The 115343-nt window shown below is 70.7% G+C and carries 45 protein-coding genes, 1 tRNA gene and 3 pseudogenes (2 of these 49 cut by a window edge); 21 read left to right on the top strand and 28 right to left on the bottom strand.

The annotated features are described in order from the left end of the window. From ACIP79_RS11845 to ACIP79_RS11825, 5 genes and pseudogenes are all read right to left on the bottom strand, one after another. Positions 1-10147: the 5' end (the start) of a type I polyketide synthase gene (locus tag ACIP79_RS11845; RefSeq protein WP_401222246.1), read on the bottom strand. It extends 10406 nt beyond the left edge of the window; the window shows 10147 of its 20553 coding nt (coding positions 1-10147); it begins with the start codon at positions 10145-10147; the stop codon falls past the left edge of the window. 41 nt (positions 10148-10188) lie between these two features. Further along, positions 10189-20877 (bottom strand): annotated as a pseudogene (locus tag ACIP79_RS11840) (SDR family NAD(P)-dependent oxidoreductase); the annotation flags it as partial. Positions 20878-20885: 8 nt separating this feature from the next. Continuing rightward, the gene (locus ACIP79_RS11835) at positions 20886-21788 is read right to left on the bottom strand and encodes a proline iminopeptidase-family hydrolase (RefSeq protein ID WP_401222245.1); all 903 of its coding nucleotides are present in this window, start codon (positions 21786-21788) and stop codon (positions 20886-20888) included. A gap of 183 nt (positions 21789-21971) precedes the next feature. After that, positions 21972-38522 (bottom strand): SDR family NAD(P)-dependent oxidoreductase, encoded by a 16551-nt coding sequence (locus ACIP79_RS11830; RefSeq protein WP_401222723.1) that lies wholly within the window; start codon positions 38520-38522, stop codon positions 21972-21974. Between the two features lie 39 nt (positions 38523-38561). Then, positions 38562-54284 carry an SDR family NAD(P)-dependent oxidoreductase gene (locus ACIP79_RS11825; protein ID WP_401222243.1) on the bottom strand — a complete coding sequence of 5241 codons (15723 nt, stop codon included), beginning with the start codon at positions 54282-54284 and terminating at the stop codon, positions 38562-38564. A gap of 162 nt (positions 54285-54446) precedes the next feature. Here ACIP79_RS11825 and ACIP79_RS11820 point away from each other — a divergent pair, with 162 nt between their 5' ends. The 3 genes from ACIP79_RS11820 (at position 54447) to ACIP79_RS11810 (ending at position 59199) form a co-directional block, all read left to right on the top strand. Next, complete coding sequence (locus tag ACIP79_RS11820; RefSeq protein ID WP_401222753.1) at positions 54447-54614, top strand: hypothetical protein; 168 nt, start codon at positions 54447-54449, stop codon at positions 54612-54614. Beyond that, positions 54575-57520 (top strand): AAA family ATPase, encoded by a 2946-nt coding sequence (locus ACIP79_RS11815; protein ID WP_401222241.1) that lies wholly within the window; start codon positions 54575-54577, stop codon positions 57518-57520. The genes ACIP79_RS11820 and ACIP79_RS11815 overlap by 40 nt, the downstream gene beginning before the upstream one ends. An 866-nt stretch (positions 57521-58386) precedes the next feature. After that, positions 58387-59199: a LuxR C-terminal-related transcriptional regulator gene (locus ACIP79_RS11810; protein WP_383685178.1), complete on the top strand. Its 813-nt coding sequence runs from the start codon at positions 58387-58389 to the stop codon at positions 59197-59199. Positions 59200-59442: 243 nt separating this feature from the next. Here the strand turns inward: ACIP79_RS11810 and ACIP79_RS11805 are convergent, their stop codons facing one another. From ACIP79_RS11805 to ACIP79_RS11775, 7 genes are all read right to left on the bottom strand, one after another. Then, positions 59443-60231 carry a 4'-phosphopantetheinyl transferase family protein gene (locus tag ACIP79_RS11805; protein WP_401222239.1) on the bottom strand — a complete coding sequence of 263 codons (789 nt, stop codon included), beginning with the start codon at positions 60229-60231 and terminating at the stop codon, positions 59443-59445. An 838-nt stretch (positions 60232-61069) separates the two neighbouring features. Beyond that, entirely contained in the window at positions 61070-61276 is a 207-nt protein-coding gene (locus ACIP79_RS11800; RefSeq protein ID WP_401222237.1) for a hypothetical protein, read from the bottom strand. Then, positions 61273-61935 carry an ABC transporter ATP-binding protein gene (locus tag ACIP79_RS11795; RefSeq protein ID WP_401222235.1) on the bottom strand — a complete coding sequence of 221 codons (663 nt, stop codon included), beginning with the start codon at positions 61933-61935 and terminating at the stop codon, positions 61273-61275. Before ACIP79_RS11795 ends, ACIP79_RS11800 begins: the two co-directional genes overlap by 4 nt. After that, complete coding sequence (locus ACIP79_RS11790; protein WP_401222721.1) at positions 61928-62839, bottom strand: ABC transporter ATP-binding protein; 912 nt, start codon at positions 62837-62839, stop codon at positions 61928-61930. The genes ACIP79_RS11795 and ACIP79_RS11790 overlap by 8 nt, the downstream gene beginning before the upstream one ends. 44 nt (positions 62840-62883) lie before the next feature. Further along, the gene (locus tag ACIP79_RS11785) at positions 62884-63768 is read right to left on the bottom strand and encodes an ABC transporter permease (RefSeq protein WP_401222233.1); all 885 of its coding nucleotides are present in this window, start codon (positions 63766-63768) and stop codon (positions 62884-62886) included. Between the two features lie 5 nt (positions 63769-63773). Further along, the gene (locus ACIP79_RS11780) at positions 63774-64742 is read right to left on the bottom strand and encodes an ABC transporter permease (RefSeq protein ID WP_401222720.1); all 969 of its coding nucleotides are present in this window, start codon (positions 64740-64742) and stop codon (positions 63774-63776) included. 20 nt (positions 64743-64762) lie between these two features. Next, complete coding sequence (locus ACIP79_RS11775) at positions 64763-66349, bottom strand: ABC transporter substrate-binding protein (RefSeq protein ID WP_401222231.1); 1587 nt, start codon at positions 66347-66349, stop codon at positions 64763-64765. A gap of 760 nt (positions 66350-67109) precedes the next feature. Here ACIP79_RS11775 and ACIP79_RS11770 point away from each other — a divergent pair. After that, positions 67110-67265, top strand: a complete 156-nt coding sequence (locus ACIP79_RS11770; protein WP_401222229.1) for a hypothetical protein — start codon at positions 67110-67112, stop codon at positions 67263-67265. Positions 67266-67304: 39 nt separating this feature from the next. Here the strand turns inward: ACIP79_RS11770 and ACIP79_RS11765 are convergent, their stop codons facing one another. Both ACIP79_RS11765 and ACIP79_RS11760 read right to left on the bottom strand, forming a co-directional pair. Continuing rightward, positions 67305-69632 carry an FdhF/YdeP family oxidoreductase gene (locus tag ACIP79_RS11765; protein ID WP_401222227.1) on the bottom strand — a complete coding sequence of 776 codons (2328 nt, stop codon included), beginning with the start codon at positions 69630-69632 and terminating at the stop codon, positions 67305-67307. Between the two features lie 144 nt (positions 69633-69776). Further along, positions 69777-70289 (bottom strand): SRPBCC family protein, encoded by a 513-nt coding sequence (locus ACIP79_RS11760; protein ID WP_401222225.1) that lies wholly within the window; start codon positions 70287-70289, stop codon positions 69777-69779. Between the two features lie 388 nt (positions 70290-70677). Here ACIP79_RS11760 and ACIP79_RS11755 point away from each other — a divergent pair, with 388 nt between their 5' ends. The 5 genes and pseudogenes from ACIP79_RS11755 to ACIP79_RS11735 all read left to right on the top strand — a co-directional run. Further along, entirely contained in the window at positions 70678-71364 is a 687-nt protein-coding gene (locus ACIP79_RS11755; RefSeq protein WP_401222223.1) for a HemK2/MTQ2 family protein methyltransferase, read from the top strand. Positions 71365-71444: 80 nt separating this feature from the next. After that, a pseudogene (locus tag ACIP79_RS11750) lies at positions 71445-71701 on the top strand (iron-containing redox enzyme family protein); the annotation flags it as partial. Positions 71702-71769: 68 nt separating this feature from the next. Then, positions 71770-74250, top strand: coding sequence for a catalase (locus tag ACIP79_RS11745; protein WP_401222221.1), 2481 nt, complete (start codon positions 71770-71772; stop codon positions 74248-74250). Between the two features lie 306 nt (positions 74251-74556). Then, on the top strand, positions 74557-75810 hold the full coding sequence (locus ACIP79_RS11740; RefSeq protein WP_401222719.1) for an APC family permease: 1254 nt from the start codon (positions 74557-74559) through the stop codon (positions 75808-75810). 427 nt (positions 75811-76237) lie between these two features. Continuing rightward, a pseudogene (locus ACIP79_RS11735) lies at positions 76238-76734 on the top strand (tyrosine-type recombinase/integrase); the annotation flags it as partial. 102 nt (positions 76735-76836) lie between these two features. On the opposite strand, the gene ACIP79_RS11730 reads toward ACIP79_RS11735, so the two are convergent. The 5 genes from ACIP79_RS11730 to ACIP79_RS11710 form a co-directional block, all read right to left on the bottom strand. Continuing rightward, positions 76837-76910, bottom strand: a tRNA-Pro gene (locus ACIP79_RS11730). Between the two features lie 166 nt (positions 76911-77076). Further along, entirely contained in the window at positions 77077-77844 is a 768-nt protein-coding gene (locus tag ACIP79_RS11725; RefSeq protein ID WP_383685184.1) for an NPP1 family protein, read from the bottom strand. A 354-nt stretch (positions 77845-78198) separates the two neighbouring features. Further along, a complete protein-coding gene (locus tag ACIP79_RS11720; protein ID WP_401222219.1) occupies positions 78199-79296 on the bottom strand; it encodes a maleylacetate reductase in 1098 nt (365 codons plus the stop codon). Further along, positions 79293-80156: an intradiol ring-cleavage dioxygenase gene (locus ACIP79_RS11715; RefSeq protein ID WP_401222217.1), complete on the bottom strand. Its 864-nt coding sequence runs from the start codon at positions 80154-80156 to the stop codon at positions 79293-79295. Before ACIP79_RS11715 ends, ACIP79_RS11720 begins: the two co-directional genes overlap by 4 nt. Positions 80157-80440: 284 nt before the next feature. Further along, positions 80441-81091, bottom strand: a complete 651-nt coding sequence (locus tag ACIP79_RS11710) for a thaumatin family protein (protein WP_401222215.1) — start codon at positions 81089-81091, stop codon at positions 80441-80443. A gap of 579 nt (positions 81092-81670) precedes the next feature. Here ACIP79_RS11710 and ACIP79_RS11705 point away from each other — a divergent pair. Beyond that, on the top strand, positions 81671-83674 hold the full coding sequence (locus tag ACIP79_RS11705; protein WP_401222213.1) for a sigma-70 family RNA polymerase sigma factor: 2004 nt from the start codon (positions 81671-81673) through the stop codon (positions 83672-83674). A 109-nt stretch (positions 83675-83783) separates the two neighbouring features. Here the strand turns inward: ACIP79_RS11705 and ACIP79_RS11700 are convergent, their stop codons facing one another. Further along, positions 83784-88079 carry a discoidin domain-containing protein gene (locus ACIP79_RS11700; protein WP_401222211.1) on the bottom strand — a complete coding sequence of 1432 codons (4296 nt, stop codon included), beginning with the start codon at positions 88077-88079 and terminating at the stop codon, positions 83784-83786. 266 nt (positions 88080-88345) lie between these two features. After that, a complete protein-coding gene (locus ACIP79_RS11695; protein WP_401222209.1) occupies positions 88346-90559 on the bottom strand; it encodes an MMPL family transporter in 2214 nt (737 codons plus the stop codon). 600 nt (positions 90560-91159) lie between these two features. On the opposite strand from ACIP79_RS11695, the gene ACIP79_RS11690 reads away from it, so the two are divergent. Continuing rightward, entirely contained in the window at positions 91160-93055 is a 1896-nt protein-coding gene (locus tag ACIP79_RS11690; RefSeq protein WP_401222207.1) for a protein kinase, read from the top strand. 34 nt (positions 93056-93089) lie between these two features. On the opposite strand, the gene paaE is transcribed toward ACIP79_RS11690, so the two are convergent. Genes paaE through paaA form a run of 5 tightly spaced genes read right to left on the bottom strand, consistent with a single transcriptional unit; the run spans position 93090 to position 96851 of the window. Then, the gene (gene paaE, locus ACIP79_RS11685; RefSeq protein ID WP_401222717.1) at positions 93090-94190 is read right to left on the bottom strand and encodes a 1,2-phenylacetyl-CoA epoxidase subunit PaaE; all 1101 of its coding nucleotides are present in this window, start codon (positions 94188-94190) and stop codon (positions 93090-93092) included. A gap of 11 nt (positions 94191-94201) precedes the next feature. Continuing rightward, complete coding sequence (gene paaD, locus ACIP79_RS11680; RefSeq protein ID WP_401222205.1) at positions 94202-94717, bottom strand: 1,2-phenylacetyl-CoA epoxidase subunit PaaD; 516 nt, start codon at positions 94715-94717, stop codon at positions 94202-94204. Next, positions 94711-95541, bottom strand: a complete 831-nt coding sequence (gene paaC, locus ACIP79_RS11675; protein WP_401222203.1) for a 1,2-phenylacetyl-CoA epoxidase subunit PaaC — start codon at positions 95539-95541, stop codon at positions 94711-94713. Before paaC ends, paaD begins: the two co-directional genes overlap by 7 nt. A 9-nt stretch (positions 95542-95550) precedes the next feature. Then, positions 95551-95853, bottom strand: a complete 303-nt coding sequence (paaB, locus tag ACIP79_RS11670) for a 1,2-phenylacetyl-CoA epoxidase subunit PaaB (RefSeq protein WP_383688404.1) — start codon at positions 95851-95853, stop codon at positions 95551-95553. Continuing rightward, complete coding sequence (gene paaA / locus ACIP79_RS11665) at positions 95850-96851, bottom strand: 1,2-phenylacetyl-CoA epoxidase subunit PaaA (RefSeq protein WP_401222201.1); 1002 nt, start codon at positions 96849-96851, stop codon at positions 95850-95852. Before paaA ends, paaB begins: the two co-directional genes overlap by 4 nt. A 228-nt stretch (positions 96852-97079) precedes the next feature. On the opposite strand from paaA, the gene paaI reads away from it, so the two are divergent. Continuing rightward, positions 97080-97520 carry a hydroxyphenylacetyl-CoA thioesterase PaaI gene (gene paaI, locus ACIP79_RS11660; protein ID WP_401222200.1) on the top strand — a complete coding sequence of 147 codons (441 nt, stop codon included), beginning with the start codon at positions 97080-97082 and terminating at the stop codon, positions 97518-97520. Then, positions 97517-98863 carry a phenylacetate--CoA ligase PaaK gene (paaK, locus tag ACIP79_RS11655; protein ID WP_401222198.1) on the top strand — a complete coding sequence of 449 codons (1347 nt, stop codon included), beginning with the start codon at positions 97517-97519 and terminating at the stop codon, positions 98861-98863. Before paaI ends, paaK begins: the two co-directional genes overlap by 4 nt. A 219-nt stretch (positions 98864-99082) precedes the next feature. Here paaK and ACIP79_RS11650 read toward each other — a convergent pair whose 3' ends face one another. Continuing rightward, complete coding sequence (locus tag ACIP79_RS11650) at positions 99083-99541, bottom strand: SRPBCC family protein (RefSeq protein ID WP_383687075.1); 459 nt, start codon at positions 99539-99541, stop codon at positions 99083-99085. A gap of 322 nt (positions 99542-99863) precedes the next feature. Here ACIP79_RS11650 and ACIP79_RS11645 point away from each other — a divergent pair, with 322 nt between their 5' ends. Together ACIP79_RS11645 and ACIP79_RS11640 are read left to right on the top strand one after the other, a co-directional pair. Continuing rightward, positions 99864-103196 (top strand): right-handed parallel beta-helix repeat-containing protein, encoded by a 3333-nt coding sequence (locus tag ACIP79_RS11645; RefSeq protein ID WP_401222195.1) that lies wholly within the window; start codon positions 99864-99866, stop codon positions 103194-103196. 91 nt (positions 103197-103287) lie between these two features. Continuing rightward, positions 103288-104487, top strand: coding sequence for a S8 family serine peptidase (locus ACIP79_RS11640; protein ID WP_401222715.1), 1200 nt, complete (start codon positions 103288-103290; stop codon positions 104485-104487). Between the two features lie 85 nt (positions 104488-104572). Here ACIP79_RS11640 and eccCa read toward each other — a convergent pair whose 3' ends face one another. Next, positions 104573-108514, bottom strand: coding sequence for a type VII secretion protein EccCa (gene eccCa / locus ACIP79_RS11635; RefSeq protein ID WP_401222713.1), 3942 nt, complete (start codon positions 108512-108514; stop codon positions 104573-104575). A gap of 302 nt (positions 108515-108816) precedes the next feature. Here eccCa and eccD point away from each other — a divergent pair, with 302 nt between their 5' ends. The 6 genes from eccD to ACIP79_RS11605 all read left to right on the top strand — a co-directional run. Continuing rightward, positions 108817-110217, top strand: coding sequence for a type VII secretion integral membrane protein EccD (eccD, locus tag ACIP79_RS11630; protein WP_401222194.1), 1401 nt, complete (start codon positions 108817-108819; stop codon positions 110215-110217). Between the two features lie 97 nt (positions 110218-110314). Next, positions 110315-111910: a type VII secretion protein EccB gene (eccB, locus tag ACIP79_RS11625; RefSeq protein WP_401222192.1), complete on the top strand. Its 1596-nt coding sequence runs from the start codon at positions 110315-110317 to the stop codon at positions 111908-111910. Between the two features lie 126 nt (positions 111911-112036). Further along, positions 112037-112375, top strand: coding sequence for a hypothetical protein (locus ACIP79_RS11620; protein WP_401222191.1), 339 nt, complete (start codon positions 112037-112039; stop codon positions 112373-112375). A gap of 71 nt (positions 112376-112446) precedes the next feature. Next, positions 112447-112770 (top strand): WXG100 family type VII secretion target, encoded by a 324-nt coding sequence (locus ACIP79_RS11615; protein WP_383687610.1) that lies wholly within the window; start codon positions 112447-112449, stop codon positions 112768-112770. 158 nt (positions 112771-112928) lie between these two features. Further along, the gene (locus tag ACIP79_RS11610) at positions 112929-113375 is read left to right on the top strand and encodes a type VII secretion system-associated protein (protein WP_401222189.1); all 447 of its coding nucleotides are present in this window, start codon (positions 112929-112931) and stop codon (positions 113373-113375) included. A 66-nt stretch (positions 113376-113441) separates the two neighbouring features. After that, positions 113442-115343 carry the 5' portion of an AAWKG family protein gene (locus ACIP79_RS11605; protein ID WP_401222187.1) on the top strand. Its footprint extends 738 nt past the window's final position, so 1902 of the gene's 2640 nt are visible here — the first part of the coding sequence; its start codon is at positions 113442-113444; its stop codon lies off the right edge, out of view.

The following is a 115343-nucleotide window of genomic DNA, read 5'->3' as shown; positions in this document are numbered from 1 at the left end:
CCGGACGCCGGACCAGGGCGCGCAGCAGATGCGGCACCTCGCCGCCGGCGGCACCGAGTGCCTTGAGGTCCAGGCGCATCGGCACGAGCACGGCCTCGTCCACCGCACTCGCCGTGTCGAGCAGCGTGAGTCCCTGTTCGGCGGACAGCGCCTCCAGGCCGGTGCGGGCCAGGCGACGGAGGTCGGCGTCGTCCACCTGGCCCGCCATCCCCCCGCTCCACAGTCCCCAGGCGAGCGACTGCGCCGGCAGACCGTTCGCCCGACGATGTACGGCCAGAGCGTCCAAGTACGCGTTCGCCGCAGCGTAGTTACCCTGCCCCGGAGCTCCCAGCACACCCGCAGCCGACGAGAACATCACGAACGCCGAGAGGTTCATGTCCCGCGTCAACTCGTGCAGATTCCAGGCGGCATCCGCTTTCGGACGCAGTACCGCGTCCACCCGGTCGGCCGTCAACGACGAGATCACCCCGTCGTCCAACACCCCGGCCACATGCACGACACCCGACAGATCACGACCAGCCAGCATCTCCGCGACCGCATCCCGGTCCGCGACATCACAGGCCACCACCTCGACCTCGGCGCCCAACTCCAGCAGGGCTGCGGACAGTTCGTCCGCGCCTGGGGATTCAGCACCCCGGCGGCCCACCAGCACCAGGTCCCGAACGCCATGGGTCGCCACCAGGTGCCGCGCGACAACTCCGCCCAGCGCACCGAACGCACCCGTCACCAGCACAGCACCAGCACGGCCGCCATGGAGGTCTCCGCCCAGGTCGCCATCGTCGACTGCGGCTTTGGCGAAAATCGACGGAACCTCGTCCCGCACCTCCACCACGACACGCGCCAACCGCGGCGCATGAGCCACGCCCTCACGAATCGCCAACTGCGGCTCACCCGAGACGGCAGCCGCCACCGCGGCGGCAAGACCGGTCTCCACATCGAGGTCGACGAGGACGATCCGCCCCGGATTCTCCGACTGCGCCGACCGCACCAGACCCCACACCGCCGCACCCGGAAGATCGTCGATGCCCTCGTCACCGACCGCGACGGCACCCGAGGTGGCCACCAACAGCGTGGACTCGGCGAACTGTTCCTCCGCCAGCCACGTCTGCACGACGTCGAGCACGCGCCGTACGGCGAGGCGTACGGCGGTCACATCACCGGCCGGGAGCTCCAGCAGTACGACGTCGGGTACGGGGGCACCGGCTGCCAGCGTGTCCCAGCGCGCCCAGGAGGGCTGGTCGGCGGCGGGCGGGGTTCCGAGCGGTGACCAGACGACGTGGAACAGCGAGTCGTGGAACTCCGGTCGTGTTGCCGCGAGTTGGTCGGCTGAAGCTCCGCGCAACGTCAGCTGCCGTACCGACGCCACCGGACGGCCCGCCGGGTCCGCGAGCTGGAGGGAGACGCCCGCGGAGCCGGTCGGGGTGATCCGGACGCGAAGCGCCGTGGCGCCGGCCGCGAACAGTTCCACGCCGGACCAGGCGAACGGCAGAACCGTGCCCTCGTCCTCGGCGTTCGACGCGATCGCGTGCAGAGCGGCGTCAAGGAGCGCGGGGTGCAGCCCGAAACCGTCCACCAACTCCGATTCGGGAAGCGCGACCTCCGCGAACAGCTCGTCCCCACGCCGCCACACGGCCTTCAACCCCCGGAAGACCGGCCCGTACTCCAGGCCCGCCTCCGCCAGGTCGTCGTACAGCCCGGTGATCTCCAGCGCGGCGGCTTCCGCAGGTGGCCACTGCTCAAGTCCGAAGGCGGGCTCGGCGCCACCGGCTGAGACATGGCCCGAGGCATGGCGGGTCCAGGGCGCGTCGGTGTCGGCGCGTGAGTAGACCGCGACCGGACGAGCGGTCGTCTCACCCGCGTCCCCGACGACCACCTGCACGGAGATCGTGCCCTCCGCGGGCAGCACCAGGGGCGTTTCCAGGGTCAGTTCGTCCAGCGTGCCGCAGCCCGCCTGGTCTCCGGCGCGGATCGCCAGTTCCATGAGTCCGGTGCCAGGGAACACGACGTTGCCGAAGACCTCGTGGTCGCGCAGCCAGGGTTGGTCGTGGACCGACAGACGGCCCGTGAGGACGACACCGTCCGAGTCCGGCGAGGAGATGACCGCGCCGAGCAGCGGGTGACCCGATGCCTCCAGGCCCGCGGAGGCGATGTCTCCGGTACCGATCGCCGAACCGGCCCACGCCTCGCGCCAGTAGCTCCGTACATCCAGCCAGTAGTGCTCGCGCTGGAACGCGTAGGTGGGAAGGTCGACGCGCCGGGCGCCACGACCCTCGAACAACCTCGCCCAGTCGACCGAGACACCGCCTGCGTGAAGCCGTCCGACCGCCGTCAACAGCGTCTCGGCCTCGCCCTGCTCCCTACGCAGCGTCGGCACCACCACGCCGCCCTCCACAGCAGCGCGCACCATCCCGGACAGCACCCCGTCCGGGCCCAGTTCCACGAAGTGAGTGACACCCTCCTCGCGCAGGGTTTGGACGCCGTCGGCGAACCGGACCGTTTGGCGGACGTGCCGTACCCAGTAGTCGGCCGATCCGAGTTCCTCCGCCGGCCGGCCCGTCACGTTCGATACGACCGGGATGGCGGGGGTGTTGTAGGTGATGCTTTGGGCGACCTCGCGGAAGGCGTCCAGCATCGGGTCCATCAGCGGGGAATGGAAGGCGTGGGAGACCCGGAGGCGGGATGATTTCCGGCCCAGGGCAGTGAAGTGCGCCGTGATCCGCGCCACTTCGGCCTCGGTACCGGAGACCACGACCGAATCCGGGCCGTTGACCGCCGCGACATCGGCCAACTTGAGGTCGAGCAGCGGAGCGACCTCGTCCTCGGTGGCCTGGACGGCGAGCATCGCACCTCCGGTCGGGAGCGCCTGCATCAACCGACCTCGCGCGGCCACCAACTTGGCCGCGTCGCTGAGCGAGAAGACTCCGGCCACATGCGCCGCGGCCAGCTCACCGATCGAATGACCCGCAAGCCGGTCGGGACGTACACCCCAGGACTCAAGCAGCCGGAACAGTGCCACTTCGACGGCGAAGAGACCGGCCTGCGTGAACACCGTCCGGTCCAGCAGATCAGCCCGACCCCAGATCACCTCACGGAGCGACACACCCTCCAAGTGCAGGTCCAGCTCCGCACAGACCACGTCGAACGCCCCCGCGAACACCGGGAACGAACCGTACAACTCCCGCCCCATACCTACCCGTTGCGCACCCTGACCCGAGAACAGGAACGCCGTCGCACCCGGGGTCGCCACGTCGCGCAGTACGCCTGACCGCAGCACGCCTGACCTCAGCACGCCTGGCCGCAGTTCGCCGGCGGCGATGGCCGCGAGGCCGTCGAGGGCCGTGTCACGGTCGGCTGAGATCACCACGGCGCGGTGTTCCATGGCCGGGCGTGCCGTCGCCAGGGAGAACGCGATGTCGGTGGAGCCCAGTTCGGGGTGAGCGGTGAGGTACGACCGGAGGTTCTCGGCCTGGGCGCGCAAGCCGTCTTCGGACCGGCCGGAAAGCACCCACGGAGTGGCACCCGCAAGGGCTTCGTCGGTTGCGGCCGGGTTCGAGGTCGGGTTCGGGGTCGGCGATGCCGGAACCTGCTCGATGATGACGTGGGCGTTGGTGCCGCTGATCCCGAACGAGGAGACACCCGCCCGACGTGGGTGACCGTTCTGCGGCCACTCCCGCGCCTCGGTCAACAACTCCACATCCCCGGAGGCCCAGTCCACCTCCGGCGTCGGCTCATCGACGTGCAGTGTGCGCGGCAGAACACCGTGCTCCATGGCCTTGACCATCTTGATGATCCCCGCCACACCGGCCGCCGCCTGCGTGTGGCCCATGTTCGACTTGATGGACCCCAGCCACAGGGGGTTGTCCTCCGGGCGGTTCTGTCCGTACGTCGCCAGCAGCGCCTGCGCCTCGATCGGGTCGCCGAGCGTCGTGCCGGTGCCGTGCGCCTCCACCGCGTCCACGTCCGCTGTCGTCAATCCGGCGTTGGCGAGCGCCTGTCGGATCACCCGGCGCTGCGAGGGACCGTTCGGCGCCGTCAGCCCGTTCGAGGCACCGTCCTGATTGGTCGCGGTGCCACGGACTAGGGCCAGCACGGGGTGGCCGTTGCGCCGAGCGTCCGAGAGGCGTTCGACGAGGAGCATGCCGACGCCCTCGCTCCAGCCGGTGCCGTCGGCGGACGCGGCGAACGACTTGCTGCGTCCGTCGGCGGCGAGACCGCGCTGCTTGCTGAACTCCACGAACGCCTCGGGGGTGGCCATGACAGCGACACCGCCGGCCAGCGCAAGAGTGCACTCCCCCGAGCGCAGCGCCTGGGCGGCCCAGTGCAGCGCGACCAGCGAGGAGGAGCACGCGGTGTCGACGGTGACCGCCGGGCCCTCGAAGCCGAAGTTGTAGGCCACGCGGCCGGAGGCGATCGCGCCCGTGCTGCTGTTGGCCGCGTAGTCGTGGTACATCATCCCGGCGAAGACACCGGTCGCGCTGCCCCGCAGCGTGGCGGGGTCGATTCCGGCGCGTTCCAGCGCCTCCCACGAGGTCTCCAACAGCAACCGCTGCTGCGGATCCATCGTCAACGCCTCGTTCGGACTGATCCCGAAGAACTCCGCGTCAAAACCGGCCGCGTCATGCAGGAACCCACCCGAGTTCACATAACTCGTGTTCGGCCGCTCACCAGAAGGATCGAACAACTCCGCGACATCCCAGCCCCGATCCGACGGGAACTCCGACACCACGTCCACGCCACCGGCCACCACCCCCCACAGATCCTCGGGAGAAGCCACCCCGCCCGGATACCGGCACGCCATCCCGATGATCGCGATCGGCTCGTCGTCCGAGGCGACGGACGCCGCGGGAACCAGGCCGTCGTCCGCCGAGCCGGACACCTCGCTCAGCAGGTACCGGGCGAGCACTTCCGGCGTGGGGTAGTCGAAGACCAGCGTGGCGGGCAGCCGCAGGCCGGTGGCTTCCCCCAGCCCGTTGCGCAGTTCCACCGCCGACAGGGAGTCGACGCCGAGGTCGCGGAACGCCCGCTCGGGATCGATCGCCGCCGGACCGGCGTGTCCGAGGACGACGGCCGCCTGGGTGCGGACCATGCCGAGCAGGACGTCGTGCCACTCCGACTCGGGCCGGGTCGCCAACTGTCGGCGCAGCGATCCGGTGTCCGCGCGGGCGCCCGTGGCGGAGCGCCGCACTCTCGGTACGAGCCCGTGCAACAGGTGGGGCACCTCGACGGCACCGGAGGCGGCGAGAGCCCGGGGGTCGAGCCGGATGGGGACCAGCGCGGCCTCACCGAGCGAGACTGCGGTGTCCAGGAGGGCGAGGCCCTGGTCGGCGGACAGTCCCTCCACACCGGACCGCGCCATGCGCTGAACATCCGTGCCCGCGAGCCTGCCCGCCATACCGCCCACGCCCGCAGCCCAGGGGCCCCAGGCCAACGACACACCGGGCAGCCCGCCAGCACGACGGTGGGCCGCCAACCCGTCCAGGAACGCGTTCGCCGCCGCGTAACTCCCCTGCCCCGACGTACCCAGCACACCAGCAGCCGACGAGAACATCACGAACGCCGAGAGGTTCATGTCGCGGGTCAGCTCATGGAGGTGCCAGGCGGCATCCGCTTTCGGACGCAGTACCGCGTCCACCCGGTCGGCCGTCAACGACGAGATCACCCCGTCGTCCAACACCCCCGCAACGTGCACAACACCCGACAGCTCGCGCCCGGCCAGCATCCCCGCGACCGCATCCCGGTCCGCGACATCACAGGCCACCGCCTCGACCTCAGCGCCCAACTCCAACAGGGCTGCGGACAGTTCCGCCGCACCTGGGGAATCAGCACCCCGGCGGCCCACCAGCACCAGGTCCCGAACGCCGTGGGTCGCCACCAGGTGCCGAGCGACAACTCCGCCCAGCGCACCGAACGCACCTGTTACCAGAACGGCACCAGCACGGCCGCCATGGAGGTCTCCGTCGAGGTCGCCATCGTCGGCTCCGGCTCCGGCTCCGGCTCCGGCGAACACCGGCGGGGTCTCGTCCCGTACCTCCACCGCGACACGCGCCAACCGCGGCGCATGAACCACACCTTCACGAATCGCCAACTGCGGCTCACCCGAGACGGCAGCCGCCACCGCGGCGGCAAGACCGGTCTCCACATCGAGGTCGACCAGGACGATCCGCCCCGGATTCTCCGACTGCGCCGACCGCACCAGACCCCACACCGCCGCACCCGCGAGGTCCGTGACGTCCTCGCTCTCCGAGGAGACAGCCCCGCGCGTGGCGATGACCAACGTCGCGTCGGCGAACCGCTCCTCGGCCTGCCAGGACCGTACGGCGTCCAGAGCCCGATGCACGGCCGACCGGACGGAGGCCGGGTCCGTGCCCCCGGTGGACGGCAGAACCACGACCGCGGGAACGTCGTCATCAGGGGCCAGTTCGTCCCAGGCGGCCCAGTCGACCGGAGCGTCGGAGGGGGCTGCCGGAATCGGCGACCAGTCCACGCGGAAGAGCGACTCGTGGAACACCGAACGGGCGGCACTGAGTTGCTCGGCGGAGATCTCCCGCAGCACCAGCGACTCGACCGAGGCGACCGCGCGTCCCGAGGCGTCCGCGACCTGAAGAGAGACCGCTCCCCTGCCTGACGGAACGACGCGCACACGCAGCGCGCCGGCACCGGAGGCAAAGAGTTCCACACCGGACCAGGCGAAGGGCAGGACCACCCCGTCACCGACCGCACCGCTCAGCGCGACCGCGTGCAGACCCGCGTCCAACAGCGCTGGATGCAGGCCGAATTCGTCGCCGTCCACCTGATCGGGAAGCGCGACCTCCGCGAACACCTCGTCGCCACTCCGCCAAGCGGCCTTCAACCCCCGGAACACCGGGCCGTACTCCAGACCCGACTCCGCAAGTCCCTCGTAGAACCGGTCCAGTTCCACGGGTACGGCGCCCGAGGGTGGCCACTCTTCCAGGTCACGGCCGTTGTCTGCGCCGGGCGTCAGCGTTCCGGCCGCGTGCTGCGTCCACACCGACATGCCCTCGTCGCGGGAGTGGACGCTGACGCGCCGGGTCCCCAGGGCGTCAGCTTCGCCCACCACGACCTGTACCTGGACACCGCCGCGCTGTGGCAGGGCGAGAGGTGTCCGGAGGGTCAGTTCTTCGATGCGCCCGCACCCGACCTGGTCCCCGGCACGGATCGCCAGTTCCACGAAGCCCGTTCCGGGAAAGAGCACGACTCCGCCGACGACATGGTCGGCGAGCCATGGCTGGGCGCCCACGGCCATTCGGCCGGTGAGCACCACTTTGCCCGAGTCGGCCAGGGCGATCGTCGCGCCGAGCAGCGGGTGGCCGGTGCGGTCCAGGCCTGCGGAGGTGACGTCGACGGTTTCGGCGGATGCCTCCAGCCAGTAGCGCCGGTGCTGGAACGCGTAGGTGGGCAGTTCCACGTTCCGCGCGCCGCGTCCGGTGAAGGCCGCGTGCCAGTCCGGTGAGGCGCCGTTGACGTGGAGCTGGGCAACGGCGGTGAGCAGCGCCGTGACCTCTGCTCCGCTCCCCCGCAGGGCGGGGACGACGAGGGTCGCGGCGGACGCTTCGTCGAGGCAGTTCCGGGTCATCGCGGCCAGTACGCCGTCGGGACCCAGCTCCACGAAACGGGTCACGCCCGCTGAGCACAGGTGCGCTACGCCATCGCTGAAGCGGACCGCCTGGCGAACGTGCCGCACCCAGTAGTCGGCGTCCCCCAGGTCCTCCGCCAGCCGGCCCGTCACGTTGGAGACCACAGGGATGGCGGCAGTTCCGTAGGTGACGCTCTCGGCGACCTCGCGGAAGTCGTCCAACATCGGGTCCATCAGCGGCGAATGGAACGCGTGCGACACCCGCAGCCGGGACGACTTACGGCCGAGAGCGGTGAAGTGCCCGACTATCCGGGCGACTTGAGCGTCGGTCCCGGACACGACCACCGAATCAGGGCCGTTGACTGCCGCAACCGCCACCTCCGCGCTCTCCAGCAGCGGAAGCACCTCACCCTCGGTGGCCTGGACGGCAGCCATCGCACCATCGGCCGGCAACGCCTGCATCAACCGACCGCGCGCAGCCACCAACCGAGCCGCATCACCGAGCGAAAACACCCCCGCCACATGCGCCGCCGCCAACTCACCGATCGAATGACCCGCCACGAAATCAGGCCGCACACCCCACGACTCAAGCAACCGGAACAACGCCACCTCGACAGCGAAAAGCCCCGCCTGCGCGAACACCGTCCGGTCCAACAGATCAGCCCGACCCCACATCACCTCACGGAGCGACACACCCTCCAGATGCAGATGTAGATCCAGCTCCGCGCACACCGCGTCGAACGCCGCCGCGAACACCGGAAACGCCTGATACAACTCCCTTCCCATGCCGACCCGTTGCGCACCCTGACCCGAGAACAGGAACGCCGTCGCACCACCGGACCGGACAGAGCCCCGTACGACTGCGGTGTCGGGCTCGTCGGACGCCAGAGCGGCGAGGCCTCGTAGCAGACTCTCCCTATCGTCACCGACGACAGCGGCGCGGTGTTCGAGGGCCGCGCGCGAGGTCGCCAGGGCGAAGCCGACGTCGACCGGGTCGAGGTCCGGATGCTCCCCGGCGTGGTTGAGCAGTCTCGCCGCCTGGGCGGCCAGGCCCTCGCGGCTGCGGGAGGACAGCACCCACGGCACGACCGAACTCCGCACGGTCGAGGTGTCGTTACCCGGTGCGGTCGAAGTGTCGTTACTCCGTACGGTGGTGTCGGTGTCCGGTACGGGCTCGGCCGCGTTCTCCTCGGCCTCCTCGGCGAGCGGTGCGGGGGCCGCTTCGATGATGACGTGCGCGTTGGTCCCACTGATCCCGAACGAGGAGATCCCCGCCCGACGCGGACGACCCACCTCGGGCCACTCCCGCGCCTCCGTCAGCAACTCCACACGCCCAGCGGACCAGTCCACCTGCGACGACGGCGCGTCCACGTGCAACGTCCGCGGCAACACACCATGCTCCATGGCCTTGACCATCTTGATGATCCCCGCCACACCAGCCGCAGCCTGCGCATGCCCGATGTTCGACTTCACCGAACCCAGCCACAACGGATCCCCGACCAACCGACCCTGACCGTACGTCGCCAACAACGCCTGCGCCTCGATCGGATCACCCAACGTCGTCCCCGTACCGTGCCCCTCCACCACATCAACCTGATCCGACGACACCTGCGCACTCGCCAACGCCCGCACAATCACCCGCTGCTGCGAAGGACCATTCGGCGCCGTCAAACCATTCGACGCACCATCCTGATTCACCGCACTACCCCGCACCACCGCCAACACCGGATGGCCATTGGCTCGGGCATCCGACAACCGCTCCACCAACAGCATCCCCACACCCTCACCCCACCCCGTACCATCCGCCCCAGCCGCATACGACTTACACCGGCCATCACGCGACAACCCACGCTGAAGACTGAAGTCCACGAACGTGTCGGGGGTGGCCATGACCGCGGCGCCGCCGGCCAGGGCCAGCGAGCATTCGCCCGAGCGGAGCGACTGTGCCGCCAGGTGGAGCGCGACCAGCGAGGAGGAGCACGCGGTGTCGACGGTGACCGCCGGGCCCTCAAGGCCCAGTGCGTACGAGACGCGGCCCGAGGCGATGGCACCGGTGTTGGTGTTGCCCACATAGTCGTGGTAGACGAGGCCGGCGAAGACGCCGGTCGCGCTTCCCGCCAGTGAGCCGGGGTCGATTCCGGCGCGTTCCAGCGCCTCCCACGAGGTCTCCAACAGCAACCGCTGCTGCGGATCCATCGTCAACGCCTCGTTCGGACTGATCCCGAAGAACTCCGCGTCAAAACCGGCCGCGTCATGCAGGAACCCACCCGAGTTCACATAACTCGTGTTCGGCCGCTCACCAGAGGGATCGAACAACTCCGTGACATCCCAGCCCCGATCCGACGGGAACTCCGACACCACGTCCACGCCACCGGCCACCACCTCCCACAGATCCTCGGGAGATGCCACCCCGCCCGGATACCGGCACGCCATCCCGATGATCGCGATCGGCTCGCGTTCCCGGTCCTCCATGTCGCGGAGGCGCCGGCGGGTCTGCTGCAGTTCGGTCGTGGCGCGCTTGAGGTAGCCGCGCAGTTTGTCGTCGTTCGCCATCGGACGTGAGCCAATCTCGCAGGAGAGCGCGGATCAGGGTGTCAGGAGATTCCGAGTTCGTTGTCCAGGGCCTCGAACAGTTCGTTGTCGTCGGCCCATTCGGGGTCGCTGTTCGTCTCTGTCTCGGCGGGCCGGTCGTGCCCGTCCCGCCAGGACCGCAGAAGCGCCTCAAGGCGAGCGGTGATGCGGGAGTGCGCGCCGTCGGCGGACGAGGACCGTGCCGACGCCGAGAGTGCCGCTTCCAGCCGCTCGATCTCCGTGAGGACGGGCCTCGCCGGGTCGTCCTCCTGGGGACCGGCCGCTCTGCCGATCTCCCGGGCCACCGCGTGGGCGGTCGGGTGGTCGAACAGCAGCGTGGCGGGCAGCCGCAGGCCTGTCGCGGCGCTGAGGGTGTTGCGCAGTTCCAGCGCGGTGAGTGAGTCGAAGCCGAGCTCGCGGAACGCCCGGTCCGGTTCGACCTCGCTCGCGGAGTCGCGCCGCAGGACCATGGCGACTCGTTCGCGTACCAGGTCGAGGAGTAGTTCCTCGCGTTCGGGAGCGGCCAGGCCCGCGAGCTTGCGGGCGAGTGCCTCGCCGCCGTCGGGCCGCGCCCGCACGGTCCGACGCGAGCCGCCGAACAGGCCGTGCAGTTTGCGCGGCAGTTCGTCGGGGTTGGCGCGTGCGGCGTACTCGTTCAGCTGGATCGGGACGAGCATCGGCTCGTCCACCGTCGCGGCGGTGTCGAAGAGTTCCAGTCCTGCGGCGGCCGACATCCCGATGATGCCGATCCGCTCCATGCGCAGCCTGTCCACCTCGCTCAGTTGCGCGGTCATCTCGCTGGCGTCGGCCCACAGGCTCCACGCCAGGGACTGGGCGGCCAGCCCGGCGGCGCGGCGATGGGCGGCAAGTCCGTCCAGGAACGTGTTGGCCGCCGCGTAGTTCGCCTGCCCGCCGTTGCCGAAGACCCCGGAGTCGGACGAGAACAGCACGAACGCCGACAGGTCCAAGTCCCGGGTCAGCTCGTGCAGATGGAACGCGGCGTCCACCTTGGGGCGCATCACCGCGTCGATCCGTTCCGGGGTGAGCGACTCTATGACGCCGTCGTCGAGGACGCCTGCCGCGTGCACGACGCCGGTGAGCGGGTGCTCGGCGTTGATCCCGGCGAGCATCCGAGCGACGGATTCCCTGTCGGAGACGTCGCAGGCGGCGATGGTGACGGTCGCGCCGAGGGCCGTCAACTCGTCGTGGAGAGCTGCCGCGCCGGTGCCTTCCATGCCGCGGCGGCCTGCCAGCAGCAGGTGTCGGACTCCGTGGGTGGTGATCAGATGGCGGGCCACGTGGCGGCCTATCATGCCCATCGCTCCCGTGATCAGCACGGTGCCGTCGTGGCCGAACACGGAGGCAGGGCGGTGGGGTTCACGTCGCTCGGGCACCCGGGCCAGCCTCGCCCGGTAGGTCACGCCCGCGCGGACAGCCAGTTCCGGTTCGTCCGTCGCCATGAGCGCGGCTACGTCGATGGACGCGGCGGCGTTGGTGAGCGCGTTCACGTCGAAGGACACGTCCGAGCTGGGGGACGCAGCCGAGCCGAGGGGTGCAGCCGAGCCCGGAAATGCGTCCGAGCCGGCGTACGCCTCCAGGTCGGCCAGGACGATCGCGCCGGGGTGTTCGAGCTGAGCCGCCCGGATCAGGCCCCAGACGGCGGCGCCCGCGAGGTCCGTCACGTCCTCGCCGTGCAGGGAGACTGCACCGCGCGTCACGATCAGGAGCCGGGAGGCGAAGAGCCGTTCGTCGGCCATCCACTCCTGGAGGACGCCCAGCGTCCGTCGGGTGCTGCGGTGGACGGCCTCGGCGTCGTCGCCGGGCTCGGGTGACACCACGATGACGTCGGGGGCGTTGCCCGTGAGGTCGACGGCGTCGGCGATGTCCTCCCAGGGCAGCCAGGACACCTCGTCCGTACCGGTCGCTGTCGGGGCCGGGTTCCAGTCCATGCGGAACAGCGAGTCCAGGAACCCGTCGGGGCCGGCGTCGAGTTGCGCGGGTGACACCGGGCTCGACGTGAGCGACTTCGCCGACAGGACAGGTCGGCCGGCTTCGTCGGTCGCGAGCAACGACGTCATGTCCTGTCCGGTGCGCACCAGTTGGACACGGAGGGAGGTGGCGTCCGCGGCGTGCAGGACGACGTGACTCCATGTGGTCGGCAACCTCGGCCCGCCGTGGTCCCCGTCCCTGTTGCCGTCTCCGCCCCTGTCATCGTCTCCGTCCCCGCCGCCCTCCTGTTCGTCGCGGAACACCTGAAGGTGCGTCGCCGCGTCGAGGAGCGCCGGATGGATGCCGAAGCGGTCGCCGGTCTCCTCGGGCAGGGCGACCTCGGCGAACACCTCGTCGCCCCGGCGCCACGCGGCCCGCAGCCCCTGGAAGAGGGGCCCGTAGTCGTGGCCCCGGTCCGCGAGTCGGTCGTAGAGGTCTCCGATGTCGACCGGGTCCGCGCCCACGGGGGGCCAGGCGGCGAGGTCGAAGGCGGGTGCCGGTGCGCCGGAGGCGAGGACGCCGGTGGCGTTCCGGGTCCACGGGCCGTCCTCGCGGCGCGAGTGGACCGCCAGCGGCCGCTTCCCGCCCTCGTCGGGTTCACCGACCACGACCTGGACGTCAACGCCGCCGTTCGCAGGCAGGGTCAGCAGCGCGTCGACGGTCAGGTCCTCCAGCACGTCGCATCCCGCCTGGTCGCCCGCGCGGATCGCCAGCTCGACGAAGCCCGAGGCGGGGAACACAACGGTGCCGAGAACCTCGTGCCCGGCCAGCCACGGCTGGGCTGCCGTCGACAACCGGCCCGTCAGGACCATGCCGCCGGAGTCCGGTGAGACGACCACGGCACCGAGCAGGGGATGTTCGGCGGCCAACTGCCCGAGGCCCGACGCGTCACCGGAGGCTGCCTGGGTGTCCAGCCAGTGCCGACGGCGTTGGAAGGCGTAGGTGGGCAGCTCCACGCGACGGGCACCGCGTCCGGCGAACACCCCGTGCCAGTCGACCTGGGCACCACTCGCGTGCAGTCGGGCAACGGCGGCGAGCAGGGTGGCCGGCTCGGCCCTGTCCTTGCGCAGCGTGGGAACGCCGATCGCGTCGTCCGGCTCGCGCAGGCAGGCCTGAGCCATGGCGGACAGGACACCGTCCGGCCCCAGTTCCACGAACCGGGTCACACCCTCGGTCTCCAACTGCCGTACGCAGTCCATGAACCGGACCGCCTCACGGACGTGCCGGACCCAGTGGTCGGCGGAGCCCAGTGCACCGGCGTCGACGACCTCACCGCCGAGGTTCGCGACGACAGGTATGACGGGCTTGCCGTAGGTGATGCTCTCGGCGATCTCGCGGAAGTCGTCCAGCATCGGTTCCATGAGCGGGGAGTGGAACGCGTGCGAGACCCGCAGCCGGGTAGTCCTGCGTCCCTGGTTCGCGAAGTGCTCGGCGATCCGGGCGACTTCGCTGTCCACACCGGAGACGACCACCGAGTCGGGCCCGTTGACCGCCGCGACATCGGCCAGCTTCAGATCCAGCAGCGGAGCGACCTCGTCCTCGGTGGCCTGCACCGCCGCCATCGCGCCACCGGTCGGCAGTGCCTGCATCAACCTGCCCCGCGCGGCCACCAACTTGGCCGCGTCGCTGAGCGAGAACACCCCGGCCACATGCGCCGCCGCCAACTCACCGATGGAATGACCCGCCAGTCGGTCAGGCCGTACGCCCCATGACTCAAGCAGCCGGAACAACGCCACCTCGAAGGCGAAGAGACCGGCCTGCGTGAAAACGGTCCGGTCCAGGAGTTCGGGCTCGCTCCACACCACATCGCGGAGCGGCCTGTCGAGATGGCGGTCCAGCTCCACGCACACCGCGTCGAACGCCGCGGCGAACACCGGGAAGGCGGCGTGCAGTTCACGCCCCATCCCCAGCCGTTGCGCACCCTGACCGGAGAACAGGAACGCCGTCGCGCCGGTGGATCCGACGCCGTGAACCACATCGGCGCCCCACTCCCCGGCGGCGATCGTCGCCAGGCCGTCCAGGGCGGCGGCCCGGTCCCCCGCGAGCACCACGGCGCGTCGCTCCAGGGGGGTGCGTGAGGTCGCCAGGGAGAGACCGACGTCAAGGCGGTCGACCTCCGGGCGGGCCAGCAGGTACGAGTGCAACCGCTTCGCCTGATCCCGCAGCCCCTCGGGGGACTTGGCGGAGACGACCCATGGCAGGACACCCAAATCGGCGTCGGCGGTGGGCCTTTCCGGCTCGGCGGCCACGTCAGCCTGCTCGATGATGACGTGGGCGTTGGTACCGCTGATCCCGAACGAGGAGATCCCCGCCCGACGCGGACGACCCACCTCAGGCCACTCCCGCGCCTCCGTCAGCAACTCCACACGACCCGCCGACCAGTCCACCTGCGACGACGGCGCATCCACATGCAACGTCCGCGGCAACACACCATGCTCCATGGCCTTGACCATCTTGATGATCCCCGCCACACCAGCCGCAGCCTGCGCATGACCCATGTTCGACTTGATCGAACCCAGCCACAGCGGACTGTCGTCCGGCCTGTTCCGCCCGTACGTCGCCAGCAGCGCCTGCGCCTCGATCGGGTCACCCAACGTCGTACCCGTGCCATGCGCCTCCACCACGTCCACATCAGCGGTGGTGAGACCCGCAGTCGCCAACGCCTGCCGGATGACGCGCTGTTGGGACGGACCGTTCGGAGCGGTGAGACCGTTCGACGCACCGTCCTGGTTCACCGCCGAACCCCGCACCACCGCCAGCACCGGGTGACCGTTACGGCGAGCGTCCGACAACCGCTCCACCAGCAGGACGCCCACTCCCTCGGCCCAGCCCGCCCCGTCGGCTGCGTCCGAGAAGGACTTGCAGCGTCCGTCCCGTGCGAGACCGCGTTGACGGCTGAACTCCACGAACATGCCGGGGGTGGCCATCACCGTCACGCCGCCTGCCAGGGCCAAGGAGCACTCCCCGGACCGAAGTGCCTGCGCTGCCAGGTGCAGCGCCACCAGCGAGGACGAACAGGCCGTGTCGACGGTGACCGCCGGCCCCTCCAGGCCGAACACGTAGGAGACACGTCCGGAGACCAGGCTCCCGCCACTGGTGCTCGCGGTGTCGGCCCGGAATCCGTAGTCGTGGTACATGAGGCCGGCGAACACACCCGTACGGCTGCCGCGCAGCGAGACCGGGTCGATTCCGGCGCGTTCGAAGGCCTCCCAGGACGCTTCCAGCAGCAACCGTTGCTGGGGATCGGTGTCGGCCGCCTCCCTCGGCGAGATCGCGAAGAAGTCCGCGTCGAACTCCGCCGCGTCGTAAAGGAATCCACCCTCACGCGCGATCGTCTTACCGGGCCTCCCGGGCTCGGGATGATAGATGCCCTCGATGTCCCACCCACGGTCCACCGGGAACGCCGACACCGCATCCACCCCGTCAGCCACCAGCCGCCACAGATCATCAGGCGACGCCACACCACCCGGATAACGGCACGCCATCCCCACGATCACGATCGGATCATCGTCAGCAACCGCCCGCCCCGGCACCGGAGTCACCGGGTCTCCCGCCGTTCCGGCGAGTTCGGCGTCCAGATGCGCGGCGACCACCCGAGCCGTCGGATAGTCGAACACCAACGTCGCCGGAAGACTCAACCCCGTCTCCACCCGCAACGCGTTCCGCAACTCCACCGCCGACAACGAATCGAAGCCCAACTCCCGGAAAGCCCGATCCGGTTCGACAGCCTTCGCGGAGGTGTGGCCCAGCACGGCCGCCGCGTGGCTCCGCACGATGTCGAGGAGGGCGGCGGCACGCTCCTCCGGTGCAGCCCCTGCCAGGCGCGTACGCAGCGAGTTCTCGGCGCGGGCGCGGACGGCGCGCCGGGTTCCGCCGGTCAGACCGCGCAGCAGTGCCGGAACGTCGTCGCCCCGGGCCCGCAGCGCCGCCCTGTCGAGACGGAGCGGCATGAGTACGGCGTCGTCCGTACGCAAAGCGGCGTCGAACAGTTCCAGGCCGGTATCAGCCGGCATCGCGGGCATGCCCAGGCGGGCCAGTCGATCGGCGTCGGCCCGGTCCACGCCGGTGTCGACGTCCCAGAGGCCATACGCCAACGACGTACCCACCAACCCCAAACCACGCCGATACACAGCCAACGCATCCAAAAACACATTCGCCGCCGCATACCCACCCTGCCCCGCAGCCAACAACGAACCACCCACCGACGAAAACAACACAAACGCCGACAAGCCCATACCGCGAGTCAACTCATGCAAATGCCAAGCCCCATCAACCTTCGGACCCAACACCCCATCCACCCGACCCCCGGACAACGAACCCACCAACCCGTTGTCCACCACACCAGCCGCATGCACCACACCCACCAACGGATGCCCCACCGGCACCCGCCCCAACAACCCCCTCACCTCATCCCGAACACCCACATCACAACCCACCACCACCACCTCAGCACCCAACCCCGACAACTCAGCAACCAACGCCCCCACACCCGGAGCACCCAACCCACGCCGACCCGCCAACACCAAATGCCGCACCCCATGCACCACCACCAAATGCCGGGCCACCAACGCACCCAACCCACCCGTCCCACCCGTCACCAACACCGACCCCGAACCACCACCCCACGGCGACGACACCACCGGCTCGTTGTCGGGGGTGTCGGCCTTCGTGAGCCGCGGTACCTGGGTTTCGCCGTGGCGCACCCTCAACTCGGTTTCGCCGGACAGGATCGCGGCGGGCAGGATCTGGAGCGAGGTGTCCTCGCCGTCCACGTCCGCGAGGACGAAGCGACCGGGGTTCTCCGCCTGGGCGGCACGCAACAGCCCCACCACCGGGGCCTGGGCCAGCGTGTCGGCGTTGGTGACCACCGCCAGGCGGGAGGAGGCGAACCGCTCGTCCGCCAGCCACCCCTGGACAACCTCCAGAGCCCGACGGGTCAACGCGTGGGCATCCGCCGGAACATCCGCACCGGTGCCCGCCGGAAGCGACCACACCACGACGTCAGGTGAACCGGCCTCGGCCAGCTCGACCAAGTCCGCGAACGCCGGTACGTCGACCGGCAGTCCGGCCCGGTCGGGGCCGAGTATCGCCCAGCGGGCGGTGGCGGCGTGGTCCACGGGACGCGGTGTCCACACCGTCCGCAGCAGTGCGTCGCCGGACCCGTCCGGTTGGGTGGTCCGCTCGGGCGACATGGGCCGGGACGCAAGCGACTCGACGGTGAGGACCGTACTGCCGGTCTCGTCGGTCACGGTCATGCTCGTCGGGCCGTCGCCCCTCCCCAGCCGGGTGTGCACGCGGACCGCGGACGCGCCGGAGGCGTACAGTTTCACGCCGGTCCACTCGAAGGGCAGCAGTGTCCTGCCGCCTCGGCGCTCCGAGTCGAGCAGTTCGGCGTGCATGCTCGCGTCGAGGAGAGCCGGGTGGAGGCCGAACAGGGCCGCGTCGCTCCTCGCCTCCTCGGGCAGGACGGCCTCGGTGTAGAGGTCGTCCCCGCGCCGCCACGCCGCCCGCAGTCCCTGGAACACGGGGCCGTAGGCATAGCCCTCGCCGCGAAGACGTTCGTACGCCCCGTCCAGGTCTACGGGAGCGGCGTCCGAGGGGGGCCAGGTGGTGAGGTCGGGGGTGGGGGCGGAGGCGCCGGTACCGACCATTCCGTCGGCGTGACGTGTCCAGTCCTGCGCGGACGGGGCGTCCTCAGGACGGGAGTGGACGCTCAGCGGACGGTCGCCGGACTCGTCCGCCGCACCGACGGTGACCCGCACCGCGACTCCGCGGTTCTCCGGCAGCACCAGAGGCGCTCCGAGGGTCAGCTCCCGCAGGATGTCGCAGCCGACCTCGTCGCCGGCCCGGATCGCCAGCTCCACGAAGGCGCTGCCCGGCAGCAACACGGTGCCCAGCACTTCGTGATCGGCCAGCCACGGCCGGGTGGCCGTCGAGAACCGGCCCGTCAGCACCACTCCGCCGGAGTCGGGAGTGGTCACGACGGCGCCGAGGAGCGGGTGATCCGCCGGGTCGAGGCCTACGGAGGTGACGTCGGAGTCCTGGGTGGTGGAGTCGAGCCAGAACGTCTCGCGCCGGAACGCGTAGGTGGGGAGTTCGACGGGCCGCGCGTCCCGGTCGGCGAAGACGGCACGCCAGTCGACGGGTACGCCCGCCGCGTGCAGTTGTCCGACGGCGAGGAGGAGCGCCTCGGGTTCCGGACGGTCCTTGCGCTGTGCCGGCACCAGGACGCCGGTCTCGGCCTCCACGCACTGCCGGGCCATCGCGGTGAGCACGCCGTCGGGCCCCAGTTCCATGAACCTGGTGGCGCCCTCCGTCTCCAAGTGCCTTACCCCGTCGGCGAACCGGACTGCCTCGCGGATGTGCCGTACCCAGTAGTCGGCCGATCCGAGTTGCTCCGCCGACCGGCCCGTCACATTCGAGACGACCGGTATGGCGGGGGTGTTGAAGGTGACACTCTCGGCGACCCCGCGGAAGTCGTCCAGCATCGGTTCCATGAGCGGGGAGTGGAACGCGTGCGAGACCCGCAGCCGACTCGTCCGGCGCCCCAGACTCGCGAAGTGCTCGGTGATCCGGGCGACTTCGCTGTCCACACCGGAGACGACCACCGAATCGGGCCCGTTGACCGCCGCGACATCAGCCAACTTCAGGTCGAGCAGCGGAGCGACCTCGTCCTCAGTGGCCTGCACCGCAGCCATCGCACCACCGGCCGGGAGCGCCTGCATCAACCTGCCACGCGCGGTCACCAACTTGGCCGCGTCAGCAAGCGAGAACACCCCGGCCACATGCGCCGCCGCCAACTCACCGATGGAATGACCCGCCAGAAGGTCAGGGCGTACACCCCACGACTCAACCAGCCGGAACAAGGCCACCTCGAAAGCGAACAACGCCGCCTGCGTGAACACCGTCCGTCCGAGCAGATCGGACTCGGACCACATCACCTCACGAACCGACCGGTCCAGATGACGGTCCAAATCCGCACAGACCTCGTCGAGCGCAGCCGCGAACACCGGGAACGCCCCGTACAACTCCCGCCCCATACCTACCCGTTGCGCACCCTGCCCCGAGAACAGGAAGGCGGTCCGCCCGGAGCCGGCGAGGCCCTGTACGACACCGGCGCCGGGGGCGTCGTCCGCCAGCGTGCGCAGGGCTGACAGCAGTTCGTCCCGGTCCCGTCCGACCACGACCGCGCGGTGTTCGAACAACGCGCGGGATGTCGCCAACGAGAGGCCGACGTCGGCGGGTCGCAGCGACGGACGGTCCGCCACGAAGTCCAGCAGCCGTGCGGCCTGGGCGGGCAGCCCGTCCCTGCTCCGTGCGGACAGCACCCACGGCACCGCGCCCGAGCCGGAGTCGGACGGCCGGTTGTCCTCCTCGGCGGCCACGTCGGCCTGCTCGATGATGACGTGGGCGTTGGTCCCACTGATCCCGAACGAGGAGATCCCCGCCCGACGCGGACGACCCACCTCGGGCCACTCATGCGCCTCCGTCAGCAACTCCACACGACCGGCAGACCAGTCCACCTGCGACGACGGCGCATCCACATGCAACGTCCGCGGCAGCACACCATGACGCATCGCCTGCACCATCTTGATCACCCCGGCGACACCGGCAGCGGCCTGCGCATGTCCCATGTTCGACTTGATCGAACCCAGCCACAACGGGCTGCCCTCCGGGCGATCCTGCCCATACGTCGCCAGCAGCGCCTGCGCCTCGATCGGGTCGCCGAGCGTCGTACCCGTGCCATGCGCCTCCACCACGTCCACATCAGCGGTGGTGAGACCCGCGGTCGCCAACGCCTTCCGGATCACCCGCTGTTGGGACGGACCGTTCGGAGCGGTGAGACCGTTCGACGCGCCGTCCTGGTTCACCGCCGAACCCCGCACCACCGCCAGCACCGGATGACCGTTACGGCGGGCGTCCGACAACCGCTCCAGGAGCAGCACCCCGGCTCCCTCGCCCCAGCCCGTGCCGTCGGCGGCGGAGGCGAAGGCCTTGACGCGGCCGTCGGGGGCGAGCCCGCGCTGTTCGCTGAAGTCGACGAACGTCTCCGGGGTTGCCATCACCGTGACGCCGCCGGCCAGCGCGAGCGCGCACTCCTGCGACCGGAGCGACCGCATCGCCAGGTGCAGTGCCACCAGCGAGGAGGAGCAGGCGGTGTCGACGGTGACCGCCGGGCCTTCGAGACCCAGCGTGTAGGCGACCCGGCCCGAGACGATGCTTCCGTTGCTGGAACTGGTGCCGTAGTCGTGGTACATCACGCCGGCGAACACGCCTGTCCGGCCACCGCGCAGCGAGGCGGGGTCGATCCCGGCGCGCTCCAGCGCCTCCCACGAGGTCTCCAGCAGCAACCGCTGCTGGGGATCCATGGCGAGGGCCTCGCGCGGCGAGATCCCGAAGAAGGCCGCGTCGAACTCCGCGGCGTCCAGCAGGAATCCGCCCTCGCGTACGTAACTCCTGCCGGGCGCGCCGGGCTCGGGGTCGTAGAGGCGTTCGGCGTCCCAGCCGCGGTCGGCGGGGAAGCCCGACACGGCGTCCGTGCCCTCGGCGACGAGCCGCCACAGGTCGTCCGGGGACGTGACGCCGCCGGGGTAGCGGCAGGCCATGCCGACGATCGCCACCGGCTCGGTGGCGGCGGCCTCCAGCCGTCCGTTGTTCTGCCGGAGCCGTTCGTTCTCCACCAGCGAGTCGCGGAGCGCCTCGATGATCTCCTCTGCGGACGCGTCCACCTTCAGCCTCCGAACTCGTTGAGGAAGTCGGCCATCACCCGTGTGAACCGTTCGGGCTCTTCCAGGTGGGGCAGGTGGCTCGACTCCTCGAAGACCTCCCACCGGACGTCGGGGATCAGCTCGGCGAACGGCCGCACGGTCGCGGGCGTCGCCTCGTCGTGCCGGCCCGAGATCAGCAGCGTGGGCGCCGTGATGTCGGCGACGCAGTCCTCCACCGACCAGTCGCGCAGGGTGCCGGTCACATGGAACTCGCTAGGGCCGTTCATGGTGCTGTAGACGGTGGGGTCGTTCTGGATCTCCATGAGGGTCGCCACGAAATCCCGTGGCCACGGCCGGAGTCGGCATACGTGCCGGTTGTAGAAGACCGTCATCGCCTGGAGGTATTCCTCACTGTCGGTCTCTCCCGCGGCTTCGTGGCGGGCCAGCGTCTCGTCGACTCCGGGGGGCAGCAGTTCCCGCAGGACCTTCATTTCCTGGCGCCAAAGGACATAGGAAGCCGGGGAATTGGCGATGACCAGAGCGCGTAGGCCCGTTGGCCTCGCCGCCGCGTGTTTCGCGGAGAGCGTGCCGCCCCAGGACTGACCGAACAGCACGTAATCCTCGGCGATTCCGAGCCTGTTGAGCAGGTTGTCGAGCTCGTCGAGGAATAGCTGTACGGTCCAGAATTCCGGGCCGCGTTCGGGGAGGTGGGTGGAGCCGCCGTTGCCGATCTGGTCGTAGTGCACGACAGGCCGTCCCAGCTCGGCGAGCGCGGTGAGACTGAGCAGGTAGTCGTGCGTGCTGCCCGGCCCGCCGTGGACGACCACCAGTGGCGGCCCGCCGGCGCGCAGGTCGCCCGTGACGCGATACCAGGTCTCGTACTCGCCGAATGGCACGCTTCCCTTGGCATGGGGAGCCAACGACACCTCAACCACCCCGATCGACTCGTCTCACGACGCATGCCGTCAATTGCTCGCCGCGGCCGGTCCGTTGACCTCCGCACTCATCCCGACACTAGTTACGCGACAGCTCGGGGAACTCCCCTGAGATGCCCCGGCCACCCCCTATCTCTGGGGGGTGGCCGGGACATCTCCGCGTGGAACCGGGGTTCACTTCATCGTGGCGATCCACTCGTCCACGATCAGCGCGGTGGTTTCCGCGTCCTCCTGCACGAGTGAGAAGTGATTTCCGGGGGCTTTCCTGAGGGTCTGGGTGGCATCCCAGGGCGCGGCCAGCCACCGGTCCCCGCCCGGTTCCTCTCCGGGCGCGGCGATGAACGACTCGGAGGCCTGCACGAACAGGACCGGCGCCCGGAGTTCGCCGGGGGCGAAGTCGAGGAGCAGGTTGGCGTACAGGCCCATCGCGGACAGCCGGGCGCTGCCGAAGCGTCCGAACGTCGGCTCCATCGCCAGCAGGTTCCGTGCGAGGGACTCCTGTCCGACGGTCATGGCCTCGTCGCGGACCTGGAAGCTGTCCAGCAGGACGATCCCCTCGGGACCGGCGCCCGCCGCCTCAAGCCGGCTGCCGACCGCGTGCGCGACCAGGCCTCCGGAGGAGTAGCCGAGCAGGACGTACGGCTCCCCGTCCGCGGCTCGTGCCACGCTGTCGGCGATCACCTCGGTGACTGCGTCGAGCGAGGCGGGGAGGCTCTCCCCCTGCGCGAACCCGGGCAGCGGCAGCGCCGTGACGTGCCGTGTCCCGTGCAGGTGGGAGACGACCCGGGCGTGCTGGTGGACGCCGCCGACCGCCATGGGCGTGGAGAGGCAGATGAGGCGTGGCCGTCCGGGCCCGTCGGCGAGCACCACCGGCTTGGGCGGGGTCGGCAGGTCGGTGATCCCGGTGAACCGCGGACGGATGTCGGCGACCGCGCTGAGGAGGACGAACGCCTGGGTGATGTTCCCGGAGAGCACGCCCGCGCGGAACAGGTCGCTCAGCGTGTCGCCGTCCTCGGTCGCGGTGGACTCGCCGCCGGTGGCCGTGCCGGGGTCGTCGAGGTCGGCGGCCAGGCGCAGTTGGATGTGGCGGGCGAGTTCGGCGGGGTTCTTGGAGTCGAACACGGCCATCGCGGACAGCCGTAGGCCGGTGGCGGCGTTGAGGCCGTTGCGCAGCTCCATCGCGGTGAGGGAGTCGAAGCCCGCCTCCAGGAAGTCGCGGTCGGGATCGACGGCTTCGGGACCGCTGTGGCCGAGGACTCCGGCGGCGTACGTCATCACCAGTGTTCCCAGTTCCCGCTCCCGCTCCTCCTCGGGGAGGCCCGCGAGGCGTGCGCGGAGGGCGGTCGCGTCCGCCCGGCCGGTCGCGGCGGCGCGCCGGGCGCGCGGCACCAGGCCGCGCATCAGCGGCGGCAGGTCGTCGCCCGTGGACGCCAGGGCCCTGAGGTTGAGGCGTATCGGGACGAGCGCCGCCGCGTCCAGGGTGCCCGCGGTGTCGAGGAGTCCGAGTGCCTGCTCGGCGGAGAGTGCTTCGACGCCTGAACGGCCCACGCGTTGCAGGTCGTTGTCGTCGAGGCGGCCTGCCATGCCGCTGTCGCTCGCTCCCCACAGCCCCCAGGCCAGGGACTGGGCGGGCAGGCCGTGGGCTCGGCGGTGTGCGGCCAGGGCGTCCAGGAAGGCGTTCGCCGCCGCGTAGTTGCCCTGGCCCGGATTGCCCAGTACACCGGCGGCCGAGGAGAACATGACGAACGCCGACAGGTCCATGTGGCGGGTCAGTTCGTGCAGGTGCCATGCCGCGTCGGCCTTCGGGCGGAACACCGTGTCCACGCTCTCGGGGGTGAGGGAGGAGATCATTCCGTCGTCCAGTACGCCCGCCGCGTGCACGACGGCACCCAGGTTCCGCCCGTCCAGGAGCGCCGCGAGGGCGTCCCGGTCGCCCACGTCGCAGGCCGCGACCTCCACGCGCGCGCCGAGTTCCGCGAGTTCCTCGCGCAGTTGGGCGGCGCCGGGTGTCGCCGCTCCGCGCCTGCCCACCAGGAGCAGGTCCCGGACGCCGCGTTCGGTGACCAGGTGCCGTGTCACGACGGCGCCGAGCGCCCCGAGCGCACCGGTCACCAGCACCGGGCCCTCGCCCGCGAACTCCGAGGCGCGCTCCGGCACGGACTCCTCGATCGGCTCCGACACCGCGGCCGATACGGCGGGTTCGGCGGGCACCTTCGCCAGGCGGGCCGCGCGGATCACGCCGTCGCGCAGGGCGATCTGGGGTTCGTCCGACGCCACCAGGGCCGGGAGCACGCTCGCGGCGTCGGCGGGGTCGGGCAGATCGGCCAGGGCGATCCGGCCCGGGTCCTCGGACTGTGCCGAGCGCACCAGACCCCACACCGCGGAGCCGGCGAGGTCGGTGACGTCCTCGCCGTCCGTCGACACCGCGCCCGAGGTGACGATCACAAGGCGGGAGCCGGCGAACCGGTCGTCGGAGAGCCACGACCGGGCGACGCCGAGCACCCGGTGCACGGCCTGACGCGCCGCTTCGGCACCCGGCGCACCCGTCACGGGCAGCACCACGACCTCGGGGACGGCGGTGTCGTCCGTCAGGTCGTCCCAGGCGATCCAGTCCGGGGTCCGCCCGGCTCGGGCGGCGGGGAGCGGTGTCCACTCCAGGCGGAACAGCGACTCGTGGAAGGGGGATCCGGCCGCGGCGGACAGCTGCTCCGGGGACACCTCCCGCAGGGCCAGCGACTCGACCGTCGCGATCGAGTTCCCGGCCAGGTCGGCGGTCTGGAGCGACACCACGCCGCTGCCGGTCGGGGTCACCCTGACGCGCAGGGCCCGGGCGCCGGAGGCGAAGAGTTCCACGCCGGACCAAGCGAAGGGCAGGACCACTCCGTCCCCGACCGCGTCGCCCAGCGCGATCGCGTGCAGACCCGCGTCCAGCAACGCCGGATGCAGCCCGAAGCCGTCGGCCTCCACCTGGTCGGGCAGCGCGACCTCCGCGAACACCTCGTCGTCACGCCGCCACGCGGCCCTCAGCCCCTGGAACACCGGCCCGTACTCCAGACCGATGTCGGCCAGCCTGTCGTAGAGCCCGGTGACGTCGATCTCGGTGGCGCCGGCCGGGGGCCACTGTTCGAGCCCGGGGTCGGCGGGGGTGCCGGCCGGGGCCAGTACTCCGAGCGCGTGCCGGACCCACGGGCCGTCCGTGTCCGCGCGGGTGTGGATCGTCACGGGCCGTCCGCCGTCCGGTTCCTCTGAGGCGCCGACCACCACCTGCACGGAGACGCCGCCGTCCGCGGGCAGCACCAGCGGCGCCTCCAGCGTCAGCTCTTCGACTCGTCCGCATCCGACCTGGTCACCGGCGCGAACTGCCAGCTCCACGAACCCCGTTCCGGGGAACAGCGTCACACCGGACACGGCGTGGTCGCCGAGCCACGGCTGTGTGCCGACCGACAGGCGGCCGGTCAGTGTCACGCCGTCCGCCTCGGCGGACACGGACGGGACGACCGCTCCGAGCAGCGGATGCCCGGGGGCGTCCAGGCCCAGGGACGTCACGTCGCCGGCGCCCGCGGTCTGGTCCGTCCAGTAACGGCGGCGCTGGAAGGCGTAGGTGGGCAACTCCGTACGTCCGGCCCGGTGTCCGGCGAAGGCGACGCTCCAGTCGACGTCCACGCCGCCGGTGAACACCTCGGCGAGGGAGGCCAGGAGCCGCGCCACGCCGCCCTCGCCGCGGCGCAGGGACCCGGTCGTCACTCCGCTCACACCCGCCGATTCCATGGTCTCCCCCAGGCCGACCAGCAGACCGGGGTGCGGGCTGGACTCGACGAACGCGGTGAAGCCGTCGTCCAGCAGGGCGCGCGTCGCCTCCTCGAACCTGACGGTCCGGCGCAGGTTGGCGTACCAGTACTCGGCGTCGAGGGTCGCGGTGTCGAGCGGCGCGCCGGTCACGGTCGAGTAGAACGCGATCCTGGACGGCCGGGGTGACAGGCCGTCCAGTTCGGCGAGTATCCGGTCGCGGACTCCCTCGACGAACACCGAGTGGGAGGCGTAGTCGACCGGGATCAGCCGTACCCGGACGCCCTGTTCCTCCAGCGTCGCCCGGAGTTCGGCCAGCGCGTCCACCTCGCCGCACACGACGACGGACGTGGGTCCGTTGACCACCGCCATCTCAAGTCGCCCGTCCCACCCGGCGAGTACGCCGGCGGCCTGCTCCGGGGACATGGCCACCGACATCATTCCGCCCTGCCCCGCGAGGTCCTGGGCGATGATCCGGCTCCGGACGGCGACCACGCGGGCGCCGTCGTCGAGGGAGAGCGCGCCCGCCACACAGGCCGCCGCGATCTCGCCCTGCGAATGTCCGACGACCGCCGCGGGCTCCACTCCGAAGCCGCGCCACACCTCGGTCAACGACACCATGACCGCCCACAGGACGGGCTGGACGACGTCGACCCGCTCCAGCGGTCCGCCGTCACCGCGCAGCACGTCGAGCAGGTCCCACTCGACGAACGGCTCCAGGGCCCGCCCGCACTCCGCCAGCCGGGCGGCGAACACCGGTGAGGAGTCGAGGAGTTCGACCGCCATGCCGACCCACTGCGATCCCTGGCCGGGGAAGACGAACACCGGCGCGGCACCCCCACGTCCGGAGCCGCGCGACACTCCGGGGTGCACAGCACCCGCGGCGAGCGCGTCGAGACCTTCCAGCGCGGTCTCCCGGTCCGCCGCGAGCACGACCGCCCGGTGGTCGAACACCGCCCTCGACGTCGCCAGCGAGAGCCCGATGTCCGCGATGCCGACGGTCTCGTCCGCCCGTACGAAGGCGGCCAGCCGTTCGGCCTGGGCACGGACGGCGTCGGCGCTGCGGCCCGTCACCACCCACGGGAAGGCCGCGGGCCGGGACCGGTCGGCGAGGTCGGAGGCGTTCGAGGTGTCGGAGGCGTTGTGGATGTCGGACGTGTCGGGGGTGTCGTCCGTCCCGGACGGGGTCGGGGGCTGTTCCAGGATCACGTGCGCGTTGGTGCCGCTGATCCCGAACGAGGAGACACCAGCCCGGCGCGGACGGCCGTTCCGCGGCCACTCACGCGTCTCGGTCAGCAGCTCCACCCGCCCGGCGGACCAGTCGACGTGCGGCGTCGGCTCGTCCACGTGCAGTGTCCTGGGCATCACCCCGTGCCGCATGGCCTGCACCATCTTGATGATCCCCGCGACACCGGCCGCCGCCTGCGTGTGGCCCATGTTCGACTTGACCGACCCGAGCCACAACGGCGGCCCGTCCGCCCGGTCCTGCCCGTACGTCGCCAGCAGGGCCTGCGCCTCGATGGGGTCGCCGAGCCGGGTGCCGGTGCCGTGCGCCTCGACCGCGTCCACGTCCGCCGTGCCCAGACCCGCGTTGGCGAGCGCCTGCCGGATCACCCGACGCTGCGACGGACCGTTCGGCGCCGTCAACCCGTTCGAGGCGCCGTCCTGATTGGTCGCGGTGCCACGGACGATCGCCAGCACGGGGTGGCCGTTGGCACGCGCGTCGGACAGCCGCTCCACCAGCAGCATCCCCGCACCCTCACCCCAGCCGGTGCCGTCGGCGGCGGCGGCGAACGACTTGCTGCGTCCGTCCGCCGCGAGTCCGCGCTGCCGGCTGAACTCCACGAACGTCCCCGAGGTCGCCATCACCGTGACGCCGCCCGCGAGCGCGAGAGTGCACTCGCCGGTCCGCAGCGCCTGCGCCGCCAGGTGCAACGCCACCAGCGACGACGAGCACGCGGTGTCCACGGTGACGGCGGGTCCCTCCAGGCCGAGCGTGTAGGAGACGCGCCCCGAGGCGACACTGCCGCCGCTGGCTCCGCCGCCGTAGTCGTGGTACATCACTCCGGCGAACACTCCGGTCGCGGTGCCGCGCAGGGCGCCGGGGTCGATCCCGGCGCTCTCGAACGCCTCCCACGAGGTCTCCAGGAGCAGCCGGTGCTGCGGGTCGGTCTCCAGCGCCTCGCGGGGTGATATCCCGAAGAACTCCGCGTCGAAGTCGGCCGCGTCGTAGAGGAAGCCGCCCTCACGGGCGATGCACTTGCCGGGTTTCCCGGGCTCGGGGTCGTAGAGGCCGTCGACGTCCCAGCCCCGGTCGCGGGGGAACTCCGCCACCGCGTCCACGCCGTCGGCGACGAGCCGCCACAGGTCCTCGGGGGACGCGACACCGCCGGGGAACCGGCATGCCATGCCCACGATCGCGATCAGTTCGTCGACGCTCGCCTGGGCCCGTACCGGGGCGGCGGTCTCCCCCGCGCCGAGGAGCTCGCCCATGATGTGCCGGGCGACGGCGTCGGAACTGGGGTGGTCGAAGACCAGCGTGGCGGGCAGCCGCAGGCCGGTGGCGGCGCCGAGCAGATTGCGCAGTTCCACCGCCGACAGGGAGGTGAAACCGAGTTCGGTGAACGCCCGGGTGGGCTCGATCGAGCGGGCGTCCTCGTGGCCCAGCACCGCGGCGACGTGCGTGCGTACCAGGTCGAGGAGGGCGCGGTCGCGTTCCGCCTCGGGCAGTGCGTCCAGTCGGCGCCGCAGCGATACGGCGCCACCGGACCGGGCGGCCCGGCGGACGGGCTGCTTGACCAGGCCGTGCAGGATCGCGGGGATCGCGCCGGAGCCGGCGAACGACCGCAGCACGGCGAGGTCGAGCCGGACGGGCACGAGCTCCGCCGTGCCGGCGGTCAGCGCCAGGTCGAACAGCGCGAGACCCTCGGTGGCCGTGAGAGGCGGCATCCCGGAGCGCCGCAACCGTTCGGTGTCGGCGTCGGCGAGACCGCCCGCCATGCCTTCCGCCTCGGCCCACGGGCCCCACGCCAGGGACACCGCAGGCAGACCGAGCGCGTGGCGGTGGGCGGCAAGGGCGTCCTGGAACGCGTTCGCCATCGCGTAACCGGCCTGCCCGGCGCCGCCCAGCGTGCCCGCGACCGAGGAGAACAGCACGAACGCCGACAGGTCCAGGTCACGGGTCAGCTCGTGCAGATACCAGGCCGCGTCGGCCTTCGGGGCGAGGACCGTGTCCATCCGGTCCGGCGTGAGGGAGGTGAGAACTCCGTCGTCCAGTACACCCGCCGTGTGCACGACCCCGGTCAACGGGTGCTCGATTCCGGCGAGAAGAGCGGCGACGGCCTCACGGTCGCCGACGTCACAGGCGGCGACAGTGACCTCGGCACCGAGCTCGGCGAGTTCCCCGCGGAGTTCGCGGGCACCGGGGGCTTCGATCCCCCGGCGGCTGGTCAGCAGCAGGTGCCGGACGCCGTGGTCCCGCACCAGGTGCCGGGCGACAAGCGAACCGAGGCCGCCAGTACCGCCGGTGATCAGTACGGTGCCGGACGGGCCGAAGGACGGGTTGTGGGTACCGGCCGACGGGCTGTGGGTACCGGCAGACGGGCTGTCCGTACCGCCGGACGCCCTGACCAGCCGGGGAACCCGGACCTCGGCGCCGCGCACGGCCAACTCGGGTTCACCGCAGACCGCCAGCGTCGACAGTGACGGAGTTGCGCGCTCGGCATCCGCGTCACGGTCCGGGTCCAGGTCCGGGTACGGGCCCGGCTCCAGGTCCGGGTCCGGGTCGAGGTCGACGAGGACGAACCGGTCGGGATGTTCGGTCTGGGCGGTGCGGATCAGGCCGCGTACGGCCGTGGCCGCGAGATCGCCTGACCGTTCACCTTCCGCGGTGACGGCCGCGCCGCGGGTGACCACCACCAGCCGTGCGGCGTCCAGCCGTTCGTCGGCCAGCCACCCCTGGACGAGACGAAGGGTCTCGTGAGCGACCGCCCGCACGCCGGCCGGCACGTCGTCGCCACCGCCGGGAGGGCATGCCCATACGACGACGTCCGGGACCCTCTCCCGCACGAGCCCCGCCAAGTCCGCGTACGCGGGGGCGCCTTCGGGCAGTCCGCAGCGATCGGTTCCCAGCACGGCCACGGCGGGCGTGCTCGACGGCTCACTGATCGGCGTGGCCGACCACGCGACGGTGAACAGCGAGCCGTCCGATCCGTCCGGGACGGCGAGTTGCTCGGGCGTCACCGGCCGCGTCACCAGGGATTCCACCGACAGAACGGCCTGTCCTGTCTCGTCGGTCACCAGCAGGCTCATCCCCGCGGCATCGCCGCGGCCGATCCGGACGCGCACCACCGGTGCTCCGGCGGCGTGCAGCCGTACCCCGCTCCACTCGAACGGCAGGACGGCCCCGTCGCCGTCCCCGTCGAGGAAGACCGCGTGCATCGCCGCGTCCAGCAGCGCCGGGTGGATGCCGTACTCGGCGGCCTCGGCCCGGTCGTGCTCGGACAGCGCGACCTCGGCGAACAGGTCGTCACCGGCTCGCCACGCGGCGCGCAGCCCCTGGAACGCGGGGCCGTAGCCGAACCCGCGCTCGGCGAGCGTCTCGTAGAGGTCCGTGATGTCCAGGGCGGCCGCGTTCTCCGGGGGCCAGACCGTGAGGTCCTCCCCGGGCACCACACCGCCCGAGGACAGGAGCCCGCTCGCGTGCCGTGTCCACGGCAGGTCGGGCGAGGCGTCGTCGTGGTGGGAGTAGACGCTGACCCGGCGGGCGCCGTCGTCGTCGAGGGCGCCGACCATGACCTGGACGTCGACACCGCCCTGCTCGGGCAGCACGAGCGGTGCCTCAAGGGTGAGTTGCTGAAGTACGTCGCACCCGACCTGGTCGCCGGCCCGTACGGCCAGTTCCACGAAGGCGGTACCCGGCAACAGCAGGGCGCCGAACACCTCGTGGTCGGCCAGCCAGGGCCGAGTGCCGGCCGCCACCCTGCCGGTCAGCACGACACCGTCGGTCTCCGGGGACGCCAAGGCGGCGCGGAGGAAGGGGTGTTCGGCGGCGACCTGGCCGAGGCCCGACACGTCACCCGCGCCCGTCGGGGTGTCGAGCCAGTAGTCCTGCCGCTGGAAGGCGTACGTGGGCAGCTCGACCAGGCGGGCACCTCGACCGGAGAACACGGCCCGCCAGTCCACCGCGACTCCGTGCGCGTGGATCAGACCGACGGCCGCCCGCAACTCCCGCTCCTCGGAACGGTCCCGGCGCAGCAACGGCACGACGACCTCTTCGGCGTCGTCCGCGACCTGCCCTCGGACCATCGCGGACAGGACCGCGTCGGGGCCCACCTCTACGAAGCGGGTGACACCCTCGTCGCGCAGTGACTGGACGCCGTCCGCGAAACGGACCGCCTGACGGACGTGCCGTACCCAGTAGTCGGCCGATCCGAGATCCTCTGCCGGCCGGCCCGTCACATTCGACACGACCGGGATGACGGGGGTGTCGTAGGTGATGCTTTCGGCGACCTCGCGGAAGGCGTCCAACATCGGGTCCATCAACGGGGAATGGAACGCGTGCGAGACCCGCAGCCGGGATGTTCTGCGGCCCAGAGCAGTGAAGTGCACCTTGATGCGCGCCACTTCGGCCTCGGCACCGGAAACCACGACCGAATCCGGGCCGTTGACCGCCGCGACATCGGCCAACTTGAGGTCGAGCAGCGGAGCGACCTCGTCCTCGGTGGCCTGGACGGCGAGCATCGCACCGCCGCCCGGCAGTGCCTGCATCAACCGGCCACGGGCAGCCACCAACTTGGCCGCGTCACTGAGCGAGAACATCCCGGCCACATGCGCCGCCGCCAACTCACCGATCGAATGACCCGCAAGAAGGTCAGGCCGTACACCCCAGGACTCAAGCAGCCGGAACAGCGCCACCTCGAAGGCGAAAAGCCCGGCCTGAGCGAAGACCGTCCGGTCCAACAGATCAGCACGCGACCAGATCACCTCACGAAGCGACTCGGTCTCCGGATGCGTTCGCGGATCCAGCCGCAGATGCAGATCGAGCTCCGTGCACACCTCGTCGAACGCGGCGGCGAAGGCTGGGAAGGCCTTGTGCAACTCTCGTCCCATGTCCACCCGTTGGGCGCCCTGGCCCGAGAACAGGAACGCTGTCCGACCCGAGGTGGCCACACCACGAACGACACCGGGGCGGGGTTCGTCCAGCGCGATCGCGGCCAGCCCTCGCAGTCCGGAATCACGGTCGTCGGCCACGACCACGGCACGGTGTTCCCATGCCGTGCGCGAGAGCGCCAGTGACAACCCGACGTCGAGGGGGCGCAGTTCCGGCCGGGCCTCCACGTAGGCGCGCAGCTTCTCCGACTGGGCCCGAAGTGCTGCGGCTGACTTGCCCGAGAGGATCCACTCCACGGAGGCGGGTGCGGAGCGCTCGGTGGTCTCGACCGGTGTCCGGGACTCCGCCGGTGTCTCGGTCTCGGCGGGCGGCGCGGCTTCGATGATGACGTGGGCGTTGGTGCCGCTGATCCCGAACGAGGAGATCCCCGCCCGACGCGGATGACCGTTCTGCGGCCACTCCCGCGCTTCCGTAAGGAGTTCCACCTCACCCGCGGTCCAGTCCACCTCCGGGGTGGGCTGGTCGACGTGCAGCGTCCGGGGCAGTACGCCGTGGTCCATGGCCTTGACCATCTTGATGATCCCCGCCACACCCGCGGCGGCCTGGGTGTGACCGATGTTCGACTTGATGGAACCAAGCCACAACGGGCTGCCCTCCGGGCGATCCTGCCCGTACGTCGCCAGCAGCGCCTGCGCCTCGATCGGGTCACCCAACGTCGTACCCGTACCGTGCGCCTCCACCGCGTCCACATCAGCGGTGGTGAGACCCGCGGTCGCCAACGCCTGCCGGATCACCCGCTGTTGGGACGGACCGTTCGGCGCGGTCAACCCATTGGAGGCGCCGTCCTGATTCACCGCCGTGCCACGCACGATCGCCAGCACAGGATGACCGTTGGCACGCGCGTCCGACAACCGCTCCACCAACAGCATCCCCGCACCCTCACCCCACGACGTCCCGTCAGCCGCAGCCGCGAACGACTTCGCACGCCCATCACGCGCAAGCCCCCGCTGACGACTGAACTCCACAAACGTCTCCGGAGTCGCCATCACCGCCACCCCACCCGCCAACGCCAGCGAACACTCCCCCGACCGCAACGCCTGCACAGCCAGATGCAACGCCACCAACGACGACGAACACGCCGTATCAACCGTCACCGCAGGACCCTCAAGACCCAACGTGTACGAGACCCGACCTGACGCCACTGAACCCGTGCTGCTGTTGTGGGCGTAGTCGTGGTACATCATCCCGGCGAAGACACCCGTCGAACTGCCCCGCAGCGTCGACGGATCGATCCCCGCCCGCTCCAACGCCTCCCACGAAACCTCCAGCAGCAGCCGCTGCTGAGGGTCCATCAACCAGGCCTCGTTCGGGCTGATCCCGAAGAAGCCGGGATCGAATCCGGCGGCGTCATGCAGGAACCCGCCTTGGTCCACATAACTCTTGCCAGGGCGACCCGGCTCGGGGTCGAACAACCCGGCCAGATCCCAGCCGCGTTCGGTGGGGAGACCGGAGACACCGTCGACGCCGTCGGCGACCAGCCGCCACAGGTCGTCCGGTGAGACGACGCCGCCGGGATAGCGGCACGCCATGCCCACGACGGCGATCGGCTCGTCGTCGACCGGGGTCCGCAGTACGGGGGCGGATCCGGTGGGCTCCTGCGAACCGAGGATCTCGTCGAGCAGGTGGTCGGAGAGCACCTGTGGCGTCGGGTGGTCGAACACCAGGGTCGCGGGCAGCCGGAGGCCCGTCGCCCGGTTCAGCCGGTTCCGCAACTCGACAGCCGACAGCGAGTCGACACCCAGGTCACGGAACACGCGTCCGCCGTCGACGTCCTGCGGACCGGCGAACCCCAGAACGTGCGCGGTCTGGACGCGCACGGTCTCCAGGAGGGCCGGTCGACGCTCGGCCTCGGGCAGGGCTACGAGCCGCTGTCGCAACGCCGCCGCCTCCTGCGTGCCCGCCGCGGCCGTCCTGCGGCGGCGCCCGGCCACCAGGCCACGCAGGATGTGCGGCAACTCGTCACCGGCTCCGGCGAGCGCGTTCGTGTCCAGCGTTATCGGCACCAGCAGGGGCTCGGCCATCCCGGTGGCGGCGTCGAACAAGGCGAGGCCCTTGTCGACGGACAGCCCCTCCACACCCGACCGCGCCATCCGCTGAACATCCGCGCCCGCGAGTTGACCCGCCATCCCTTCGCTCCACAGTCCCCAGGCGAGCGACTGCGCCGGCAGACCGTTCGCCCGACGATGTACGGCCAGAGCGTCCAAGTACGCGTTCGCCGCCGCGTAGTTGCCCTGCCCCGGAGCTCCCAGCACACCAGCAGCCGACGAGAACATCACGAACGCCGAGAGATCCATGTCCCGCGTCAACTCGTGCAAATTCCAGGCGGCATCCGCCTTCGGACGCAGCACCGCGTCCACCCGATCGGCCGTCAACGACGAGATCACCCCGTCGTCCAACACCCCCGCCACATGCACGACACCCGACAGATCACGACCAGCCAGCAACCCCGCGACCGCATCCCGGTCCGCGACATCACAGGCCACCACCTCGACCTCAGCACCCAACTCCAACAGGGCCGCCGACAGTTCCGCCGCACCTGGGGAATCAGCACCCCGGCGGCCCACCAGCACCAGGTGCCGAACCCCGTGGGTCGCCACCAGATGCCGCGCCACCACACCACCCAACGCACCGAACGCACCCGTCACCAGCACAGCACCGGTGTCGCTGAAAACGGACCTCGCGGCGCCGTCGTTGTCCGGACCGTCCTGGTGGGGGGTCCTGGCGAGTCTCGGCACGTGCACGGCGCCGTCGCGGATCACGATCTGGGGCTCGTCGACCGCCGTAGCGTCGCCGGTCAGCCGGATCAGGTCGGCGGGGGCGTCCGTGTCCACCAGGAGGATGCGGCCCGGCTCTTCCGACTGGGCCGACCGTACGAGGCCCCACACCGCCGCGCCCGCGAGGTCGGTGACGTCCTCGCCGTCCAGCGCGACCGCGCCACTGGTCACCACGGCGAGTCGGGAGCCGGCGAACCGGTCCTCGGCCAACCACGCCTGTACGACCTCAAGTACTCGGAGCACAGCGGCGCGTACGTCCGCGCCGTCCCCGCTGTGCCGACCGTCCCCGCCGCCCCCACCTCCCTCGCCGGTGACCGGCAGGACCACGACGGCGGGCACCTCGACCGTGTCCGTCCGGTCGTCGTCCCAGAGTGTCCACGGCACCTCGGTTCCCGTGCCTGACCTCGCCGGGGACCATGTCAACCGGTACAGCGAGTCGTGGAACGCCGGTGTGGCGACGGTGAGTTGTCCGGCCGACAACGGGCGTGACACCAACGAGTCCACGGTCAGCACCGGGCTGCCCGTCCCGTCGGTCAGCCGCAGCGACATCCCGTCCGAGTCCGTCTTCGTGAGCCGCGCCCGCAATGCCGTGGCGCCTGAGGCGAACAGTCGTACGCCGTTCCAGGCGAAGGGGAGGACCATCCCGCTGTCGGCATGTCCGTCCCGGGTCACCAGAGCGGTGTGCAGGACCGCGTCGAGCAGGGCGGGGTGCATGCCGAACGCGGCCGCCTCCTCGATCGCGTGCTCCTCGTCCTGGGGCAGCGCGACCTCGGCGAACAGTTCGTCGCCGCGCCGCCACACCGCGCGCAGACCCTGGAACAGCGGTCCGTATTCGTAACCCGCCGCAGCGAGTTCCCCGTACGCGCCGTCCACCGGTACGGCGGTCGCGCCCTGCGGCGGCCACTCCCCCAGGTCGGACGACGGTTCCCCGGCGTCACCGCCGAGGAGTCCGGTGGCGTGCCGGACCCACAACTGGTCGGTGGCATCGGCCTGGGAGTACACGCCGATCACCCGCCGGCCCGTCTCGTCGGCGGCCTCCACCACGACGTGCACGGCGACGCCGCCGTACTCGGGCAACACCAGCGGTGCCTGGAGCGTCAGTTCCTCGACGACCGGGCACCCGGCGTGGTCACCGGCCTGGAGCGCCAGTTCCACCAGCGCGGTCCCCGGCACGACGACACCGCCCAGCATGCGGTGGTCCCCGAGCCAGGGATGGGAGTCGGTCGACAGCCGGCCGGTCAGCACCAGGCCGCCGGAACCGGGCAGGCCCGTGACCGCCCGGAGCAGCGGATGTTCGACCGGCCCGAGGCCCAGCGAGGTCGCGTCGCCGGTCGCCGAGGCGTCGAGCAACCAGAACCGGTCGCGCTGGAAGGCATAGGTGGGCAGGTCGATCCGTACGGCACCGCGGCCGTCGAACAGGGCGTCCCAGTTCACCGGGACACCCGTGGCGTGGAGGGTTCCGAACGCGGTGAGCAGCGTGCTGGTCTCGGGCCGCTCGGCGTCGAGCGCGGCGACGGTGACCAGCTCTTCGAACGGCTCAAGGCAGGCCTGCGTCATGGCGGTCAGGACCGCGTCGGGGCCCAGTTCCACGAAGCGGGTGACGCCCTCGTCGCGCAGTGTCTGGACACCGTCGGCGAAGCGGACCGCCTGGCGGACATGCCGTACCCAGTAGTCGGCAGACCCCAGTTCCTCCGCCGACCGGCCCGTCACGTTCGAGATCACGGGTATGGCCGGAGGACTGTAGGTGACGCTCTCGGCGACCTCGCGGAAGTCGTCCAGCATCGGTTCCATGAGCGGCGAGTGGAAGGCGTGCGAGACCCGCAACCGAGTCGTCCTGCGCCCCTGCGCCTCGAACCGGGCCCGGAGTTCGTCCACCGCGTCCTCGGCGCCGGAGATCACGACCGAGGTCGGGCCGTTGACCGCCGCGACCGCCACCTCCGCACTGTCCAGCAGCGGTACGACCTCGCCCTCGGTCGCCTGCACAGCGACCATCGCACCGCCGGTCGGCAGCGCTTGCATCAAACGGCCCCGCGCGGCCACCAACTTGGCCGCGTCGGCGAGCGAGAACACCCCGGCCACATGCGCCGCCGCCAGCTCACCGATCGAATGGCCCGCCAGGAAGTCGGGCCGTACGCCCCACGATTCGAGCAGACGGAACAGTGCCACCTCGACGGCGAAGAGTCCGGTCTGTGTGAACAGCGTCCGGTCCAGCAGATCGGCGCGCGACCGGATCACCTCACGGAGTGACTCGCCCTCCAGGTGAAGATCCAGCTCGGCGCAGACCGCGTCGAACGCCGCCGCGAACACGGGGAAGGTCTCGTACAACTCCTGTCCCATGCCGACCCGTTGAGCGCCCTGACCCGAGAACAGGAAGGCGGTCCGACCGGTACTCGCCGCCCCCTGTACCGCTCCGCGGCCAAGGGTGCCTTCGGCGAGCGCGTCGAGCTCGGCCAGCAGTTCGCCGCGGTCCCGGCCGACCAGTACCGCACGGTGTTCCAGGTGTGCGCGTGACGTCGCCAGGGAGAACCCGGTGTCCTGCGGCGTGAGTTGTCCGTCGGTGCGGACGAATGCGGCCAGCCGTCCGGCCTGGGCGCGCAACCCCGCTTCGGTGCGTGCGGAAATCGGCCAGGGGACGACCGGAAGGGGCTCGCCCGGCGCCTCGGCGGACTTGGCCTCGACGGGTGGTGCCGCCTCGATGATGACGTGGGCGTTGGTCCCGCTGATCCCGAACGACGAGATCCCCGCCCGACGCGGCCGCCCCTCCTCGGGCCACTCCCGCGCCTCCGTCAACAACTCCACCTGTCCCGAGGCCCAGTCCACCTCGGGGGTCGGCTCATCGACGTGCAGCGTCTTCGGCAGGACGCCATGGTCCATCGCCTTGACCATCTTGATGATCCCCGCCACACCGGCGGCGGCCTGCGTATGTCCGATGTTCGACTTGATCGATCCCAGCCACAACGGGCTTTCCTCGGAACGCTCTTGCCCGTACGTCGCCAGCAACGCCTGCGCCTCGATGGGGTCGCCGAGTGTCGTGCCAGTACCGTGCGCCTCGACGGCGTCGACCTGGTCGGACGACAGCCGCGCGTTGGCCAACGCCTGCCGGATCACACGCTGCTGGGCCGGACCGTTGGGCGCCGTCAGTCCGTTCGACGCGCCGTCCTGGTTGGTCGCGGTGCCCCGGACGATCGCCAGTACGGGATGACCGTTGGCTCGCGCGTCCGACAGCCGCTCCACCAGCAGCATCCCCGCGCCCTCGCCCCACGAGGTGCCGTCGGCCGCGGCCGCGAACGACTTCGCACGCCCGTCACGCGCGAGCCCCCGCTGACGGCTGAACTCCACGAACACGTCGGGCGTCGCCATCACGGCGACGCCGCCGACCAGTGCGAGGGAGCACTCACCCGAGCGGAGCGACTGCACCGCGAGATGCAGAGCCACCAGCGAGGACGAGCAAGCGGTGTCCACCGTCACCGCCGGGCCCTCAAGACCCAGCGTGTACGAGACCCGACCGGACGCGACCGAGCCGGTGCTGCTGTTGTAGGCGTAGTCGTGGTACATCATCCCGGCGAACACGCCGGTCGGACTGCCCCGCAGCGCCGACGGATCGATCCCCGCCCGCTCAAGCGCCTCCCACGACACCTCCAGCAGCAAGCGCTGCTGAGGGTCCATCAACCAGGCCTCGTTCGGGCTGATCCCGAAGAAGCCGGGGTCGAATCCGGCGGCGTCGTGCAGGAATCCGCCCTGGTCCACATAGCTCTTGCCAGGACGACCCGGCTCGGGGTCGAACAACCCGGCCAGATCCCAGCCGCGGTCCACGGGGAACCCCGAGAGGCCTTCCGCCTCATCGCTGACGAGGGTCCAGAGGTCCTCCGGGGACTGGACCCCGCCCGGGTAGCGGCAGGCCATCGAGACGATGGCTATCGGCTCGCGCAGGTCGGAGGTGAGCCGGCGATGTTGCGCCCGGAGCCGTTCCGTCTCCTTGAGCGATGCCCGCAGTGCCTGGAGGAGCTTTTCGTCGGAATTAGGCATCGTCGTTCACTCTTCCCGCGTCGTGTCATCGAGACCGGCGCCTTCAAGCGCCAGGGTGATAAGGCTTTCCGCGTCCATCACGTCGATCGAAACCTCGTCGGCGAGAGTGTCGGCCGGGTCCGGGGCGTGCTCCTGCGCTCCGCCGAGTTCGAGCAGGCTGTCCATCAGTCCCGCGTCGCGCAGACGGCTCAGGGGGATGGTCCGCAGGATCCGCCGGACCGCCTCTTCACCGGCGTCGGCCCCGCCCTCGTCGGGGGCCAGCTCCGCCGCGATGTGAGCAGCGAGAACGCGGGCGTTGGGATAGTCGAACACCAACGTCGCCGACAGACGAAGGCCGGTCGCCGAGTTGAGGTTGTTGCGCAGTTCGACCGCGCTGAGTGAGTCGAAGCCGAGTTCGTTGAAGGCCCGTTCCGGCTCGATCGCGTGGTGGCCGCGATGTCCGAGCACCCCGGCGGCGTGTGTCCGGACCATCTCCAGCAGCGCCTCGTCGCGCTCGTCCGGAGTCAGCCCGTTCAGTCGGTGCAGCAGCGCTTCGGCCGCGTCCGTTCCGGCATCGATGATCCGCCGGGACGTTCTGCGCGCGAGGCCCCTGAACAGATGGGGCAGCTCTCCGTCCGCCGTGGCGAGGGCGTTGAGGTCGATCCGTATGGGCATCAGTGCCGCGATGTCCAGGGTGCTCGTGGTGTCGAGCAGCGCCAGTCCCTCGTCGGTGGACAGTCCTTCCACCCCGGACCGGGCGATCCGCTTGACGTCCGCGTTGTCCAGACGGGCGGCCATGCCTCCCGTGTCCGTGTCCCACGGCCCCCAGGCGAGTGACTGGGCCGGCAGACCGTTCGCCCGCCGGTGTACGGCCAGAGCGTCCAAGTAGGCGTTCGCCGCCGCGTAGTTGCCCTGTCCCGGCGCCCCAAGCACGCCCGCCGCCGAGGAGAACAGGACGAACGCCGAGAGGTTCATGTCCTGCGTCAGCTCGTGCAGATTCCAGGCGGCATCCGCCTTGGGACGAAGGACCGCGTCCATACGCCCGGCGGTCAACGACGAGATCACCCCATCGTCCAACACCCCGGCCACATGCACGACACCCGACAGATCACGACCAGCCAGCATCCCCGCGACCGCATCCCGGTCCGCGACATCACAGGCCACCGCCTCGACTTCAGCACCCAACTCCAGCAGGGCCGCTGTCAGTTCCGCCGCACCTGGAGATTCAGCACCCCGGCGGCCCACCAGCACCAGATCCCGAACCCCGTGGGTCGCCACCAGATGCCGCGCCACCACACCACCCAGCGCACCGAACGCACCCGTCACCAGAACAGCACCAGCACGGTCACTGCTGCCATCGTCGGCTCCGGTCCCGGCCCCGGCGAACACCGACGGGACCTCCTCCCGCGCCTCCACCGCGACCCGCGCCAACCGCGGCACGTAGTGGCGACCATCGCGGAAGGCGATCTGCGGCTCACCGGACCCCAGGGCCGCCAGTGCCGCCGGAATCTCCGTCACCCGGTCGAGGTCGACCAGGACGATCCGCCCGGGATGCTCCGACTGCGCCGACCGCACCAGACCCCACACCGCCGCACCCGCGAGATCGACGAGGTCCTCATCACCCACGGCGACAGCACCCGTGGTCGCGATCAGCAGCGTGGACGTCAAGTAGCGGTCTTCGGCCAGCCAGGCCCGTACGACCGCGAGAACCTCGTGCGTGGCCTCCTGCGCGGCGGCGGCGTTCGCTCCGCCGAACACCGGGAGCACCACGGCGTCCGGGACCGTGTCGTCGGGCTTCAGCGTGTCCCACAACGCCCAGGCCATCTCGTCGGTCCGAGTCGGCTCGATCGGCGTGGTCGGCGCGATCGCCGCCCATTCCACGTTGAAGAGCGACTCGTGGAACCGGGGCGTCGCGGCCGACAGCCGTTCCGGCGCGATCTCGCGCAGCACCAGTGACTCCACGACGGCCACCGGACGCCCGGACATATCGGCCACCCGGAAGGACCGGGCGTCGCTACCGGCCGGGGCCACGTGCACCCGAAGTGCCGTGGCACCGGCGGCGAACAGTTCCACGCCGGACCAGGCGAAGGGGAGGGCCACCCCGTCACCGGCCACTTCGTCCAGCGCGAGCACGTGCAGCGCTGAGTCCAGGAGCGCCGGGTGCAGCCCGAAGCCGTCCACCGCCTCCGATTCGGGAAGCGCGACCTCCGCGAACACCTCGTCCCCGCGCCGCCACGCCGCCTTCAACCCCCGGAACACCGGGCCGTACTGCAATCCGGCTTCAGCCAAGCCGCCGTAGAGACCGTCCACTTCAACCGGTACGGCGTCTGTCGGCGGCCACTGCCGCAGGTCGAAGGCCGTGTCCGTTCCGGCGGCGGAGAGCGTTCCGAGCGCGTTGCGCGTCCAGGGGGCGTCGATGTCCGTACGGGAGTACACCGACACCGGGCGCTGCTCGGCCTCACCGGCCGCACCGACTGTCACTTGAACGAAGGCGTGGCCGTCGGCCGGCAGGACGAGCGGTGCCTCCAGAGTGAGTTCCTCCAGTCGGCCACATGCCACCTGGTCCCCCGCACGGATCGCCAGCTCCACGAAACCGGTGCCCGGGAACACGGTGACTCCGCCCACGGCGTGGTCGGTCAGCCACGGTTGCGCGTGGACCGACAGACGCCCTGTCAGGGCAACGCTGTCCGCGTCGGGCGACGGGACGACCGCGCCCAGGAGGGGGTGCTCGGCCGATCCGAGTCCCATCGAGAGGGCGTCCCCGCCGATCTGCGAATCCACCAACCAGTACTTCTCGCGCTGGAACGCGTAGGTGGGAAGGTCAACACGCCGGGCGCCACGACCCTCGAACAACCTCGCCCAGTCGACCGAGACACCACCGGCGTGAAGCCCTCCTATGGCCGTCAACAACGTCTCGGTCTCGCCATGCTCCCTACGCAGCGTCGGCACCACCAGCACGCCACCCTCGCGCCCGTCCACAGCAGCGCGCACCATCGCGGACAGCACCCCGTCCGGGCCCAGTTCCACGAAGCGGGTGACACCCTCCTCGCGCAGTGCCTCAACCCCGTCGGCGAAACGGACCGCCTCGCGGACATGCCGCACCCAGTAGTCGGCCGACCCGTGATCCTCCGCCAACCGGCCCGTCGCATTCGAGACCATCGGAACTGCCGGTGTGTTGTAAGTGACGTTCTTGGCGACCTCGCGGAAGTCGTCCAACATCGGTTCCATCAGCGGCGAATGGAACGCGTGCGACACCCGCAGCCGGGACGACTTGCGGCCCGCAGCCGAGAAGTGACCGACTATCCGGTCGACTTCATCCTCCGCGCCGGAAACAACCACTGAATCAGGTCCGTTGACGGCCGCGACAGCTAGAGACTCGGGATTCAGCAGCGGTAGGACCTCGTCCTCCGTCGCCTGCACCGCCGCCATCGCACCACCGGGCGGCAGCGCCTGCATCAACCGGCCGCGCGCAGCCACCAACCGAGCCGCGTCACCGAGCGAGAACACCCCGGCCACATGCGCCGCCGCCAACTCGCCGATGGAGTGACCCGCCAGGAAATCAGGCCGCACACCCCACGACTCAAGCAACCGGAACAACGCCACCTCGACAGCGAAAAGCCCCGCCTGCGCGAACACCGTCCGGTCCAACAGATCAGCCCGACCCCACATCACCTCACGGAGCGACACACCCTCCAGATGCAGATCCAGCTCCGCACACACAGCATCGAACGCCCCCGCGAACACCGGGAACGCCTCATACAACTCCCGCCCCATACCGACCCGTTGCGCACCCTGACCCGAGAACAGGAACGCCGTCCGACCGGAGGCCGCGGCCCCCTGCACCGTTCCTCGACCAGCGGCGCCCTCTGCGAGTGCGTCCAGCTCGGACAGCAGTTCGTCGCGACCCCGGCCGATGACCACCGCACGGTGTTCCATGGCGGGACGCGATGTCGCCAGGGAGAGAGCGACATCGGCGGTGTCCAGACCCGGGTGGGCCGTGAGGTAGGACCGCAGCTTCTCGGCCTGGCCGCGCAACCCGTCGTCGGACCGGCCGGAAAGTACCCACGGGACGACCGGGAGTTCGCCCGCCGATTCCTCGCGCTGGGCCACTGCTTCGACGGGTGGTGCCGCTTCGACGATGACGTGGGCGTTGGTGCCGCTGATCCCGAACGACGAGATCCCCGCCCGACGCGGACGCCCCTCCTCGGGCCACTCCCGCGCCTCCGTCAGGAGTTCCACCTGTCCCGAGGCCCAGTCCACCTCGGGGGTCGGCTCATCCACGTGCAGCGTCTTCGGAAGCACACCGTGGTCCATCGCCTTGACCATCTTGATGATCGCGGCGACTCCCGCGGCGGCCTGGGTGTGACCGATGTTCGACTTGATGGACCCCAGCCACAGCGGCGGCCCGTCCGCCCGGTCCTGCCCGTACGTCGCCAGCAGCGCCTGCGCCTCGATCGGGTCACCCAGCGTCGTGCCCGTACCGTGCGCCTCGACCGCGTCCACGTCCGACGTACTCAGACCCGCGTTGGCGAGCGCCTGCCGGATGACGCGGCGCTGCGACGGACCGTTCGGCGCGGTCAGCCCGTTCGACGCGCCGTCCTGGTTCACCGCGCTGCCACGGACAACTGCCAGCACCGGATGGCCGTTGGCGCGCGCGTCGGACAGCCGCTCCACCAGCAGCATCCCCGCACCCTCACCCCACGACGTCCCGTCAGCCGCAGCCGCGAACGACTTCGCACGCCCATCACGTGCGAGCCCCCGCTGCCGGCTGAACTCGATGAACGTCTCCGGAGTCGCCATCACCGTCACCCCACCGGCCAGAGCGAGCGAGCACTCCCCCGACCGCAGAGCCTGTATGGCCCAGTGCAGTGCGACGAGCGAAGAGGAGCACGCGGTGTCGACGGTGACGGCGGGACCCTCAAGTCCGAGGGTGTAGGAGATGCGTCCCGAGGCGACCGAGCCCGTACTGCTGTTGTGGGCGTAGTCGTGGTACATCATTCCGGCGAAGACACCCGTCGAACTGCCCCGCAGCGTCGAGGGATCGATCCCCGCCCGCTCCAACGCCTCCCACGAAACCTCCAGCAGCAGGCGTTGCTGAGGGTCCATCAGCCACGCCTCGTTCGGGCTGATCCCGAAGAACCCGGCGTCGAACCCGGCGGCGTCGTAGAGGAATCCGCCCTCGTTCACGTAGCTGGTGTGGGGCCGTGCCGCCTCTGGGTCGTAGAGCCGGTCGATGTTCCAACCGCGGTCGGCCGGGAAGGCCGAGACTCCGTCGGCGCCGCGCGCGACCAGATCCCAGAGGTCCTCCGGTGACACGACGCCGCCGGGGTAGCGACAGGCCATGCCGACGATCGCGATCGGGTCGTCGTCGACCGGGACCCGGGCGGCCATGGGCTGACCGTTGGAGGGCGCGAAGCCCATGATCTCGTCGACCAGGTGTTCGGCCAGCGTCAGCGGTGTCGGGTAGTCGAACACGAGCGTCGCCGGCAGCCGCAGGCCCGTCACCTGGTTCAGCCGGTTGCGCTGCTCGACGGCCGACAGGGAGTCGAAGCCGAGGTCGCGGAAGGCCCGTTCCGGCTCGACGCGGTGCGGGTCGTCGTATCCCAGTACCGAGGCCGCCTGGACGCGGACGGTCTCCAGCATCACCGGCACTCGTTCGGGAACGGGCAGCGCCGCGAGACGGGCCCGCAGAGTCGCCGCCGAACCCGTCCCCGTCGCGGCGGTACGGCGGGAGCGCCCCACCAGGGCGCGCAGTACGTGCGGCAGTGTGTCGCCCGCGGCGGCCAGTGCCCCGACTTCCAGGCCGATCGGGACGAGCAGGGAATCGGTGGTCCGCAGGGCGGCGTCGAAGAGCCCGAGGCCCTGTTCGACGGTCAGCGCGTGGACCCCGGACCGGCCCATCCGCTGTACGTCGCCGTCCTCCAGCCCGCCGGACATCCCGGTCTCGGTGGACCACAGGCCCCATGCCAGCGACCGGCCCGGCAGACCGCGCGCTCGCCGGTGGGCGACCAGGCCGTCCAGGAACGCGTTCGCCGCCGCGTAGTTCCCCTGCCCCGGCGCGCCCATCACACCGCCCGCGGAGGAGAACACCACGAACGCCGACAGATCCATTTCACAGGTCAGTTCGTGCAGGTACAGGGCGCCCAGCGCCTTGGGGGCGAGTACCGTACGCATCCGCTCGGGAGTCAGGGACCCGATCACTCCGTCGTCGAGGAGTCCGGCCGCGTGGACGACCGCGGAGAGGTCACGGCCGGCCAGCAGCTCGGCCACCGCGTCACGGTCCGCCACATCGCAGGCAGCCGTCTCCACATCCGCGCCCAGCGCGGCCAGTTCCGCGCTCAACTCCGCGGCGCCGGGGGCCTGTCCGCCTCGGCGGCTCGTCAACAGCAGTCGTCGTACGCCGTGTTCGGTCACCAGGTGGCGCGCCACCAGCGCTCCCAGCCCCCCGGTGCCGCCCGTGATCAGGACCGTCCCCGTGCCGAACGCCGTTTTTTCGTCGCCCGATTCGGCTCCGACGACCGCCCGTGCCAACCGCGGGACGTGACCGGCGCCGGCCCGGATCGCCACCTGGGGCTCGTCGGCGGCCACGACGGCCGCGACCATCCCCGACAGGTCGGTGAGTTCGTCGATGTCGGCGAGCAGGAACCGGCCCGGGTCCTCCGACTGGGCCGATCGGACCAGTCCCCAGATCGCCGCGCCGGCCAGGCAGGAGACGTCCTCGCCCTCGAGTGACAGCGCGCCCGAGGTGACGACCAGGAGCCGCGACGCCGCGTACCGCTCCTGCGCCGACCAAGCCTGCAGAGCAGCGAGCACCTGGTCCACTACGTCGGTGAGTTCGCCGTCCGCGACAGGCAGCACGACGACTTGCGGTACGTCGGCCACATCGGCGACGGAGTCCCACAGACCCCAGGTGACCTCGTGGCCCTCCCTCGCGGGTGCCGCCGAGGGCCACTCCAAGCGGTACAGGGAGTCGTGCGACGTCGGTACGGAGGCCGTCAGTTGTTCCGGCGAGACCGGGCGCGACAGCAGGGACTCGACGGACAGCACCGGCCGCCCGTCCTCACCCACGAGCCGCAGGGAGACCCCGTCGGCCCCGACGGGTGCCAGCCGCGCCCGGACGACCCGGGCACCGGACGCGGACAGTCGTACTCCGTTCCAGGCGAACGGAAGCAGCAACTCGCCCTGGCCCGCCCCGATCCCGGCCACCAGGCCCGTGTGCAGGACCGCGTCCAGGAGTGCGGGGTGCACACCGAACCGTGCGGCTTCCTCCCAGGCGTCCTCGGGCAGGGCGACCTCGGCGAACAGTTCGTCCCCGCGCCGCCACACCGCCCGCAGCCCCTGGAACAGCGGTCCGTAGTCGTAGCCCGCCGCGGCCAGTTGCTCGTACGCGCCGTCCAGCGGGAACGCCGCGGCCCCCTCAGGTGGCCACTCCGCGAGATCCATGTCAGTGGCGGGGGCATCGGCCGTGAGTACGCCGGTGGCGTGCCGCGTCCAGGGCGCGTCGGGCGGGCCCTCGCTGGGCCGCGAGTGGATGCCGACGGGCCTGCGACCCGTCTCGTCCGCCTCGTCCACCACCACCTGCACGGTGACACCACCGTGCTCGGGCAGCACCAGCGGTGCCTGGAGCGTGAGTTCCTCCAGCGTCCCGCTGCCGAGGTGGTCCCCCGCGCGGATCGCCAGTTCGACGAGTCCGCTGCCCGGGAACAGGAGCTGGCCCAGCACCCGGTGGTCGGCCAGCCAGGGCCGTGTGCCGACCGACAGCCTGCCCGTCAGTACGGCACCGCCCGAGTCCGGCAGCGTGAGGACCGCACTCAGCAGAGGGTGATCGGCGGGCAGCAGTCCCGCGCCGGAAAGGTCGCCCGCTTCGGCCGACGCCTCCAGCCAGTACCGCTGTCGTTGGAAAGCGTAGGTGGGCAACTCCACGTCTGCGGGCGGGCGTTCACCGTAGAGCGCCCGCCAGGTGACGGGTACACCGCGCACGTGGAGCCGCCCGACGGCGGCGACCAGGGTCACGGCCTCGGGGCGACCGGGCCGCAGGGCCGCCATCGCCGTGATGTCGGATCGCGGAGCGCCCGTCGTCACGACGTCGCCGGTCGTCTCCTCCACGACGGCCTGGGTCATCGCGGTCAGTACGCCGTCGGGACCCAGTTCCAGGAACCGGTTCACGCCCGCGGCCAGCAGTGTCCGCACACCGTCGTAGAACCGAACGGCCTGCCGCACGTGCCGCACCCAGTAGTCGGCCGACCCGAGTTCCTCCGCCAACCGGCCCGTCACATTCGAGACCACCGGAATGGTGGGCGCTTTGAAGGTGACGCTCTCGGCGACCTCGCGGAAGTCGTCCAATATCGGGTCCATAAGCGGGGAGTGGAAGGCGTGGGAGACCCGGAGTCGAGATGTCTTGCGGCCGAGAGCGGTGAAGTGCCCGACTATTCGGGCGACTTGAGTTTCCGTCCCGGACACGACTACCGAATCAGGTCCGTTGACTGCCGCGACAGCCACCTCCGCGCTCTCCAGCAGCGGAAGGACCTCATCCTCGGTGGCCTGGACGGCGGCCATCGCGCCATCGGCCGGCAACGCCTGCATCAACCGACCGCGCGCAGCCACCAACCGAGCCGCATCACCGAGCGAGAACACCCCCGCCACATACGCAGCCGCCAACTCACCGATCGAATGACCCGCCAGGAAATCAGGCCGCACACCCCACGACTCAAGCAACCGGAACAACGCCACCTCGACAGCGAAAAGCCCCGCCTGCGCGAACACCGTCCGGTCCAACAGATCAGCACGACCCCAGATCACCTCACGGAGCGACTCACCCTCCAGATGCAGATCCAGCTCCGCACACACCGCGTGCAACGCCCCCGCGAACACCGGGAACGCCTCATACAACTCCCGCCCCATACCGACCCGTTGCGCACCCTGACCCGAGAACAGGAACGCCGTCCGACCGGAGGCCGCGGCCCCGCGCGCCGTGTCGGGCCCTGCGGTGTCCTCGATCAGTGCGTCGAGGCCGGAAAGGAGTTCGTCGCGGTCGCGGCCCACCACGACCGCGCGGTGGTCCAGGAGTGCCCGCGTCGTCAACAGCGAGTGGCCCACGCCTGACGGGTCGAGGTCGGGCCGGGACAGCACATGGGCGCGCAGCCGTTCCGCCTGTCCGAGCAGACCCTGCTCGTCGCGTCCGGAGATCACCCAGGGGACGACCGGGAGCGGGGTCGGCGCGGGCTCCTCGGTGTGGGCGGGGTCGGACGCCGCCTCGATGATGACGTGGGCGTTGGTGCCGCTGACCCCGAACGAGGAGATCCCGGCCCGGCGCGGTCGGCCGTACTCCTCCCACTCCCGGGCCTCGGTGAGCAGTTCCACCTCGCCCGACGTCCAGTCCACGTGCGGGGTCGGCTCATCCACGTGCAGCGTCTTCGGAAGCACACCGTGGTCCATCGCCTTGACCATCTTGATGATCGCGGCGACTCCCGCGGCGGCCTGGGTGTGACCGATGTTCGACTTGATGGAACCGAGCCAGAGCGGGCGTCCGTCGGGCCTGTCCTGCCCGTACGTCGCCAGCAGCGCCTGCGCCTCGATCGGGTCACCCAGCGTGGTGCCCGTACCGTGCGCCTCCACCGCGTCCACGTCCGACGCGTTCAGACCCGCGTTGGCGAGGGCCTGCCGGATGACGCGGCGCTGGGACGGTCCGTTCGGCGCGGTCAGCCCGTTCGACGCGCCGTCCTGGTTCACCGCGGTGCCACGGACGACCCCCAGCACCCGATGGCCATGGGCGCGGGCGTCCGAGAGCCGTTCCACCAGCAGCATCCCCGCGCCTTCTGCCCACGAGGTGCCGTCGGCCGCGGCGGCGAAGGACTTCGCACGCCCGTCACGCGCGAGTCCCCGCTGTTCGCTGAACTCCACGAAGACGTCGGGGGCCGCCATCACCGCGACGCCGCCGACCAGCGCGAGGGAGCACTCGCCCGAGCGGAGCGACTGCACCGCGAGATGCAGAGCCACCAGCGAGGACGAGCAGGCGGTGTCCACCGTCACCGCCGGGCCCTCAAGACCCAGCGTGTACGAGATGCGTCCCGAGGCCACCGAGCCCGTATTGCTGTTGTTCGCGTAGTCGTGGTACATCATCCCGGCGAACACGCCGGTCGAACTGCCCCGCAGGGTCGTGGGATCGATCCCGGCGCGTTCGAGTGCCTCCCAGGAGACCTCCAGCAGCAGTCGCTGCTGCGGGTCCATCCAGCGGGCCTCGTTCGGGCTGATGCCGAAGAATCCGGGGTCGAAGTCGGCGGCGTCGTGCAGGAATCCGCCCCGGTCGACGTAACTGGTCCCCGGGCGGGAGCCCTTGGGGTCGTAGAGGCGTCCGACGTTCCAGCCCCGGTCGGAGGGGAACGCCGTGATGCCGTCGATCCCCGCCTCGACCAGGTTCCAGAGGTCATCGGGGGTGGTGACTCCGCCTGGATAGCGGCACGCCATGCCCACGATCGCGATGGGGTCGTCGTCCGCGAAGGCCCGTACAGCGACCGGTGCGGCGCCGGCCGCCTCGCCCAGGCCGGAGATCTCGTCCGTCAGGAACCGGGCCAGGACTGTCGGGGTCGGATGGTCGAACACCAGCGTCGCCGGCAGCCGCAGGCCGGTCACCTGGTTCAGGTGTCCGCGCAGTTCCACGGCGGACAGGGAGTCGAAGCCGAGTTCGCGGAACGCGCGCTCCGCCCCGATGGCCCCGGGGTCGTCGAAGCCGAGCACCAACGCCGCCTGGGCGCGGACGATCTCCAGGACCGCCGCCCTGCGGTCGTCCTCGGGCAGCGGGGCGAGGCGTTCGCGCAGCACACCGGCGGCGGCCGGGCCGGACGCCACGCGCCGCCGTGAGCGGCCGGTGTCCAAACCCCTGAGTACGTGCGGCAGTTCACCGGCGCCGCCGACGAGTGTGGCGGAGTCCAGCGCGATCGGGACCAGGAACGGTTCCGGCCGGGTGGTGGCGGCGTCGAAGAGTGCAAGCCCTTGCTCGGCGGTGAGGGCGCGGACACCGGAGCGCGCCATCCGGCGTACGTCCCCGTCGTCCAGGTCACCTGCCATCCCGGTGGCCCACAGTCCCCACGCCAGGGAACGGCCCGCGAGGCCCAGCGCGCGCCGGTGCTGGGCGAGGCCGTCCAGGAAGGCGTTCGCTGCCGCGTAGTTGCCCTGTCCGGGTGAACCGAGGACGGCCGCCGCGGAGGAGAACACGACGAACGCCGACAGGTCCATGTCGCGGGTCAGTTCGTGCAGATACCAGGCGCCCATCGCCTTCGGCGCGAGCACCGCGTCCAGCCGTTCCGGGGTCAGGGACGCCACCACACCGTCGTCCAGGACGCCGGCCGCGTGGACTACGGCGGAGAGCGTTTGCTCGGCCAACAGCGCCGCCAGGGACGCCCGGTCACCTACGTCGCATGCGGCCACCTGGACGTCAGCGCCCAACTCAGCCAGTTCCAGGACCAGTTGGGCGGCGCCCGGTGCGTCCTGGCCCCGTCGGCTCGTCAGCAGCAGGCTCCGTACCCCGTGGGCCGTCACCAGGTGCCGGGCCAGCAGCGCGCCGAGTTCGCCCGTTCCTCCGGTGATCAGCACGGTCCCGGTGCCGAATCCCTCGTCCGGTCCGGTTACCTCGTCCTGTCCGGCCCCCTCCTCCGCTCCGGATCCCTCGACAGGTCCGGAAGCGGCCGGGCCCGACAGCCGTGCCAGGCGCGGGACTCGGGCAGCACCGGCTCGTACGGCGGCCTGGGGTTCGCCCAGTGCCAACGGCACCAGCGCGGCCTGGTCGTCCGGAGCGTCGGTGTCCACCAGCACGATGCGGTCGGGATCCTCGGACTGCGCCGAGCGGACCAGGCCCCACGTCGCCGCCGCCGCGAGGTCGGTGACGTCCTCGCCGTCCACCGACACCGCGCCCGAGGTGACGACCAGCAGTCGGGACGCCGCGAACCGCTCCTCGGCCGTCCACGCCTGCACCACCGCGAGCACCTCGCGGGTGACGGTACGGACCTCGCCGGCTCGCACCGGCAGAACGACGACGTCGGGAACCGTGTCGCCGATCTCGTCCCACGGAGTCCAGCTCAGCTCGCCCGGGGCCGTGGGCACCGGCGTGGGAGTCCAGTCCAACCGGTACAGGGAGTCGGCGGAGGCCGTCGCGGTGACGGCGAGTTGATCGGGCGACACCGGGCGGGCCACCAGAGAGTCAACCGTGGCCAGGGGACGCCCCGCGCCGTCGGCGAGGCGCAGTGCCACGCCGTCCGAACCTGCCGGGGTCAGTCGCGCGCGGACCACGGACGCGCCCGCCGCGAACAGCCGCACCCCGTTCCACGCGAAGGGGAGGACCAGGTCGTCGCCGGCGTCCCCGGAGACCGCGCTCGTGTGCAGGACGGCGTCCAGCAGCGCCGGATGCAGACCGAAGCGGAGTGCGTCGTCCCAGGCGTCCTCGGGCAGGGCGGCCTCGGCGAACAGTTCGTCGCCGCGCCGCCACACCGCCCGCAGTCCCTGGAACAGGCGTCCATAGCCGTAGCCCTTGTCGGCGAGGCGCTCGTACGCGCCGTCCACCGGTATCGGGGTCGCGCCGGGCGGCGGCCAGGCGGTCAGGTCGAAGGAGGGGGCGGCCGTGTCGGGGGCGAGCGTGCCTGCGGCGTGCCTGACCCAGACCTCGTCGCCTGCTCCGTCGCCCGAGCGTGCGTAAGTTCCCTCGCGGGAAGGGGAGTTGCCGCTCCCGCCCGACCGGGAGTAGATCCCGACGGGGCGCCGTCCCGCGTCGTCCGCGCTCTCCACCACCACCTGGACGGTGACGCCGCCGTGGTCGGGCAGGACCAGTGGGGCGTGCAGGGTCAGTTCTTCGACCGTTCCGCAGCCGACGCGGTCACCGGCCTGGACCGCCAGTTCCACGAACGCGGTACCGGGGAACAGCACGGCGCCGCCGACCATGTGGTCGGCGAGCCAGGGCTGGGTGCCGGGCGAGACCCGCCCGGTCAGGACGGCTCCGCCTCCGTCCGGAAGCGTCACCGCCGCCGCAAGCAGTGGGTGCTCGACCCGCTGGAGACCCGCCGCGGCGACATCGCCCTCGACACCGGTTCCTTCCAGCCAGTAGCGGCGACGCTGGAACGGATAGGTCGGCAGGTCGACGCGGGAGGCCGCGCCGAGCAGCGGTTTCCAGTCCACGGCCGAGCCGCGTACGTGGAGACGGCCGAGCGCGGTGAGCAGTTCGGCGGCCTCGGGCCTGTCCCGGCGAAGGACCGGGACGACGAGCGTGCTGTCCTCGGAGTCGTCCAGGCAGGCTCGGGTCATGGCCGACAGCACGCCGTCCGGACCCAGCTCCACGAACTGGCCGACTCCCGCGGCCAGCAGTGTCCGCACCCCGTCCTGGAATCGGACGGTGCCGCGGATGTGGCGTGTCCAGTATTCCGCCGAGCCCAGGTCCTCGGCCTGGCGGCCGGTCACGTTCGAAATGACGGGGATCGTCGGCGGGAAATAGGAGACCTCCTTCGCGATCTCCTGGAATTCGGCGAGCATCGGCTCCATCAGCGGCGAATGGAAAGCGTGCGACACTCGCAGCAGGCTGACCTTGCGTCCGAGGCCTTCGAAATGCCCGGTCACGCGATTCACGGCTGCCTCGGAGCCCGAGACGACGACCGCGTTCGGGGCGTTCACCGCGGCGATGTCGATATCGCCGCCGAGGTGTCCGGCGACCTCGTCCTCGGTCGCCTGCACGGCGGCCATCGCGCCGCCCGGCGGGAGCGCCTGCATCAGCCGGCCGCGTGCGGCCACCAGCCGGGCCGCGTCCGGGAGCGAGAACACGCCCGCCACGTGCGCGGCGGCCAGCTCGCCTATCGAGTGACCGGCGACGTAGTCCGGAACGACGCCAGTGGATTCCAGGAGCCGGAACAGCGCCACCTCGACCGCGAAGAGGGCGGCCTGGGTGAAGGACGTCCGGTCGAGCAGCTCGGGCTCGGACCAGAGCACCGCCTTCAGCGGCCGGTCCAAGTAGGGGTCGAACTCGGCACAGACGGCGTCGAGCGCGTCCGCGAACACCGGGAACGCCTCGTACAGTTCGCGTCCCGTCCCGACCCGTTGCGAGCCCTGACCGCTGAACAGGAACGCGGTCCGCTCCCCGGACGTGGCGACACCGCGCGCCGTGCTCCCCCGTTCGTCGGGGGATTCGTCGGCCAACTCGTCGAGTGCGGCCAGCAGTTCGTCGCTGTCACGGCCGACGACGACCGCCCGGTGTACCAGCGCGGCACGGCCGGTCGCCAGCGAGTACGCCACGTCTCGGTGGTCCAGGTCGGGATGCCCGCGAAGGTGGGTACGTAGTCGGTCGGCCTGGTCGCGCAGACCCGCGTCGTCCCGCGCCGACAGCGGCAGGGGGACGGTCCCGGGCGGACTCGCCGACGGTTCGCGGGGCTCCGCGTCCGGTGCCTGTTCGAGGATCACGTGGGCGTTGGTGCCGCTGATCCCGAACGAGGAGACTCCCGCCCGGCGCGGTCGCCCGTCCCGTGTCCATTCCCGCGCCTCGGTCAGCAGTCGGACATCGCCCAGCGACCAGTCGACGTGCGAGGTCGGCTCGTCCACGTTCAGGGTCTTCGGCATCACGCCGTTACGCATCGCCTGGACGGTCTTGACGATCCCGGCGACACCTGCGGCGGCCTGCGTATGGCCGATGTTCGACTTGACCGAGCCCAGCCACAACGGCGACCCCTCCGGGCGGCCCTGTCCGTAGGTCGCCAGCAGCGCCTGGGCCTCGATCGGGTCACCCAGTACCGTTCCGGTGCCGTGCGCCTCCACCAGGTCCACGTCACGGGTGCTCAGTCCGGCACTGGCCAGGGCCTGTTCGATGACCCGCCGCTGGGACGGGCCGTTCGGCGCGGTCAATCCGTTGGACGCGCCGTCCTGGTTCACCGCCGAGCCGCGTACCACCGCCAGTACCGGGTGGCCGTTGGCCAGCGCGTCCGACAGTCGCTCGACCAGCAGCATCCCCGCGCCCTCGCCCCACCCCGTGCCGTCGGCGGCGGACGCGAACGCCTTGATCCGTCCGTCCGGGGCGAGACCGCGCTGCCGGCTGAACTCGATGAACGTCTCGGGCGTCGCCATCACCGTCACGCCACCGGCCAGCGCCAGCGAACACTCCCCCGACCGCAGGGACCGCACGGCCCAGTGCAGGGCCACCAGCGACGACGAGCACGCCGTGTCCACCGTCACCGCGGGACCTTCGAGGCCCAGCGTGTAGGAGATGCGTCCCGACGCGATCGCTCCGGTGCTGCTGTTGAACGCGTAGTCGTGGTAGTTGACCCCGGCGAACACACCCGTGGGGGTGCCCCTGTACGTCGACGGGTCGATGCCCGCCCGCTCGAACGCCTCCCACGAGATCTCCAGCAGCAACCGCTGCTGCGGGTCCATCGTCAGCGCGTCGTTCGGCCCCACGCCGAAGAACGCCGGATCGAAGTCCCCCGCCTCGTGCAGAAAACCGCCCCGGTCGACGTAGCTCTTGCCGGGACGGCCGGGCTCCGGATCGAAGAGGTTGGCGACATCCCAGCCGCGGTCGTCCGGCAGGCCCGAGAGTCCGTCCCGTCCCTCCGCGACCAGTTGCCACAGTTCCTCGGGCGAGGAGACACCGCCAGGGAAGCGGCACGCCATTCCCACGATCGCGACGGGCTCACGCTCACGCTCCTCGATCTCGGTGATGCGACGTCGCGCCTCACGCAAATCCGTCGTCGTCCGTTTGAGATAGTCGAGGAGTTTTTCCTCATTACTCATCCCGGCCACCTCGCGCTTGATCGACCAGCGTTGACGTCCACATTGAAACCGCACTCAAACAGCAATCAAGTGGAAGTTATCGAGAGGCCATCCGGCTCACCACCCTTACCCGCCCCTACCCCTGCCCTGCCGTTGGTCCGGCCGGTGAAATGAGGGCCGGTAATGGAGAAGAACAAGAAGGGCGAGAAGAAGAGCGAAGAAGAGCAAGGTGGCATTAAATCCATTCCGGTGCGCCACGGCCACCCGCACCGACCCCTGTTCCGTCCACCCGCCCCCCTGTTGCCGGGCCGATGCGACGGCCCCCGCCCGAGCTGGGCCGTCTCCCCGTGATCCCGGCCGCGAGGAGCCCGTTGGCCTTCGCCGTCGACGTGACGGCCACGGCACTCCGCGGAGCAGCGGAAAGCGGCCCCGCGGTGTTCGTAAAGCCGCCACGCCGAACCGGCCGCGACTTCATGCCGTGCAACTTTCGGCCATCGGCCTCCGGCGTTTCGCACCTTGCGCCGTCCATAGACTCGAACCGGACAACGCGAACATGTGTTTCATACAGTTCACACGGAACGGGGACCGCTGTGAGGCTGAAAGATCGCACCAAAGAACTGGACATACTCGATTCGGCCTGCGCCGAGGCACTTTCGGGACGAACCCGGACAGTGCTCCTGGAAGGAGCCGCGGGCTGCGGCAAGACCGCTATTCTCGCCGTCGCCGCCGAACGGGCCGCGGCCCAGGCCGTGGTGCTCCGCGCGGAGGGTACGGAGGCCGAGAGCGGCCGACCGCTGGGCGTACTCCGCCAACTGCTGGACAACACTCCGGCCGGGTACGGGCGGCCGGAGTTGCCCGATCCGGAGGACGGCCCGCCGCGGGCGGAGTCGATGCGTAAGTTCTGCACCTGGCTGCGCGACTTCGCGGCGGCCACACCGGCGGTGTGCTTCATCGACGATCTGCACCACGCCGACGAGCTCTCTCTGCAGTATCTGCGGTACTTCATCCGGCATGTGCGCACCGAGCGCATCCTCCTCGTGGCGACCGCCACGCCGCACCACGGGAGCGCCAACTCCTCACTCCAGTCCGAGTTGCTCCACAGCCCCTCCTTCCAGCGCGTCCGGCTGCGCCGGCTCAGCCGACTGGGGGTGGCCCAAGTCCTGGACGCCGAACCGGAGTTGCCCAGGCACTACCACCACCTCGTGGAGGACCTGCACAACGTGAGCGGCGGCAATCCACTGCTGGTGCGGGCGCTGCTCGAGGACTGGCGTGCCGTGTGGCCCGAGGTCTCCGAGCCCCGGCCGCTCCAGCCGGTGACCGGTGGGCTCTTCGCGCACGCCGTGGACACCTGTCTGCGCCGCAGTGGCCGGGCCGCCAGGGAGGTGGCCGCCGCCTTCAGCATCCTGGGCAGCCTCGGTACCCCCGAGCGGGCCGCCGAGTTGCACGGCACCACCGTCTCGGCCGCGGCGCGCGGCATGGCGGCGCTCACCGACGCCGGCATTCTCGACGGCTGCGGCTTCCGGCATCCCGCGGCCCGTACGGCGGTGCTCAACGAGCTCACCTCGGCGCAGCAGGCCGGTCTGCACCGCCGCGTCGCCCGGCTGCTGCACGACACCGGTCAGCACACCAAGGCCGTGACCGGGCACCTGCTCGCCTCCGCACAGGCGGACATCCCCTGGTCGGAAACCCCCTGGGCGGCGGACCTGTTGCGCAACCGCGCCGAGCAGCTGCTCGCCCGGGACGAGCCGAGGCAGGCGGCGGCCGCGCTGGAACTGGCACTTGAGGCGTGTGCCGACGCGCGGATCCGCGTCGACATCACCACCCGGCTGGCCACTGTCCTGTGGAGGTTCGATCCGAGAGGCGCGGAGGGACTCCTGACAGCCCCTCTCGACAACCGCAGGGCCGACACCCTGACGGGGCCTCAACTGGGCGCGGTCGCGCACGTGCTGGCCTACCAGGGGCGCGTCGCCGAGGCCGCCAGGATCAACGATCACATCGCCGGCACCGCGAACGCGACGGACGACACCGGTCTTCATCTCCCGGAGCTCTCCGGCAGCCGGGTGCTGACCTCGTACTGGGACGTGCCCGACGCGACGGACCGCAGCGCGGCCACGGCGGCGGAACGGGTGCTGGAGCAGGCGGTTCTCACCGACACGACCGTCCACGCGCTCAACCAGGCGATCCGCTCCCTCTCCCATTCCCCGCAGCCCGAGCGGGCCGCCCACTGGAGCCAGCGCCTCGCCGACGAGGCCGAGCGCCGCGGGGCACCGGGCTGGCAGGCGCTGTTCGCCACCCTCCACGCGGAGGTACTGCTGCGGCTCGGCGATCTTCGCGGGGCCGAGCTACGGGCTTCCGCAGCCCTCGACGTACTGCCGGAACCGACGGCGGGGTCCTTCGCCTCCGCGCCCATGGCGGTGCTCATCCGGACACACACCATGACGGGCGAGCACGCCGCCGCGGCGGACCGGCTCAACCGGCCTGCCGAGGACCAGCTGTTCGACAGCATCCACGGCCCCGGATATCTGCGCGCCCGCGGTCTGTACTACCTGGCCACCGACCAGTTGCATCTGGCGCTCAGCGACTTCACCGAGGCCGGCCGGCTGCTGAAGCGATGGGATCTGGACAGGCCCGTCGTACTGCCCTGGCGTACGGACGCGGCCGAGGCGCTACTGAGGGCGGGCGAGTCGCAGCAGGCTGAGCGGCTCATCCACCACCAGCTCGCGTCACCCGACGCCCGCCATCCGTGGGTGCGCGGAATCTCGCTGCGGATGCGTGCGAAGACGGCGCCGCAGGGGGAGCGTCCAGCGCTGCTCGGTCAGGCGATCGAGGAGCTGCGCCGGTCGGGAGACCGGATCGAGCTCGCCGGCGCACTGGCCGACCTCGGAAGGACTCTGCAGTCCCTGGGCGAGAACAGCCGGGGCAACACGGTCACCCGACGCGCGTGGAACCTCGCGCACGCCTGTGGCGCCAAACCCCTGTGCGAGGAGACGATTCCCGGCAGGGCGCCCAGGGACCTGACCCGCGAACGGACCCTGATCCCGGCGGACACCGCGATCGACTCGAAGCTCAGCAGCTCGGAGCAGCGGGTCGCCGCACTCGCGGCACACGGCTACACCAACCGTGAGATCTCACTGAGGCTCTACATCACGGTGAGTACGGTGGAACAGCACCTCACCAAGGTCTACCGCAAACTCAAGATCACCCGTCGGCAGGATCTCCCCATGGATCTCCCACTGGCCTCCGTGGAGGCCCCCTGAGATTTTCACCGGCCCGGACCCGGATGCCGACAGCCGGGTTCTCACGGCAGCTTTGCCGTAGCAGGCGTCAATGCCGACTCCGGGAATTCGCCTTGCCCAGACCGGGAATATTTAGCACTCGATGAATAATTGCTGCCGCAATACCCGGCCGGCCACGGGCGGTTCCCAGGGCGGGGTATCGGCGTAATGCCCTGGTCCGCGGACTCCGGATCTGTCGATTCAGCCCGGTAAGTCCCCCACGCAGAACGGTGGCCCCTCCCCGCACAGGGGAGGGGCCACCATGACTCAAGTCAGGATTCCATGAGCGGCCAGCCGTTGTCGTCCTCCGAACCGGGTAGCCGACCCATGACACGCGCGCTAGCTCCCACCGGGCCTGCGGCTGCGGGTCCGGTCGCCGAGCGACTCAGGACCCCACTCACGGACATGCCGTCCGAAATGGCGTATTTCAATGCGAAGAGCCCCATTAATTCCCCCATTAGGCTTCGACTTCGTTCCTGCAGACGAGACGCTCCCTACTTCCTCTTGGCGTCTCAAACCTCTCGCGAGGTGACGAGCCCTACGATGCCCCCACTCCCGACTTCCTCCAAGTGAGCTCCGCTGGCGTAAAGTTGCATGGCAACAACTAGAGTCCGCACGGGGGGCAGAGTTGCATGGGGGGAATCAATGGTTCCACACCGGAGTTCGCCGAACTGGACCACTCAAGTGCCGTGGCATATCGACAAGCTGTCCAACGGGGTGAGTTCGTTCCAGAAGAAATAGCCGCTGAATTACAGGTGTCAACCGCGGAAGTCCGGCGAATCGAGGGCGTGTTGCGTCATCTTCGCCTGCTACAGCCCTTACCGGGTGACCCGGACCGGTTGGCCCCGGTGAGTCCGGACGCCGCCGCGGCGGAGCTGCTCGGCGCCCCGGAGGGGCAGATACGCGAGCTCCAGCAGGCCGTCAACGAGGTCCGCACCCGCATGCTGTCGCTGATGCCGACCTACTTCGAGGGCCGGCGCCAACGCAACCAGATGGAAGCCTTCGACCTGGTCACCGAGGTCGACACCATTCGCGCGCTGCTCGACGAGCATCTGCTCCACGCCCGCACCGAGATGCTGACCGTCCAGCCCGGCGGCGCCCGGCCGCCCCAACTCCTGGACGCCGTACGGGACTCCAACGTCGCCGCCCTCGACCGAGGCGTCCGGATGCGCACCCTCTACCAGCACACGGCGCGCAGCGATCTGGTCACCAGCGCCTACGTCAGCGAGGTCACCGCCAAGGGCGCGGAGATACGCACCACCGACGAACTGATCGACCGGCTGATCATCTACGACCGGGAGGTCGCCTTCCTGCCCGAGCAGAACCTGCCCGACCCCGGGCGCGGCGCGGTGATCATAAGGGAGCCCAACCTGGTCGCCTTCATGTGCTCGGTGTTCGATCACCTGTGGCAGAGCGCCACGCCCTTCCAGCCGGGCACCCGCGCTCCCGAGCCCCTGGCCGACGAGATCAAGGTGTCGATCATGCGGCTCATGGCGAACGGCTACAAGGACGAGATGGTGGCCCGCAGGCTCGGTATGTCGGTGCGCACCTGCCGCCGGCACATCGCCGAGATCACCGAGGAACTGAAGGCGACGAGCCGGTTCCAGGCAGGGGTCAACGCCACGCTTTCGGGGCTGGTCCAGCCCGACGCGGCGGACTAGGAAGGTTCGGGGCCGAGGGGCATCTCGCCGTCACCGGCGAGATGCCCAGCCGTCGCCGGCTGACACCGGCGGCCCTGACGCTTCCAGCCCCAGCCCTTGTCGCTGTCGGCCCACGGACAAACCTCGCGCACCGTCCCCGCACTCGCCGACCCGGCACACCCAGGCACACACCCAAGCAGGGCGCCCGCGCACCCCGCCCCCACACGCGTCGCGACCCCGACGATCGCCCTCCCCCGCCTCACGTCAGGTGGCGTGCGGGAACGAGGCCGCGAGGCCCGCGTCGTACACGGCGGCACTCACGCAGTACCCGTTGGGCAGCAGGAAGGTACGGAACGCCCACTCGGCACTGGCGCCGGGTGTGCCGTCCGGCCGGCGCACCTTCACGGGCCTGCCGTCGGGGCCGAACCCGAACTCCGTGAACCGGGGCCGTCTCTCCGCCCCGATCGCCTTGCCGTAGGCCTCCTTGAGCGTCTGCAGTCGCACCAGGGCCGGACTGCGGTCCAGCTCCGGCAGGTTGGCGAGCGAGACCAGCTCGTACGGCGTGCACATGTGCCCGTCCAGGCCCGAGCCGGACAACTGGCGGTCGGCGAGGTCCGCGTCCACACCGATCAGCCCCCGGGTCGTGAGACCCACCAGAAGCAGGCCCCCGGTGTGACAGAGGCTGATGTCGACCCGGTCGCAGCCGCGCAGATAAGGGCGCCCGGCAGGCCCGTAACTGAGCTCCAGGACCCCGGGATCGCCGCCCAGCATCTCCCCTGCCGCGTGCCTCAGCAGAGCACAGAAGGCTGCGTAGCGGACCCGGGTGTCGGGATGGGTGACGTCGAGGTAGCGGGACCAGTCCCGGCCCAGCAGTCGGCGCAGCCCAGGTCCGTCCTCCTCCTCCGGTCGCCAGTCGGCCAGCCGTGTGTGCAGGAGGGCGGTCCCGCACTCCCGCAGATCACGACTCACCCGTTCCCAGCCATCGCCCCCGTGCCTGACCTCGATGGGCTCATGGAGCGGCGGGCCCACGGTCGATTCGCCGGGAAGCGTCATGGTGCTTCCTCAGGGCCCCCGCCGCCGGTCCCGCCTGCCTGGACGCCGATCCCGTCAGGGCTGCCGGGTCCATGGCCCGCCTTTCCATGACTCGACATCCTTCCGAAGTCGCCACGCACCACACGTGTCGAATGCGAGTGGCTAGCCAATGCCGCTCTCCCGCCTTGTGCCGGAGCGCCCACTCCGAATGAGGGGCACCACCTGAGCTACGAAGTCCGCACGTGCGTCAAACTCTTTGCGGCCTCTGTCGATAAGCCGCGGAAAAGGGAGAGTGGCCTTCCGCGGCCGTCACCCGAGGAGAGTGGCCTCTCCCCTCGTGCCGATTGGCGGCCCATTACCGGCCGCCGTCCACCTGAGCTTCGCGATGCCGTCGGCGCCGGGTCCGTCCCGGCGGTCCTACGGGCGTAGACCCACGCCTCGCCTGCACCTCGACCGACCGTGACCTCGGCTTCGAGTCCGGCAGACCGAACACGGTCGAGCTGTCGGCACCGGGTGAGCGGCCTGGGTGGGCAGGCCGATCCGATGCCGATTGAATTGTGTGGTCCACACACCGGTGCCCACTTACGCCCCCGTTCCCTCCCCCAATAGCCCTTCAGTAAGGAATCAACCCCCGGAACATCTATTTCCTGGTCAGCTAATCATGGGCCGACTCGCCCGAGGACGAGGCGCAACACCGTACTTAATGCCGTGCAAGTTGTGGCCACCAGCACGGATGCCTCGATACCCAGAACTCGTAGGCCTCACCCGCTTCTCGATCCACGAGATTCAGCCAAAGCACTACAACAGCGCTCGCCACCGGAGCCTCGCTCGCGAATTGCTCAAGTTCCACGCCGGACGGCTAACTCAGGGGTACGACAATGCCGTTGCCGTGCCTGCCCGCCTCGGCCTCGTCCAGCAGCAGCTTGGCCAGGGTGGTCCGGGAGGTGCGGGGCGGCGGCAACGGACGCCTCAGCTCGGTCGGCGGCACGACGTGGCCGGCAGGACTTGCCAGTACCTCGACACGCGAGCTTTTTTGAAGTCGGCCGGCCCTGGCTGTGAAGCTCAACCAGACAGCGTCAGCGCCTCCCAGTGGACCGTCCGTTCACACCAGCGGTTGAGGAGTACCTGGTCGTGGCCCACGGCGAGCAGGCCGGCGCCGGTCGCGGTGCGGTATTCCTCGACGGCCGTGACGAGCGCGGCGCTGGTGGAGGCGTCGAGCATGGCGGTCATCTCGTCGCAGATCAGCCAGCGGGGGCGTAGGACGAGGGCGCGGGCCAGGCAGGCGCGTTGGAGCTGGCCGTCGCTGACCTCGTGAGGGCGTCGGGTCAGCAGGTCGGAGGTCAGGCCCACGGTGCGGGCGAGTGCGGCGACCCGGTCGCGCGCTTCGTCCCGGCGGCCGTTCGCGCGGAGTGGTTCCGCGATGAGGTCGGTGAGTGGCAGTCGGGGGTCGGCGGAGAGTCTGGGCTGCTGGAAGACGACGCCGATGGCGGTGCGTTGGGTGCGTGGGGCGCGGTGGCGCCAGTGGCGTACTGGCTCGCCGTCCAGGGTCAGGGTCCCGGAGTCGGGACGGTGGAGGAGGGCTGCGACGCGGGCGAGGGTGGATTTGCCGCAGCCGCTGGGGCCGAAGAGTCCGACAGCCTCGCCGGGCTCGACGGTGAGGGAGGCGTCCCGGACCACGCGGGTGTGTCGGTCGTATCCGGCGGTGATGGCGCGCAGTTCAAGCACGGATGTCCTCCGGCACATACGGGTGGTGGCAGGCGACCGTGTCCGTCAGTTGTGGCACTGCGGCACAGGCTGTGGTGGCCAGGTGGCAGCGGGCGGTGAAGGCGCAGCCGTCGGGGAGATCGCCGAGTTCGGGGGGCATGCCGGGGATGGGGGTGAAGGCGCGGTCGGGCAGGGCTTGCAGGAGGCCGCGGCTGTAGGGGTGGCGTGGGCCGGGGGCACCGAAGAAGGTTGTCGCGTCGGTGAGTTCGACGATGCGACCCGCGTACATGACCGCCACGCGGTCGGCGATGCGCTCAGCTGCCGCCAGGTCGTGGGTGATCACCAGGAGGGCCCGGTCGGCGGTGTCCACGTGGCGGCGTAGTTCGTCGACCGTGTGGTCCACGAGGTCACGGTCGAGTCCGGTGGTCGGTTCGTCGGCGAGGAGCAGGGGCGCGTCGCCGACAAGGGCGAGGGCGGTGGCGGCGCGTTGGGCCAGGCCGCCGGAGAGTTCGTGCGGGTGGCGGTCGAGGTGGTCCGCGGGGAACGCCGCCCGTTCGGCTGCCGCCTCAGCGGCGATACGGACGGCCGCGCGCCCTCGTACTCCGGTCAACGCCGCGACCGTCTCCTCCAGTTGGGAGCGGATGGTGCGGACGGCGGTCAGGTGTGCGGCCGGGCTCTGCGGGATGAGGCCGATACGGCGGCCACGGACCGTGCGGGCCAGGGTGCGCTCGTCTGCCGCGAGCAGGTCGAGGTCTCCGAGGCGGGCCTCGCCGGTGGTCTGGGCGTTGGTGGGGAGCAGGCCGAGGAGGGCGGAGACGAGGACGGACTTGCCGCAGCCGCTCTCGCCGATCAGGGCCAGGCACTCCCCCTCCGCCACGTCGAAGTGCGCGTCGGTGACGGCGGCGATGCGGCGCCCGCCGGGCATGAGGAAACGCACCGACAGTCCGCGTACGGACAGGACAGCGGCTTTCACAGCATCAGCTCCGATCGGCGGCGGGGGTTGATCCGCTCCCGCCAGGCCCCGGCGAGGCCCGCGATGGCGAGGGTCGGGACGATGAGGAGCAGGCCGGGGAAGAGAGTGGGCCACCACTGCCCGGCGAGCAGCGAACCGCGGGCGTTCTGGATGAGGTTGCCGAGGCTGGCCATGTGGGCGGGCAGGCCGAGCCCGAGGAAGGAGAGGGCGGACTCGTGCCACATGGCGTGCGGCACCATCAGAACGGCGGCCAGCGCGGCCTGCGGCAGTACGGCGGGCAGCAGATGCCGCACCGTCACCCGCCACCTCGACGCGCCTCCGGAGACGGCTGCGTCGATGTACGGACGGGAGCGCAGGGACAGCACCTCGGCGCGGACGATCCGGGCGGTCGACAGCCAGTGGGTGAGCCCGACCGAGATCACCACCGGCCAGACGCCGGGGCGGAACATGGCGACGATGAAGATGCCCAGCAGCAGATGCGGAATGGAGGAGAAGGTGTCGACCAGCCGCATGATGCCCCGGTCGGCCCAGCCGCCGAGTGCTCCGGCCGTGGCGCCGACGGCCGTACCGATCAACGTCGCCGTCAGCGCCGCCACGACCCCGACGAAGAGGGAGACGCGCAGCCCGTAGACGCAGCGCAAGAGCAGGTCGCGGCCGACGTCGTCGGTGCCGAAGGGGTGGGCCCAGGAGGGCGGTTGCAGTTTCGCGGCCAGGTCGACGGCCTGTTGGTCGAGTTGGACCAGCGGCGGGACGAGCAGGACCGCGAGGACGGTCACGGCGACCAGGGTGACGGAGGTGCGCACCCGGACGGTGCGGGTGGAGCGGCGACGGGTCCCGTACGACCGCCACTTCGGATCGGCATCGACTGCGGCCTCAGCCATGGGAGTCACATTTCACTGAGCTTCACCCTCGGGTCGAAGAGTCCGTAGAGCAGGTCCGCGAGCAGGTTGCCGGCCAGGACGGCGACGGTGGCCAGCGCGGTGAGGGCGGCCAGGAGCGGGAAGTCGACGGCGGTGGCCGCCTCCACCGTGGCCGCCGCGATACCGGGCCAGCTGAAGACGCTCTCCACCAGCAGGGCGCCGGTGATGAGTTCGGGCACGCGGGAGCCGATCAGGGTGAGGACCGGGAGCAGGCCGGAGCGTAGGGCGTGGCCGAGCAGGACGGTGTGTTCGCTCAGGCCACGGGCGCGGGCACCGCGTACCGGGTCCTCGGCCAGGGCGTCGGCGACGCCCTGGCGGACGTACAGGGTGAACCAGGGGAGTTGGGAGACGGCGAGGACTCCGGCGGGCAGTACGAGGTGGCTTGCCACCTGGCCGGGGGTGACCTGTTCGCTGACGGTGTCGGTCAGGCCGCCCGCCGGGAGGAGGTCCAGGCGGAGGGCGAACAGCCAGATGACGAGCAAGGCGGTCCAGAACACCGGGGCAGCCGAGAGAATGTAGGCGAGCGAGGTGACCGCACGGTCGAGCCACCCGCCTTGTCGGCGGGCAGCGAGCACACCGAGCGCCGTGCCCATCAGCACAGCCGCCACGAATGCGACGGCGCACAACAGCGCGGACCAGACGAGGCGTTCACCGATCACTTCGGCCACCGGCTGGCGCATCACGCTGGATTGGCCGAGGTCACCGGTGAGAGCCGAAGTCAGCCAGTGCCACCAGCGCTCGGTGAAGGGCTGGTCCACGCCGAGGTTGGCGCGCAGTCGGTCCAGGGTGGCCTGGTCGGCGCCGAGAGCGGCTGTGCCGGCGTACGCGCGTACCGGGTCGAAGGGGGAGGCGGCGGCGATCGCGAACATGCCGAAGGTGACGACGAGCAGGACCGGGGCGGCGAACAGGGTCCGCCGCCCGGCCAGCCGGGCCATGGGCCCCCAGGGCAGTGGGCTCACCGCTTGGGCTGCCAGTCCTCGAGGTTCCACCACGGTCCGCTGGCGAATCCGTGCTCGTGCGGCTCCAGTTGGGTGGTCAGGCCGGTCCATCGGTCGGCGAGGACGTAGAGGTGGTCGATGTGGGTGAGGAAGGTGTAGCCGGGGTCCTTCACCAGCTCCCGCTGCAGCGTGTCGTACGCCGCCCTCCGTGTCGCCTCGTCCTGGCTGCGGCGGCCGGTGTCGAGCGCGTTGTCGACGGCCGGGTTGTCGTAGCGGCCCATGTTGTTGAAGCCGTCGCCCGCGAGGGAGGAGTACAGCAGCGTGTAGAGGCCGAAGTCGGGGTCTCCGGTACTGCCGCCCCCGGCCAGGACAGCGTCGTCCTTCATCCTCGGCTCGATGACCTCCCAGGTGGCGCTCTCCACCTTCACGTCGATGCCGGCCTTCTTGACGTCTGAGGCGTAGGCGAGGGCGTGGTCCTGGCGGACCTTGTCGCCAGAGGGGTAGAGGAGGGTGAAGGCGGCTCGCCGGCCGCTCTTGGCACGGACGCCGTCGGCGCCGGCCTTCCAGCCCGCCCGGTCCAGGATCTGCTTGGCCTTGTCCAGGTCCTGGGGGCGTTCGATGCCCTTCGTGAACCACGGGTCGCCGACCGGCAGTGGCCCGTATGCCGGGCGGCCCGCGCCGTCGAGGATCTTCTCCGCCATGGCCTCGCGGTCCACGGCGGCGTCCAGGGCCAGGCGGATCGCCCGGTCGCCGGCGACCTTGTTCTGGGTGGGGAGGGTGACGGTGCGGAAGTCGTAGGACTTGGCGCCGTAGGTCTTCCTGTCGCTGTCGTTCTTGAAGGTGGCGGCGAGGTTGGGCGGGAGTATCGCGCCGTCCAGGTCGCCGGAGCGGAGCCGGGTGGCTCGTACGTCGTCGTCCTCGATGACGGCCATGGTGACGGTCTTCACTTTCGGCGCGCCGCCCCAGTAGTGGGGGTTGGCCTTGAAGGTGAGCTTCTCGCCCTTGCTCCAGGCGGAGAGGACGTACGGGCCTGTGCCGATCGGCTTGGTGTTGAAGGAGCCGGTGTTGGGGTCCTGGTCGCCCGCCACGTGCTCGGGGACGACGGGCAGGATCGTACGGTCGGCGAAGGGCGCGTAGGGGTACTTGAGGGTGAAGACGACCTTGTCGTCGCCGTCCGCCCGCACGTCCTTGATGGCGTCGAGTTCGCTGCGGGAGGTGTTGTTGGTCTTCTCGTCGAGGACGGTCTCGTAGGTGAAGACCACGTCGGCGGCGGTGAGTGGCTCGCCGTCGCTGAACTCGACCCCGTCGCGCAGGGTGTAGGTGTAGGTCAGGCCGTCGGCGCCGACCTCGGGCAGCGCCTTCGCCAGGGCGGGTACGAGCTTCAGATCGGCGTTCCGGGCGAGGAGACCGTCGAAGAGCTTGGAGTTGCCGTCCTTGCCGTAGCCGAGCAGGGGGCTGAGCGAGTCCGGCTCCGAGGCCACCCCGATCACCACCGAGTCGGCGGACGTGCCACCGCCGGAACCGCCGCCGGGCGCCGAGCATGCGGCGACCCCGCTGACCATCGCCGCGGCAACGGCGGCGCCTCGTATCCAACGGGTCGTCATGAGCCACTCCCTGTTGCGGTAAAAATGTTCTTGCATATTAGTTGCAATCACGGATTACCCATGACAGTCGCACATCAGTCCACGCCCCGCCTCCCTCCCTCTCCTTGGCGGCGGCGTAACGCTGCGCCATGTCCTGCCAGTTGAGAAGGTCGACTTCATCGACGCCATGTGGACTGTCGTCGGACCTCGGCCTCGCACAAGTGCCACGCGGGAGGGGCCCGGGAGCCCCCGCCAGCCGTCGGCGCCGATCCCGACGACGGTGACGGCAGGGGCTTGGACCTGGTCGCGCGGGATTCACTGCTCGGCACCTCGGGGTTCGAGGGCTCTGGAGGACAACAGGGGCGCGCCCCCCTGGGCGGTGACCAGCATTTCCCTGATCGGGTACACAACTCGGCCTTCTTATTGCACACTATTTGCAATAACTACATCAACGCATGAAGGGGCTGACGAGTGAGCTCACCGATCGTGCTCGGGATCGAGTCGGCCTGCGACGAGACGGGCGCGGGTCTGGTCCGGGACGGACAACTGCTGGGACCAGGACCACGCCACCAACACTGACCCCGGTGCCTTCATCACGTGGGTGGCCAAGGTGACAGCTACTCGTGGTTGCGTCGCCCAAGCTGTCGAGGGCGACGGCGAGATTGGCGCGCGGTCCTCCAGGACCTGGACGAGTTCGTGGTGTCCCTCGACCGGATCCGGTCCCGCCAGGCATTCGTAACCGCGGACGAGTACACCGACGGCAGATTCATCGTCGATCGGGATGTCGCTCGGCGGTCCTCCCGCCCGACGCGTCATCGATGTCGCGCTGGATGCGCAACTGAACGAGGAAGAGAACCTCGAGATCGACGCCCTGTGTGAACAGGGCCGCGTTTACACAGAGAGTGTCGGCTACCCCTCCCCCGACCAGTCCAGCTGAGGCAGCAAGCACATCGGACCGGACCAACCGCGACAGGGATCAGTTCGGCCCGAGACCTGGTACCGGACCAGCAAGATGACGCGGCTCCAAGCGGACCAGGATCCCTTTGGACGTCGGGGTGTTGCTCTGATCGGCCACGCTGTCCAGCGGTACGAGGACGTTGGCCTCCGGGTAGTACGCCGCGGCGCAGCCCGGAGGCGTGGAGTATGAAACCAGCCGAAAGTCCTCCGCCCGGCGCTCGGTACCGTCCCGCCAGACACTCACCACGTCGACCCGCGCGCCGTCGTCCAGGCCGAGGGCACGCAGGTCGGCCGGGTTGACCATGACAACGCGACGCGAGCCGTGAATGCCGCGGTAGCGATCGTTCGTCGTGTAGGGCACCGTGTTCCACTGGTCGTGCGAGCGCAGCGTCTGGAGCAGCAGGTGCCCCGCCGGGGCGCTCAGCATCTCGAAGTCGTTGCAGGTGAACAGCGCCTTGCCGCTGGGCGTGGGAAAGACGCCGTCGTTGACCGGGTTCGGCAGGCCGAAGCCACCCGGCCTGGCCGCCCGGGCGTTGAAGTTGTGAAAGCCCGGAACGATCCGGGCGATGCGCTCCCGGATGTGCCCGTAGTCCGCCTCGAAATCCTTCCACGGAACGGGCACTCGGTCCCCGAGTGTGCGGAGGGCGAGTCTGCTCAGAATCGCCACTTCGCTGAGCAGGTGCTTCGAAGCCGGTTCCCGACGCCCTGCCGAGGCGTGCACCTGGCTCATGGAGTCCTCGACGGTGATGAACTGCTCGCCGCCGCTCTGGCGATCGCGCTCACTGCGGCCCAGCGTGGGAAGGATCAGCGCGGTGTCGCCACACACCGCGTGGGAACGATTGAGCTTGGTGGAAATGTGGGCCGTGAGACGGCACCGGCGCATCGCGTCCGCGGTGAAGTCGCTGTCGGGAGTGGCTCGCACGAAATTGCCCGCGAGCCCCAGAAATACCTTGATCCGGCCCTCGGCCATGGCACGGATCGAGTTCACCGTGTCCAGGCCGTGTGCGGCGGGAGGGGTGAAGGAGAACTCGCGTCCCAGCGCGTCGAGGAAGTCCTGCGGCATCTGTTCCCAGATGCCCATGGTCCGGTCGCCCTGGACGTTGCTGTGTCCGCGCACCGGGCAGACGCCCGTGCCGGGCCTGCCGATGTTGCCCCGCAGGAGGAGGAAGTTCACCACCTCGCGGATGGTGGGTACCGCGTGTTTCTGCTGGGTGAGGCCCATCGCCCAACAGACCACGATCCGTTCGCTGGCCAGGACCCGGTCGCGCAGTTCCTCGATCTGTGACCGCCGCAGTCCCGTGGCGGCCAGGACATCGGGCCAGGAGACGGTGCGGCGCAGGTGGTCGGCGAACTCGTCGAAGCCGTTGGTGTGGGCGTCGACGAACGAGCGGTTCAGTACGGTTCCTGGCGCGGCTTCCTCGGCTTCGAGCAGCAGGAGGTTCAGGGCCTGGAAGAGAGCGAGGTCGCCGCCCAGGCGGATCTGGAGGAACTGGTCGGCGATGTTGGTGCCTCGGCCGATCACCCCGCTCGCCTTCTGCGGATTCTTGAAGCGCATCAGACCCGCCTCGGGCAGGGGGTTGACGGCGACGATCTTGCCGCCCCTGCGCTTGGTCTCCTCCAGCGCCGAGAGCATGCGGGGGTGGTTGCTGCCAGGGTTCTGGCCCAGAGTGAGGATGAGGTCGGCGTGATGGATGTCCGCCAGACTGACATCGCCCTTGCCGATGCCCAGTGTCTCGTGGAGAGCGAGGCCGCTGGACTCGTGGCACATGTTGGAGCAGTCCGGCAGGTTGTTGGTGCCCAGGGCGCGGGCGAAGAGCTGAAGGACGAACGCGGGCTCATTGCCTGCCCGGCCCGAGGTGTAGAAGACCGCCTCGTCGGGAGTGTCGAGGCTCCGCAGCTCCTCGGCCAGCAGCCCGAGGGCCTCGTGCCAGTTGATCGGCTCGTAGTGGTCGGACCCCGGCCGCTTCACCATCGGGTGGGTCAGTCGGCCCTGTTGATTCAGCCACCGGTCCGAGGCCCGCGCCAGGTCGGTGACGGAGTGGCGCGCGAAGAACTCGGGAGTGATGCGCCGAGTGGTGGCTTCGTCGTTGGTGTGCTTCGCACCGTTCTCGCAGTACTCATTAAGATGCCGGTTGCCCGGGTCAGGGTCCGGCCAGGCGCAGCCCGGGCAGTCGAACCCCTTGGCCTGGTTCAGGTCGAGCAGGTTCAGGGCCGTACGCCGCGGCGACGTCTCGGCCAGGGAGTACTGGACCGCGTGGGCGACCGCTGGTACACCGGCCGCCCAGGTCTTCGGCGGCGTGATTTTCGCCTGTTCGCCACCGGGGTCTCCGGTCGATGAGTCTCGCACGTGTCAGCCTTTCGCTCAGTACCGCCGTTTCGTGCGAGCAGTGCGCCCGGACGGGTGAACGACGGCCGGTATCACCTGCTGGCGGTCCCCTGCCCGACGGCTTCGTTGCCGTTGGCGGTTCTCACGAGCAGGGCAGGGCGGCGTTCACCCGGTGGGCCAGTGCGGCACTTGCCGGGGCTCCGGCTTGGCCTGCGGCTGCACATGGCCGTCGCTGATGGTTCCGCGCCACTCGCCGGTCGCCGCGCCTTGGCCCTCGACGTACTCCTTGAAGCCCCGCAGACTGCCGTGGACCTGCCGACGGACCGCGCCAAGCGCGTCACCGGCCCGCTCGACCAGGCCATGCGGAGTGAATTCGACGCGGTACGTCACCCGGCAAGCGGTGTCGCCCAAGGGCTCGAACTGCACGGACCCCGTGTGGTAGGGCTCCTCCAGGCTGTGCCAGCTCACTTGCTCGTCGGGGCGCTGTTCGACGACCTTCGCGTCGAACTCCCGGGTCACTCCACCGAAGCGGGTCACCCAGTGCGACAGGGTGGCCTGGGGTTTGTCGACCCGCTCCACGCCGTCCATGAACTGGGGGAAACTCTCGAACTGGGTCCACTGGTTGTAGGCCGCCTTGACCGGCACGTTCACGTCGACCGAGCCTTCGATCACGCTCATCGGCGCTGCTCCTCTCCGCACCAGCCGGGTGGACGCAGGCCGCGTACCCTCTCCCACGCTAGCCAACCCCTTGACGGTTCGCCGCGCACTTCTCACGCGGGTACAGGTCATCGTGGCCTCCGCTCGAGTGTCTGTTCCGGCGTGGCTTGCCCTTCGACGCGCCGGCCTGGCCAGGCGATGCGGTTCGGTCCACGTCCGTGGTGCGGCAGATGTGGCTGAAGGTGTGTGACGGGCCCGAGGGGGCACCCGGGGGAAGCCACACGTCACGGGGCGGCTTGGACGAGCCGGTCCTCAGGTGGTGGTCCGCCGGTAACAGGCGGAGTCTGGATTGTTGACGCTGCCCCCGTGGGGCTCAGTGGGTGACTGTCCTGATCAGCATGGAGGCCCTGTGACCACCGTCGATGCCCCCCGCCGACGACCGGGTTTTGGCAGAGTTCTGCGGCTCCCGGGGGTCTACGCACCGCAGGCCGACAGCTACTTCCTGGCCGAGGCCATACGCCGCGAGAACGTGGCCGGGCTGGACGTTCTCGATCTCTGCTCGGGCAGCGGGGTGCTGGCCGCCCATGCCGCCCGGCTGGGGGCGCGTGCGACCGCCGTCGACATCTCCCGCCGTGCGGTCTTCACGGTCCGTCTCAACGCCCTGCTCGCCCGGCAGCGGGTCGCCGTCCACCGCGGCGACCTCCTCGGTGCCCTGCCAGGGCGCACCTTCGACCTGATAGTCAGCAACCCGCCCTACGTCCCGACCCCGCCCGCGGTGCTGCCGAGCCGTGGATCCGCCCGCGCGTGGGACGCCGGTCCCGACGGCCGCGTCCTCCTGGACCGGATCTGCGAAGCCTCGCCCCTGGCCCTGCGTCGGGGCGGGACGCTGCTGCTGGTGCACTCCGCGGTCAGCGGACCCGAAGCGAGCGTACGGATTCTGAGGGAGGCCGGGCTGCGGGCCGAGGTCAGCAACCGTACGTATGTTCCGCTCGGCCCCGTCATGCGGGAGCGGCTCCCCTGGTTGCGCCAGTGCGGGATGCTCGGGCCCGGCGAGGACAAGGAAGAACTGGTGATCATCCGTGCAGAGAAGCGCTGACCGACTGACCGCCCACGCCGGCTCACGGTCGCCCGCCGCCGACCAACTGACGTCTGCCCCAGTCAGGCGTAGCGAACTCGGCCCGCCGCCTCACCCGGGCGCTGCACAAGGCAGGCGCCGGGCCGTCCGCACTGCGACTCTACGAAGAGCACGTAGTAGCGGACGCCGTCCATGAGCAGGTCGCGCGACGGGACGTGATCGGCGGTCTCCTGGAGGACGAGCCCGCGCGCACCCGACATCGTTCGGTATCCGGTCAACCGGCTTTCTGGAAGGTCGGCTCGGTGAGCGCCTTCTCGCCGCCTGGCGCGACGGGCGTACGGCCCTGCGTGAACCGATCGGCAACGCCGTTCCCAGAACATCCCCACCCCTCAACTGCACGTCCCGCACCCCACGGTTGGAGAGCGCATGCCGGACAGGAAGCCTGCCAAGAAGCTGTCGAAGAAAACCGCCTCGTCTGCGGCGACCGCGGGCAAACGCTCGGGTAAGAAGACGGCCAAGAAGACCGCGTCGGCGGCGGACAAGCCGACAGCCGCTGAGCAGACGGCCAAGAAGCCGGCCGCGAAGAAGTCTGCAGCGGCGGCGAAGTCTGAGCAGGGGCGCAAGAAGGCTCCCCTGAAGGCCGTGGCCAAGAAGGCCGTCGACGCCCTGACCCCAGGCACAGGCCCCGCCGACGGTGTCCCGGGCAAGCCCGGCGCCGAGACCCCACCGGTCGCCGAGCCCACCACCCCGCGCCCCCCGTTGCCGCCCAAGCCCGACCAGACCGGCCCGGCCACCGTAAGCCCGACCGGTCAGGCCACCGCCGGGGACCTTTCGCACATGGCACAGGGCGAGTCCTACCTGACCACCGCACAGGGCGCCCGGCTGTACGACACGGACCACTCCCTCAAGGCCGGCCCGCGTGGCCCGGTCCTCCTCCAGGACCATCACCTGCGGGAGAAGATCACCCACTTCGACCACGAACGCATCCCCGAGCGCGTCGTCCACGCCCGCGGCGCCGCCGCCCACGGCGTCTTCAAGGGCTACGGGACCGCCTCCGCGGTCACCAAGGCGGCCTTCCTGGGCGAGGGCGTCGAGACTCCCGTGTTCGTCCGCTTCTCCACCGTTCTCGGCTCCCGTGGATCCTCCGACACGGTCCGCGACACCCGCGGTTTCGCCACCAAGTTCTACACCGCAGAGGGCACCTTCGACCTGGTCGGCAACAACATCCCGGTCTTCTTCATCCAGGACGCGATCAAGTTCCCCGACGTGATCCACGCCGGCAAGCCGCATCCGGACCGGGAGATCCCGCAGGCGCAGAGCGCCCACGACACGTTCTGGGACTTCGTCACCCTCCACACCGAAGCCACCCACCACACGCTGTGGAACATGTCGGACCGTGGCATCCCGCGGTCGTACCGCATGATGGAGGGCTTCGGCGTCCACACCTTCCGTCTGGTCAACACCGACGATGCGACCTCGATGGTGAAGTTCCACTGGAAGCCGAAACTGGGTGTGCACTCCCTTGTCTGGGAGGAAGCGCAGATCACCAACGGCGTGGACCCGGACTTCCACCGCCGCGACCTGGCCGACGCGATCGAGGCCGGCGCCTACCCCCAGTGGGAACTGGGGGTCCAGGTCTTCCCCGACACCGCCGACCAGACGTTTGAGGGCATCGATCTGCTCGACCCGACGAAGATCGTGCCCGAGGAGCTGGCCCCGGTGCAACCGATCGGGTTGCTCACGCTCAACGCCAACCCCAGCAACTACTTCGCCGAGACCGAACAGGTCGCCTTCCACGTCGGCCACCTTGTGCCCGGTATCGACGTCACCGACGACCCGCTGCTCGCCGGTCGCCTGTTCTCCTACCTCGACACCCAGATCACTCGGCTCGGCGGCCCCAACTTCGGCCAGCTGCCGATCAACCGCCCGCACTCCCCCGTCAACGACATGCTGCGCGACGGCATGCACCAGACGGCCGTGCACCGCGGGACCGCCCCGTACAAGCCCAATTCCCTCGACGGCGGCTGCCCGTTCCTGGCCGGGGAAGACATGGGGGCCTACGTCGAGCGGCCGGTGACGGTCCCGGAGGGCCGCAAGGTCCGCGAGGCTCCCGCCTCCTTCGACGACCACTTCAGCCAGCCTCGGCTGTTCTGGCTGAGCATGAGCGACATCGAGCGCGAACACATCATCGCCGCCTACACGTTCGAACTGGGCAAATGCTACGAGCAGGCGATCAAGGAACGGGCGCTCCAGGTGCTCGCGAACATCGACCCCTCGCTGAGCGAGCAGGTCGCGGCCGGCCTCGGCCTGCCCGTACCGGCCCCCACGGTGAAACTGGCGAACCCGACACCCAGCCCCGCCCTCTCCCAGCTGGGCCACACGTGGCCACTGGACGGCCGGATCATCGGCATCATCGCCGACGCCGGCTCTGACGCCGACGAGGTGCGGGGTGTGCGTCAGGCCATCCTCGAGGCCGGAATGGTGCCGCTCGTCATCGCCCCGTCCGGCGGCAAGCTGGACGCCTCCGGCGACCCGCTCACCGTGCAGCGCACCTACGCCACGGCCCGCTCGGTCGAGTACGACGCCCTGCTCCTGACGGGCCCGCTCGGCTCGGGCGCGGACGCGTTCGCGGCCAGGGACGCGAAGGCGGGCAAGGGCCGCAAACCCGCCGCCCGGAAGAAGACCGCCGCCACCGATCCGCGGGTCCGGCTGCTGGTGTCGGAAGCCTTCCGCCACGGCAAGGCGATCGGCGGCTGGGCCGGTGCGGAGACAGTCCTGGCCGCGGCGGGCATCGCGGCGGATGCGCCGGGTGTCGTCAGCGGCGACACCGGTGCCCGCGTCCTGGGTGAGTTGACCACTCTGATGGGCGCGCACCGAGTCTGGGAGCGGTTCCCGACGGAGGTCTGACCACCCTTTCGCACGCGGGGAGGGGCCGGGCTCCCACTGCCGCCGCCCGGCCCCTCCGCGATGAGCGAGACCCCCGTGGAGAGACCTTCAGGTCGGCCGCCCCGGCCCGCGCCAGCCAGACGAACGTGCACTGCGGCCACCATTCGCCATCGTCCAGATCGGCTACGTGGCACGGCCTCAGGCATCCGAGGGACGAGCCGCCTGCCGAGCACCTGGGCGGGTATACGGGACCGTGTGAAAACTCCCCCCGACCAGTCAGAGACGGCCCAGCCCTCGACGTCGCTCAAGAAGGCGCTGACCACGCCGCTGCTCTACTTCTTCATCCTCGGAGACGTCCTGGGGGCCGGCGTGTACGTCCTGGTCGGGCAGGTGGCGGCCGACGCCGGCGGTGCGGTGTGGGCCCCGCTCGTAGCAGCCCTGTGTCTGGCACTGCTGACTGCCGCCTCCTACGCCGAGCTGGTCACCAAGTATCCACGTGCGGGCGGTTCGTCCCACTACGCGACCCTGGCGTTCGGACCGTTCACCGGGTTCCTGACCGGATTCTGCATGCTGGCCGCCGGCATCGTCTCGGTGGCCGCCCTGGCCCGGGGGTTCGGCGGGGACTATCTGGCCGAGTTCGTCACCCTTCCCATCGTGCTCGTACTGATCGTGTTTCTGGTCGCGCTGGCGCTGCTGAACGCGCGCGGCATCAGCGAGTCGACGCGGGCCAACGTGGTCGCCACAGTCATCGAGGTCGGCGGGCTGCTGCTCGTGATCGTGCTGGGCTGTTGGATCGTGCTGCGCGGCGACGGGAACCTGGGGAGGCTGACGGATCTGGGCACTGCGAACGAGGGCCCTGCGGCGGCTCTGTTCAGTGGGGCAGTGCTCGCCTACTACTCCTTCGTCGGTTTCGAGACGTCCGTCAACGTGGCCGAGGAGACCCGGGACCCTCGCCGCTCGTACCCCCGAGCGCTCTTCGGCGCTCTGATCACCGCGGGTGCGGTGTACGCCCTGGTCGGCGCCGCCGCGGCGGCAGCCGTACCGACCGGAAAGCTGGCCGCATCGAGCGGGCCGTTGCTCGAAGTCGTCCGGGTGGCCGGCGGTGTCCCCCCAGAACTGTTCAGCGCGATCGCCCTGGTGGCCGTCGCGAACGGCGCCCTGCTCACCGGCATCATGTCCTCACGCCTGGCCTACGGCATGGCACAGGACGGCCTCCTGCCCTCCTTTCTGACGAAGGTGCTGCCCGGCCGACGCACGCCCTGGGCGGCGATCGCCGCGACGACGGCGCTCTCTCTCCTCCTCGCGATGACCGGCGATGTGGACACCCTCGCCTCCACTCTGGTCCTGCTCCTCCTCGTCGTGTTCTTCCTCGTCAACACCTCGCTCCTCGTCCTGCGCCGCGACACCGTCTCGCGCGACCATTTCCGGGCGCCGACCGCCGTCCCGGTTCTGGGAGCCGCCTCCTGCGTGCTGCTCGCGACGCAGATCGAACGGGACGTCTGGGTCCGGGGGCTCATCGTCCTGGCTGCCGGCGCCGCACTGGGCGCTGTCGCGGCAGTGCGCCTGCGTCGCACTGGCTGAACGATGGCTCGGAGGGCGTCCGAGAAGCTGTCGCGGGCGCCCACGCACAAGTACCCGTAGCGCAGAGGCGAGAACACCGATGACGGCGATGGAAGTCCGAGGGGGCGGCCCGAATCACCACGCCGAAGGCCGCGCCGTGAACGCGGCTTTGCCGCTCGGTGCCCGGTCAGTCGCCGTCCACATCGTGCACGGAAACCTGGAGGGCCGCGCCGGCTTCCCACTGCTCCAGCTGACGGTCAACGGGCCTCGGTCCAGCAGGGAATGGGCTCATAGGCCCAGCGTCATTTTCCCGGCACTCAGGTTCCCGGTCCTGTCGCTTCCCAGCCCTCACTCATCCTGCGTAGCAGCGAAAGACCGGCCGTCGACGGCAAGAGTCCTGTGGGACCCTCCTGGGACTTCCGGCTGCGTCAATGGACACGGCGGTGAAACAATCGACACCACCCAGTGGATCTGGACCGTGCGGCGGCAGACCACACCCGCGCCCGGCGGGCTGACCGACAAGGGCACCAAGGGCAGGCGGGCCCGCTAGGTCCCCATCGTCGAGGAGATCCGCCCCCTCGTCGCTCAGCGCATCCTGGCCGCCGGCCCCAATCCTGACGCCCGCCTGTTCACCGGCCCGCGCGGCGGACGCATCTCCACCGCCGTCCTGCGCGACGCCACGCACTGGGACGACGTGGTCACCAAACTCGGCTACGAGCACCTGCGCCGTCACGACCTACGGCACACCGGACTGACCTGGTTCGCCGACGCCGGAGTCCAGGTTCACGTCCTCCGCAAGATCGCCGGTCACGGCTCCCTGACCACACCCAGCGCTACCTGCACCCCGACGTACACAAGATCACGGCCGCCGGAGCGGCCCTGTCAGCGCACCTCAGCGTGCTGCGCGCACCACGCTCGCTGCCGAGCCCGATCGCCGTGACCCGCTCAACCCGGTCAAGGGCGCCGGTCCCCAACTGGTCCCCAAGAATGACCAAGGGCCGGTTTCGGATACCTCCGAAACCGGCCCTCACTTGCGACTGTCTCCAGTCGGGACGACAGGATTTGAACCTGCGACCCCTTGACCCCCAGTCAAGTGCGCTACCAAGCTGCGCCACGTCCCGATGCGCTTCACCCGGGGTGACCCCCGTGTTCACGCAGGTGAACCCTACCGCACGTGAGTGGTCGGACTTGCACGGGCGGTCACCGCCCCGGGGACGGCCGTACGCAGGGACGGCCGCACCGCGGGACGGGGGGCCGCGGGAACGGCCGACCCCCCGGCGGTGTTCGTCAGGCGTTGGAGTCGAACGGGATGCCGGCGGGCTCCGCCTGCTCCAGGTGGTAGTTGAAGTTGCCGTCCTTGATACCGAGGGTGGCGCTGCCGAAGTTGGCGGCGGTCAGCTTGTCGCGCACGCCCGCCGGGTAGCCGCCCCAGCCGACCAGCCGGGGGAACTGCCAGACGTGCTGGTGGTTCTCGGGCGGCTCGTCGTTGGAGTTCGCCGGGCGGAAGCAGTGGGTGCTGATCCCGTCCTTGTGGTAAACGACCTTCGGGTGCGTGCCGTCCCAGCGGATCTGGCTGCTGCTGTACGTGTTGAAGTCACCGTGGGCGGAGGTGGATACGTACTTGGCGGTGTTGTCCTGGACCCACACCACCACGTGCTCCCAGTCGTGACGGTGGCCGCCGAGACCGCTGCCGGCCACGGCCTGGTCCTTCTCGAAGTAGAGGGCGTACATGATCGCGCACCAGCCGTTGTTGCACTTCTCCCGCGAGTACCCGTTGGTGTTGGTCAGGTCCGACGCGTCGCGGCACGAGCCGTTGAGCGCGCCGGACGGGTTCAGACCGGCGTTGAGGGTCCCGTCCGAACCGATGGCGGGAGTCGGGTAGCAGCCGTCCGTGTCGTAGTCGAAGGCGGGCTGGAACGTCTGCTCAAGGCCGTTCGCGTTGGCCGGCAGGGCCGTCGGCGGGGCGGCGAGGGCGATGCCCGGAAAGGCGACGACGAGCGCGACGGCGCTGCCGAAGATGAGGGAGACCTTGCCGATGCGCGAGTTTCTCTTCACTGCGTCCTCCTGGTCGACCGCGGTGTGGGGGCGGTTCGGGGCGGCCGTATTGACATGCCCGGGACAGCTTTCCGGTTCAAGGTCGAAAACTCCAGAGGCAGGAGGTGTCAGAGCGATGAAGGGTCGACCAATCCGTGTCGACCAATCCGCTCCGAGCGGCGGTGACTTGAGCTCGTCGGCCGTTTGCGGGAGGGCCCGGACCGCCACCCGGCAGGAGGGCGCGCAAGGGCTGCCCGTGAAAACGCCGGCAGCCCTGAGGGAGTGCGGATGACGCCCGAAGGCCGCACGCCCAACGGCGTCGCTCCGCCAGCGGGCATCGCCCCCGTGGCCGGTGCCCCCGTAGCCAGGGCTCCCCTAGTCGGCGCTCCCTCGGCCGGCGTCGCTCCGCGGTTCCCGGCCCTCGTACGCCGCCGTCAACAGGCCGAGTACGCCGCTCACGGTGACCTCGCGCGGATTGGGGTACGCCGTGGCCGTGGCCTGCGTGGCGGCGAGCGCCAAGTCGGCTTGCCTCAGGCCGAGTTCGGCGAGGGAACGGGGAGCGCCGAGTCCGCCGGCCAGGTCGCGGAGGGCACGGGGGACGTCCTCGGTGCCCAGGGCGCGGGACAGGGCGGCCATCGCCTCGGGGACGGCGGAGGCGTTGTACGCGAGGGCGTACGGGAGGATCACCGTGTGCGTCTCGGCGTGCGGCAGGCCGAAGGTGCCGCCGAGCACATGGCACAGCTTGTGGTGCAGGCCCATCGTCGTGGCGCCCAGGCAGGATCCGCAGAGCCAGGCCCCGTAGAGGGCACGGCCACGCGCGTCGAGGTCGCCGGGAGCGGCGGCCACCCGCGGGAGAGCCCCGGCCATCGCCCGTACGCCCTCCTCGGCCATGAGGGAGACGAGCGGCGAGGCGTCCGGCGCGTACAGGGCCTCGGCCGCGTGCGCCAGCGCGTTGACGCCGCTGGTGACGGAGAGCGGCACGGGGAGTCCGAGGGTGAGTTCGGGGTCGTAGACGACGCTTCGGGGCTGGACGACGGGGTCGCGGCCGGTGCGCTTGGCGCCGTCCTCGGTGAGGCCCCAGACGGGGGTCATCTCGGAACCGGAGTAGGTGGAGGGCACGGCGACCAGCGGCAGTCCGGTGCGCAGCGCGATCGCCTTGCCGAGGCCGATCGCGGAACCGCCGCCGACCGCGACGCAGCCGTCGGCGCCGACGGTCCGCGCCACCTCGACGGCCCGGTCGGCGACCTCGACCGGCACGTGCATACGGGCCTCGGCGTGCAGCCCCGCGCAGGAGTCGCCGAGCGCGTCGGCGACCGCCCGCGCCACCTCCGAACCCCTGCTCCCGCAGACCACCAGGACCCTGTGCAGCCCGAGTCCGGCGACCTCGTCCGGTGTCGCGGACAGCGCGGCGCCGGGCCGGAAGACGACCCGCCCGGGACTGCTCTCGTAGGAGAAGTCGAGCGAGGTGGTCATACGGGCTCCAGCACGAGGTCGAAGCGTGCGTACCGGAAGGGGTTCGGAACGCCGAACTCCCTTGCCAGAGAGGGGTCGTCGGTCTTGGCGAAGTCCTGGACCAGGCTCTCCTTGACGGCGAACACCGCGTCGGAGTCGAGGTATCGGCTGCCCGCGACGAAGATGTGCGTGGTGACGGGGGCGTGGCCGTCGGCCGAGGCGATGAAGTGGATGTGGGCGGGCCGGTAGGGATGGCGGTCGGTGGCTTTCAGGAGCTCGCCGACCGGGCCGTCCGTCGGGATCGGGTACGGGCTCGGTACGCAGCTGCGGAACCAGAAGTGGCCGTCCGCGTCCGCCGTGAAGAGACCGCGTCCGTTCCCCGCGGGCTGGACGTCCGGCCGCTGGACGTCGTAGAAGCCCTCGGGGTCGGCCTGCCAGACGTCCAGGACCGCGCCGGGCAGCGGGGTGCCGTCCGGTGCCAGCACCCGGCCGCTGACCACGCAGGGCTCGCCCGCGCCCATCAGGTCGATGTTCGCGCCGAGCGCGCGGACCGGTGACTCGGTCATGTGGAAGGGGCCCAGGACGGTCGACTCGGTCGCACCCGGCTCGCGGTGGCCGTTGATGGTCTCCACGAGCATCGAGACGCCGAGCACGTCCGACAGGAGGATGAACTCCTGCCGGGTGTCCGTACACATCTGCCCGGTCGCGGTCAGGAAGCCGATGGCCCGCTCCCACTCCTCCATCGTGGGCTCCGTCTCGCGGACGAAGTCGTGGAGGTGGCGGGTGAGCGCGGTCAGCAGTTCGCGCAGCCGGGGGTCGGCGGTCCGCTCAAGACTGTCGACGACCTCCCCGGTGAGATCGGTCGTGTGTTCGGTCGTCATCGCACTCCCTGGTCCCGTCAGGAAGTCCGACGGTACTGCCGGCCAGGCCCTCCGAACCCTCAGGCATGTCCGGGGATCCGCCGCGATGCCGCCGACGGCCGCGGGTCAGCTGGTGCGTGCCGTGATCGTCTCGGGGGTTGACCACGGCACCCACCTTCTGTCGCCGGCGCAGATCCGCCTGGAAGCAACGGCACACGGCAGCGTGCTGTCCCAGGTGCCCGCCCCTTCCGTCGTCAGACTCCTCCAACCGGGTGATCCGCCGGTCGTCCGCCTCGGCGCCCGGCCTACCCGGTGACGCCGAAGGTGACCCGGTAGTAGCAGGCGCCCTTGCACGGCATCGTCGCGCTGTCGTCGAAGGCGTACGAATAGGCGTACGGGGCGGCCTTCTTGAAGACCTGGGTGTAGTCGACGGGCCACTTGGCGGGGACGCAGTTCTCGCGGCCGGCCCACTCCTCGAGGCAGCAGTACGTGGGGCCGCCGAACGCCGCGCACGGCGGTTTGCAGCCCACGAGCTGGCCGTCCGAGACCGCCTGCATCTGGCGGGGACAGTCGACCTCGGTCGTGCAGACGCCCCGGTAGCAGCCGTCGGGGCTGACCGGGTCGGTGGTCGTGGTGTGGGAGATGTTGATGTACATGGGCAGGTTCGAGCCGTCGACCATGCTCACGTCGTAGAAGTCCATGCCGGCGTACGCGTCGAGGGAGAACTCACCCAGTGTGGTGGGCGGGTTGGGGCCGTCGCAGACGCTGGTGCAGTCACCGGTGGCGCAGGGTCCGGCCGCCGTGGAGGCGCAGCCCGTCCTTCCCCAGACGCGTCCGCCCCAGTCGTCGGCCACGGTCACCGACGTGCTCCGGCCGGGCTCCAGCCGGCGGCCCTCGGGATAGGCCGGGGTGTCGGTGGCGACCGCCCAGACCGTCTTGTCGGTGCGGTTGACCATGGTGATCAGGCGTTTCCCGGCCGGCGCCGTTGAGGGCGTACTCGTGGCTGTGCCGCCCGGTGCCGCCGTCCTGCCGCCTCCGGTCCGTGCGGACGCGCTCGGCCGGGCGGAGGGAGAGGCGCTGCGGCGGGGTGACGCCGACGGAGAGGCCGAGGCACTCGGGGTGCGCGACGGGGACGCGGTGGCCGTGGGCGGCGCGGCGGCGGCGTTCCGGTCCGCCGTGGGGGTGCCGTTCGTCCCTGACGGTGACCACACGCTGTACGCGATCAGGAGCGTCACGGCCGTGGCGAGGGCCGCCGCCCCGGCGTACCACCACCGGGCTCGCCGGGATCCCGCGGCATGTCGACTGCGTCCTCGTGCCATTCTTGTGCCTTCCTCGTGCTCCTCGGGTGCGTTCGCACGTATCGGTGACCGCGCCGGCGACAGCCCGCCAACACAAATCTCGAAATCTCCTGCCGAGAATTGTGTTGGCGGCGCCCGCCTCGGCCGGTCTCCGTTCATAGGGGGCGTCCGCACGGGCCGGAGCACGGGCCGGGGAGCCTGCCACAGCTGCACCCACACGCAGAGGAATGGACCCACATGCCGAAGATCCGCCGGAGTGAACCGGACACCGGGACGGTGACGGCGGCACGCGCCGGCGACCGACAGGCCCTGGATCATCTGGTGGCTCAATGCCTGCCGCTGGTCTACAACATCGTCGGCCGGGCCCTGAACGGTCACGCCGACGTCGACGACGTCGTACAGGAGACGCTGTTGCGCATGGTGCGAGGACTGCCGGAACTGCGGGATCCGTCCGCGTTCCGGTCCTGGCTGGTGGCCATCACGATCAGGCAGGTCCGGACCCGTGAACACGGCAGGGCGACGGCCCGTGACCGCAGTACGCGGCTGGAGGACGCCGAGACGATAGCCGACCCGGCCCTGGACTTCGCCGGGCTGACCATCCTGCGACTCGGGCTGACCGAGCAGCGCCGTGAGATCGCCGAGGCCACCCGCTGGCTCGACCCGGACGACCAGGAACTCCTGTCCCTGTGGTGGCTGAAGGAGACCGGCGAGCTGGAGCACACCGAACTGGCGTCCGCGCTCGGGGTGTCGACCGGTCACGCGGCCGTGCGGCTCGGGCGCATGAAGACCCAGATAGAGACCTCACGTCTGGTGGTCCGCGGCCTGGCAGCCGTGCCGCGGTGCACCGAACTGGAGGCGACCGCCTCGACCTGGGACAGCGTTCCTGGCCCGTTGTGGCGCAAGCGGTTCGCGCGTCACATCCGCGACTGCCCGGTCTGCACCGGCGTGGAACAGGGACTGCTCCCCATGGAACGGCTGCTGCACGGCCTGCCCCTGCTGGTGGTTCCGCCCAGCCTCGATCCGGCCCGTCTGCTCGCCGCCGTCACCGGGGACGGGACCGCGTCTCCCGACCTCGGCCCAAGCGATCCCGGTAGTCCCCACGATCCCAACGGCCCGTCGGATCACGGGCATGCGGAAGATTCCGCTCACGGGCATGCGGAAGGTTCCGCGCGTGCCCGTCGCGGCGGTCACCGGCGGCCGGGGCGCCGGAGCGGTCGTACGGGATCGGCGCGTACCGTCCCCAAGCCGGTCCTCGGCGGTGCGGCGGTGGCTCTGCTGGCGGTGTCCGTACTGGTGGGGGCCCGTCTGACACCGGATTCCACGGCCCCGGCCTCGAACAGGGCGCTGCCCGCGGTCAGTTCCGCGCCGGCACTCACCCCGTCCCCGAGCCCCTCCCCCTCGGTGGCCATGTCCGCCTTCCCCACCAAGTCCCCGACGCCCAAGGCGAAACCGACTCCCAAGCCGACTCGGACCGCCGTGGCCGCGGCCCCGGTGGAGATCGCCTCCTCCGCCAAGAAGGGCGTGGGCGTGTGGTCCTTCGACGGAGTGAGCCAGGCGCTCGCCGCGTCCGGGGCGAGCTGGTACTACACCTGGGCGACCCAGCATTCGGGGGTGACGACACCCGGGTCGGCGACCTTCGTCCCCATGATCTGGGGAGCGTCCTCCGTCACTGACGCCGCCCTCGCCGAGGCGCGGGCGCAGGGCCCTTACCTCCTCGGGTTCAACGAACCCGACTTCGCCGAACAGTCGAACATGTCGGTCGAGCAGGCACTTGGACTGTGGCCGCGGCTCATGGAGGCCGGGAAGATCCTGGGCAGCCCGGCGGTGGCGACGGGAGCGGACGTCAGCGGGGGCTGGCTGGACCGTTTCATGTCCGGCGCCGCCGACAAGGGCTACCGCGTGGACTTCATCACCCTCCACTGGTACGGCGGGGACTTCCGCACGCCGCAGGCCGTGCAGCAGTTGACGTCCTACATCGAGGCCGTCCACCAGCGTTACGACAAGCCGATCTGGCTCACCGAGTACGCCTTGATCGACTTCTCCAACGGCACCCGCTTCCCCTCCCCCGCCGAGCAGGCCGCGTTCGTCACGGCGTCGACGAAGGCGCTCGACTCCCTTCCCTACCTTCAGCGTTACGCCTGGTTCGGGCTCGGCTCCGACCCGTCGAAGCCGAACAGTGGCCTCTTCACGAACGGCACGACGACCACGGAAGCCGGCCGGGCGTTCCAGGCGGCGCGCTGACCCGAGGGGACGACCGAGTGAGAGTGCTCCGCGCTCCCCGAACAGGCCGGGTGGCGGGGCTGTTGAGCCCCGCCACCCGACCGTGCCGTACCTCGGCGCACAGGGTGCGCTACGGCAGCAGGTTGATCCTGAACGTGGACGTCGTGTTCCGTACGTCCACCGCGTTGTCGTTCAACTTCAGGTTGTGGAAGGTGACTTCACCGACGGCGGGCCCCTGGCCGGCCTCCGGCATCTCGTTGGCCCACAGGCCGAACCCGGACTTGGCGTCGTAGGCGTCGCCGCTCTTGCGCGCGCCGGAGATCGTCACGTCCGTGAGGATGGTGTCCTTGATCGGGAACTGGGGTTGTCCTCCCACGTAGTTGGTCTGGAACATGATGCCGCTGTACGTCGGATCGACGATGTCGACGTCGTTGACGCGGATTCCCTGGAAGACCTTCGACGCGGAGAACAGCCAGATGCCCGGGAAGGTCTGCCCTCCCCAGAAGTGGCCGCCCGAGCGGACGATCGAGATGTTCTCCAGGGTCGTCGGCGAGGTGCCGAAGCCGTTCATCGGGTAGCCGAAGTCCAGTGAACTGACCGTGATGCCGGAGTAGACGAGAGTGTCGGCGATGTGGATGTTGCGGAAGGTGTTGTCGTAGCCGCCGTAGACGGCGATGCCCGCCGCGCGCCACGTCAGGATCGTCGTGAGGTTCTCGAAGAGGTTGTTCTTCTCGTCGGCCCCGCCCGCGTCGATCGCGGAGAACAGCGCGAAGCTGTCGTCGCCGGTGGCCCGCGCCTCGTTGTTGACGATGTGGTTGTCCGTGCTGCCGTTGGTCATGTTGACGCCGTCGGCGAACATGTCACGGATCCGCGAGTTCTTGATGATGACGCTGTCGGTGTTGGCTCCCCAGTAGAGGCACACCATGTGTTCGTTCCAGATGTTGTCGATGGTGATGTCGGAGACGTTGGAGAAGTCGAACACCTTGCCCGGACCGTCGATGCGGGACGTGTAGTTGCCGAAGTACGCGAAGTTCGCGAACGACGACCCCTTGGCGGTGTTCTCGGCCCGGAAGCCGATGTCGGTGTTCTCCTGCGAGGACGGTGCGCGGAAGCGCGTGAACCAGGGCCCGGCGCCGACGACCTTGACGGCCTTGCCGTACACCTGGAACTTGCTGGACGTCTCGTAGTCACCGGCCGGCAGATAGACGCCGACAAGCTTGCCCGTGGTGTCCATGCGCACCTTGTCGAGCGCGTTCTGCACGTCCTGGTGGGAGAAGCCGGTCGGCACGGTGTACGTCGCCGGGTCCGGGTTGGCGATCGGCGACACCTGCTCCAGGCTCACGAAGTCGATCGCGTACGTGGAGGTGTTCGCGGCGTCCTTCTGGAGCCGGATCTTGCTGCCGGCCTGGACGGTCCGGCCGAGCATCAGGTTCGCCTCGTCGTAGACGTGCCGGGGCGCTCCCGCACTCGGTGAGTTGCCGGGACCGGCCTCCGCCCCGTACAGCCAGGCGTACTTGGACGTCAGGTCGATGGCCTTGAGGAACGTGCCGTCGACGTAGACGTTCAGGGTGGAGCTGGTGCCGCCGCCACCGGCCGAGTCGGGCAGGGAGAAGCGGGTCACCAGGGTGTTGGTGCTGGCCTTGGCGGTCCATTCCACGTAGTTGCCGGTGTTGTTGAGCGTGACGGCCTTGCGGCCGGAGGCCTCGCCCGCGATGTCGCCGACGGTGCGGTTGGGGCCGACGGTCTGGGCGCCGCCGCCGACGGTGCCGTCCTCGGCCTCGTAGTTGTCGAACGGCAGGTTGGCGCCGCGGCCGACGAACAGTGACTGGTTGCTGGTGTTGTTGGCGCGCTTGACCTCCAACTCGTTGGCGTCGGGGGCGATCACCGTCCGCACGGTGAACTTGCCCTTGCCCGCGGTCCAGGTGCCGAGGTTCACCGGGGCGGCGGTGGCGCCCGCCGCGATCGCGCCGCTGTGCGCGCCGGTGAGGGTCTTGACCGTCGCGCCGGTGGAGTCGAGCACGGCGAGCGTGATGCCGTGGCTCCCGGTCGCGGTGGCCACGGTGCCCTGGTTCTTCAGGGCGACGGAGAAGGTGACCGTGTCGCCCTCGGCGGGCGAACTCGGCGACCAGCTGACGGGCGAGGCCACCAGGTCGGAGCTGGAGACCGGCCTGACGACCAGCGCGGTGGGGCTGGTGTGGGAGTTGTTGGCCTCGTTCTGCTCGATGACCTTGTTGTCCGGGTCGGCGGTCGCGCCGACCTGGTAGGTACCGGCCTCGCGCGCGCCGATGTCGGCGGTGACCGTCGCCGAGGCGCCTGCGGCGAGCGCGCCCACCGCGGCCGTGCCCACCTTGGTGCTGCCCAGCAGGAACTGGACGTCGGTGGCACCCGACGCCTCCGTGCCCGCGTTGCGCACCGTCGCCGTCAGCTTCACCGCGTCGGACTCGACGGGGCTGGCCGGTGCCGAGGTGATGCCGGTGATCTGGAGGTCCGGGTTCGGGGCCGGGGTGCCCAGTACCTGGAACTCGGCGACCTGTCCGGCGGGCGCACCCGAGTTGGCGGTGACCGCCAGTTGGACGTCCGCGACCCGGCCCGTGAGGGGGATCCGCACGGTGTTGCCGCTCGCCGGGTCGAACGTGTAGTCCTTCGCGGCGACCAGGCTGGTGAACGCGGTGGCGTTCTGGGCCCGGCCCAGTACCTGGATCCGCTGGGTACGGCTGCCCCAGGCGGCGTCCGGACTCAGCTTGAGGACAACGGTGTTGACGTCGGCGTTCGCGCCGAGCTTCACGGTGAGGCTGTTCGGGTACGCGCCCGGCCCGCCCTCCCAGTACGTGCTGGTTCTGTCGTCGTTGGCGTTCTCCGCCACGAAGGTGAAGACGGAGGACGACGCCGTGATCGCCTTGCCGACGGCGAGGTTCGCGTCGTCGGTGGTGGAGCCGTTGCGGGTGACGGTGTTGCTGTTGGCGGACTGGTTGCCGGCCGCGTCCTTGGCCCGCACGTGGTAGGTCACCGTCGCCGACGTGGGCTGGGTGTCCGTGTACGTCGTGACGGTGCCGGCGACACTCTGGCGCAGAGTGCCGTTGGCGTAGACGTCGTAGCCGGTGACGCCGACGTTGTCGGTGGACGCCTGCCAGGTGAGCTTGACCTGGCCGCTGGTGGCCTCGGTGAAGGCCAGGTTGGCGGGTGCGGCCGGGGCCTGCGTGTCGCCCGACTCACCGGTGCGGGTCACGGTGTTGCTGTTGGCCGACTGGTTGCCGGCCGCGTCCTTGGCCCGCACGTAGTAGGCGACGGTCGCCGAGGCGGGCTGGGTGTCGGTGTACGTGGTGGCGGTGCCGGCAACCGAGGTGCGCAGCTCGCCGTTGGCGTAGATGTCGTAGCCGGTGACGCCGACGTTGTCGGTGGCGGCGCTCCAGTTCAGCCTGATCTGCCCGGTGACGGGCTGGGTGTAGGCGAGCTGGCTGGGCGCGGTGGGTGCCTGTGTGTCACCCGTGGTCGGCCCGTACACCTCCAACTCGGCGAGCTGTCCTGCTTGTTGGCCGGTGTTGGCGGTGACGAGGACCCTGACGTAGCGCGTGGTGGTGGCGTTGAAGCTCAGGGTCTGCGTCTGGTCGTTCGCCGCGTTGAAGGCGTACGCCTGCGAGGCGGAGAGGTCGCTGAAGGCCGAACCGGTCGCGCTGCCCTGGAGCTTGAGGGTCTGCGTCCGCGCGCCCCAGTTGACCGGCAGCCGCAGGATCACCCGGTCGACCCGTACGGACGAGCCCAGGTCGACCTGGACCCACTGCGGGAGGGCGTCGTTGGAGCTCTCCCAGTAGCTGGCCCGGTTGCCGTCACCGGCGTTGGCGGCGGCGTAGGTCTGGGTGTGGCTGCTCGCGGTGAACTGCTTGCCCGCGGCCAGGTTTCCGGAGGAGTCGGTCGCGCCGTGCACCTCCAGCTCGGAGAGCTGGGCGGCGGCCCAGCCGGTGTTCGCGGTGATGTTGACGCGCACGAAGCGGGTCTGGGTGGCCGGGAACGAGATGGTCACCGTGTTGCCCGCGCCCGGCGTGAAGGCGTACGACGCCGAGGACTTGATGGTGTCGAAGCTGGTGCCGTCGCCGCTGCCCTGCACGGAGAGGGTCTGGTTGCGGCTCTCCCAGGAGCCCGGGAGCTTGAGCACCACCTCGTCCACGCGGACCGTGGAGCCGAGGTCGGTCTGCGCCCACTGGGGGAAGGCCGATCCCGAACTCTCCCAGTAGGTGGCGGCGTTGCCGTCCGTGACGTTGGCCGCCCCGAGCCCGGAGTTCGAGCTGCTCGCGGCGGCGGCCCTGCCCGCGGCGAGGTTGGGTCCGCCGGCCGCCGTCGCGGCCGTGGTCAGCGCCGGAAGCCCTATCAGGGCGAGCGCGGTGGTCAGCAGAGCGGCCAGCAGTCGGCCTCTCCAGCGATGTCTGGTCATGGTTCCCCTGCCCTTGAGCGGTGTCGGCACCTGCGACGCGGAAGACTCACAACAGAGCGAGAATCGAGTTTTTGCGCTTAGTTATTGCAGATTTGCATGGTGATGTTGCTGAGTCCACAGTCTGTGCAGAGATAGTTGCTCGCCGAAGTTGAGAAGGGCACAGCAGAGCCGCGGCGGACGAGGTCTGCCGCGGCTGGGTGCCGGCGTTGGGCGGTGGGGCCGAGTTCGGTGGGCGGTGGTGCCGTCGAGTTCGGTGGAGGGAGGTGCTAGACCCCGGCCGGCCGCTCGTCGGGGGGTCCGCCGAGGCGGGTCCTCTCGAACTCGTGCTGGAGGCGGTCGCCCTCGATGTCGAGGTCGGGGATGTAGGTCGCGAACCACTTCGGGTGGTACCAGATCTTCGCGCCGACGATCGCCATCACGGCGGGCACCAGGGTGAGGCGGACCACGAACGCGTCGAGCAGCACGCCGACGGCGAAGCTGAACCCGATGGCCTTGACGGTCGGATCGTCGGTGAACATGAAGGCCACGAAGATGCTGAACATGATCAGCGCGGCGGCGGTCACGACGCGCGCGGACAGCCCCGTACCGCGTCGCACGGCCCTGACCGCCTCACCGTTCCTGGTGAAGTCCTCCTTGATGCGCGAGACGACGAACACCTCGTAGTCGCTGGAGAGTCCGAAGATGATCGCGAGCATCAGGAGTGGCAGGAAGCTGATCGTCTGGCTGGGCGTGATGCCGAACAGGTGCTGTCCCCAGCCCCATTGGAACATCGCGACCTGCGCGCCGAAGGCCGCGGCCACCGACAGCAGGAACCCGATGATGGACTTGATCGGCACCAGGATCGTGCGGAACGCCAGCGTCAGCAGCAGGAACGCCAGTCCGACCACGACGATCAGGAACACCGGCAGCGCCGAGGAGAGTTTCTCCGACACGTCGATGTTGGAGGCGGTGGTGCCGCCGACCAGGAGCGTGGCGCCGGTGTCACCCGCGATCGAGGTCCGGTCGTCGCGGATGCGCTTCACCAGGTCGGTGGTGGCGTCGTCGTTCGGGCCGGTGCTCGGGGTCACCCTGATGACGGCGACGCCGTTGTTCGCGGCCATCGGCGCGGCGGACACGACGCCGGGGATCTTGGCCAGCCTCCCGGTGATCGGGGCCGCCGCGGCTGCGTCGGGCACACCGTCGGCGACCACCAGGAGCGGGCCGTTGAAGCCGGCGCCGAAGTTGGCCGTGGTCAGGTCGTACGCCTTGCGCGCGGTGTCGCTCTTCGGCTTCGAGGATCCGCCGGGCAGGCCCAGGTCCATCTGGGTGGCGGGCAGCGCGAGCAGGACGAGGAACGCGGTCCCGCCGATCAGCAGCGGCACCCGTCCGCGTACGACGAACCGTGCCCAGCGGGCCCCGAAGGTGCGATCCGGCTCGTTCGCCGCGATCTGGGCGACGCTCTCGTGGTGGCCCGGGCGCAGCGGGGTGCTGATGAACCTCGCCACCTTGTTCCCGGCGAAGCCCAGCATGGCGGGCATCAGCGTCAGGGCGATGAGCAGGGCGACCAGTACGGCTCCGGCTGCGGCGAAGCCCATCACGGTCAGGAACGGGATGCCGACCACGGCGAGTCCGCACAGCGCGATCATCACGGTGAGCGCGGCGAAGACCACCGAACTGCCCGACGTGCCGGCGGCCAGGGCGACCGAGTCCTCGATGCTCATGCCGGTGAGCAGGTTGTTGCGGTGCCGGGCCAGGATGAACAGCCCGTAGTCGATACCGCAGGACAGTCCGAGCATCGTGGCGACAGTCGTCGAGGTCGAGGCGATGGTCATGACGGACGCCAGCGCGGAGACGCTCATCAGGGTGACGACGATCCCGATGATGGCGGTGAGGATCGGCAGCCCGGCGGCCACGAGGGCGCCGAAGGTGATCGTCAGGATCACGAAGGCGACGATCAGGCCGATGAGTTCGGGCAGTTCCGAGATCGCCTCGTTCCAGCCCGGGTAGACACTGCCGGAGTACTCGACGTCCACGCCCGCGTTCCGCGCGGGGACCACGGCGGCCTCGACCGCGTCCAGGGTCGATTCCTTCACGTCCGTCGGCTGCGCGGCGTACTGCACCGACCCGAGGGCGACATCGCCGTTCTCGGAGACCGACTTCGCGGCGAAGGGGTCGGTGACCAGGCCCACCTGGGGGACCTTCTTCAGCCGCTCGATCGAGGCCTCGACGCCCGCCTTGTACGAGGGGTCGGTGACCTTGGTGTCCCCGTGGGTCGCGAACACGATCTGCGTCTGGCCACCGCTCAGCGCCGGCAGCTTCTCCTTGAGCAGGTTGGTGGCTCGCTGCGACTCCGTGCCGGGCACCGTGAAGGTGTTGTCGGTCTTGCCTCCGCCGACGACCGAGAGGGTGATCGCGGTGCCGGCTGCCAGGATCCACAGGGCGAGGACGAGCCGGCGGCGCCGGAACGCCCAGCGGGCCAGCCGGTACAGGTAGACGGACACGCGTGCTCCCGGACGTAGGGGCCAGGCCCCTGCCCGCTCGGCGAAGGGCTCGGCCGACGCGCGCGGAGAGCCCCGCTGGTGGGCGGAGAGCCCGGTTCCGCGCTCTCTGCCACTGTCGGCTCGCGGTCGGGCCGCCGCGAGGAGGGGAGGCCATCCGGGGGAACACCGGGACACCACCGCGGTCTCCCGCTCCGCGATCACCTGGTCCCTCCGCCACCTGGTCACGCGGTCACCCGGTTCCTCCGCCACCCGGCCACGCGGTTTCCCGCTGGCCCGGCCACGCGGTCACCAGGTCGCCCGGTCACCGAGCCGCGGCGGCACCCCGGAGCCAGCCCCTCCGGCGGCCTCCGGCCGGGTGCCGACCGGCGCCGCCGGGGCGGATGGTCCGGACCAACTACCGCCGTGCGCAGGGCTGTTGGCCAGACACAGGCACAACTTCCGCTCCGCAGAAACCCCTTGCGGAACATCCCGACCAACTCGCCGGTAGAACAGGTGTGCTGCGCTAGTCTCGCCGTTACACGCGCCACGCTAGAGACCAGGATCCCCATGCCAGTCCCCCACCGCAGCCGGTCCGAGACGATGGCCTATGGGGCAGTGGGTATGGACCCGCCGCCCGTGATCCCGCTCCGGAAGAAGGATCCGACACAGGCGGGCCCCTACCGGCTGGAGTCGGTGCTCGGCAGCGGCGGCATGGGCCGGGTCTATCTGGGCCGGAAGACCTCCGGCAGGTCGGGCCTCGCGGCGGTCAAGGTGATCCGGCCCGAGTACGCCGAGGACCCGCTGTTCCGCAAGCGCTTCGAGCGTGAGATCGGCGCGCTGAACCGGGTCAAGGGAGCCCACATCGTGCGGCTGATGGGCAGCGGCTGCGACGAGGACCTGGTCTGGGTCGCCACCGAGTACATACCCGGGCCCACCCTCGCGGAGCTCGTCAGCGCACGCGGTCCGATCGACTCGGCGGCGGCCTGGCGGCTGCTGGCCGACGTGGGACGGGCGATCGAGGCCATCTGGCGCGAGGGGCTCGTGCACCGCGACCTCAAGCCGTCGAACGTGATCCTGGGGGCCGACGGCGCCCGCGTCATCGACTTCGGCGTCGTCCAGGCCGCGGACGCCACCACCATCACCGTCACGGGCCAGAACGTGGGAACCCCCGCCTACATGTCACCGGAGCAGGTCAGAGGCACGGGAGTGACCGCCGCCTCGGACGTCTTCTCGCTGGCCTCCACCCTGACCTTCGCCGTGGCGGGACAGGCGCCGTTCGGTGACGGCACGGGCGTCGACGTACTGCACCGGGTGGCCTTCGAACCGCCCCGTGAGGAAGCCCTCAACAAGGTGATGTCGGTCGACGCGGAGCTGGCCGCGTTCATCCGGACCTGTCTGGACAAGGATCCCGAACAGCGTCCCTTACCGGAGACCGTGTTCAGGACCGCGATCGGGCAGCAGCTTTCCGGGTCGGCCGACAGCCCGTCCCGCTCCACCCGGAAGTCCGCGACCGCCCCCGCGGAGGCCGCCGCCATCGCGCAGGCGCCACCCGCCGTCCCCGGCACGTCCGGCGGCCCTGTCGCCTCTCCCGCCAGGAGGCGCGGCGGGTTACTCGCCATGAGCGCCGTGGCCGTGGCGGCGGCCGTCATCGCCGGAGGCGTCACCCTGGCACTGCTGCCGGACAGTGAAGGCGACGTCCGGGCAGCGGCCGACATCGACCCCGGGACGTCCCCGGCCGTCATCGGAACGCCGGCCTCGTCACCCTCCGGCTCAGCCCCGACACCTGACTCCAAGCCGTCGCCCGCCGACCAGGCGGCCGAGAGGTCGTCGGCTCCGGTGCCCACCCGGGACGCCGGCGCACTGGACATACGGTCCGACGCGTGCCCCGCCGAGATCACGTCCGGCGCCGAAGGCGACTGCGTGCGCGCCCTGCAACTCCTCCTCACCGGCCATGGCCTGCGCGTCACGGCCGACGGGCGGTTCGACGCGCGGACTCTCGCCGCGGTGAGGGTCTTCCAGACCGCGGCCGGGACGACCGTCGACGGGAAGGTGGGGGCTCGGACCAAGACGCTGCTCTACGGCGAGCCCCGCGGCCCGGTCCGGCTCGGGAAGGTCACCGTGACCCTGAGCGTCGGCGCCAGGAAGGTCGCGAGATGTCTCGACGTCACCTCCGCCGGGGCGGAGGTCTGGGCGTGCAAGGGCACCGCCACTCAGCGATGGGCCCTCTACCGGGTGGCGGGGCAGAACTCCCAGTACATCGTGGTCAACCAGGGCGATCACCGCTGCCTGGACGCCGGCACCACCGGACAGGCCACCCAGGTCCAGGCCAGGAACTGCGACGGTCTGAGCGCCCAGAAGTGGCGGCTCGGCAGCTCCGGCTCGTCCGGCAGCACCCTGGTCAGCCTTCCGAAGGGCTTCTGCCTGGACGCCGAGGCCGCCACCTCCGGTCAGGACGGCCAGCGGGTCCAGGCCTGGGGATGCGCGGGCAGCGTCAACCAGGTGTGGAAGTGGTCCTGACACCCGCCCGCCCGTGAGGGGTGGGGCAGCGCGGTCAGCTGTCGTAGTCGACCGTCAGCGTCTCGGACACGGGAAACGACTGGCAGGTCAGCACGTAGCCGGCGTCCACCTCGGCGGGTTCCAGGGCGTAGTTGCGGCGCATGTCCACCTCTCCGTCCGTGATCCGGGCGCGGCAGGTACCGCAGACCCCTCCCTTGCACGCGAAGGGGAGGTCCGGGCGGACACGCGCTGCGGCGTCGAGGAGCGTGCTCCCGCGTGGCAGGCGCCCGGTGGTGGAGCGGCCGTCGAGGGTGATGGTGACGCGGCTGGCGGGCCCCTTCGGCGCGGTCTCCTCGTGGCGGGCGTACTCGATCGGTTCGTCGGCGAAGAAGAGTTCGCGGTGGACGCGGTCGAGGGGCACCTTGAGCCCGGCGAGGACCTCCTGGGCAGCGCGGACCATGCCGTGCGGGCCGCACAGCCACCAGTGGTCGGCGCCCGGCACGTCGACCAGTCCCTCGATGAGGGCGGCGAGGCGGTCGCCGTCGAGCCGGCCGGAGAGGAGTTCGGCCTCGCGGGGCTCGCGGGAGAGGACGTGCGCGACCTGAAAGCGGGTGCGGTACTCGTCCTTCAGGTCGGCCAGGTCGTCGGCGAACATCACGGTGTCGGTGCGGCGGTTGCCGTAGAAGAGCGTGACCCTGGAGCGGTCGTCCGACGCCAGTACGGACTCGGCGATGGACATCATGGGGGTGATCCCCGAGCCGGCCGCGACCAGCACATGGTGGCCGGGGACGGTGAGGTCGGGGGTGAAGGCTCCGGTGGGGGCCATGACCTCGATGGTGTCGCCGGCTCTCACCTCGTGGACCAGCCATGAGGAGAACAGTCCGCCGGCCACCTCCCGGACCCCGATACGGGGTGGTGATCCCGCCGGTGAGCAGATCGAGTAGGAGCGCCGCTCGTCCCGTCCGTCGATGTCACGGCGCAGGGTGAGGGACTGCCCGGGGCCGAAGGCGAACTCCTCCGCCAGGTCGCCGGGGATCTCGAAACCGACGGCGACGGCGTCCTCGCACAGACGCCGCACCGAGGCGACGCGCAGCGGATGGAAGGCTGGGCGGCGCCGGCGTGCTGTCGTCGCGGGGGCACCGGCGGTCGGTGCCATCAGCTCTGCCATCAGATCTCCTTGACGTACTCGAACGGCTCGCGGCAGCTGCGGCACCGCCACAACGCCTTGCAGGAGGTGGCCGCGAAGCGGGAGGTCTCCTCGGTGTCGACCGACGCGCAGCGCGGACAGGGGACGGTGCGCCGGATGGGCGACAGGTTCAGCGGCACGGGCCCCGGGGGCAGCACCGGTGCGGCCATGGGCGGCGCGATGCCGTGTTCCGCGAGCTTGCGGCGCCCCGCCGGAGTGATCCAGTCGGTCGTCCACGGGGGGTCGAGGACCGTACGGATGTCGACACGGTCGAAGCCGGCCGCCCGCAGCCGTGCGGCGACCCCCGCACGCATCTCGGCCATGGCCGGGCACCCCGAATAGGTCGGGGTGAGGCGGGCGACGACCGTGCCGTCGGCCGCGATCTCGACCCCGCGCAGCACACCGAGGTCCGCCAGGGTGAGCATGGGCAGCTCGGGGTCGGGCACCTGTTCGGCGATGTGCCGGGCGCGCCTGACGTCGGTCAGCACGGTCACCATGTCGCCTCCGGGTGGGCGCGGGCGACGCTCTGGAGCTCGGCGAGCAGCGGGGCGAGGTGCTCGGTGTGCCCGCCGAGCCGGCCGTCGCCGGGCAGCGGCTCGGTCCGCGGCATGGCGAGTCCCGCGGCGTCGAGGACCTGCCGGAGATCCGACAGCACCGCGTTCCGTACGTCGTGCGCGGCGAACAACTCGTCCCAGTAGGGAGCCAGCGCCTCCAGGGCCGTCCGCATGCGGGTGTGGGACTCCTCCGTGCCGTCCCCCAGCCGTACGGTCCACTCGGCGGCGTACTGCCGGTGGTAGGTCAGTTCCTTCACGCCCTTGGCGGCGATGGCCGCGAGGACGGGGTCGGGCGAGGAGGCCAGTTCGGCGAAGTGGGCGAGCCGCCAGCTGGAGAGTACGAGCAGCCGGGCGACGGAGACCGCGAAGTCGCCGTTGGGCAGCTCGGCCAGCCGCACGTTGCGGAAGTCGGCGGCGTCGCGGAAGTAGGCGTAGGCGTCCTCCGTGCGGCCGGTGCCGTCCACCTGGCCGCAGCGGGCGTACAGCAGCCGCGCCTGGCCCAGCAGGTCGAGCCCGATGTTCGCGAGCGCCACCTCCTCCTCCAGCTCGGGGGACCGGGTGACCCATTCGGCGAGCCGCTGGGCCAGGACCAGGGCGTCGTCGCCGAGCGCCGTGCAGCAGGCGGCCAGTTCGGCGGCGTCGACGCCCTCGGGCACGGCGGTGTCCACCCCGTGCAGCGGGTCCTCGAAGCCGGTGCCGAACGCCCAGCGGGCGTCACCGTCGTCGTGCCCCTCGGCCAGGGTCATGTACACGTGGTCGTCGCTCATCCCCAGCTCCTAGATGTGCGGGACATCGTCGGGGATGTCGTAGAAGGTCGGGTGGCGGTAGACCTTGTCGGCGCTGGGGGCGAAGAAGGGGTCCTTCTCGTCCCGGGTGGAGGCGGCGATGTGTTCCGAGCGCACGACCCAGATGCTGACGCCTTCGTTGCGCCGGGTGTAGAGGTCGCGTGCGTGCGTGAGGGCCATCCGGTCGTCCGCCGCGTGCAGGGAGCCGACGTGGACGTGGTTGAGGCCGCGCTTGCCGCGGATGAACACCTCGTACAGGGGCCAGTCGCGCGTCTCCGTCTCCGTGCCGCTCATACCGCCACCTCCGCGCGGGCGCGGGCGGCCTGCTTGGCGGCGTGCGCGGTGGCGGCCTCGCGCACCCACGCGCCCTCCTCGTGCGCCGTGCGGCGGCAGCTCATCCGCTGCTCGTTGCACGGGCCGTTGCCACTGATCACTTCTTTGAGCTCCGAGTAGTCGGGGGTGCCGAAGTCGTGGTGGCCGCGCTCCTCGTTCCAGCGCAGCTCCGGGTCGGGCAGCGTCACTCCGAGCTTCTCCGCCTGCGGCACGGTCATGTCGACGAAGCGACGGCGCAGTTCGTCGTTGCTGTGGCGCTTGATCTTCCAGGCCATCGACCGGGCGGAGTTGGGCGAGTCGTCGTCGGGCGGGCCGAACATCATCAGTGAGGGCCACCACCAGCGGTTCACCGAGTCCTGCACCATCTTCCGCTGGGCGTCGGTGCCGCGCATCATCGTCATCAGCAGTTCGTAGCCCTGCCGTTGGTGGAAGGACTCCTCCTTGCAGATCCGCACCATCGCGCGCGCGTAGGGCCCGTACGAACTGCGGCAGAGGGGGACCTGGTTGCAGATCGCCGCGCCGTCCACGAACCAGCCGATGACGCCGACATCGGCGAAGGTGGGCGTCGGGTAGTTGAAGATCGACGAGTACTTCTGGCGGCCCTCGATCAGCCGCTCCGTGAGGTCCGCCCGGTCGACTCCGAGGGTCTCGGCGGCGGAGTACAGGTACAGCCCGTGGCCGGCCTCGTCCTGGACCTTCGCGAACAGGATCGCCTTGCGGCGCAGCGACGGGGCCCTGGTGATCCACTCGCCCTCGGGCTGCATTCCGATGATCTCGGAGTGCGCGTGCTGGGCGATCTGCCGGATCAGCGTCTTGCGGTAGCCGTCCGGCATCCAGTCGCGCGGCTCGATCCGCTGGTCCCGTGCGATGGTCGCGTCGAACTGCGACTCCAGTGCCCGCTCGGCCTCGCCGCCGGACGCCTCGCCGCCGGATACCGCGGCGGCATGTGCTGCAGCCATCCCTACCACCTTCCCTACCGACCATTCGTTCGGTCAATCATACGGCGATCCCTACCCTGCCTGGCAAGCTCCGGAGCGCTATCAGTACCCATATCAGTTCCCGGGAAAGGGCTGCCGCCGACCGAAAAGGCGAGCCGTGATCCAACCCCTTGACAGGCAGGGGTGGCGCTTGATTACTTGACTGGGCCGCGCTAACCGAATGTTCGGTCGGTTCACAAGGTGGTGGAGATGACGACTCAGACACCAGGGACGATGCCCGGCCCCGTGGAGACGATGTTCGCCGCGGACGAGGCCTCACGACGGCTCGGCATAGAGCTGGTGCGGTACGGCGAAGGGACCGCCGTACTCCGGATGACCGTGGCCCCGTCCATGGTCAACGGGCACCGGATCGCCCATGGCGGTTATCTGTTCCTCTTCGCCGACACGGCCTTCGCCTGTGCCTGCAACAGCCACGGCCCGGTGACGGTCGCCGCCGCCGCGGACATCGACTTCGTCGCGCCGGCGCACGAGGGTGACGTCCTGGTGGCCACCGCACGCGAACGCACCCGGTTCGGGCGCAGCGGTATCTACGACGTGAGCGTCCTGCGCGGCGACGAGGTGATCGCCGAGTTCCGCGGCCGCAGTCGCACCCTCCGCAGCCCGCAGCACGCAGACGAGGAGCCGCAATGAGCAGCGAACCGACCGCGCCCACGCCCGTCGGAGCCCGGCGGGGCGACCCGCTCCCCCAGGAACTGCTGGACGACGCCGAGCGGATGCCGGCCGAGGAGGTCAGGGATCTCCAACTCGGCGGACTGCGCCGGACGTTGAAGCACGCCTACGACAACGTGGAGTTGTACCGCGGGAAGTTCGACGCGGCCGGTGTGGCTCCGGAGGACTGCCGGACCCTGGAGGATCTCGCCCGGTTCCCGTTCACCACCAAGGCGGACCTGCGGGACACCTACCCCTTCGGCATGTTCGCCGTGCCCATGGACCAGGTGCGCCGGCTGCACGCCTCCAGCGGCACCACGGGACGCCCCACCGTGGTCGGTTACACCGAGGGCGACCTGTCGATGTGGGCGGACGTGGTCGCACGCTCCATCCGCGCCGCGGGAGGCCGTCCCGGACACAAGGTGCACATCTCGTACGGCTACGGCCTCTTCACCGGCGGGCTCGGTGCCCACTACGGGGCCGAGCGGGCCGGTTGCACCGTGATCCCCGCGTCGGGCGGCATGACGGCACGCCAGGTGCAGATCATCCAGGACTTCGAGCCCGACATCATCATGGTCACGCCCTCCTACATGCTCACCCTGCTCGACGAGTTCGAGCGGCAGGGCGTCGATCCGCGCTCCACCTCGCTCAAGGTCGGCATCTTCGGGGCCGAGCCGTGGACGGAGGAGATGCGGCGCGAGATCGAGGGCCGTATGGACATCCACGCCGTCGACATATATGGCCTTTCCGAGGTCATCGGCCCCGGTGTCGCCCAGGAGTGTGTGGAGACCAAGGACGGGCTGCACGTCTGGGAGGACCACTTCCTCCCCGAGATCGTCGATCCGCTCTCCGACGAGGTTCTGGCGCCGGGCGACGGCGGCGAACTCGTCTTCACCTCGCTCACCAAGGAGGCGCTGCCGATCATCCGCTACCGGACACGGGACCTGACGCGCCTGCTGCCCGGCACCGCCCGGCCCGGTTTCCGCCGGATCGAGAAGATCACCGGGCGCTGCGACGACATGATCATCCTTCGGGGGGTCAACGTCTTCCCCAGCCAGGTCGAGGAGATCGTGCTGCGGACGCCGGGCGTGGCCCCCCACTTCCAGATCCAGCTCAGCCGCCGGGGACGGATGGACCACATGACCGTCCAGGTGGAGGCGCGTCCCTCCGCCGACTCCGCCCAGCGCGAGGCCGCCGCGAAGGCCATCGCACAGGGGGTCAAGGACGGTGTCGGGGTGAGCGTCGAGGTCGCGATCGTCGACCCGGAGACGCTGGAGCGGTCGTTGGGGAAACTCCGCCGGGTCAAGGACACCCGGCGTACCTGAAAGACGGAGTACCTGAAAGACGGTGGGTTCGCCCATCGGGTCGGCTCGGGGCGGACGGCCGGGCGGGCGGGCGCCGGTAGGGCGAGGGCTCCGGCAGGCCGACCGGCCGACCGGGACACCCGCCTTACCGGAACACCCGGCCTACCGGCGAACTAGGGTCACCGGAACACCTGGTCCACGGGACCACCCACCCGACCAGAACACCCAGTTGCCGACGCGTCAGCGCGGCGCGATCGACGCCTCGGCCGCCGTCTTGATCCTGGCGCCGAAGCCGGGGGCGTCCTTGCGGGCCGCGGCGAGCGCCAGGCCGACGAGAAGCTTGCCCACCCCGTGGCCCTCAAGGACGTTGAAGAGGCGGACCCGGGTCCTGCCGTCGCCCAGCGACTCCAGGTCGTAGCCGCCCTCGCGTGCCATCACGCTGTTCTTCGACACCTCGGCCCACCGGATCTTCACCGGGGCCTGGAGTTCGGTGATGCGGAACTCCCTGGCGGACTTCATCCCGGCGTCCTTGACCGTGCTGCGGAAGATCGTGCCCACGGCGGTCGGGCCGTCGGGGGTCCGCTCGATCTTCAGTACCCGAGGGCTGAACTCCGGGTCGTTGCGTCCGTCGGCGAGGTAGGCGAACACCTCCTCGACAGGCCGGTCGATCTCGACCACCGCTTCGAACTGTCCTGACATGGCAACTCCTGATCAATCGGGGCGCCACGCGCCCCACGGCACCGCGACCCTACGGGACCACCGGGTGCCCCGCGAGGCGAACGGCCGCGCGAGAGGCACCGGTCCGGCACCCGCCGGGACCACGGGTACGGCCGGGGCAGGACCACGGGTACGGCCGGGGCAGGATCCGCCGGGCCCGGCGGCGGTCGCGCCCGGCGGGAAAGGTGGGCGCCCGGACTCGGGCCGACGTGTCAACACCTCGTGCAGACAGGCATGATGGGGCCGTCGGCACCCTGTCACAGGGCGATCAGGGCCGCGAGCGGCTGCGAGAGATGGAGAGCGCGTGTCACGCCAGGTACTGACGGTCCGCCCCGACGGAACCGGCGGCTTCCGCACGATCGGTGAGGCGCTCGCGGGGGCGCGCAGCGGTGCGGTGATCAGCGTGGGGCCCGGGACCTACGAGGAGAGCCTCGTCGTCGGCACACGGGTGACCATCGTCGCCGAACAGTCGCGGGGGACGGTCGAGATACGCCCCCGGCGCGGCAGCGCGGTCCGCCTGCGCGCCGACGCGGTGATGCTCACCGATCTGGTGCTGCGCGGCCGGGACGAGGACGTGCCCACCGTGGACGCGGTGCGCGGCCAGGTGGCGATGGAAGGCTGCGAGGTGACCGGCTCCGCGTGGACGGCCGTCCTCGCCCGGGAGACCGGTTCACTGGCCATGCGCGACTGCCGGATCACCAACAGCGTGGGGGCCGGGGTCGTCGTCACCTCGGCCGTGGAGAGTTCGCTGGAGTCCTGCACCGTCGAGCATCTGGGCACGTCCGGCGTCGTCATCGGGGAACGGGGCCGGGTCTCGGTGCGCGGCTGCACCGTGCGCGACGCGCGGGCCAACGGCATCCTGGCCAACGGTGACGCCCAGGGATCCGTCGAGGACTGCGACATCTCCTCCACCGACCAGCCGGCCGTGGCCCTGGAAGGGCGCTGCACCACCCGCGTCCTGCGCACGGTCGTCCATGATGTCGCGATCGGTGTGCAGCTGAGCAGTGCCTCCCGCACCGTCCTGGAGGACATCAGGGTCACCGCGACCACCGGTCCGGCCTTCGTCGTCTCGCACGGCAGCGACCCGCTGCTGCGCCGCTGCCGCACGGCCCGTACGGGGGGCAGCGGCCTGCTGGTCACCGACCGGGGGCGCGGCACCTACGAGGACTGCTGGCTGGACTCCTCCCAGGAGCCCGCGCTGCGGGTGACCGGCTCAGGCTCGCCGACGCTGACCTCGCTGACGGTGCGGGACTGCGCGGCCCCGGCCGGTCTGCTGCTGGAGGAGGAGTCCACCGCCGAACTCGACCGGGTGGAGGTCGTCGACACCGCGGGCGCCGGGATCCGGATCGCGACCGGCGCCAATCCGATGATCCGCCGCGCCCGGATCATCGGCGCGGGCGGCAACGGCGTCGAGGTCGTCAAGGACGGCCGGGGCCGGCTGGAGGACAGCGAGACAGCCCGGACCGGCGCGGCCGGCATCCATGTGGAGAGCGCGGGCAACCTCTACGTCGGGGCCACCACCGTGCTCGCGCCGGCCTCCGCGGGCCTGTCCGTGGGCACGGACGGGACCCTCACGGCCCGTGACTGCGAGATCCGTGAGGCCGGTACCGACGGCGTGGTCGTCGAGGCGGACGGTGAACTGACCGGCACCCGGATCCAGGTCAACGGCGCCCCGGAGTGCGGTGCCGTGATCCGGCAGGGCGGGCGGGCCTCGCTCAACGGCTGCACCCTGGCGGGCAGCGGCAAGGACGGACTGCGGGTGGAGACCACCCTGCCGGTGTCCGTCGTCAACTGCACGGTCCGCGACAACGCGGGCAGCGGCCTGGTCCAGTCCCAGGCCGGCGACCGGCTGGCGGTCGAGGGTCTGACCACCAGCGGCAACGGCCGCCGCGACGCCTGGGGTTACGGCGACGCCGAGGGCACGGACCCGGCCGGCACCAAGCCGGACGGTGCGGACGCGCCCGGGGAGAGCGGCCCGCTCGCCGAGCTGGAATCACTGATCGGGCTGGCCAACGTCAAGCAGCAGGTCCGCACCCTCGTCAACCTCACGCAACTCGCCCAGCGCCGGGCCCAGTTGGGCATGTCGGCGCCACCGATGAGCCGCCACCTGGTCTTCGCGGGACCGCCCGGCACCGGCAAGACCACCGTCGGCCGCCTCTACGGCACCGTCCTGGCCCAGCTCGGGGCGCTGCGCTCCGGGCACCTGGTCGAGGTCTCACGCGCCGACCTCGTCGCCCAGGTCATCGGCGGCACCGCCATCAAGACCACCGAGATCTTCAACAAGGCGCTGGGCGGAGTGCTGTTCATCGACGAGGCGTACACGCTGACCGCCGACAGCGGACGTTCGGGACCGGACTTCGGGCGGGAGGCCGTGGACACCCTGCTGAAGCTGATGGAGGACCACCGCGAGGACGTGGTGGTCGTCGCGGCCGGCTACTCCGGGGAGATGCAGTCCTTCCTGAGCAGCAACCCCGGGCTGGCGTCCCGCTTCTCGCGGACCGTGGAGTTCGAGAACTACGCGGTGCCCGAGCTGGTGGCCATCATGGAGAGCATGTGTGCCCGGCACCAGTACGAGTTCGGCGAGGGCACCAGCGCCGCGCTCACCCTGCACTTCGACCGCATGCCCAAGGACGCCACGTTCGGCAACGGCCGTGCCGCACGCCAGGTCTTCGAGGAGATGGTCGACCGGCAGGCCGTACGGCTGTCCACCCAGCCCGACGTGAGCGAACGGGACCTCAGTCTGCTTCTCCCTGAGGACGTCGGGATTCAGGTCCCGGCGGGCCCGCAGGGAAACGCCGACGAGCCGGACCGCGGTGACGCCCTGTCCCGGCTCGGCGACATGGTGGGACTGGCGGCCGTGAAGCGTGACGTCACCGACCTGGTCAACCTGCTGTCGACCGCCAAGCGGCGCGAGGCCGCCGGGCTGCCGACTCCCCGGGTCAGCCACCATCTGGTCTTCACCGGCCCGCCCGGCACCGGCAAGACCACCGTCGCCCGCCTCTACGGCGAACTGCTCGTCTCGCTCGGAGTGCTGCCGCAGGGCCAACTCGTCGAGGTGGCGCGGGCCGACCTCGTGGGCCGGTACGTGGGCCACACCGCGCAGTTGACCCGTGAGGTCTTCGAACGGGCCCGCGGAGGCGTGCTGTTCGTCGACGAGGCCTACACCCTCACACCGTCGGGCGGCTCCTCCGGCTCCGACTTCGGCCAGGAGGCCGTGGACACCCTGCTGAAGCTGATGGAGGACCACCGCGACGAGGTGGTCGTCATCGTGGCCGGCTACACCCGGGAGATGGAGTCCTTCCTGGCCTCCAACCCGGGTCTGTCGTCGCGGTTCTCGCGGCGCGTCGAGTTCGCCGACTACACCTCGGACGAGCTCGTCACCATCGTCCGGATGCACGCGGACGTGTCGGGCTACGAGTGCGGGCCCGGGGTCGGCGGGCTGCTGCGCGAGTACTTCGACTCCCTGCCGCGCGACCGCTTCTTCGGCAACGGGCGGCTGGCGCGGCAGGTGCTGGAGTCGATGATGACCCGGCAGGCCGGCCGGGTCAGCGCCATGGCCGCACCCGGCCTGGACGACCTGCGGCTCCTGCTGCCCGACGACGTGCCGGGAGTGCGGACGCCGTCCCCGGAGCGCTGAGGGGACGGTCCGCTCACGGCCGACGGCTGGCCGTAGGATGCGGATCATGTCTCGGCGCCCTCCTCCGGCTCATCTCCCGCGTACGGCACGGATGTTGACCGTGTCCCTGTGCCTCGGCACCCTGCTGCCGCTGGTCGGCGGATTCCAGGCGTCCGCCGACGACACGCCTGTACGGCTGCCCGTGATGCCCGCGCGACTGGACGCGGACGCCGCCTGCACCAGCACCTCCAGCCAGCGGGCCACGACCGTGCCCTGGGAGCAGCGGAGCCTCCAACTGACGCGCACCTGGCCGTTCTCGGACGGTTCCGGGGTGACGGTGGCGGTGGTGGACACCGGGGTGTCCACCACGGCGCCCGCCCTGTCCGGCCGGGTCGGCGCGGTCGGGGCTGCGGGCCAGGACTGTGTGGGGCACGGGAGTTTCGTCGCGGGGCTCGTCGCGGCGGCCACGGTCGACGGAGTGCGGTTCGCGGGGGTCGCCCAGCGGGCGAGGATCCTCGGGGTGCGCGGCACGGACGAACGGGGTGCGGCGACGGCGCAGAGCGTCGCGTCGGGGATCAAGGCGGCGACGGCGGCCGGCGCCGACGTGATCACTGTCTCGCCGGCTCTGGTGCAGGGGTCGGAAGGGCTGACGAAGGCCGTCGAAGCGGCCCTCGCGAAGGACGTGCTGGTGGTGGCGGCCGCGGTGCCCGATCCTCCGACGAAGTCCTCGGCCCAGGACGAGGAGCCGACCGCGCGGGAGTACTGGCCCGCCGCACAGTCCGGTGTGCTGTCGGTGCTGGACGTGGACGCGCAGGGGCAGCGTCCGGACGACGCCCTGCTGCCGCGCGTCGCCGACCTGGCGGCGCCCGGTGACGGAGTCGTCGGGATCGGGGCGCGTGGCAGCGGCCACTTCATCGGCTCGGGAGCCTCGTTCGCCGCCGCCTACGTGGCCGGGGCGGCGGCGCTGGTGCGTTCCGCCCACCCGGACCTCACCGCCGCGGAGACCGCCGCCCGCCTCACGGCGAGCGCCTACCCCGACGACGTACCCCGGCTCGACCCGTTCGCGGCCGTGACGGAGGTGGCCCCGGAGTCGGCCGCCAGGGCTGAGGCCCCCGCGCCGGGCGCCGCGGTGCGGCTGCCCGAGGACGAGGCCGCCCTGCCGGTCCGCCGGGCCGTCCTGTTCGCGGCGGCGGGCGCGGCGCTGATCCTCCTGGTCACCTGGGCCGCCCTGACCCTCCCTCGGGCCCGCACCCGCAACTGGCGGCCGGCGGGAGCCCCGGCCGCCGACGACTCGGGCGGCGCCGGGAGTTGAGGACTTAGCCGAACCGAACCGAGCCGAGCCCAGCCGAACCTAGCCGGACCGAACCGAACCCGGCGAAGTGGCCTTCACCCCTACTTCAGGAGCCGCCCTCCTCCCCTGACGGGACCGCCTCCCCCGCCAGCGCCGTCTGGATCAGGGTCGCCTTGCGGCGGGCGACGTACTGCGCGCGGCCGGCCGGCAGGTTGCGTGGCTTGATGTTGCCGAAGACGTAGCCCTCCGAGGGCGGGCAGGACAGCAGCACGCCCGGGGTGTTGACCTCGTCGAGGCGGCGCAGCAGCTGGTCGTTGAGGCCGCGGCCGGCGCCGGTGGCGGAGCGGACCGCGATGACGTGCAGGCCCAGTTCGTGCCCCAGGGCCAGGTGGTCGAAGAGCGGGGCGAAGGGGTGGTCGAAGTTGTTGCTGCCGACCACCATGTCGTAGTCGTCGACCAGCACGAACAGCCTGGGCCCCTGCCACCAGTCGGCGAGGCGCATCCGGGCGGGGGTGATGTCCGGCCCCGGGAGGCGGGTCTTGAGCGCACGGGCCGAGCCGCCGACGAGTTCCTTGAGGGCGTCGACGGAGACGGCGTGCCCGAGCTGGTACTCCGGCGGGACGGCGTCCACGAGTTCGCGCCGGTAGTCGACGACCAGGATCCGCGCCTCTGTCGGGGCGTAGCGGGCGGTGACCGCCTGCGCGGCGAGCCGCAGCAGGTTGGTCTTGCCGCTCTCGGTGTCGCCGACCGCGATCAGGTGCGGGGTACGGCTGAAGTCGTGCCAGACCGTGGAGAGTTTCTCCTCGTCCTGGCCCAGTGGCAGCCGCAGCCCGTCGCCCAGTTCGGGGGCGGGCAGCGCCGAGGCCGGCAGCCGGTGCGGCAGCATCCGGACGGCGGGCGCGGGCTCGCCCGTCCAGTGTTCGGCGATCCTCTCCACCAGGGCGGTGACGCCGTCGCCGAGGTCCTCGGTGGTGGTGACGCCGTCGAGACGGGGCAGGGCGGTCAGGAAGTGCAGTTTGCCCTCGACCGTGAGTCCGCGTCCCGGGAGCCGGGGCACGACGGCGGCCTTGCGCACGTCCACCACGGAGTCCATGGGGTCACCGAGCCGCAGTTCCAGCCGGGTCGCGCTCTGGTCGCGGACCTGCGCGCTCAGTTCCACCCAGCGGGTGGTGGTGACGACCAGGTGGATGCCGTAGTTGAGACCGCCGGTGGCGAGCTGGTTGAACGTGGGCAGCAGATGGTCGAAGTTCTGCTTGACCTGTGCCCAGCCGTCCACGACGAGGAAGACGTCGCCGTGTGTCTCGTCGGCGAACTCCCCGGCCGCGCGCCGGCGCCGGTAGGTGGCCATGGAGTCGATCCCGTGGTCGAGGAAGAACTGCTCGCGGTGGTTGAGCACCGCGGTGACCTCGGCCACCGTACGGCTGATCCGCTCGCTGTCGAGCCGGGAGGCGACTCCGCCGACGTGCGGGAGCCCGGTGAGCGAGGAGAGGGTGCCGCCGCCGAAGTCGAGGCAGTAGAACTGCACTTCGGCCGGGGTGTGGGTGAGGGCCAGGGAGGCGAGCAGGGCGCGCAGCACGGTGGACTTGCCGCTCTGCGAGCCGCCGGTGATCGCGACATGCCCGCCGCCCGCGGCCAGGTCCAGCACCAGTGGTTCGCGTCGCTGGTCGAAGGGCTTGTCGACCAGGCCGACGGGGACCCGGAGCCGTCCGGTGCCGGGCCAGCGGGTGGCGCTCAGGCCACGGTCGGCGGTGGGCTCAAGGCCCGGGAGCAGACCGTCCAGAGTGGGCGGTACGTCGAGCGGCGGCAGCCAGACCTGGTGTGCGGCGGGCCCGGAGTCGCGCAGCCGGTCGACGGCCACGGCCAGCAGGCTCTCGGCGGACTCCGTCTCCTCCTCCGGTTCGGGAGCGGGGGCGGTGGAGGCCCGCGGGACCACCCAGCCGGCCGTCCAGGGCACGACCTGGCTGGCGACCCGCGCCTGGACGGCGGCTCCGCGGCGGTGCCGGTAGGGCCCTGAGACGTAGGCGGCGCGGAAGCGGGTCAGCGCCTCCACCCCGCTCTTGAGGTAGCCGGCGCCGGGCTGCGAGGGCAGTTGGTAGGCGTCGGGGACGCCGAGCACCCCGCGGCTCTCCATGGCCGAGAAGGTACGCAGGCCGACCCGGTACGACAGGTGGCTCTCCAACTGGTGCATGCGCCCCTCGTCAAGGCGCTGGGAGGCGAGCAGCAGGTGCACGCCCAGCGACCGGCCGAGGCGGCCGATCATCACGAAGAGGTCCATGAACTCCCGGTGTGCGGCCAGGAGTTCGCTGAACTCGTCGACGACGACGAAGAGGCTGGGCAGCGGGGCCAGCGGGGTGCCGGAGGCGCGGGCCTTCTCGTACTCCAGGGCGGAGGTGTAGTTGCCCGCCGCCCGCAGCAGTTCCTGGCGTCGCATGAGTTCGCCGTGCAGGGCGTCCTGCATGCGTTCCACGAGGGCGACCTCGTCCGCGAGGTTGGTGATGACGGCGGAGGTGTGCGGGAGTTCGTCCAGGCCGAGGAAGGTCGCGCCGCCCTTGAAGTCGACGAGGATGAAGTTCAGCGTCTCGGAGGAGTTGGTGAGGGCCAGTCCGAGGACGAGGGTGCGCAGCAGTTCGCTCTTGCCGGAGCCGGTGGCGCCGATGAGCATGCCGTGCGGGCCCATGCCGCCCTGGGCGGACTCCTTGATGTCGAGTTCCACGGGTGTGCCGTCGGCGCCGACCGCCACGGGGACCCGTAGCCGGGCGGCCCCCACATGGCGCTTCCAGAGGGTGTCGGGGGTGTGCCGGTAGAGGTCGGGGATGCCGAGCAGGGTGGTCAACTGCACGTCGGCGCTGAGGGGTTCGGCGATGTCGGCGGCCAGGCTCATCCGGTACGGGGCGAGCAGCCGGGCCAGTGCCTCCGCCGCGACGGGCCCGACCTGGTCGGGGCGGCCCAGGAGGGTGGTCTGTTCCTTGCGGCTGCGGTCGGTGCGCACCAGGCGGACCGCAGCCGGGGTCACGTCCAGGCGCAGGGTGGTGCGGCCGGGGCGCCAGGCGAAGCCTCCGGAGAGGTCGAGCACGACGGTGTTGCGGAAGCCGGGGCCGTCCAGGCGGTGGCCGGCGGGCACGGTGACGCCGTCGACCACGATCACGGTGTAGGGCTCGTCCCGGCCCGGCACCGCGTCGGGGTCGAAGACCGGGCGTTCGGTGAACTCGGCGCCGAGCAGGTCCTCCAGGTCGTTGAAGGTGCCGGCCACCATGCGGGCCGCGCCGGCGCCGTCCTGCTCCTGCGGATGCAGGTTGTGCGGCAGCCACTTGACCCATTCCCAGTCCGCCCTCCGCTCGTCCGAGACGCACAGCGCGATCCACAGCTCCTCCGGCGGATGGAACACGGCGAGCTGGCACAGCGCCGCGCGGATCATGGCCCGGGTGGCGGCCTCGTCACCGCGGGTCAACACCCGGGACCAGGAACGGAGATAGAGCGCGATGGGCTGGCCGGGGACGGTGCTGTAGGCGCGGATGAAACGCCGCAGGGCGTGCGCGCTGAGTGGTTCCAGGTCCTCGACGGGCTTGGTGGACAGCGGATTGAGCCGCATGGCGAACTGCTGCTCGCCGACGGCTATCCGGACCTCGCCGAAGTCCTCGTCCTTGACCCGTCGTTCCCACAGCCGGGTGGTGCGGACCATCGTGCGCAGGGTCCGGGGGTTCGGATGGCGCCAGGCGAGGGCCAGTTGCTGTTCGACGACGGCCCGGTGCACCTGGCGTCTGATCTGGGTGAGATAGCGCAGATAGTCCCGGCGCTCACCACGCAGCCGCTGCTTGCGCTCTCCGGCCTTGCGCATGACCTGGCCGACCATCATGGCCGCGGAGGCCATGACCATCATGCCCAGCGCGATGTAGGTGAAGGAGCTGTTGCCTCCGCCCGGCCTGATGAAGATCAGCATCATGGACACGGACATCATGGCCATCGGCAGGTACGTCCACACCGCGGAGCTGTCCGGCACGGTCTCCGGCAGCGTCGGCGGTTCCTGGAGGCTCAGTTCGCCCTCGGGCATGTCGGGGCCGCGGCGACGGGCCGGCCTGCGGAAGAGAACCACGCTCAACGCAACTGCTCCTTAGGGGGACCGGGGTTCCGTGCCCTGCAACGGGGCGCTGATCCACCGGCGTTGTGACACGCCGTCGGTTGGGGCCCATAATTCTGTTCGACTGACGATCAGTAGTCTGCATGGCGACGACACGTACGTCCAAGCAGGCACTGACCGAGCAGGCACTGACCGAACTCCCGTCGGCACCCCGTCAGTTCGGTGACCGATCTCCGGCCCCACCCGGCCCGACTCATGGAGACGTGAGACCCACGATGACCGACAGCTCCGTTGCGGGCCTGTGCCGCCTCACCGTCCGAGCTCCGGCCAGGACCATCGACCTGGCCGTGCCCTCCGACGTGCCCGTGGCCGATCTGCTGCCCACCGTCCTGCACTACGCGGGCGAGGAGGTCGAGGAGAACGGTCTGGAGCACGACGGGTGGGTGCTGCAACGCCTCGGCGGGGCCGCGCTCGACGACGAGAGCACCCTGGCCGCGGTGGACCTCAAGGACGGCGAGGTCCTTTACCTGCGTCCGCACACCGAGTCCCTGCCGGAGGTACGGCTCGACGACCTGGTGGACGGCATGGCCACGGTGACCCGGGACCGGCTGCACAGCTGGGACGCCGCGGCCGGCCGCCGGCTGCTGCTCGGCATGGCCGTGGCCGTCCTGGTGCTGGGCCTGGCGGTACTGGCGTGGCCCGGCGGCCCGGCCGGACCGCGGATCGTCACCGCGGGTGTCGCGGGGCTGCTGCTGCTCGCCGGGGCCGCCTCCGCGAGCCGCGCGGTGGGCGACGCGGCGGCCGCCGCCGCGCTCGGCTTCATGGCCGGACCGTTCCTGGCCCTGGCGGGCTGGCTCCAGCCGGGCGGCGAGATCGCCGGCCCCCAGGCCAACCAGGTGCTGGGCGCCCGGCTGCTGGCCGCCGCGGCCGCCTGCGCGGGCGGCGTGGTGCTCGCCCTCGCCCTGACCGCCGTACGCGCGCCGCTGTTCGTGGCCTCCGCGCTGGTGGCGCTCGCCGGGGTGCTGGCGGGCGTCCTGATGACCCTGTTCGACCTGAGCGTGGACGGTGCGGCGGCGGCCGTCGCCTCACTGGCCGTGCTGCTGGGCGGCTTCGTGCCCGCTCTGTCCTTCCGGCTGGCCGGGATGCGCATGCCGGCCCTGCCGACCAACCCGCAGCAGCTCCAGGAGGGCATCGAGCCCTACAACGGCGCGGACGTGACGACCCGTACGGAGCTGGCGAGCGGCTGGATGACCGGCCTGTACGCCGCCTCGGGCATCCTGTGCGCGGGCTGCCTGGTGCCGCTGACCCGCAACCCGGTGCTCCCGGAGGTGCTGACCGCCGTGGTGCTCGCCCTGCTCCTGCTGGTGCACGGCCGGGGCATGGTCAACGTGTGGCAGCGGCTGGCGCTGGTCCTGCCCGGCGCCTGGGGCGTGACACTGCTGGTGTACGCCCTGGCGTCCGACACCGCCGCGGCCGACCGCCCGCTGGTGGTGGGCGGGCTGCTGGCTTCGGCCACCGTGCTGGCCATCGCCTCCTGGACGGTCCCGGGCCGCCGGATGCTGCCCTACTGGGGCAGGGCCGCGGAGTTGGTGCAGTCGCTGCTGGCGATCGCCCTGCTGCCCCTGACGCTGTGGGTGCTCGGTGTCTTCGCCGCGCTGCGCGCCATCAACGGCTGACGCGGGCGACAGGAACGACGTGAAGGACCACTTCGACGCGATCGGCCCCGTGCTGCGGGGGCCGGTGCGGACCGGCTGACCGGAAGGACCGCGGTTCATGCAATCCAAGCGCGACCAGGTGCAGGCGCACGCCTTCGTCATGGGCCGCCTCACCTCGGGCATGCTGCTCGCCGACCCGGACGCCCCCGAGAGCCCGCTGGGGCGCACCACGCGCGGGGCGGGCATCGGCGTGGTGATCGCGGTGCTGATCGCCGCGGGCGCGGTGGTGTTCGGGCTGATCTCGCCGGGCGGCAACGACTCGTGGCGCAGCGGGGAGAGTTTGATCGTCAACCGGGACACCGGAGCCCGCTACCTCTTCCTCGACGGACGGCTGCGCCCGGTGCGCAACTACTCCTCCGCGCTGCTCATCGGCGGTGCGGACCTGGAGACCACGGACGTCGGGACGGCCTCACTGCGCGACACCCCGGTGGGCGCCGCGGTCGGAATCCCGGGAGCGCCGGACGGAGTGCCCTCCTCGGGCGACCTGGAGTCGGACACGTGGGCGGTCTGTTCGGCGACGGCCACGGTGCGGGACGACACCGGCAGCGGTACGACGGCGACGCGCGCGGTGACCGCGGTGGCGGCGGGTGTGCCCCTGGAGACGGAGGCGCTGGGGGCCGACGAGGCAGTGCTGGTGGCCGGCCCGGACAAGAAGAAGTACCTGGTGTGGCAGGGCAGCCGGCTGCCGCTGGACACCGAGTCCGGGGCGCTGCTGTCGCTGGGCTACAGCTCGGTGACGCCCCGTCCGGTGTCGGCCGCGTTCCTGGACGCGTTCGTACCCGGTCCGGCCCTGGCGCCGCCGTCGGTGAAGGGCCTGGGCGCGAAGGGTCCCTCGCTGGGCGGCACGCCGACCAGGCTCGGCCAGGTCTTCCAGGTGACGGTGCCGGGCGGTACGGCGACGGGCTCGGGTGAGTCGGCCGACACCCAGTACTTCCTGCTGCGCGATTCCGGTCTGGTCCCGGTGACCTCGACCGCCGTGGCGCTGCTGCTGGGCGATCCCGCCGTACGGTCGAAGGCGTACGACGGTGACTCGCCGAAGGCGCTGCCCATCGGGGCGGACCTGCTCAAGGACAACCAGGCGCCGGGTACCACCGGCCGTGACCCGTCGGTGGCGGGACTGCCGGACAGCCCGCCGCGGGCTGTCCGGGTGCCCGACGGACGGGCGGCCTGCGCGCGGGTGCAGTCCGGTGACGACGGTGTCCGGATCAGTTCGGTGCTGGTGCCGGCCGGTGCGCTCGGGCCGGTCGCCCAGCGCAGCGGCGACGCGGTGATCGAAGCCTGTCTGCCGGTGGACGCGGTGGTGGTCCGGCCCGGTCACGGTGTGCTGGCCCGGGCGCTCGGCGCGGGCGGCGGGACGGTCGGCGCCACCACCTACTTCGTGGCCGACGACGGGGTGAAGTACCGGGTCGGCTCGAAGGAGGCGCTCACGGCGCTCGGGTGGACGGAGTCCGACGTACGGGGGCTGCCGTCCCCGCTGCTGGCGATGTTGCCGACCGGCCCGGACCTCAGCCCGCAGGCGGCGACCGGTCTGGTGCCGGTGTCGACGGCGCGGAGCTGCCCGGAGGGCTCACCCGAGGACCAGGCCGGGCCCGGTGGCCGCATCGGGACATCCGGCACGGTGGACGACAAGTTGCCGCCACGTAAAGAAAGTTGACGATTCGCCAATCTCGCGGCGCATTGATCGCGCCGCGTTGCACCCTACTCTCCGGCGTGCTTACGCTCGCCGGCGCCGCAGTTGTATCAGCACCCCCCTCAGCATCACGATCGAAAGGGCGGAACCATGGCAGGGACCGGTCAGCAGTCAAACGAGCAGGCGACCCGAAACGGGATCCAGGCCCTGGAGAGCGCCTTCAGCGGCATCCTGAAGTCCCGGCAGGACGTGGACAACACCCGCGCCGGGCTGTCGTCGGGCTACCAGGGCAGCGACGGCGGCCAGTTCGGCGGTCTCCTCAAGCAGTGGGACGAGCAGTGCGACAGCATCCTGCGCAGCCTTGAGGACATGGTCGACAAGCTGAACCAGAGCCTCACCCAGCACGGCAGGACACAGGGCTCCTCGAACGAGGCGATCAACGCGGCCTACAACCAGTCGCAGGCCGCGTACGACCAACTCATCGGCTGAGCAAGCCGCTTCCGGAGTCCGGACCCCACCACGCAGTCCCCACCCCACAGTCCTCCCGAGCAGGAGACCTCATGCCCGACAACCTGACCGACGGTTACATCTACGTCGACTACAACCACATGAACAACGCCGCCGACGACATGGTCCACCAGACCAAGGCGATAGCGAACACGCTGGCGTCGCTGGAGGCGGAGCTGAACGAGCTCGTCAAGTCCTGGTACGGCGAGGACGCCGACATGTACCGCCAGAAGCAGGCGGCATGGGGCCAGGCGGTCAAGAACATGGAGAACCTGCTGACCTCGCACTCCTCGCTGCTGACGGACATCTCCGACAACTACCGCTACAGCGAGAACTCGCTCTCCCAGATGTGGTCCGAGGTGCGCATCGGCCGCTGACGGCGGCCCGGCGCGGTACACGAACCTCCCGGTGAACCGGGCAGACGGCCCCCGGGGCACCGCCCGTCCGGTTCCCGTACCACCCCGCGCCCACTCCCCCGGCCCCTCCCCGAGCCTCCCTGCCCCCTCGCCGACCGAGCACCCACGAGGACCACGCCATGGCGGACCTGACCCATCTGAACGGACAGAAACTCAAGCAGTTCCGTGAGCACGACCTGGCGGCGTTCATCACCGAGTTGAAGAACATCGTGAAGGACGATCCGAACGGGATCCTCGCACTGCACAGCATTGTCAGGGGCACGATCCCCGCGCAGTACATCGGTGAGAACCCGGTGCTCGGCATCGGCCTGATGACGAGCGACGACACGGTGTACGGCAAGACGCTGGTGGACGCCGCGCTCAAGTCGGCGAAGTCGATCGACAACGTCCTGGGCGACCAGGGTTTCCTCTTCGGCGACATCGACGACAGCCTGGAGACCACCATCACCACGCTGCTGAACACCCAGGGCGCCTCCCTGGAGAACATCAGCGGGGAGAGTTTCCTGGACGTCTGGTCCGGGGTCGACGAGGACCTCGAAGGCTCGTCGGAGAGCGACGAGGACTGAGCCCCGGCCCGAACACCGCCCGCACCTTCCCCGTGTCCGTCCACCTCCACGCAGCGGAGTCCCGTCATGCCAGTCACCTCCGATCCCGGCGACTACTGGGGTCAGGCGGTCACCCTCTACACCGGGTACAACGTGCCCAGCCGCAAGAAGCTGTTCGACACCCTCAAGAGCAGCGAGGGCGTACCGCTGATGCGGCTGGGATTCGAGGTCCTGGCGTCCACCGAACTGACCGCGAACAACTTCACCGCCCTGGTGGGCTGGCACACCCAGCACGGTGAGGACTACGACCTGGCGTTCGTCGAGGCGGGCGGCAACGGTGTGCACGACGGCGGCACCCTGTACCAGGCGACCATCGTCTTCATCGGCATACCCACCACCGACGGCACGGGACGGCTCCTCGAAGCGGGCGAGCTCTGGAGTGCGGGCAAGTTCACCGGCGTCCTGGGCAACGAGTGGGACCTGAGCCTGCTCCAGCAGTACCAGAGCGGGGCGAAGGCGGCGATCAACGCGCTGCGCGCCGACCACACCACCCGGGGCTTCGAGTTCAGCGGCCTGAGCGTCCAGGACACCGAGGCCGTCGACGCCGACTCCTTCGGGCGCACCGCGCAGGCCTACGACCGGACGCTGAAGTTCTTCGAGGACCACGCGGCGACCCTGAAGCAGTGGGAGACGTCCCTCGGCGAGGAGAACGCCGCCTGGCGCGGCCAGGCGGCGGGCCTCTTCTGGCAGTTGGTCCACCAGCTCCACAAGAACTACGACAGCTACGTCGAGCAGCTCACCGCTGAGGGCGCCGCGACCGCCGCGGCCATGCTCAACAACCACGTGCCGAGGTCGAAGCTCAGCCGGGCGCTGGCGACCGCCCAGACGGCCCTCATGACGGAGGCCAAGGCGCTCAGCGACGCCTGGGACACCTGGGCCACCAACGGCCGGCACGATCCTCACCGGATCCTGATGGAGGTCCTCCAGGAGGTCTCCGTCTGGGTGCTGGAGAACCAGATCAAACACACCCGGGTGACGAGCAACGGGGCGGCGAAGGACTACAACACCGACGCCGGGTTCATCCAGCACCATCCCACGTACGGCAATCTCCGGGACATGGCCACCTGGGTCAAGATCGGCGACGAGGCCGTGACCCGGTGGAACAAGCACGTGGAGGACGTCCTCGTCGCGGCGGCCAAGGTCTCGCTCACCACGCTCAAGACGGCGTGGAGCGACGTGTCGGACGCCTTCAGCGAGATCCGCACCAAGGACACCTCGTCGCTGACGGAGTCGTACGAGGACGACCGGCGCCAGATCGCCGAGGACGAGGCCAACCGGCAGCGTGAGGAGTACAACAACGCGCTGAACAACCTCGGCAACAACCTCACCAACCTGGGCGACGGGCTCGGCGACGGGCTGAACAACCTCGGCGAGAACCTCGGCAACGGGCTGAACGACCTGGGCGACGGACTCGGCGACAACTTCAGCAGTCTCGGGGACGGACTCGGGGACAGCCTCACCAACCTCGGGGACGGGCTCGGCGACAGCTTCAGCAACCTCGGGGACGGACTCGGCGACGGCCTCAGCAACCTGGGGAACGGGCTCGGTGACGGTCTGGGGGACGGGGTCACCGACCCGGCGGGCATCGGCACCAACCTGGGAGCCGGTCTCGGCAACCTGCTGGGCGGGACCAACGACGGCAACGACAAGACGAAGGGGTCCACGCTCACCAACCCCGACGGCAGCACCACCACGCTCAACCCGGACGGCACCCTCACCACCCGCTACCCGGACGGCACCACCCAGCTCCTCGACCCGGAGACGGGGATCGTCACCACGACGTCCCCCGACGGGAAAGTCACCACCGGTGATCTGACCGTCCCCGGCGGGCACGTCAACCCCGACGGCAGCACCACGACGCTCAACCCCGACGGAACCCTCACCACCAAGTTCCCCGACGGTACGACCACCACCATCGACCCGGAGACC

Source organism: Streptomyces sp. NPDC088747 (genome assembly GCF_044751025.1).
In the GTDB taxonomy this organism is placed as follows: Bacteria; Actinomycetota; Actinomycetes; order Streptomycetales; family Streptomycetaceae; genus Streptomyces.
The sequence above is the reverse complement of the archived record's forward strand: the minus strand, read 5'-3'. Positions and strand labels throughout refer to the sequence as shown.

What these genes read in the sequence shown, in the direction of transcription:
- ACIP79_RS11650 (WP_383687075.1), bottom strand. Translation starts at nt 99,541, where the DNA reads ATGTCAGGACAGTTCGAAGCGGTGGTCGAGATCGACCGGCCTGTCGAG.
- eccCa (WP_401222713.1), bottom strand. Translation starts at nt 108,514, where the DNA reads ATGCCCGAGGGCGAACTGAGCCTCCAGGAACCGCCGACGCTGCCGGAG.
- paaI (WP_401222200.1), top strand. Translation starts at nt 97,080, where the DNA reads ATGACGACTCAGACACCAGGGACGATGCCCGGCCCCGTGGAGACGATG.
- eccB (WP_401222192.1), top strand. Translation starts at nt 110,315, where the DNA reads ATGCAATCCAAGCGCGACCAGGTGCAGGCGCACGCCTTCGTCATGGGC.
- paaK (WP_401222198.1), top strand. Translation starts at nt 97,517, where the DNA reads ATGAGCAGCGAACCGACCGCGCCCACGCCCGTCGGAGCCCGGCGGGGC.
- ACIP79_RS11615 (WP_383687610.1), top strand. Translation starts at nt 112,447, where the DNA reads ATGCCCGACAACCTGACCGACGGTTACATCTACGTCGACTACAACCAC.
- ACIP79_RS11710 (WP_401222215.1), bottom strand. Translation starts at nt 81,091, where the DNA reads ATGGTCAACCGCACCGACAAGACGGTCTGGGCGGTCGCCACCGACACC.
- ACIP79_RS11690 (WP_401222207.1), top strand. Translation starts at nt 91,160, where the DNA reads ATGGACCCGCCGCCCGTGATCCCGCTCCGGAAGAAGGATCCGACACAG.
- ACIP79_RS11705 (WP_401222213.1), top strand. Translation starts at nt 81,671, where the DNA reads ATGCCGAAGATCCGCCGGAGTGAACCGGACACCGGGACGGTGACGGCG.
- ACIP79_RS11825 (WP_401222243.1), bottom strand. Translation starts at nt 54,284, where the DNA reads ATGAGTAATGAGGAAAAACTCCTCGACTATCTCAAACGGACGACGACG.
- ACIP79_RS11780 (WP_401222720.1), bottom strand. Translation starts at nt 64,742, where the DNA reads ATGGCCCGGCTGGCCGGGCGGCGGACCCTGTTCGCCGCCCCGGTCCTG.
- ACIP79_RS11815 (WP_401222241.1), top strand. Translation starts at nt 54,575, where the DNA reads ATGCGACGGCCCCCGCCCGAGCTGGGCCGTCTCCCCGTGATCCCGGCC.
- paaD (WP_401222205.1), bottom strand. Translation starts at nt 94,717, where the DNA reads ATGGTGACCGTGCTGACCGACGTCAGGCGCGCCCGGCACATCGCCGAA.
- ACIP79_RS11620 (WP_401222191.1), top strand. Translation starts at nt 112,037, where the DNA reads ATGGCAGGGACCGGTCAGCAGTCAAACGAGCAGGCGACCCGAAACGGG.
- paaB (WP_383688404.1), bottom strand. Translation starts at nt 95,853, where the DNA reads ATGAGCGGCACGGAGACGGAGACGCGCGACTGGCCCCTGTACGAGGTG.
- ACIP79_RS11775 (WP_401222231.1), bottom strand. Translation starts at nt 66,349, where the DNA reads ATGACGACCCGTTGGATACGAGGCGCCGCCGTTGCCGCGGCGATGGTC.
- ACIP79_RS11720 (WP_401222219.1), bottom strand. Translation starts at nt 79,296, where the DNA reads ATGACCACCTCGCTCGACTTCTCCTACGAGAGCAGTCCCGGGCGGGTC.
- paaE (WP_401222717.1), bottom strand. Translation starts at nt 94,190, where the DNA reads ATGGCACCGACCGCCGGTGCCCCCGCGACGACAGCACGCCGGCGCCGC.
- ACIP79_RS11745 (WP_401222221.1), top strand. Translation starts at nt 71,770, where the DNA reads ATGCCGGACAGGAAGCCTGCCAAGAAGCTGTCGAAGAAAACCGCCTCG.
- paaC (WP_401222203.1), bottom strand. Translation starts at nt 95,541, where the DNA reads ATGAGCGACGACCACGTGTACATGACCCTGGCCGAGGGGCACGACGAC.
- ACIP79_RS11760 (WP_401222225.1), bottom strand. Translation starts at nt 70,289, where the DNA reads ATGAGCGTGATCGAAGGCTCGGTCGACGTGAACGTGCCGGTCAAGGCG.
- ACIP79_RS11790 (WP_401222721.1), bottom strand. Translation starts at nt 62,839, where the DNA reads ATGCCCGGCGGGCGCCGCATCGCCGCCGTCACCGACGCGCACTTCGAC.
- ACIP79_RS11770 (WP_401222229.1), top strand. Translation starts at nt 67,110, where the DNA reads ATGTCGCTCGGCGGTCCTCCCGCCCGACGCGTCATCGATGTCGCGCTG.
- ACIP79_RS11640 (WP_401222715.1), top strand. Translation starts at nt 103,288, where the DNA reads ATGTTGACCGTGTCCCTGTGCCTCGGCACCCTGCTGCCGCTGGTCGGC.
- ACIP79_RS11700 (WP_401222211.1), bottom strand. Translation starts at nt 88,079, where the DNA reads ATGACCAGACATCGCTGGAGAGGCCGACTGCTGGCCGCTCTGCTGACC.
- ACIP79_RS11715 (WP_401222217.1), bottom strand. Translation starts at nt 80,156, where the DNA reads ATGACGACCGAACACACGACCGATCTCACCGGGGAGGTCGTCGACAGT.
- paaA (WP_401222201.1), bottom strand. Translation starts at nt 96,851, where the DNA reads ATGGCTGCAGCACATGCCGCCGCGGTATCCGGCGGCGAGGCGTCCGGC.
- ACIP79_RS11805 (WP_401222239.1), bottom strand. Translation starts at nt 60,231, where the DNA reads ATGACGCTTCCCGGCGAATCGACCGTGGGCCCGCCGCTCCATGAGCCC.
- eccD (WP_401222194.1), top strand. Translation starts at nt 108,817, where the DNA reads ATGACCGACAGCTCCGTTGCGGGCCTGTGCCGCCTCACCGTCCGAGCT.
- ACIP79_RS11820 (WP_401222753.1), top strand. Translation starts at nt 54,447, where the DNA reads ATGGAGAAGAACAAGAAGGGCGAGAAGAAGAGCGAAGAAGAGCAAGGT.
- ACIP79_RS11610 (WP_401222189.1), top strand. Translation starts at nt 112,929, where the DNA reads ATGGCGGACCTGACCCATCTGAACGGACAGAAACTCAAGCAGTTCCGT.
- ACIP79_RS11785 (WP_401222233.1), bottom strand. Translation starts at nt 63,768, where the DNA reads ATGGCTGAGGCCGCAGTCGATGCCGATCCGAAGTGGCGGTCGTACGGG.